This window comes from Deltaproteobacteria bacterium HGW-Deltaproteobacteria-18 (assembly GCA_002841885.1).
GTDB lineage: Bacteria > Desulfobacterota > Desulfovibrionia > Desulfovibrionales > Desulfomicrobiaceae > Desulfomicrobium.
Genome location: PHBE01000002.1, coordinates 1 through 115,343 on the forward strand (window position 1 = coordinate 1; position 115,343 = coordinate 115,343).

The following is a 115,343-nucleotide window of genomic DNA, read 5'->3' on the forward strand; positions in this document are numbered from 1 at the left end:
TGCCGAACAGATGCCCCTGGTAAAAATGGCGATGTAAGAATGGCGGAGATTCCACCTAAAAATCAGGCGAATCTGTTCAAATAAACTGAGCCACTTCTCATCTCCCCAAGCCCAATCCGCGCAAAAAGCATAGATTCTCTGTTCCTATCCAGAAGAATTACATAAAATAGCGTTTGTGAATCCGGGTGTTATGGTATATTTTTTTGATTCAGATATGAGTCCGCTTTTGCAACGCTGCAAAATGGCAGCTAGAGATCCGGCAGGTCGCTCACCCGCCAAGACGAGTCCGAGCTATTCAAATGATTAAAAGGCACGGAACTTTCTCAAGGGGGATGTTTTCTGTATGAAGCAACGTTCTCGTGTTTCCCAAGCCAAATGCTTAAAACGGCGAGGACTGAAGGCGCCTGGAACACCCACAACTCAACCAAACAACCAGTCCGCAAAATAAAATGTACCCCTGCCCACTATCACAAGGAACCATCACTCGCATACGCCTCGCTGTGTTGCTCCTTTGCCTGGTCTTGCAGGCCTGCTCGGACCAGTCGGAAGTGACAGTCGGGTTTCTCGGCCCGTTGGAAGGAAAGTATTCCGACCTGGGCGTTCAGGGGCGCAACGGGGCACAGTTGGCCCTGGAAGAAGCAAACGCCCGGAAGTTGGTCCCGGGAGTGACATTCCGTCTGATGGCCGAGGACGACCTCAATACGCCCGACGGCGCCCGCCAGGCCGTGGGCAGGCTGGCCGCAGTCAACGCCGTGGCGGTCATCGGCCCCATGACCAGCGGCGTGGCCGAAGCCGCCCTTGAACAGGCCTCGGAACACAGCTTGCCGCTTATCTCGCCTACCGTGAGCACGCCCTTGCTGACGGGAAAAAAGGACCTCTTCTTCAGGGTCCTCAGCGAAAACTCCCAATGGGCCAGAGCCCTCGCCCGCTACGGTATGGAGAAAGGCGGTCTGCGCACAGTGGTGATCATCGCCGACATGGACAACGGTGCTTATTCAGGCCCTTACAGGGACGCTTTCCGCTCCGAATTTGTCCGCCTCGGGGGTGTGCTGCTCAAGGATTGGGAGATCCAATCCTTGTCTCTAAAATCCTGGGAACCCATCGCTGCGGAAATCGAGCGACTCGCTCCAGATGCGGTCTTTGTCAGCCTCTCCTCCCGGGACGCTTCCAAATTGGCCAAAACCTTCGTATCTCGCAGCCTGAAGATCCCTGTCTATAGCGCCATGTGGGCGGCCACCCGGGAACTCGTGACGGATTGCGGTCAAGCCTGCGGAGGATGGATTTTCGGCATGGGATACAGTGAAGACAACACGAGGCCCGAGCACCTGTTTTTCCAGCAGCGTTACCGGCAACGCTTCGGTTATGCCCCGAATTTTGCCGCAGCCCTCTCCTACGAGGCGACCCAGGCCTTTTTGCAGGGGATGCTCAAGGCCGCAGGGAATCCGAAAGGGCTTCCGGCCGCCATGGAGAGCCTCCCGGAAATCCCGGGAGTCATCGCGCCGTTCCGCCTGGATGAATTCGGCGACGTCATCCGGGACCACTACATCATCGAATTCACCGGAAGAGACTTCCGAACCCATGAAACGATCCGCTGACGCGCCTTTACCTGCAATTTCTCTGTTGCGCGGAACCTTGGCCGTAAAATTGCTGGTCCCATGCATCATTGTCGTCTTTGTCCTCGGACTCGCCTTGCTCACGGAAGGCGTCAAGAAGACCAGAGATACCGATAAACACATGGCGACTGCGCTCTGCCGCTACCTCGACATCTTCGTTTCGGACGCCCATTCGAACCTCGCCTCACTTGCACGGCTTGAGGAAAGGAGCGAACCCGCCCACATCCTGGCAGCCATCAGGCAGACGCAGGAGTCCCTGACCCGTTTCCAGCGCATCGTCTTGGTCGATGCGGACGGCATCGTGCGGTTCACACACCCGCCTGGGTTCGTGGGGGTGGACTTCCCCGTCCTCTTTCCCCCGGAATTGAACTCGACCATGTCCCGGCCGCTCTATTCTTCCGATACGGGCAGTCTGACTATCCTCATGCGGGCGAAAACCGCTTCGGGGAAAATGATAGTCGGAGAGCTCAATCTTGACGCTCTGCTTGAACATCTGCAAAATTTCTCATTGGACCTTCACGGCACGGTGGTGGCAGTCACCGACGGATTCGGCAACCTCATTGCGCACCCGGACATGGCCCTGGTGCGCCAGCAAACCAACGTTGGGGACTGGCGGATATTCAAGGAAGCGTCCGAAACAGGGGCGTTCAGCGTGCTAACCTTCAGGGACGGCAGCTTAGTGTCCGACACCGTCGCCCAATTGCCCGGACACAAGTGGAAGGTCATCCTGTCCACGAACATATGGCAGGCCATGTCCGACACCCTCAAGATTGTGGCGACCATCGAAGTCCTGCTCGTAGCCTACTTCCTGGTCCTCTTCCTCTCGGTCAGACGGACCCTGAACCTGCGGATCATACGCCCAATCGTGGATTTTTCAAAGTCCATGACCGGCCTGGCGACCTCGCAACAGCCCGACCCGCCAGCGCCGGCTCCCTTCCTGGAACTGGGCCTCATAGAACTGGAATTCCGTCAGGCCATTTCGACTATCCTGGAAAGCCAGGCCCGGCTGCGCACAAGCCAGGCCATCCTGGAGCAGGCTCAAAGCATCGGCCGCATGGGTAGCTGGCAGCTGGACCTGACCAACAACCGCCTGACATGGTCAGACGAAGTCTACCGGATCTTTGGCGCAACGCAGGACGAATTTGAGCCCAGCTACGAGCTGTTTCTGACCATCGTGCACCCCGACGACCGCGCCGCCGTTGGCCACGCTTACGCCTCCTCCATTGAGGAACACAAGGCTCACTACGAGATCGAGCATCGCATTGTACGCAGGGACAACGGAGAAATCCGTTTTGTAATCGAACGCTGCATCCACGAGCGGGATGCCGAAGGCACGGTCATCCGCTCCGTCGGCATGATCCAGGACATCACCGAGCGCAAGCGGGAGGAGAAGGAGTTGCTGCTGGCCAAGGAGCAGGCCGAAGCAGCTAACCGGGCAAAATCCGAATTCCTGGCCAACATGAGTCATGAAATCCGAACTCCCTTGAACGGCATCCTGGGCATGCTTCAGCTTCTCAAAACATCCGTGCAGGACAAGGAAGAATTGCAGTTTTGCGCCTTGGCCATCCAGTCCACCAACCGTCTGACCAGCCTGCTCTCAGACATTCTGGACCTCTCCCGGGTGGAGGCGAACATGATGCCCATCCGTTCCGAACGCTTTAACCTGCGCAGCGTGCTGGCTCAAACCATTGATCTTTTCGCACCTGTCGCAGTCCAGACCGGTGTCACGTTAACACGTCATCTCGACCCTGGCCTCCCGGCTTGGGTTGTCGGAGATTCCATCAGGCTACAGCAGGTGCTCACAAATCTGATCGCCAACTCCTTTAAATTCACCAAGAGCGGGCACGTGAACGTCGAGGCCTATGCGCTTCCTGCACGCAGCAATGATACCTTGAAAGTCCTCTTCTCCATTGAAGATACCGGATGCGGCATTGCGGATGAAGATCTTGAAAATTTGTTCAAACCCTTCACCCAGGTAAGCCAGGGGTATACTCGAAACCACCAGGGTGCCGGATTGGGGCTGATCATAAGCAAGCAACTGGTGGGCCTCATGGGCGGAAACATTGCCGTTGAAAGCGAGGAGGGAATCGGGACTACCGTTGCTTTTTGCGTGACCTTCGGCAAGCAAGCGCAGCTTCATGATGACGATGTTACGGCGGAATGCCGCACCGAGACGCAGATGTCTCGCCGGATTCTTTTGGCCGAAGACGACGAAACAACGGTTTTCAGTATCAGCAGACTGTTGGAAAAGTCCGGGCACAGCGTGACCGTGGCCCACATGGATGGCATCGAAGCCTGCCAGCGTATTCGGGGCTCTGGAAATTCCCGCAAACGGGATATCCCGATCATTGCCATGACGGCTTACGCCATGGACGGAGATCGGGAGAAGTTTCTGGCTGCGGGCATGAGCGGATACGTAGCAAAGCCCGTAAATATGGAGACTCTCATGCAGATGATGTCCGAAATGCTCGCAGAACAGCGGCGCTAGGAAAGCAGACTCGCCCCGTGGTGCAGGACACAATTTGCCTAAGTTTCTAGATTGATTCGGGTGGATCAAAAATCAAAGTCAAAAATACGTAAGTAGGGCACCGTATTGAGCCCCCCTTGAGTGCTTCTATATTCCTGCTCTATCTGAGCGGGCAACGCGCCCTGTACCGCAAACTGGTCAAGAACGCACGCGCCCGTTGCCGTAACACGGAGCACCCGGCAGACCGGCCTTCTGCGGGGAAAGCGCACCAAGGCAAGAGCGCTGCAAAAAAAGTCAGCAATGACAAGGTCCTGATCCACAGGCGCGGCGCACGTCATGGCCATCGATCGAGGGCGACCATTTCGGACTTTTTTAGTCCGAAAAATCTTGACATGCGCACCGCAACACAACTAATGAAAGAGCTTGAAGGGGAGTAGCTCCACGAGGCAAGGTCAACAATACTGGCGCTCACGCGCTTGGCCCTGCCGTCGGATTACACCGATGAGCAAGACCTTCAGCATGTCAAACATGCTGGAGGTCTTTTTTTGGACCTCCAGCCAAACCCCGGAGGTTCCATGAAGAACGTTTCCAGCAGCGCCGCTGCCCTGCCTTTCCCCCTGACCTATCTCTTTTTCCCCATCATCGCCTTGGCCTTCTGCCTTGCCTGGCCCGATATCGCGGACGCCAAACGAATGGGCGGAGGCGGCTCGTTTGGCAGCAAATCCTCGTACAGCAAGAGCTACGCGAAACCAGCGGATAAAAGCCCCGGCATGACGCAGCAGGCCGCGCCCGCTTCCCCTTCCCGTTTTGGTGGCCTGGGCGGCATGTTTGGCGGCCTGTTGATGGGCGGCCTGATCGGCTCCATGCTTTTTGGCGGCGGTATCGGCGGCCCCGGCATGCTCGACCTGCTGCTCCTTGCCGCGGGCGGCTTCCTGCTCTTCAAGTTCATCAGATCAAGACGCGTCGCCACGGCAAATTCCGCTCCATACGCATTCCAGGGGGCCGGTACCGAACACACGGCAACGTCCGGCGGCGGCTGGGGCCAGCGCCTGGAGCCCCAGGTCCAGCGCGCTCCCGTCCTGCCGAAGGATGTCGACGAACAGGAATTCCTGGCAGGAGCCAAGGCCCTCTACGTCCGCCTGCAGGGCTCCTGGGACCGCCGCGATCTCGACGACATCAGCCAGTTCACAAGCCCCGAGGTGCATGCGGAAATCGCCCGCCAGGCCACAGACGACCCCACACCGGGCCGTACGGAGATCCTGATGGTCGACGCACGCGTGCTTGAGTCCCGCACCGAAGGCACGGAAACAGTGATCAGCGTCCTCTTTGACGCCCTGCTCCGCGAAGACGGCCCGGCCGCGCCTTCAGAGCAGATCCGGGAGATCTGGCACATCCGCCGCGACGAAACCGCGACCTCGGCGCAATGGACGCTGGAGGGCATACAGCAGCTGGAAGTTTAAGGTGAAATCGAAGAGCCGGGACGGTCATCCGCCCCGGCTCTTCGATTCTTCACTGCGTGGACCTTTCAGTCGAAATCACGGCTTTCTGCTTTCCCGGTCAATGCGGTGCACCGGAGCGACATGACGCCCATCTTCCGACGCCGGATACGCACATCCCGGCATTCGATGCGCCACTTCTCAGCATGGAAACTCCTGCCGCCTAATCCTTTATGGCAGCATCTCTCAAACCATGCACGGATGCCCCGCCTTGATCGGGGTCCGGATCGAAATCTGCATTCCCGCAAAAACTACGTTTATGTCGCTTGCTGCAAAAATGTAAAAGCCGACACCTCAAACCGTCCGCCACGAGGCGGACATCATCGCAGTTGCTGGTCACGCTTTTCCGCACTACCGTGACCGCCTTGAGACCAACAGGCCGGAAAGCTAAGGGATATTCAGGCTTGGATACGCGGCGTCGGAAACTTCTGCCCCTGCGGCCCGATTGTTGCTCAAGACTCTGTAACCACCCACGGCGGAACACCGCCCAACCCTCGGCAACGGAAGAAATGCGGATGGACATGACCTTTCTTTTCCCGGTGCAGCTCAGCCTGCGCGTGGCCGCCCTGGCCACCCTGACCTCCCTGGTCTTCGGGGTGCTCCTTGGGTGGGTCTTTCACCGCTACCGCTTCCCGGGAAAGGAACTGCTTGATTCCATTCTGAGCCTGCCCATGGTGCTGCCGCCTACGGTGCTCGGCTATTATCTCATCGTGCTGCTCGGCCGGAACGGCTTTGTGGGGCGCTGGCTGGAACAGGCATTCGGCGTGACGCTGATCTTCACCTGGCAGGGCGCGGTGGTCGCCGCCGCAGTGGTGTCCTTCCCGCTCATCTTCAAATCCTCCCGCGCCGCGCTTGGCGGCGTGGAACGCAAGTACGAGGACGCGGCCCGGACCATGGGATACCAGGAATGGCGTGTCTTTCTGCGCGTCTGCCTGCCACTCGCCGCGCGCGGCATTCTGGCCGGAACCATGCTCGCCTTTGCCCGGGCCATGGGCGAGTTCGGAGCCACACTCATGATCGCGGGCAACCTGCCCGGACGAACCCAGACCCTGTCGCTGGCCGTATACAGCGCAACCCAGGCCGGACAGGACGACCTGGCCGCGCAGCTCGTGCTGCTCATCTCCGTGCTGTGCACCCTCATCCTCTGGGTTTCGGGACGGCTCCTGACGCCCAGATGGCAGGCCTGACCATGTTCGTGATCAGCCGCACCGCAAGCTCCCATTCCGAGGCATCCATGCACCCACGGACCGCACCGAAAGCAACGGCCCGAACTATTTCCATAGACATCGACACGCGCGTGACCGCCCCGGGCGCCGAGTTTCGCCTGCAAGCCCGATTCGATGCGCCTGGACGACGCATCGCCCTCTTCGGCCCCTCGGGTTCGGGCAAAAGCCTGACCCTGATGTCCCTGGCCGGACTGCTGAGGCCCCACAGCGGCCGCATCGAGGTTTGCGGCCGCACCTTCCTCGACACCGCCTCCGGCGTGAACGTCCCGGCCCGCAAGCGCAACATCGGCATGCTCTTCCAGGACTACGCCCTCTTCCCGCACCTGACCGTGCGCGACAACGTGTCCTTTGGCCTCAAGCCCATCTTCGGCCCACTGAAGGCGGCGCACCGCGAACGCGTCGACGAACTGCTGGAGCTGTGCGGTCTGACGGCGCTGGCTGGCCAGCGCCCCGCCCAGATCTCCGGTGGGCAGCGCCAGCGCACGGCCCTGGCCAGGGCCCTGGCCCCAAGCCCTGACCTGCTCCTGCTGGACGAACCCTTCACCGCCCTTGACCAGCCCCTGCGGGAACGGATGCGCGCGGAGCTTTTCGACATCCTGGAACGGTTCGATCTGCCCATGGTCATGGTCAGTCACGACCTTGAAGACGTGGACCATTTCGCCCAGACCCTGGTCGCTTTCGGCCACGGCAGGGTGCTTTCCGTCATCGACTACGAGGCCCGGCGCAAATTGGAAAACCCCCGCCAGATCCTCGATCCCCTGTTCCTGGCCGCCCAGACCTGCAAATGAAAAGGGCCTGGCGTAAAAAAAGTCGCACCGGGCCCACACATAAGGGAAACTTGATTATTCGAGCGCCAGGATCACGGAGAACGCCTTGACCATGGCGCAGATGTCGTCACCAACCTTGAGGTCCAGCTTGCTCACGGACTCGTCGGTGATCAGCGACGTGATCTTGGTGCCGTCGGCGAGGTCCACGACCACTTCGGCCGCGATCTGACCGGTGTTGACGGCCGAAATCCTGCCGCAGAACTTGTTGCGGGCGCTGGTCCTCAGCATGGTGTCCTCCTTGACCAGCACGACCCAGGGCGCCTTGACCGTGGCGATGACGGTCATACCCATGGCCAGCCCAAGATTCTCGAAGCTGTCCTTGGTTATCACGGACACGACCTTGAGCCCCGTGGCCGTGGTCACCTCCACCTCGCTCAGGATCATGCCTTCGCGGATGGCGCTTATCTGACCGACGAACATATTTCTTGCTGAAGTCTTCATCTTTTTCTCCTCAAGTATGTAATGATTCATGATCCGACGTGTATCGGCATCGGAAAAACTGACATACTGGGAGGACGGGCTCTGGTGGCCGAGCATGGCGTCCACCACGGCCAGCGGCACTCCGCCGCGCAGCAGTTCCACGGCCCTGGAATGACGGAGTACGCGAGGATTCAGCAGTTCGCGGGGAATGCCTGTGCCCAGGCCGCGCTCGGAGAACTTGCGGCGCACATATCCCTGATCCATGCGGAAAATCTGCCCCCGCAGCTCCATGCTCATGGGATGCTCGAAAAAATGGGCCAGCGCGTCCACGACCTCGGCAGGCAAGGGGATCTCGCGGGGCGCGTCGCCCCGGACCATGGCCACCCCCCGGGCAAGGTCGAAGTCGGTCGCATCGTCAAGATCAAGAACCTCGCCGAGGCGCATGCCGGTAAAGCGCAGAATGAGGAAGAGGAGCCATATGCGGGTGCGCGCCTGACGGGTCCGGGCGTCACGGGCCGCATGCATCCATTCGCGAAATGAGCGCGTCAGGGCTTCGAGCTGGCCGGGATCGAGATGCTTGACCGAATCGGGAACCTGAAAAATCCGGGCCGCCCTTGGGGCGCGCTTTGCCCCGGCAACCGGATCTTCCAGCCCACGGCGCCTTATTTCCTCCTGCGCCATAAAGGCCAGTTGCATCAATGTATTCGGATCAAGCTGGTCCAATTTGTGCATTTCTTCTCCAGGCAACAGATTTACACGATCAAATAATTTCCTGTTAATAGTGATGCACAATATGCAGCACCCCGATCAATGCAGTCACGCTTTATCATGCTTGCGTGACCACATTGCCAAACAGCTGCAATTCCGGCCAGGAAAAAAGCAACAAAAAAAGGAGACTCTCATGAATTTTAAATCATTGCATGCATTTTTGTCGCTTTGCATTGTCCTCTTGTCCACCCCTGCCATGGCAGGGGACCTCCTCGTCTCGGCGGCCGCCAGCCTGACCAACGCCTTCTCGGAGATGAAGGCACCCTTCGAGAAGGCCCATCCCGGGACCACCCTGGTCCTGAATTTCGCTTCTTCCGGGGCACTGCTCAAGCAGATGGAACAGGGCGCTCCCGTTGACGTCTTCGCCTCGGCCGACCAGGTTACAATGGACAAGGCCGAAAAACTCATCGAACCTGGCACCCGTGTCAATTTCGCGGGCAACGCCCTGGTCCTGATCGTGCCTGCCGAAGGAGGCCTGCCCCTGACCGGCGCGGCGGAGCTCAAGGGAGCGCAGGTCAAACTCGTCGCCATCGGCAATCCCGACTCCGTCCCGGCCGGGCGTTACGCCAAGGGCGCTCTGGAACTCGCGGAACTTTACGATGCCCTGACCCCCAAATTCGTCCTTGCGGAGAGCGTGCGCCAGGCTCTGGACTACGTTGCCCGAGGCGAAGTCCAGGCAGGCTTCGTCTACGCCACGGACGCGGCCCTGCGCGCCGACAAGGTCAAGGTCGCGGCCGAGTTGGCCGGGCACAAACCGATCAGCTACCCCGTCGCCTTGCTGGCAGCTTCAAAGGAAAAGGAAATGGGACAGGCTTTCCTGGATTTCGTGACGGGAGAGGAAGGCCAGGCCATCCTGGCGAAGTTCGGGTTCAAAAGACCGTAAATTTAACGGGAAGTATCCGGAAAGAGACCCGTGCCCAAAATTGCCGTCACATTGAAGAAGGGAATCCATTTCTTTCGATTACCTGAAATAATGGATTCCCGCTCTCACGGAAATGACGCAGAGGTTCTCTCCGAATTTATTAAAGTGAAACATGCAATCAGCCCTTGTTACGCGAAATTCCGAATTTCTTGCATTTCTCGTACAATGTGGCCCTGGAGATGTTGAGATATTTGGCCGTCTTGACCATATTTCCACGATTCAGTTCAAGAGCCTTCAGAATAAACTCAGCTTCCATGTTCGCGTTCAAAGCTTGCAGGGATGTCGACGAGGAGAACGTTTCTTCGGGCTCACGCGTACCGGAGGCCTCCGAGTTCTGGAGATGCCGGGCCGAAAATTCGTCGACCGAATCGGCGCGGCTGGCCCTGCTCCCGGCCAACAGCGCTGATGACAAATCTTGAGGCCTTATTGCGTGCCCTTCACCCACGCTTATGGCGTGAACCAAAGTGTTGCGCAATTCGCGGATATTTCCCGGCCAGTCGTAAGCCATGAGCAGGTGCATGGCCTCCTCGGAAATCTTTGCGGCCTCCTTCCCCATACGCGCGAGCAGGGCTGCAGCGATAATCGGAATATCCGATCTGCGCTCCGCCAGTGAAGGGATCTGCAGGGGCAACGCACTGACACGGTAATACAAATCTTCGCGGAAGCTCCCCTCCTCGACAACCTTCAGCAGGTCACGATTTGTTGCCGCTACCAAACGAAAATCCACCGGACGGGCCGTTGACGACCCGACCCTGCAAACCCTCTTCTCCTCCAATACCCGCAGAAGTTTGGCCTGTGCGGCCAAAGGCATATCGCCGATTTCATCCAAAAACAGGGTCCCTTTGTCAGCCAGTTCAATGAGCCCTACCTTGCCGTCCTTGCTGGCCCCGGAGAACGCCCCGGAAACGTAACCGAACAGCTCGGATTCGAAGAGTTCGATGGGCACCGCCGCGCAGTTGATACCCACGAAAGGCCCATCCTTGCGGGGGCTCGATGCGTGCAGAGCGTTGGCGAAGAGTTCCTTGCCCGTGCCCGTGGGGCCCTGGATAAGGACGGCAAAATCCGTCTGGGCGTAGTTGCTCAGCCTGTTCTTGGCAAACAGCAGAGGTTTGCTGTCGCCCAGGATGTTGTCCAGCGTATAGCGGGCCGACAAGGCGCTCTGCATCCGCCGCCTGTAAAAGCTGACCCTGCTGTCCAACTGCTCGACCCTCTCGACCAGCGTCTTGAGTTCATGAGGGTTGCGGAACAGGCACATGGAGACCATACCGACGATCATGCCCTCGTCATCGCGCATGGGCAGACGGTTGACTATGGTGGTCTTCTTTCCTTCCCCCTCGCCGACGACGCACAGGTCGCCGATTTCCTCGTTCCCTGAGCGCATTACGCTGAGCGCCCGCGTCTTGGGCAGGACGTCGACGATGTTTTTATTCGCCAGATTCTCCTTCGAAGTCCCCAGGATATCGGCGTACACGTCGTTGATGTACAGAATTTCTCCTTTTGTATCACATAGATAGATCCCAACTGGAAGCCCGTCGAGAATCTTGCGGAACAGTTTCTCAGGCATATCGCCGCCGATCTTTTCCATATCTTCCCCACTCCTGCGTGCAGTTGTACGAGCGCTCTCGACCCTGATCACGCACATGCCTGCCTTGGCTGGGACTGTCCAGAAAAAGTGTCCAGAAAATCAAACACTACTGTCCAGACACTGTACAAAAATCCGGACACTATACAGACAACCTGTTAAAATCGGTCCGCAACAAACCCCGCCACAGCTTGTGAAAAAAAGAATTTAGCCCCGGCCCTGCCTTGGTTCCGGCTTTTTCGCCCCCTTCGCTCCCCGAACTTGGCTCGCGCATTGCTCATAGGAACTCAATTGTCGTGAACAATAATCAAAATCTACATGCAAAGGAGAATCATCCCATGCCTAAAATGACACCCAGCGAAGCAATGGCGGAAGTGCTGGTCCAGGAAGGCGTCAACCATGTCGGCGGCATCCTCGGTTCGGCCTTCATGGATCTGCTCGACCTGTTTCCCGCAGCCGGAATAGACTTCATATCGGTACGCCATGAACAGACTGCCGGACACATGGAAGACGCCTACTCCCGCCTGACCGGCAAGGCCGGCGTCGTCATCGGCCAGAACGGGCCGGGCGTGACGAACTTCGTCACGGCGGTGGCCACGGCCAACATGGCCCACACGCCCATGATCGTGCTCTCGCCCAGCGCAGGCTCCATCTCCGTGGGTTGGGACGGATTCCAGGAATGCGACACCTGGAACCTCTTCAAGCCCATCACCAAGGCCTCCCTGCGCGTGCCACACCCCAAGCGCGCCGCCGACATCCTGCGCACGGCTTTCCGCATCGCCTACGCCGAGCGTGGACCGGTGCTGGTCGACATCCCGCGCGACTATTTCTACGGCGAGATCGACGAAGATATTCTGCACCCCTCCCAGTACCGGGTAGCCCCGGGCGGAATCGGCAACCCGGAGCATTTCGCCGCTGCGGTTGAAGTGCTGAAGAACGCCAAAAATCCGGTCATTGTTTCCGGGCGCGGCGTGGTGGATGCAGGCTGCATCGACACCATCAAGGCCCTGGCCGAACACCTCGGCGCACCCGTGGCCACGACGTACATGCACAACGACGCGTTCCCCTATGAGCATCCCCTGTGGACCGGCCCCATCGGCTACATGGGTTCCAAGGCGGCCATGCGCATCCTGCAGAACGCCGACGTCATCCTGGCCGTGGGCACCCGCCTGTCCTACTTCGGCACCCTGCCCCAGTACGACATCAACTACTTCCCCAAGACGGCGAAGATCGTGCAGATCGACATCAACCCGCGCCACATCGCCAAGACGCACCCAGTGGCAGTGGGCCTGTGCGCCGACGCCAAGGACGCCTCCGAGGAACTCTTCGCCCGCCTGCGCGCCGCCGTTCCCGCCAAGCAGGACTTGAGCTCGACGTACACCATGGTCAAGGCAGAATTGGCGGACTGGTACGCCGAGATCGCCGCCATCGCCGACGAACCCACGATCGAAGGCCGGATGCACCCGCGCAAGGCCCTGGAAATCGTGGGCAGGTTCATCACTGACACCAACGCCATCGCCACCACGGACATCGGCAACACATCCTCCACGGCCAACAGCTACCTGCGCTTCAACCAGCCCAAGCGCCATGTGGCCACGCTGACCTTCGGCAACACCGGGTTCGCCTATCAGGCCGGCCTGGGCGCGCAGCTGGCCTGTCCCGAGGACACCGTTGTCTCCATCGTCGGCGACGGCGCCTGGGGCATGAGCCTCTTCGAGGTTCCGACCGCCGTTCAGTACAATCTCCCGGTCATCGCCACCGTCTACAACAACGGCGCCTGGTGCGCGGAAAAGAAGAACCAGATCGACTTCTACAACAACCGCTTCGTGGGCGCGGACATCTGGTCCAAGTCCTACGCGCGGATCGCCGAGGCCATGGGTGCCGACGGTTACGTCGTCAACACCCAGAAGGACCTGGCCGAAGCCCTGGACGCTGCAAGGAAGAACCGACGTCCGGCTGTCATCGAGGTCATGACCGACGGCACCCGCCTGGCCCCGCCCTTCCGGCGCGACGCTCTGGCCCTGCCGACCCGCTTCCTGCCCAAGTACGAGCATCTGGACAAGAAGCACTTCCCCGGAGCCTAAAAGTCAGCCACAGGCTTGCCTCCCTCCGGGGCGGGTCCACTGCGGGACCCGCGAGCAGAGTGGACGAACTCATTCAGGCCGGTCGCAGAGCACAGGAACAGGTGGCCGCATATACCCAGGAACAGATAGATGACGTCTGCCTCGCCGCAGGCTGGGCACTGTACAACGACGAGAATGCGCAGGCCATGTCAGCCCTGGCCGTCGAGGAAACGGGCTACGGCAACTACGAGAGCAAGGTCGTCAAACATAAGCGCAAGGTCGGCGGAGCCGTCGAGGGCATCCTCGGCAAGACGTCCGTTGGCCTCATCGAACGCGACGAGGAGACAGGCATCTCCAAATACGCCAAACCTGTCGGCCTGGTCTGCGCCATCCTGCCCGCGACCAACCCCACGGCCACGGCGGGCACCAAGGCCGTGGCCATCCTCAAGGGCCGCAACGCGGTCATCTTCCGGCCCAGCAGCCGGGCCCGCAAGGCCAGCACCCTGGCCGTGGAATTCATGCGCGCGGCCCTGCGCCGGATCGGAGCCCCCGAGGACCTGGTGCAGATCTATGACGACGCGGACATCCCCTCCACGGCCGAACTCATGCAGAAGTGCGACCTGGTCGTGGCCACAGGCGGCGGTCCCATGGTCCGCGCGGCCTACTCCAGCGGCACCCCCTCCTACGGCGTGGGCGTGGGCAACGCGGTCTGCATCATCGCCGAGGATGCCGATGTGGAGGAAGCCGTATCCATGATCACCGCCAGCAAGACTTTCGACTACGCCACGTCGTGCTCTTCGGAGAACTCCATCATCGTGCAGCGCGGCGTCCTCGATGACGTGCTTGCGGAAATCCGGACCAACAAGGGCTACATCTGCTCCCACGAAGAGAAGGCGAAGCTGCGCGAGTGGATGTGGCAGACGAACGACAAAGGCCAACTCAAGATCAACGGCAAAATCGTGGCCCAGTCGGCGACGCGCATCGCGGCCGACGCCGGGATCGAGGTGCCCGCAGACACCTGCATGCTGGTGGTCATGGGCGAGGAACCCGCGGTGAAGGACAAATTCGCCGACGAGAAGATGAGCCCGGTCCTGACGCTCTTCACCTACGAGACCTTCGACGAAGCCCTGGAAAAGATCACGTCCATCACGAACCGTTACGGCCGCGGACACTCCATGGGCATCCACACCTACCGGGCCGACTACATCGAGCGCATGGGGCAGACCATGCTCACCAGCCGCATCACGGTCCGCCAGCCCATGGCTGCGGCCAACGGCGGACACGCAACAAATTACATGCCGCCCACCGCAACCCTGGGATGCGGCACCTGGGGCAAGAACAGCACCACGGAAAACATACATTACAAGCATTTCCTGAACGTGACCTGGGTCAACGAGCCCCGTCCGGCCAGAGTCTTCTCCGAAGAGGCCGTCTGGGGCGAATTTCACGCCAGGCACGCACAGCAGCATGCGAGCAGGAGGTAGCCATGAAACTTTTCGAATACCAGGCCAAGGACGCCTTCCGGCAATGCGGCATCCCCATACCCCAGAGCATGCTTCTCAGCAGCCCCGGAGAAGTGTCCAGCGCCATCGGCGACTTCAACATGCCCTGCGTCATCAAGGCTCAGGTGCTCCAGGGCGGACGCGGCAAGGCCGGGCTCGTGAGGGTCGTCCGCAGCGAGAAGGACGCCCTTGAGTACGCCCGCACCCTCTTCGAGGAACGCGGCGTGCGACAGGTCCTGCTCGAAGACGCCGTCGACTTCTCGGGAGAGATCTATCTGGCCGTCACCGTGGACGCGGCCAGGGCCAAGGCCACCATCCTGGCTTGCGCCGAAGGCGGCGTGGACATCGAGGAGATCGCAGCCACCGCGCCGGAGAAGATCATCACCCAGCACGTGGACCTGGACAGCGGTCTCTCTGGCCACCACATGCGCAACATCGCCTTCGGGCTAGGCCTGAGCGGCGAAAAGGCCAAGGCCTTCAACAAGGTGCTCTCCGCCCTGTATCAGGCTTTCCGCAAATTCGACGCCGAACTGATCGAGATCAACCCCCTCTTCCTGACCGCGGAGGATACGTTCGTGGCCGGCGACGGCAAGCTCGTCATCGACGACAACTCCATGTCCCGCCAACCGGGCTACGAGATCACCCGCGACCATTACGACCACGACGTGGAATATGAAGCCGCCCTGGCCGGCATCCCCTACCTGCAGTTCGATGGCGACATCAGCCTCATGTGCGCGGGCGCGGGTCTGACCACCACGGTCTTCGACCTCATCAACTACGCCGGCGGCTCCGTGGCCAACTACCTGGAGTTCGGCGGCCCCAACTACACCCGGGCAGTGGACGCCATGGAACTGTGCCTCCGAAACGAGAAGGCCAAGGTCATCCTCATCGTGACCTTCGGCACCGTGGCCAGGGCCGACGTCATCGCCAGTGGCCTGGCCGACGCAGTGGCCAGGTTCAAGCCGTCCATCCCCATCGTGACCTGCATCCGCGGGACCAACGAGGAGGAGGCGTTCCAGATCATCCGGGACCTGGGCCTCACGCCCCTGTCCGAGACCGAAGACGCGGTGCAGCGCGCCGTGGCCATCGCCGCAGGGAGGATTTCATGAGCATCTTCATCGATCGTAGCAACAAGGTCCTGGTCCAGGGTGCAACCGGCAAGGAAGGCAGCTACTGGACCAAACACATGCAGGACATGGGCACGAACGTGGTCTTCGGCGTCACCCCCGGCAAAGAGGGACAGCAGGTCGAAGGCATCCCCATCTATCATACAATCCGTCGCGGGATGCAGGATCATGACGCGGACACCGCCATGCTCTTCGTGCCTCCTGCCTTCACCAAGGACGCCATTTTCGAGGCTCTCGACGCCGGCATCCGCAAGATCGTGACCATCGCCGACGGCATCCCGCTGCACGAACTGCTGCAGATTCGCAGCGCGGCCACGTCATGCGGAGCCATGGTCGTCGGCGGCAACACCTCGGGCGTCATCTCCCCCGGCAAGGCCATGATGGGCGTGCTGCCCTACTGGATCGAGCGCGTTTACAGGCCCGGACGCATCGGCGTCATGACGCGAAGCGGCTCCCTGACCAACGAGGTCACGGCCGAGGTGGTCAAGGCCGGATACGGCGTCTCGACCCTCATGGGAGTTGGCGGCGACTCAGTGCCCCTGACCCGCTTCGCCGAGATCCTGCCCCTCTACCAGGCAGACCCCGAAACCGACGCCGTGGTCATCATCGGCGAACTCGGCGGCACCATGGAGGAGGAAGTGGCTCAGGCCATGGAGAGCGGTGAATTCACCAAGCCGCTGGTGGCCTTCATCGGCGGCCGCACGGCCCCCAAGGGAAAGCGCATGGGCCACGCCGGCGCCATCGTCACCGGCAGCAAGGGTACCGTCGAGGCCAAGATCGACGCCCTGACCATGGCCGGCGGCCTGGTCGCCAAGAAGCCGAGTTTGGTCGGCCCCATGCTGCGGGAGCTCATGACCTAGCACCGACAACCGGGCGGGGCCTTGGCCCCGCCCAAACGGATTGCCCGCGAAGGCGATCCGTCTGGAGGCATACATATGGATTTCATCACCTATTTCCTCGCATGTTTCACGCCGCTCAAGATCGCGCTCATGGTCGGCGGCGCCATCGGTGGCATCCTCCTGGGAGCTGCGCCAGGGCTGAGCCCGACCATGGCAGTGGCGCTCCTGGTGCCTTTCACTTTCCACATGGACCCGGCCGAAGGCCTCATCCTCCTCGGCTCCGTATACACGGCCGCCGTGGCTGGCGGTTCCATCACGGCCATTCTCATCAACATCCCCGGTGCGCCGGCCAACATAGCCACCATGTTCGACGGCCACCCCATGGCCAGGAAAGGCAAGGCCGAGAAAGCGCTCTACCTGTCTTTCCTGAGTTCCGGGGTCGGCGGACTGTTCGGGGTCGCCGTGCTGATTTTCTTCACCCCGCCCATAGCCCGCATGGCCATGGAATTCGGACCGGCCGAGCTGTTCTGGCTGGCCATCTTCGGCGTCACGGTCATCGCGGGCCTGTCCTCGGGCACGGTGGTCAAGGGCCTCTATGCCGGCTCCTTTGGCCTGCTCCTGAGCTGCATCGGCGAGAATCCGGTCTACGGGTCGGAACGCTTTGTCTTCTCGGACATGCTGACCGGCGGCATCTCCATCATTCCGGCGCTCATCGGCCTCTTTGCCATACCGCAGATATTCACCCTGGTGGAAACCATCGGACAGGCTCTGGAAAAGCAGTCCTTCAAGGCCCAGAAGGGCGTACTGAGGGAAGCCTTGGCCGACATCATCAAACACCCGAAACAATGGATCATGGGTTCCGTGGTCGGGTCCTTCATCGGTGCCATCCCCGGCGCGGGCGGCCAAGTCGCGGGCCTCATCGCCTACGACCAGTCCAAAAAGATGTCCCGCACTCCGGAACTCTACGGCACGGGCACGCCCGAGGGCATCATCTCGGTGGAATCCTCCAACAACGCCACCGTCGGCCCGGCCCTGATTCCGCTTCTGACCATGGGCATCCCTGGCAGCCCCACCGCCGCCGTGCTGCTGGGCGGCCTGCTCATCCACGGCCTCTTCCCCGGCCCGGAACTGTTCACCAAACACGCCGACGTGGCCTACACCTTCATCGCAAGCATGGTCGTGGCGCAGTTCGCCATGGCAATTTTCGGGATCATGATCTCCCGCTACTCGCATTTCGTCATGAACATCCCCAACATCTTCATGGTCGCAGCGGTGACCATCCTCTGCGTGTACGGGTCCTACAGCGTGCAGAACAGCATGGACGACGTCATCATCATGTTCTGCCTGGGCCTGTGCATGTATCTGAGCAGCCGGAACTCCTTCTCCCCGGCTCCCGTTGTGCTCGGGCTCATTCTGGGCCCCCTGGCCGAGGACAACTTCAGCCGGGGCAAGATCATCGCGCAGACCGGCGACGGTCTGGCGGGCTACTTCCTGACGGGCGGCGTGAACATGGTCGTCATCGCCCTGTGCGTCATCTCCATCGGATGGAGCGTCTACAGCGAATGGAAGATGTCCCGGAATAATGCGGCCAGAGACGCCCTGGCGTCGCCAGACACTGCAGCCTCGCCGTCCCGGGCATAAGGAGAAACCCCATGATAAATGCACGCAAGCGCCTTCTCGAAACCACCGTCATGTTCGCGATCCCGGTCGTGGCCCTCTGGATGCTGAACGACATCTCCGTGGACGACGCGAAGTTATTCCCCAAGTACATCTGCTACGGAATGCTCATCCTGGCCTCCATCAACGCCCTGCAGCTCTGGCTCTATCTGAACAGGATCAGGCCCATCTCCTGGCCCACCTTCCTGCGCTGGTCCCTGCCCTTCAAGGGCGGGCCGATACCTTTCCCAATGCGGCGGGTGGGCATGGCTCTCGGACTCATGACCATCTACGTCTTCACCATGGAGGCTGTGGGGTTCTATCTGTCCGGGTTCCTGTTCTTCCTTCTGACCCTGCTCGTCCTCGACCCCGCAAAGCCGACCACGGCCGGGGTCCGGCGCAAGGCCTTCAACGCCCTGATCTTCATGGCCGTGGTCTACGTTCTCTTCAGCGTCATGCTCGGAGTGATCATTCCGAGTGGCATAGCACTGTAAGCAACCTGTTATCCGGAGGAATTATGAAAAAGCTGCTGATCCCCTTCTGCCTTCTCGCCCTGCTGCTCTGCGGCATGTCCGGCGCCGCCTTGGCCGCCTACCCCGACAAGCCCATGTCCATGGTCGTGACCTATCCCCCAGGAGGCGCCACCGACTTCCAGGCCCGCATCGTGACGACACTGTCCTCCGATGAAAAATTCTTCGGGCAGCCCATAGTGGTCATCAACAAGCCCGGCGCCGGCGGCAGGGTCGGTTGGAACTGGTTCGCCGAGAAGGCAGCCAACGACGGATACTGGCTGAGCACTTACAACGCCCCGCATTTCATCGCCCAGAGCCTGGTGTACAAGGATTCCAAGTTCAGCGTTGACAGTTTCGAGCCCATCGCAACCTGGGGCGCCGATCCGGCCGTGCTCATCGTGCCCAAGGACAGCCCCTTCAAGACCGTGAAGGATCTGGTCGACTTCGCCAAAGCCAACCCCGGCAAGGTCACGGTCAACGGCGCCGGCCTCTATGTCGGGCACCACATCGCCATGCTGCAGCTGGCCAAGGCCGCCGACATCAAGTTGACCTACGTCCCCGAACAGGGCGGCACCCCGGCCATGCAGAGCGTCATGGGCGCCAAGGTCATGGCCGGCTTCAACAATCTGGCTGACGCCTACCGTAACCGCGAATCCGTGAACATTCTGGCCATCGCCGACCTGCAGCGGCACCCCTTCATCGAAGACGTGCCCACCTTCATGGAGCAGGGCGTTGAAGTGGATAATTCGAGCGTGAACTACCGCGGCATCTTCCTGCCCAAGGGCGCCGACCCGGCTGTCATCGCCAGGTGCGAAAAGGCGTTCCTGGACATGTTCAACGACAAGAAAGTCAAGGAACTGATGGGTCAGAGCGGCAGCCCCATGTTTGTCCTCGACCGTAATCAGACAGCGGAGCTGTTCGCCAAGGTCAAGAAGAACCTCGAAACTCTGCTCAAGGACATCAAGGAATAGAAACCTCCTCCCCGAAATCGCGCCGGCGGGCGCATCTCTGCCACTGCCCGCCGGCGCGCTGCTCGGGTTCGCACATGAACCGCAACCTTCAGCATTCGGGAGGAAAGGCATGAATCTGCACCGCATTGAGCATTTCTCCGGCACCCTCAAGGCGGTGGTGCTGGATTGGGCCGGGACAGCCATGGACTATGGCTGTTTCGGGCCTGTCGCGGCGTTTCGGGAAGTGTTCCGCACACGTTTCATCGAACCCACCGAGGAGGAGGTCCGCGCTCACATGGGCATGGACAAGATGGAGCATCTCAAGGCCATCAGCGCTATGCCACGCATCCGACAACTTTGGACGGCAATCTACGGCAAGGAAATCGGCGAGGCGGATTTCCTCGAGATGCATCAGCATTTCGAAGAAATAAGGATGAAGGGCCTGCACAGATACTCGGCACTGGTCCCCGGACTGCTGACAACCGTGTCCACCCTGAGGGGCATGGGCATGCGCATCGGATCGACCACCGGCTACGACAGCCTCGGGGCCAAACTCATGTGCGAAGAGGCCGCCAGACAAGGATTCTGGCCGGACAGCGTGGTCTGCGCTTCGGACGTGCCTGCCGGGCGTCCGCACCCCTGGATGTGCTTTCGCATCGCCATGGAACTCGGAACCTACCCCATGTCGGCGATGGTCAAAGTCGGGGACACTCCCCTTGATGTGCTGGAAGGTCTCAACGCGGGAATGTGGACCGTGGCCGTGACGACCTCAGGGAACGAGATGGGGCTGACGCACGAGGAAGTACAGGCCCTGGACGCAACAGAGCTTGCCAACCGCGTGCGCTACATACGCAAGCGCATGGAGTCTGTCGGCGCCCACTTCGTCATCGACGACATCAGCGGGCTGGTATCGGTGGTCGAGGAAATCAATCAGCTCATGGCCGAGGGGCTCCGTCCGGATGACTATCTTGCTTCGTCCAAGGCCCTGTGAATCCATGCGCAATCCACGGATCATGAAAAGCTCAGTCATCATCAGCGCAAATGCGGAAAAGAACTCTACTGGATGAGGGCACGAATCGGAAGAAACGTCGGGCCATGCCCGAACAAGATCCTCACTCCCTGACCAAAATTGTGAACTGGGACGTGAGGGGCTTCACGCAATCGCGGAACGCGCAACGCAGAAACAAGGCTTCATCCGGACGTCGGGGCGGTTGCCCCGGCGTCACTTCTTCTGAACCTTCCTGAAAATCGTGCTGCGGTCGACCTGGAAGAGATCGGCGACTTTTTGCACCGAACCGTGCACTTCCAGGGCCTGCTGCAGAAAATCCCGCTCGATGTCGGCCATGATGCTCTTCAGGGAGCGGCCTCCGGTAAGGATATCGTCGGTGTAGCACCGCTCCCGGGCCTGATCTTCGAGGACGTGGGGCGGGAGGTCGCGCGGAGAGATGAGGCTGCCCTTGTGGGTGATGACCAGGCCGTGGACCATGTTCTGCAGTTCACGGACATTGCCCGGCCACTGGTAGCGCGACAGGATGTTCATGGCCACTTCCATCACGGCCATGTTCTTGCCGTACTTGCTGCAATAGTAGCGTAAAAAATGCTCCACCAAGGGGCGAACGTCATCGGAGCGTTCGCGCAATGCGGGGATGGTCACCGTGGCCACGTTCAGCCTGTAGTAGAGGTCCCGGCGAAAGGTTCCCGATTCCACGCATTCGGCCAGGTTCTTGTTGGTGGCCGCGATGATCCGGACATCGACCTTGGTCGTCCTGCTCCCGCCCACGCGCATGATCTCGCCGTCCTGCAGCACGCGCAGCAGGCGGGTCTGCATGGACAGGGGCAACTCCCCTATCTCGTCCAGAAATACCGTGCCGCCGTCGGCCAGCTCGAAATATCCGGCCTTGCCCTTGCTCGACGCGCCGGTGAAGGCTCCGGGCATGTAGCCGAACATCTCGGACTCGGTCAGGGTTTCGGAGATGCCGCCGCAGTCCACCTTGAGAATTATCTTGTCCTTGCGGGCGCTGTGCCCGTGGGTCAGGCGAGCGAAAACGTCCTTGCCCACGCCAGTCTCCCCGAGCAGCAATACGGATGCGTCGGTGGGGGCGAAGGTCCTCAGCATGTTCATGACGCCGTGCATCTCCTCGCTTTCATAGACCGGAGTCAGCGTCTTGCTGCGCTCCTGGGCGATATAGGCCATCTGCTCATGGAACTGCTCGATCAGTTGGCGCTGCTCCTCCATTTGATCGTTGAGACGCGTGATCATGGTGATGTCGCGCACGAAGGTGACCACCAGGCGCAGGGCCCCGGAATCATCGAATACGGGGAATCCGGACAGGACCAGCTTCTTCCCGTTCTGCAACTGCTGCACATGGGTTGCGGGTTTTCCGGTACGGACTATTTCTGGATTCAGGACCTTGTCGAAGACACCGTTTTCGACAAGAGCCCGAACCTGTTTGCCCTGCACCTGATCCTGTTTGAGCCCGGTGAGCTGCTCATACATACGATTGACACGCAGGGTAACGCCGGAAACATCCGAGATGAACACTCCGTCGGGAAGAGCATCCAGTATGTATTCAAAGTGCTTTGAAAGAAAATCCATGGAGCGGTTTGACATGCAAAAAAATCTCTCACGGCTTAAAAAAAAAGGCAACCCTGACGAGCTGCCTTTTTATATAAAGCAATGCAATAAGATTATAACTAATCATTATTCAGCCAGAATAACCAATATAATAAAAAAATATGCGCATATTAATTTTATTTTTTAAATAGTGCATCAATGCTATTTTACAACCTCGACCCTGTCTCCAAGAACGCTTCTGGCGGCATCAATCAATTTTGCCATGACAGATTTATCCAGTGTGACTTCGTCCATAGGCGGAACGCGGTCGAGAAAATGGTATTTCTGTGTCCCAAGACGATGGTATGGAAGCATTTCGTAACGCACATTCTGGAATGGCTCCAAAAATTTCGCAATGGCGATAATTGCATCCTCCGAGTCATTGAACCCGGGAATGACCGGCGTACGGGCCAAAATCCCCTTGTTCGGATCCAGCATGGCGAGCTTTCTGAAGTTATCGAGAATCCGCTCATTGGTGCATCCAGTCTGAGCTTCGTGAATCTCACTGTCCATATGCTTGATGTCGTACAACACGTAGTTCAAATACCCGGAGGCAGCTTCCAGAGTCTTCCAAGGTACCATGCCGCACGTCTCCACCGCCGTCTTGATCCTGCGGCGTCGGGCGTCGCGGAGCAAAGCCAAGGCGAATTCGCCCTGCATGAGCGGTTCCCCGCCGGACAGGGTCAAGCCACCGCTGGACCTGGTGTAAAAGGCAGCGTCCTGTTCCACCACCTTGAGAACATCGTCCACTGTGCGCTCCTGTCCATAGACTATCAGTCCCTGGGACGGACACGCTTCGGCGCAATTTTTCGGACATCCGTCACAGAGCGCGCGGTCTATGCGGAGCGTGTCGTCCGCCTCCCGCAGGATCGCGCCGCGCAGACAGGCCTGCAGACATCGGGTGCATTTGGAAAAGGTGAGGCACCGGCCGGGATTGAACGCCAGCTCCGGTTCACTGTGTTGAGATTCGGGATTGCTGCACCACTTGCAGGACAAGGGGCATCCCTTCAAAAAAACGATGGTTCGAATCCCGGGGCCGTCGTGCACGGAATATTTCTGGATGTTGAACACCAGACCTTTCTTCTTCTTGTCTTCTAACGCGCTCATGAAACTCCTCGATGGTTTACTCGGTGCGGGAGGACCGGCCAACGGTCCAGGCGCGAATTCCCGGATGGAAAAAAACAGGGGGCCGAAGCCCCCCTGTTTTTTAGATATCTCCATGCTCCGTACGGGCGATGAGGTCGTTCTGGAGGTCCGGTGACAGGTCCACGAAGTAGGCGCTGTACCCTGCGATGCGCACGATGAGGTTGCGGTATTTCTGCGGGTCCTTCTTGGCCGCGATGAGGGTGTCGCGGTTGATTACGTTGAACTGCACATGCCAGATCTTCAGGTCGCAGAAGGTGCGGATGAAGGACACCAACTTTTCCGTGCCCTGCTCGCCTTCGATGCACTTGGGCGTGAACTTGATGTTGAGCATGCGGGCTGCGCGGTCGCGCATGCCGTAGTTCTTGGTGTTGTAGTTGGACAGCAGGATGGCCGTGGGCCCGTTGACGTCCGCGCCGTGAGAGGCCGAGGAGCCGTCGGACAGCGGTGTGAACTGCTTGCGTCCGTTGGGGGTCGCGCTGACGACCTTGCCGAAGGGCACGTGCGAGGTGAAAGGCACGTAACGGACATCGTTGTGCATGCCCAGTTCCTTGCTGTACTTGCCGCCGTACTCAACGGATATCCTGTCGATTTCACGACCGATGCTGTCGGCATAGGGATCGTTGTTCCCGTAGCAGGGAGCGCTGTGCAGCAGGGCCTCGACATCCTCATGACCCTCGAAGTTGGCGTCGATGGCGTCGATGATCTGCTGCATGGTCAGCTTCTTGTCTTCGAAAACCAGCTTCTTTATGGCCGCCAGGGAGTCCACGACAGTGCCAAGTCCCATGTATTCAAAATACCCGAGATTGATACCCTCCGGGATCTGTTCCTGATGCAGGTCGATGCAATGCTTCATGCACAGGTCGTGCATGGCTGAACCCATGGGCTGAGCGAAGCAGGTCGCGCGGATCTTGTTGATCTTGTACTGCTGTACGAAGGCGGTGCGCAGGAAAAGCAGGTGCTGCTGCACGTATGCTTCCCATAATTCTTCCCAGGTAGTGAACTTGGTCGGATCACCGGTCTTCAGACCGAGTTCGACGTCGCCGTATTTCTTCATGCGGCCATTGCGCAGCACCAACTCCACGGCGGCCGCGAAGTTGATGTACGCTCCGCCGGAGGTGTAGGTGTCTCGATTGGGCATGCGCGCCTCGGTACAGCCGGAAACGGCGTAATCATAGGCTTCGGCAAAGGTCGCACCCTTGGAGACATACAACGGAACGATCTCCTCGTCGTTGATGAGCTTGGGGAAACCCGAGCCGTCCTTGATGGTCTCGGCCACATCCCACAGATAGCTCTCCGGAGAGCGGCTGTGAATGCGGGCCGCAAGGTCCGGGTAATGCAGAGGAAATTCACGCTTGGACTTCAGGATCAGATGCGTCAGATCGTTGGTGGCGTCGCGTCCATCCGGAGTCTGTCCGCCCACGGTCACAGCTTCCCAGTGCGCGTAGCCTTCGTTGAAAGCGCCGCCCGTGGGAGAGATGTACATGTCGATGAACTCGGCCATGCCGACCCACATACACTCCAGGAGTTCCATGGCCTGTTCTTCGGTCAGTTTGCCTGCCTCGACATCCTGATCGTAATAAGGATAAAAATACTGGTCCATGCGACCGTTGGAGATGGTCGTGCCGGTCTTCTGCTCGATGCGGGAGAACATCTGCGTAAACCACTGGCTCTGGCAGGCTTCCCAAAAATCGCGGGCCGGCTCGCCAGGCACGCGTTCGGCGTTTTCGGCCATGCGGATAAGCTCAGCCTTGCGCACGGGGTTGGTCTCTTTTTCCGCCACTTCACGAGCCAGCACGGCGTGACGCTTGGCCCAGAGCACGATGGCATCACAGACGATGACCACGGCTTCGAGAAAAGGTCTCTTCTCGCAATTGTCCTTGGGGCTCAAAGGATCAAGAAGTGCCAGCTTCTCCTCGGCTTCGCGCTTGATGCCGTTGAAACCACGCTTCAGGATCTTCTCGAAATCATGCACCCACTGGATGGAGGAACGGAAGGAAGCCGTCTCGTTGACGATGAAACGTGACATGAGGCCTTCGGGATCGTCATAGGTCAGCTTGTGGACTTCCTCAGGCAGGGCGGCGTTGAGTTTCTCATGAAAGGTCTTGCCCTTCCAGAAGGGAGCGATCTGCTCGACCACGATCTTCGCGTCTTCGGGGGTGATGGTCGCCGGAGAGGTGGGACGGTTGGGGAGTTCCTTGACCGCGATGTCGAGGAAGTCACCGTCGAGTTCGGGATAGAGTATGCCGTAACGGCCGTCGCAGCCAGCTCTGCCGAGCAGAAGCTGATCTTCCTGAACATAAACTGTCATGTTCTCAGCGATATGCTTCAAGGCTTTTGCCCAGCGCAGAACAAGAGGCTGTCCTTCAGTCTCTTGCATTGACTGAGTGAAATACAAGGCACGCTCGATATCAATACGAGGTTTTTGCCCATCAAACTTTTCCAGGAGCTTAAAGACACGACTATGAGTCTTTCTGAATTTATCTTCCTTTCCTTCAATCTGATTATAAAGGCGTTCTTCCTGAGGGGACATGCATTCACAAGTAAAGCGAGTCATGTTTTTACTCCTGGTCTAAGTTTATTGATTAAATCTTATGAGAACTAAAATCTGTGAAATTTGCCACCAGACTGTTGAAGCATCATGTTCAATTCTTTTTCACAGATATGCTTTGGATTTATTAAACTGTTTCCCTCTGAGCATTCTTTGTGCCAATTCTCATAACCAGCTAGAAAAACGAGATTTCCAAGGATAGAGCGCCTTAACGCCCTTTTGAGAAAAAAATAACGATACAAAGCCGTCGCAAATTTGCAACCAGGCTCAAAAAATCATCCTTTTGTGAAAAAAATGTGTTGCAAAAATGCGACGAGTTACTCAGAATTTCCTACCAGAGCAGTCGCAAAAAAAGACAAGCCCACTTCGAGCGCTTACGTATGACACGATTTTGTGATTAAATTCTCAAACACAGCAAGTCTGACAAGAACACTTATTGATAGTTGCAAATTTGCAACGAACCCTTCCCCAACCTGCCGCATTTATGCACATCCAAAACTCAAATGATTGAATTTTATATACTTTATCATGTCTCATATTTCGTTAACGGCTTTTTTTCTTGGCATGCATCCTGCTCAATGGAGACCAATACCCGTGACCAGAGGGCGACAACCGGAAACATTGCCCGGCAACGCTGGTCGAAACTCAACATTTTGGAGGAATACATGAAGAAGCTTGTTTTAGTCGCATTGAGCCTCATGGCCGCAGTAGGGTTGGCAGGATCCGTAGACCTAGCACACGCCGGCAAACCCCTGACCCTGCGCATTGGCCACCCCATGGCCCCCGGAAACAATGTCACTTTGGGCATCGAGAAGTTCAAGGAGCTGGTGGAGGCCAAGAGCGACAAAACGATAAAGATCCAGATCTTCGGCAGCGCTCAGCTCGGCAGCGACCGCGTGACCACGGAAGCGGCCCAGGCCGGCACCCTGGACATGTCGTCCTGCTCCTCCCCGAACATGGCCAGCTTCAGCAAGGCCTACATGGCCCTCGACCTGCCATACATCACCTCCCCCAAGTATCAGCAGAACCTGTACAAGGCCCTTGATGAAGGCGAACTCGGCCAGGAACTGGAAAAGATTTCCAACGAGATCGGCCTGACCACCGTAATGTACAGCCAGTACGGCTACCGCAACTTTGTCAGCACGAAAAAGCCCCTGAAAACCGTGGCCGACCTTGCCGGCCTCAAGGTCCGCACCACCGACTCCCCGGTCGAGGTTGAAGTGGCCAAGGCGCTGGGCATGAACCCCGCTCCCGTTGCCTGGGGCGAAGTGTACACCGCCCTGCAGCAGGGCACCGTCGATGCCGAAGGCAACACCTTCTCCCTGCTCAACGACGCCAAGCACACAGAAGTGCTGAAGTACGCCATGGACTCCAACCACAACTACAGCATGCACATCCTGCTCATGAACAAGAAGAAGTTCGACAGCATGACTCCCGAACAGCAGAATATCATCCGCGAAGCCGCCCACGAAGCCCTCGTATGGCAGCGCGGCATCACCGATGAGCTTGAAAAGAAAGCCTGGGACGCCTTCAAGGAAAAGGGCATCGAAGTGACCGTCCTCAGCGACGAGGAACGCACCAAGCTGAAGGAACTGACCGCCCCCGTGCGTGATGAATTCGCCAAGCAGTTGCCCGCAAACCTGCTGAAGCTGATCATGGACACACAGAAATAGTTGAACCGTCCGCCTGCCGCCGGGCTGCTCTCAGCCCCGGCGGCAGGCAATTCTCAAATTATTCGAACGGAAAGAAGCATGCCTGTTCACCGCCTCGCCCAAGACTGGCCGTTCGGTGCAGCCCACTGCGGCAAGGCATAGGGAGATGACATGGAACAGAATATCAACTGCGGTACACTCCCACTGAGTGAAGTGAACTCCGCCCCCGCAACCAGAAACATCTGGAACTGGATCGACGAAAATTTTGAAAAAGTCTTTCTCGTAGCCGGCCTGCTTGCGATCATATTTTTCATCACGTTTCAGACGACATACAGGTACATCATCGTCCACTTCGCCAGCTCTGCGGGCGCTGCGGTATGGACTGAGGAGCTGGCCCGTTTTGTTTTCATCTGGATCACCTACCTCGCCCTGTCCGTTGCCATCAGGAAGCGCAGTTCCATCCGCATCGACATCATCTACGACCGGCTCCCGGTGCGACTGCAGAACGCGAGCTGGATCGTCGTCGAGGTCTTTTTCCTGATCCTCACCCTGACCATCTGCTGGTACGGCTGGACCCAGATTGAACGACTGAGGGAATTCCCCCAGCTCACGACGGCTCTGAGAATTCCGTACATCATCCCCTACATGATCCTGCCTCTGGGCTTCGGACTCATGGCTCTCCGTCTGCTGCAGAACCTGACCGCCCAAGCCAGAATTTGCGGCCTCCTGGACACCGGTCTCGCCCTCGTCGCCACCGCTGCCGTCATCGCCCCCGCAGTGCTGGCCGAGTACATCGAGCCGTTACCGGCCCTGTTCGGCTATTTCGCCGTCCTGTGCTGCCTAGGTGTTCCCATCGCCATTTCCCTGGGTCTGTCCACCCTGGCTACGGTCATTTGCTCCGAGACCCTGCCCATCGAATACCTGGCCCAGACCGCCTTCACGTCCATCGACTCCTTCCCCATCATGGCCATCCCGTTTTTCATCGCGGCCGGGGTGTTCATGGGCGCGGGCGGCCTGTCGCAACGACTGCTTGCCCTGGCAGATGAAATGCTCGGAGGACTCTATGGCGGCATGGCCCTGGTCACCGTCGCCACCTGCATGTTCTTCGGCGCAATCAGCGGCTCCGGACCGGCTACCGTGGCCGCCATCGGTGCGCTGACCATCCCTGCCATGATCGAACGCGGTTACGACAAGTTCTTTGCCGGCGCCATCGTCGCGGCGGCGGGAGCCATCGGAGTGCTCATCCCACCGAGCAACCCCTTTGTCGTCTACGGCATCTCCGCCCAGGTCTCCATCGGCGACCTGTTCATAGGCGGCATCGTGCCAGGCGTTCTGACGGGCCTGGTACTCATGGGCTATTCGTACTTCTACGCCAAATCCCGCAACTGGCGCGGCGAAGCGCGCAAAAGGACGCTGGCATCCCTCACGGCCGCAATCTGGGACGCCAAGTGGGCGCTCATGGTTCCGGTCATCGTCCTGGGCGGCATCTACGGCGGCGTCATGACTCCCACGGAAGCCGCCGCCGTAGCCGCCTTCTACGGACTCATCGTCGGCGTGTTCGTTTACCGGGAAATCGACGCCCGCAAGTTCGTGAACTGCTGCATCGAAGCCTGCGAGACATCGGCGACCATCATCGTGCTCATGGCCATGGCCACGCTCTTCGGCAACATCATGACCCTGGAGGACGTGCCCGGCACCATCGCCCGCGCCATCCTCGGCTTCACCGAGAGCAAGATCGTCGTACTGCTGCTCATCAACGTGCTGCTGCTCATCGTCGGCACCTTCATGGAAGCCCTGGCCGCCATCGTCATCCTCACGCCGATCCTGCTGCCCGTGGTCACGGGAGTGGGCGTCTCGCCTCTGCATTTCGGTATCATCATGGTCGTCAACCTGGCCATCGGCTTCATCACCCCGCCTGTGGGCGTAAACCTCTTCGTCGCCAGCGGCATTTCCAAGGCCAAGCTGGAATACCTGTCGCGAGCCGTCTTGCCCATGCTGCTGCTCATGATCCTTGTACTCCTCGTGGTGACCTACATTCCTGAAGTTCCGCTCTTCTTCATCTCGAAATAACATGACCTCAACACGTGCCGCCGGTCTCTCCGGCGGCACATTTCAAAACCGGCTGACGTGTTCGTCAGTGCCGGACAAGGAGACTTTGTCCATGAAAATCATCGATTTCCGTTTCCGTCCCAACACTCCCGAGATAATTAACGGCATCAAGACCAGCGCCATGTTCAAGGCTGCCTGCAAGGCCATCGGGTTTGACGCCCGCCAGCCCCAGCCCCTACCCGAAATCGTGGCCGATCTGGACAGCCGGGGTGTCGAACGCGCGGTCATTACCGGGCGGGACTGCGAAACCACCTACGGCTCTCCCGCCAATAACGGAAGCGTGCTGGAGTTCTGCAAGGCCTATCCGGAAAAGTTCATCGGCTTCTGGGGCATCGACCCGCACAAGAAAATGGCCGCCGTTTATGAAATCGTCAGGGCCGTCGAAGAACACGGCATGAAGGGCATCGCCATCGACCCCTACCTGGCTCACATCCCGGCCTGCGAAGCCCGCTACTACCCGCTCTACACCAAATGCGCCGAACTGAACCTGCCGGTTTTCGTGACCATGGCCCCTCCGCCGCAGGTCCCCGGCGCGATCATGGACTACGCCGATCCCCGCCACATCGACCAGGTCGCCCGTGATTTTCCCGAACTGACCATCATCATGAGCCATGGCGGTTATCCCTACGTCAACGAGAGCGTCTACGCCTGTCTGCGCAACGCCAATGTGTACATGGATTTCTCCGAATACGAGCGTGCGCCCATGGCCGATGTCTTCGTGCAGGCCATGAGCACCATCATCCAGGACAAGGTCGTCTTCGCCAGCGCCCACCCCTTCATCGAACTGGCCGACGCCCTTGACGCCTACGCCTCCTTCCCCCTAACGGACGAGGTCCGGCGCAAGGTCATGTACGACAACGCTCGCCGCATCCTGGGCCTCTAGTCGACCTGAACACGCCGCGTCGCGCAGAGCGATCAGTTCTCCGCGACGCGGCAATGACGGAATCCACCGCCTTCACCCACAACCACCTGTAATAAAAGATGGACTCTACCCTCTATCTCATAACCATGTGCGGTTGGCTCCTGGGCGGATTCGTCAATGGCATCGTCGGCTTCGGCGCGGCCCTGGTGGCCATGCCCATCGTGGCATCGGGGCTGGACATGCCGCTGGCCGTCTCCACCTGCGGTCTGGTGGTCCTTTCGCTGAACCTGCAGATGGCCTGGAATTATCGCAGCGAGCTTGACTCCAGCGGCATCAAGGCCGTGATTCTGGGCGGGATTCCCGGTGCGTTCTGCGGCCTGCTGATCCTGAAAAATATCCCCGAGTCCGGGCTGAAGATTGGGCTTGGAGCCCTGCTCGTCGTCTATTCCCTCTGGGGCCTGAGCGGCACACAGGTGAACAAGCGGAAGCTGGCCACCTCCTGGGGCATGCTGGCCGGATTCCTGTCCACGGGTCTGGGCACGGCCTTCGGATTCAATGGCCCGCCCCTGGCCGTGTACCTGTCCCTGCGCGGCGGCACCCAGCAGCAGATCAAGGCGGCCCTGGGCGCATTCTTCATCGTCAGCGGACTCTTCATCGTCGCGGCCCACGCCCTGAGCGGACTGTACAGCGCGCAAACATTCTGGCTCGTCGCCGCAGCCCTGCCTGCGGTCTGGCTTGGTGCGTGGGGCGGAATACGGGTGTCCGGAAGGCTGAAAGATCTGTCCTTTCAACGAGTGCTCTTCATCATGATTCTGATCATGGGTCTCAACATGGCCTGGAAAGCGCTGCCAATCGCATGACCGGAGCCTTGCGCTCCCCAGACCATGCTGGCCAGCCGAATCGAACTTGGGTAAGAACCTTACATGAGCGACGCCCCCCCTTGCCCCGCCCGCACCGAGGCCGACCTGCCCATCGATGCTGACGGGCGCATCTACCACCTCCAGATCACCCCTGACCAACTCGCGCCGGACATCCTGCTGGTCGGCGACCCGGGCCGGGCCGAATTCATCGCCCGGACCTTTCTGCATGACCTGGAGGTCGAGCGGGAACACCGGGGGCTGGTCACGGCCACGGGCACGTCCTGCGCGACCGGGGGCCGGGCCACGATCATCTCGCCCGTACGGACCACCGTGGCGACTTCGGGCATGGGCACCCCTTCCCTTGAAATCGTGCTCAACGAGCTGGTGGCGCTCTGCGAGATCGACTTTTCCACGCGCGCGGCCAAACCACTTTTTCCCAGGCTGAACGTCATCCGGGTCGGAACTTCCGGAGGCCTGCAGGCATCGACCCGGCTCGGCACTTCCATCATCACCACCTACGCGTTAGGCATGGACAACACCGGCCTGTTCTACGAAACGCCCTGCCCGGACCAGACCTGTGCGCGCCTGGAACAGGAACTCGCGCAAGTGATGGAAAAGGCGGCCAGGCCGAACTCGCGGTTCCGGGGAAAAATCCAGCCCTATGTTTCCCGCGCCCAGCCAGCTGTGGTCCGGGCGCTGACGCAGGCCGCACAGGAGCTTGGAGTTGCCGCCAGAACCGGCCTCACGGTCTCCAGCAGCGGTTTTTTCGCGCCCCAGGGCCGCGACATCTCCAGGCTGCGGCCAAGCACGCCGGATCTGGACAGAATTTTCAGCGAATTCGACCCCGGCCTGGACGGATTGCGGGTCGAGAACATGGAGATGGAAGCGAGCTTTCTGCTGCACTTTCTCGGCGGACTGGGACACTGGGGAGGGGTAATCTGCCCGGTCATCGCCAACAGGCGCGACAACACCTTCGATCACGACTATCTGGCCGCCATCGAAGGTGCGACAAAAACGGCGCTATTGGCCCTGACCGTACTTTCAACGCTCCGGGATTCAGCATTGCGGAATGAATAATGATGGAGTGGATTCCCGCCTACGCGGGGATGACGTCTTTTTGCAATGACATGGACTACGGCAGGGGCGAACAGGCCGTGACTGACCTCACACCCGCGTCGACGCAGATTCTGAGGATGTCCTGCAAGGCGGCATCCTCTCTTTTGGGGGAGGGAAAAAGGGCCAGGATGTCCTGCTCCTGCAGAGCCTGAGCTTCCTCCACGGTTTTTTGCAACACCGCGTCGCAATAGGCCGAGGCGCAGACAAGGCCGTCGCCGGGGATGTTGGTCAGAAACCCCACATCAATGATCCTGCCATCGCGCACGGCCACGAAAATCTCCACGAACCGGCCACACTCCTCCCAGCGGCCCGCCTGACAGGGCCAGCCGGGCATGCCGAGATGCGGTGGATCAAAGGCGCGCATCTCCAGATCTTCTAGGCTCAAACTCATCGTCGGTGCTCGGAATGTTTGCGATTCACGAAATCAAAATTGTCCGGCAGCGATCTGCCCGGACTGCGTTTACGCCTGCCCAGCAGGAAGAGCGACAACACCAGGCCCAGAAGGCCTGCCAGCAAAAACAATGAACCTATCTCTTCCATGATTATCCTTGGTTTGTAACCTTTCTGACGGGCCATGCGCAACCTTGTCGGATTTCTCCGACATGGTCACATCCCCGCCAGGCCATGTTCGAGCATGAAGCGAATGAGGCCGGAGGTGGTATCGATGCCCAGCTTGCGCATGGCCCGGGTGCGATAGGTGCTGGCGGTCTTGACGCTGACACCCATGGCCTGGGCGATGGCGGTCATGGTTTCCCCCTGCGTCAGCCTGCGCGCCACGTCCCGTTCCTGACGGGACAGGGCGTCCATGGCCGAGGAGGGCCTGCGCGAGTCCAGCAGCGACGGGTTGACGTAAATTCCGCCGTCCAGAATGGAGATCATGGCCTCTTCAAGCTCTTCGGGAGCCGAATTCTTGCTCAGGTAGCCGCGTGCACCCATGCTAAGGCAGCGCTGGGCGTATTCGATCTCGTGGTGCATGCTGAGCACGATAATGGGCAGGCCCGGAGAGTGTTCCTGCGCGTACTGCAGAAAATCAATCCCGCTTCCGTCGGGCAGGGAAATGTCCAGGATGACCAGATCGAACCGTGCATCCTCCAGCACCAGCCGCGCCTCGTGCAAGGTTCCCGACTCGGAGAATTCGCACTCCGGGAAACGGTCGATGATGATGTTCATGGTGCCTCGCCGCACCACCGCGTGATCGTCCACAATCAAGATGCGCATGAGCCACTCTCCCCGGTCAGGGGCACCCTGACCACCACTTCGGTTCCGCCCCTGGACAGGCGGGCCACTTTGAGCGTTCCACCTGCCAGGCGGACCCGTTCGCGCATTCCAAGGAGTCCCAGCGAACCGGATGCGTCGGCCTGGCTTGGCGTAATGCCCCGGCCATTGTCGGCCACACGCATGAGAAGCTCCCCTTCCGCGACCTGCACGGACACATGCAGGCGGTTGCCCCCCGAATGGCGGGCCGCATTGGTCAGACATTCCTGCAGCACCCGGTACATGGACGTGGCCAGGGCGGCGGGCAGGTCCGGGATGCATTCGATGCGCTGATCCACGCGCAGCCCCGAGGCCTGTGCAAAAGTCCGGACCTGCCAGGCCACGGCCTCGGCAAAGCCCAGTTCGTCGAGCATGGGCGGACGCAGCTCCCGCGAAATGCGACGCACTGTTTCCAGGGTGCCTGCGACCAGGGCGCGCAGCTCCGCCACCTGCGCCAGCCGCCCGTCGCCGTTTTCCTGAAACGACCGTTCCAGGCGGTGCAGGCCCATGTTCATGGCGGTCATGTCCTGACCCAGTACGTCATGGATCTCACGTGAAATATGAGCCCGTTCCTTCTCGATGCGGTCCTGCAGGTATCCGGACAGGGCCCGGTAACGCTCGCGGGACAGCTCCAGCTCCGCCGTGCGCTCCCGCACCCGCTCTTCAAGGTTCTGCCGGGCCTGATCCAGAGACATGCGGGCCTGCACCCGCTCCGTCACGTCGCGCAGGGACAGGCGCCAGCCCTGAAACCTGCCGCGCGGATCAAAAACACGGGTGGTCTCCTGGGACAGCCAGATCCGCGAGCCGTCCAGACGGCGAATGCGAAAATCCATGGCGGCGATGTCCCCCTGGTGTCCGCAGTCCATGGTCCGCCGCCATTGCGGCAAATCCTCGGGGACGATGATCCGCGCAAAGAAATCCCTGTCGCGCCGTGCATCCTCCGCCGCATACCCAGTCATGCGCAGGCAGGAGGGGGAAACGTAGCGCAGCGAACCGCTGCCCTCCATCCAGATTTCCAGATCGTAGGTAAAGTCGGCCACCGTGCGGTACATGCGGAGCAAGGCCCGCTGCCGGAAGCGCAGACGAGGTATGGCGAAACGCGGCTTCATGCCCACCGTATGAAACAGACGCGGCCCCGAGGCAACCCTGTCCGCCCCTGCCTGATAACGGGCCGGATGCGTACAGGCGGAACCACTGCTGCGGAAAATCACAGCTCGTACTCTCCAGCGCGTTCGGGCTGATAGACTATCTCCTCGATGCGCACCTGCAGCATTCCGCCGCCGGGTCTGGGCCACTGGATTTCATCGCCGATGGAAAGCCCGAGCAGGGCGCTGCCCACCGGGGCCAGAATCGAAATCGTGGATCCCTTGTCGTCGACCCTGCCCGGATAGACCAGGGTGAGACAAAACTCCTCACCTGCGGGCATGAGCTTGAATTTGACCGTGGAATTCATGGTCACCACGGTGGCCGGAACGTTCTTGGGCTCCACAATGGTGGCGCGGTCCAGCTCGTCCTCCAGTTCTGCTTTGCCCGGAAAGGCGCCCTTGGGCAGGGAATCGAGAAGTATCTCAAGACGCTCGGCGTCAAGAAAGGTTATGGTGATATTTGGCTTTTTGTTCATGCTTGTCCTCGTACACCTTGATTTTCCCACCTGCCGCCGCATCGGGAATCAAAACATTTCCATGCGGCGGCAGGAAGGCGAAAGCAGTCAATCTCCCGGAAAGATAAAAATCGTCAAGCATGACAGAAAATTCTTACAAAATATTTCTTTTTTACGGGCAACATGAAGTTGAAATAAAACGCACATCGCTCTTCATGCTGGAATTGCTTTTTGCGATAACTCTTTGATCTTGAAATTTCTGCTATGCACTGAAAAGCGGATTTAATACGGCAAAAGACCTGAAAAATTGTCCAGCCATATTAATTTCTCACAGCAGGATCGCAGGGCTTGGATGAATAGAAACATGCGTATAGCAGCTTGGCCTCTTTTTGAGTCCAAAGTTGTCCGGAGGGAGGCTTTCGCGAGGAAGCCTCCCCTTGCTTGTTCACAGCGGCACGCCCCGCTGCCGGGGAGGATAAATCAAATCCGTCAGGCTGCGGTCTGGGCACGGATCGTCATCCCTGCCGTGATGAAGCGGAGTTCCGTTTTTTTTGGGGGGCAGCCTGTCAGGCTTTCTGCTGCGTCGTGAGTTGCTGCAGTTGCTGCTGCAATTCCTGGATCTGCTGCAGATAGGGCGCAGCCGCGCTTTGCTTCTGTTCGGGGGGCAGGTCGCTGTCCATGATATGCTTGACCTTGTCCATCAGGGCCTTGATGCGCTTTTCAATATCCGCGACCTGGCTGCCAGCCCCGGACGCGGCCGCTGCTCCGGTGCTTTCATCGGCTGAGACGCCTTTGACCCCGGTGCCGGACATCCCTTCCGTGTCTTTTTCCATGGAGGCCGCGGCGGCGGCCGTCTCGGACAACCCGTCCCGATCCATGGCGCTGACCTGCTTGCTTCGGAAATACTCGAGCAGGCGCTTGGCCTCCGATGACAGGCTGACCGTGTCCCCCTGGCCTGCAGAGGTGCTTCTGACTGCGCGCTCCCGAGCCTGATAGCCTGAGCGCATGACCATGATCGATTCCGTCCCGCCAATCTCCATGTCCCCTCCTTGTCGGTAGGAAGATGCTGCCGCATTGCGGACCAAATTGTCATATCGAGCAAGAATCGTGCATGCGGCAAATCTCCTGCATCAGCAGGGCGCGACAATTCCCGGGCAACCGTCCAAAATCCCAGGTTGCGTTAAATTTGCAACCGGATATGGATTTTTTCAGGCTCATGTGTTTTAAATGCTTGTTGTCGAGCGATCCCGTCGGCATTCCGCGCATCCTCATGGCCGATTTCAGCACGACAAAAAAACTTCCGCTCGTGAGAGCTCAATTATCATCTTGCTGCATCAAGGAGAACCGCATGTTGGATCGCTTCAAACTGCGCTACAAAATTCTTATTCCCGTGGGTTTGGTCTCCGTCATTATTTTTGGTCTGATCATGTTTCTTGTGCAAATCCAGATCAAGGAAAAGGCCGTCCAGGACATCAGCAATCTTTCCCTGGAGATCAGCCAGCGCTATGCGAACATGGTCAAGGGCGAACTGGATGCCGCCATCGGCGCCGCCAAGGCCATGGCAGCGGCGGTTGCCAACGAGCGCAGCCAATACACACCCGAGCGGTCCGTGGTGACGGGACTGCTGCGCAAAACCCTGGAAGCCTTTCCCGGGATTTTCGGGGCCTGGACAGCCTGGGACCCGAACGCATTTGACGGCCGTGATCATGCACACGTGAGCGCCGACGCCCTCCATGAAGAATCGGGGCGATTTCTCCCTTATTACATTCGCGGCCAGAAAGGGATCGAAGAGACCCACACCACAGCGTCGGCATCCTCAAGCCGCGACGATGCCGACAAATGGTACTGGTATCCCTTGCAGACCAAAAAAATGCTGGTGACCGAACCTACGGAATATGAAGTCGCGGGCATGAACCGCATGATGATAAGCGTGTGCGTGCCCTTGACCGAAGAGGGATCGGGCGTGGTGGGCCTGGATCTCAGCCTGGAAAACCTGCAGGACGTCGCCTCCCGCATCAAGGTGTTCGATAACGGATACGGACTTCTGCTGTCTGATTCGGGAATGATCGTGGCCCATCCCGACAAGGCGAGGATCGGCCAAAATTTCTCCGAATTCCTGGCCGATACCAACAAGGAAACCGTCGCCAAGGCACTCAAGGAAGGCTCCCAGGCCTTTTTTTCCCAGAAGTCCGAATCCTCCGGTCTGGACATGCTCTACTGCATGACACCGGTGGCCCTGGAAGGTGCGGAGGGAGCCTGGAGTTTCGTGATCGGCATCCCTGAAGACAAGATGTTCGAAAACGCCCGCAACGTACAGCTTCTGCTCTTGGGCCTGAGCCTGGGCGGCCTGACCCTGCTGATTGGCGCTGTTTTCGTCATCACCCGCCAGATAGTCCAGCCGATTCGCCGCATGGTGAACATGCTCAAGGATATTTCGGAAGGCGAAGGTGATCTGACCAAACGCCTGGAAGCCGGCAGCAAGGATGAAATCGGCGAAATGGCCCGATATTTCAACGCATTCGTCAGCAAGCTTCAAGGCATTATCGGTTCAATCAGCGAAAATGCCGGAACCCTGACCGCATCCGCTGCAGGATTGTCGAACATAAGCGAAAAATCCTCCCGGGGCGTTCAGGACCTGGCTTCCCGCACCACCACCGTGGCCGCTGCTGCCGAGGAATTGAGCGCAAACACCATCTCCGTGTCATCCAACATGGAAGAGACATCGACAAACCTGAGTTCCGTGGCATCGGCTACCGAAGAGATGAGCACGACCATCAACGAAATAGCCAGCAACACGGAACGCGCCCGATCGACGACGGACACGGCATCAAAGAAGATCGATACCTTCTCCGGAATACTCCAGGATCTGGGCTTCTCCGCCAACGAAATCGGCAAGGTCACAGAAGCGATCAACGACATCTCGGCCCAAACCAACCTTCTGGCCCTGAACGCCACCATAGAGGCGGCCAGAGCCGGTGAGGCGGGCCGGGGTTTTGCCGTAGTCGCCAACGAAATCAAGGAGCTGGCGCAGAAAACTGCCGCCGCTACCGACGACATCAGATCCAAGATCAGCGGCATCCAGGCAGCAACGGGGACCGCTGTCAACGATATCCAAAGCATCGTGCAGGTCATTCAGGAAGTGAACGATATCGTGACCACCATCGCCGCCGCCATCGAAGAGCAGGCCATGGCCACCAGGGACGTGGCCACCAACATCGCCCAGGCCACGACAGGCGTGCAGGACGCCAATTCACTCATCGCCCAGATGTCCACCGCTTCGTCAGACATTGCGCAGGACATCACCAATGTGGACAATGTCACCAGCGAACTTCGCCAGGGCGGAGAGCTCGTCCAGGAAAGGGCCCTGGAGCTGGCCCAGCTGTCGGAGCAGCTCAAGATGCTGGTGGGGCAATTCAAGGTGCGTTGAACCGCTGATCAAGGCGGGGTCTGAATTCGCCGGCCCCGCCCTTGTGGGACGCGGACCAAGAGCCCGCTCCAGGACCAGGCCAATGTCAGAGGCCTTGCGACGACCATTGCTGGTTCATCGCAAGGCCTTTTTTCATGACCGGCAAAAGCCGTCCCAACGCTTACGCGCGTCCAAATTCCCGGCCCGCAAATCTGGCCGGCAAAGGAACTAGGACTTTCCGCCGAACAGGGTCTTCAAGGTGTCGATGGGTACCGGGAAGACGATGGTCGAATTCTTCTCTCCGGCTATTTCCCCAAGAGTCTGCAGGTAACGCAGCTGGATTGCGTTGGCGCTCTCGGAGAGCTTTTCCGCCGCCTCCACCAGCTTCTGCGCGGCCTGCTGCTCGCCTTCGGCGTGGATGACCTTGGCGCGCCGCTGCCGCTCCGCCTCGGCCTGCTTGGCGATGGCCCGGATCATGGATTCGTCGAGATCGACATGCTTGATCTCTACAGTGGAAACCTTGATGCCCCAGCCGTCGGTCTGGCGATCGAGAATCTTCTGGATGTCCTCGTTGAGCTTGTCGCGTTCGGCCAGAATCTCGTCGAGTTCATGCTTGCCGAGCACCGAGCGCAGGGTGGTCTGGGCCAGCTGACTGGTGGCGTCCATGAAGTGCTCCACGGCGATGATGGCCTTTTCCGGATCGATGACCCGGTAATAGACCACGGCATTGACCCGCACGGAGACGTTGTCGTGGGAGATGACGTCCTGGGTCGGGACGTCCATGACCACGGTGCGCAGATCCACCCTGACCATCTGCTGCACGAAGGGGATGAGGATGATCATGCCCGGCCCCTTGACCTTGTCGAACCGGCCCAGGGTGAAGACGACCCCGCGTTCGTATTCGCGCAGGATCTTGATGGTATAGTAGAGCAGGACAATCAGCAGGATGACACTGAAGGTCACGAATTGCAGGAAATAGGGATTCATGAGGTTCTCCTTTTCATTGGTTGCCGTTGCCGCTCGACGCCGGGATGACGGAAAGGACGAGGCCCTCGTCCTCCATGCCCGTGATGCGGACCCTGTCGCCCAGGCGGATCGGATGGCTTGAACGGGCCGACCAGTTCTCGCCCCGCAGATGCACCCGTCCGGATCCGTCGATGAAATCCTGAATGGCTTCGGCGTCGAGGCCCACCATGGCCTCGCGGCTGCTGAGGCGCGGCTTGCGCAAGGTGCGCGCGGCCACCCAGACGATGCCGCCGAAAACCAGGGCCGAACCGGCACCCATGCCGGCGATTACAGACGTGTTGATGCGAAACTCGGGCATGTCGCCCTCGAAGAGAATGACCGACCCGAACACCACGGCGACAATGCCGCCAATGCCCAGAATCCCGAAGGCCGGGATGAAAAGCTCCACCCCGATCAGCGCGAGCCCCAGTAGAATAAGGGCCAGCCCGGCATAGTTCACGGGCAGGATCTGGAATGCGTACAGGGCCAGCAGCAGGCAGATGCCGCCGATGACTCCCGGCACCATGGCGCCGGGATTGTAGCCCTCGAGGATCAGCCCGTAGATGCCCACCATCAGCAGCATGTAGGCCAGGGTCGGGTTGGTGATGATGGCCAGCAGCTCGGTGCGCCAGTCGGTTTCGATCTCGACCACGTCCAGGCCGGCCGTGCTCAGGGTACGCGTGCCGTTTTCCATGCGCACTTCACGCCCGTCCATGGCTTCAAGGAGTCCGGGCAGATCCGCAGCGATGAAATCGATGACATTCTGTTCCAGCGCCTCGGACGAGGTCAGGCTGACGGCCTCCCGCACCGCGCGCTCGGCCCACAAGGCATTGCGTCCATGCCGCTCGGCCAGGCCCTTGATGTAAGCCACGGCGTCGTTGACGACCTTGCGGCCCATGGCGTCATCGGGCAGGTTTTCGGGTTCCCCCGTCGCGTTGGCACCCTCCTCGTCACCCTTGCCAGCGCTTTTACTCAGAGCATCCCGGGCACGCTCCCACGCCGATGGCGACTTGTCAGGGTCACTGCCGCCTATCTGCACCGGCGTGGCCGAACCGAGGTTGGTTGCCGGGGCCATGGCCGCGATGTGGCTGGCGTACATGATGTACGTTCCGGCACTGGCCGCACGGGATCCTGAAGGAGCTACCCAGGTCGCCACCGGCACCTCGGCGGCCAGAATCTTGCAAATTATGTCGCGCATGGATGCGTCGAGTCCACCGGGTGTATTGAGACGCAGCACGATCACCTCCGCGCCGTCCCGCTCCGCGCGAGCTATGTTGCGCACGATGTGATCGCGGGTGGCGGGTCCGATGGCGTCGTCGATGGTCAGGACATAGGCTTTCTTCTGCCCTGTATCCGCCCCTGGAGTCAGCACGGACAACACCAGCACAGAAAGAAGAAGAGCCGCCAGAAAAGCGCCTGCTCGCAGATAATTGGCATGTCGATAATTGCGCATGGTTTACCAATAAGGCCATTTAGACTTGGGTTCAAGGCTGAACACAATATTTGTGAACACATGCAAGATTTCAAGCTGGCAGTCGGAACGATTTTTTCCAGGAGGGGTGACGAGGTATGTTCTTGGGCCTCGAGTCGGGTCCAGGACGAATGACAGTTCGTAGCCGCCGCATTCCCGGAGATCACAGGGCGCTTTGAGATTGAGGACGAATATAATAATGGATGCAAAACACGCGACAAAGTAGAGGAGCATCATGAACGACCCGAAAACCGCAACAATCCTCCTGGCTCAGACCTACGCCGCCAAAGGCGACCCCGATGGCTGGTTCGAAGAGTTCTACGACCGGGCCGGCGGCGACATCCGCAGTGTGTACTGGGCCGATCTGGAGCCCAATCCCCTGCTCCTCGACTGGCTCGACGCGCATCCCGCTCCGGCCGGCAAACGGGCCATTGTGGTCGGGTGCGGACTGGGTGACGATGCGGAAGCACTGCGGGAGCGCGGCTACCATGTCGTGGGCTTCGACATCTCCCCTTCCGCAGTGGAAATGTGCCGCAGGCGCTACCCAGGCAGTCCCGTTGAATACGTCGTGGCCGACCTGTTCGACCTTCCAGCTCCGTGGCTGCGCGGCTTTGATCTTGTCTACGAGTGCAACACCATCCAGATCCTCACGGGGACCAACCGGGTCAGGGCGCTGAACGCCATCGCCGAACTGGCTGCACCCGGCGGCGAGGTCATCGTCTCATGCCGCAGCCGAGCCAGCGACGACCACTCGCAAACCTTCCCCATCGCCCTGGACCGCCACGAAATCGACGGCTTCGTGCGCGCGGGCCTGACCGAGACGCATTTTCTGGCCTACGACGACCACCAGGACCCGCCCGTCCCGCATTTCTTCGCGGTTTACAGGCGTTTGGGCTGAGCATCGTTTCAAGGACGACGGGGCAACACGATGAAAGGCCGCTGCCCGGACCAAGGCATCTGGATACGACCCCAAATCCATTTCACGCGGAAGAGGTGACAGGGAATCGAGCGCAAAAAAAAGGGTCCGCGATCTGGATAATCGCGAACCCTTTATTTCTTATGGTACCGGAGGCGAGACTCGAACTCGCAAGGGGTTGTCCTCGGTGGATTCTGATACCAGAACAGGGGCTCTCACCAGTCGCATGCTGCCGAAAATGCTGGATTTTCTGTCATGCAAGAATTTGAGATTGGCGCTGTTGCAAGATAAAAGGTGACATGAAAGGTGACACTGGACGCTCCAATTCCGCCAGCTTTTTCCCAATAATTCTGTCCAGACGAAGCCCCCTATACATTTAGGATCCCGCAGAACCTGATTAGAGATAATTTCCTATTGATCTTTCCCTAATATTATGTTTTTTTTGCACAAAACATGGTCGATTCAAGATAACGAATTAATCATTTAGAGAAAACATGCCGACTTTTAGCCATTATGACTTACGCGTTCTCAATCCGGCGTTTGACTCGCCGTTGGTAGACGTATTGACCGAGCTGGAATACCTCCGCCGACTTCAACTTCAAGGCACAACTCCAACGCCGGTTTTCTTTCAGCTCAAGCGCATTTTCCACATGCTGGAAAGTCTTGGCTCGGCACGCATCGAGGGCAACCATACCACCTTGGCCGATTATGTAGAGAGCAAATTTGAGGACTCTCGCCACCTCCCGTCCGATCAGTTGCGGGAAATGGAAAATATCGAAGCGGCCATGGCCTATATCGAGGAAAGCGTACAGCATGGTGAACGCCTGACAGAACATTTTATTCGAGAATTGCATGCGATCACGGTCAATAGCCTAGAGCGTGAAGGTGATACCACTCCTGGAGCATACAGGCGACAACAGGTTAGGATTGCACAGTCGACGCACCTTCCACCAGAGTTCATTCAAGTTCCTCAGTACATGCAGGAGTTGGTTGACTTCATCAATTCCAATCATCCCCCAAAATATGATCTCATAAAGATTGCACTGGCGCATCATCGATTTGGATGGATACACCCATTTTGCAACGGAAATGGAAGGGTCGTGCGTCTGTTGACATACGCAATGCTGATTAAATACGGATTCAATGTCAATGTTGGGGGGCGTGTACTTAACCCTACCGCAGTTTTTTGCAATGATCGTGATCGTTATTACACTATGCTGGCCAGAGCCGATGCCGGTACCCACTCTAGTCTGGAGGCATGGTGTATCTATGTCTTGGAAGGCATTCTGGTCGAGCTACGCAAGGTGGATCGCCTGACTGATTTGAACTACCTGAGTGAAAGAGTGCTCGCACCAGCCATCACCTATGCGCGGGAACGTGAACTGGTCACGGCTATCGAAGCGCGCGTGCTGCACATCGGGGCTCAAAAAGGTATCGCCAAGGCTGCCGATCTGGCAACCGCCATGCCGAGCATGACCGCAGCCCAGCGAACCTACCAGATCCGGAAACTCGTCGACAGAAAGATGTTGCTCCCGATCAAGGAAGGGGCGAGACAATACACCCTGGGATTCAGCAACAGCTATCTGATGCGCGGGATCGTGCGCGCATTATCTGATGAAGGATTCATTTCACCAGTGTTGAACCGATCTTCATAACTGGAATTTCCGCCAATATCTGCCCTTTTCCTGACTATTTTTGCCGATTTTCTCCTCTTTTTGCCTCAATTCTGCACTCTTCCTACTCTACTCGTGTCATCTTTTGTCCCAAAATCGCCATGTGAGGACAATATACGTCATATTATGCAATGGAGAAAGAACGCAGTACAGACCTTGTCACATATCTGAAGAAACTGAAGCTCCGAAGCGAATTCTCCGAACCTTCTGACCGCGTATCCTGCGACCAGCTGGATGGTGGTCCGATCAAGGATTATGACCACTGGATGAAACGGAATTGTGCAACTGCGGGAGTCCCCTACTTCGGCTTCAAGGGGATCCGCCACTTGGTCGCGGTGGAACTGTACCGGGCAGGCCATCCAGTGACAGAGATCCAGCGCGGGTTGCGCCATGAATCGCCCATGACCACGAAACGCTATCTGCGGTCGCTGGGCCTGGATGTGGGATCTGCGGAAGTGATTGAGACTTTGGGAATATTGGAAAAAGGTGAACTGAAAGGTGAACTAAAAAAGGGCTAGCTGGCGTTCACCCAAGCTAACCCTTTGAAATCTAATGGTACCGGAGGCGAGACTCGAACTCGCAAGGGGTTGCCCCCGGTGGATTTTGAGTCCACTGCGTCTACCATTCCACCACTCCGGCGTGAGGAGTCGTTCTTATTGAAGCCGATGCTCAAAGTCAACCGGATTCTTGATAAAAATCCCCGGCCGCAAACTTTGACCATGATGAGCTCTTGTGGCAGATAAAGTCGGTTGAACCTCGCAAGCCCAAGGATGATCAATGCTAAGTGACAAATTCCTGAACGAATTCGAAGAATACCTGACCTCCGGCCAACTGGAGGAGGATTACGGCTATTCCGCCGAAGACCGCAAGATCGAAATTCTTGAATATCTCGAGCGTTTCATGGATCTGGCCGAGGAGGTCGACAAGGTTGCAACGCGCCTGCTCATGCCCCATCTCTCAGAAGTCATGCCCGCCAAGGGCGAATAGCCGGAAATAACGTTTCTTCCCGGCCACCGGATATTCCTGAACCAGCTCCAGGCTGTAGCCGTCCACCGTTTCGGTGGACGACTCGTTGCTCATCACCAGCACCCGCCCCTGCGGAGCGAGGCAGCTTTTGACCTCGGCGAGGAGTTTCTGCCATGGCATGAAGGCGCGGCTGACAATGAGATCCGCCTCACGCCGCGCCGGGGGCAGGGCCTCCATGCGGGCGCAGATGACCTTGGTCAGCGGCAGCTTCATATGCGCCACGGCCTGCTCCATGAAGATGGCGCGTTTTTGCCTTGGTTCCACCAGATAATATTCGCCCGACTGCCAGAAGACGCGCAGCGGGATGCCCGGAAGGCCGGCTCCCGCGCCCAGATCCAGCGTCTGCGCGGGCTGGGCCTGCAAGGTGTGCAGCAAGTCGGCCAGATGCCAGGAGTCCTGGATTAAGGTATCGAGGATTTCGGTCCAGGTCGCGGGCCCGACCAGATTCATGCGGGCGTTCCATTTGACGAGCAGGCCAAGATAGACGCTTAAAAGACGCGCCTGGTCATCGGTCAGGATTCGCCCCAGGCCTTTGGCCCTGACCGCGACTTCACGGGCTTCAGGATAAGAATTCATATGCATTCCTTGTTAACGGCAGGAAGAGCTTCTGCAAGGCGTTGTCACTCCGTGCGGCCTGCCTTGAGGGACACTGCCCGGAAGGCGCAGCCCCGGGGGATTTTCCCTTTACCTGCGTGGGGGCTGCGGATACAAGCAGCTCAGTTTTTTGATTGGAGGAACAATGAGTACACAAAGCATCATTTTTCCCGGCCAGGGGTCGCAAGAGCCCGGAATGGGCCGGGATCTGGCGGAGCACTGGTCCGAAGCCATGGACTTGTGGAAAAAAGCCGAACGCCTGAGCGGCCTGCCGCTGCGCGAAATATATTGGGACGGCGACGAAAACGCCATGGCGGTGACGCGGAATCTGCAACCGGCCCTGACTGTTGTCAACATGAACCTGTGGTGTTTTCTGGCCGAAAAGCTGAGCCCCGCCGGAGTTGCCGGACACAGCCTGGGCGAGTTCGCGGCCATCTTCGCGGCCCGGGTCCTGTCCATAGACAGCATTCTGGAGCTGGTCTGCCTGCGCGGCAAGCTCATGGAAGAGGCCACGAACCAGGACGGCCGCATGGCCGCCATCCTGAAGCTTGATCAGACCAAGGTCGAAGAGCTGGTCGCGGCCGCAGCCGGCCTTACCGGGCAGGAGATCCGCATCGCCAACTACAACACTCCCGGCCAGTTCGTGATCAGCGGACATGCCCAGGCCGTGGACCATGTCTGCGCGAACGCCAAACCTCACAAAGGCCGGGCCCTGGTGCTTCCGGTCAGCAACGCCTTCCATTCCCCGTACATGGGCGAAGCCGGAGACGAACTGGCCAAATTCATGGACAGGCTGGATTGGCACGACCCGAAAATCCCGGTCTATCTGAATGTCACGGCCAAGCCCGAACCGGACGCAAACGCCCTGAAAGAGACCGTGAAGCGCCAGATGACCTCGTCCGTGTACTGGACCCAGATCATCGAGAACCAGTATGCCGACGGCATGCGCTCCTTTGTGGAACTGGGCCCCAAGGGCGCCCTGTCGCGCATGGTCTCCCAGATATTGAAAGACCGGGACGGGGTTAAAACCCTGTCCGTCAGCACTCTTGAACAAGCCGCTAGCCTTTGAGGAGATTCTGGCATGAAAGCCAAAAACTATATTCTTGAAAAATTGACCGCACTCATGGCCGCCAAAGGCGTCGCCCTGCCTGCCAAGACCACCATCGAGGCCCCAAAAAGCGAACAGCACGGCGACATGGCCACCAACATCGCCATGGTCATGCCCCGGGAGAAAGGCCAAAATCCCCGCGCCGTGGCCGAAGAGCTCAAGACCGAACTGCTGGCCATGTGTCCCGAAATCGCGGACATCGAAATCGCCGGGCCTGGCTTCATCAATTTCACCTTCAAGCCCGTCTTCTGGCAGGAAGTGGCGCTGACAGCCCTGGAAAATGCCGCCGACTTCGGCCGCATCAATGTCGGTCAGGGACGAAAGGTGCAGGTCGAATACGTGTCCGCCAACCCCACCGGCCCGCTGCATATCGGGCATGGACGCGGCGCGGCCGTGGGCGACAGCCTGACCCGCATCCTGCGCTTCACCGGACACGAAGTCGAAACCGAGTACTATCTCAATGATGCCGGCCGCCAGATGCGCCTCCTGGGCTTGGCCGTGTGGGTACGCTACCAGCAGGCCTGCGGCATCGAGATCCCCTTCCCCGAAGATTGCTACCGTGGCGATTACATTAAGGATATCTCAAACGCGCTGCTGGCCGAACGCGGCAAGGCCATCCTGGACCTGCCCGAGGAAGAGGCTTTGGACCTGTGCTACGAGCGCGGCATGACGGACATTTTAAACGGCATCAAGCAGGACCTCATCGATTTTCGCGTCGAGCACCAGCACTGGTTCTCGGAAAAAAGCCTGGTCGACGGCGGACAGGTCGAGGAATCCCTGAACCGTCTCTTGGCCGAAGGCCGGGCCTATGAAAAGGACGGAGCGCTGTGGTTCCGGTCCACCGACCACGGTGACGACAAGGACCGCGTCCTGCGCAAGTCCGATGGCCTCTTGACCTATTTCGCTTCCGACATCGCCTACCACGACAACAAGATCGCCCGCGGATTCGACATGATGGTCGATATCTGGGGCGCGGACCATCACGGCTACGTGCCGCGCATGAAGGCGGCCATCGAGGCCCTCGGCAAGGACCGCGAATCCCTGCAGGTCATTCTGGTGCAGCTTGTGAACCTGATCCAGGGCGGCGAGCAGATCGCCATGTCCACCCGCGCCGGCAAGTTCGAGACCCTGGCCGATGTCTGCGCCGAGGTCGGGGTGGACGCGGCGCGCTTCATCTTCCTGTCGCGCAAGAGCGACTCGCACCTGGACTTCGATCTTGATGTGGTCAAGCAGCAGTCCATGGACAACCCGGTCTACTACGTCCAGTACGCCCACGCCCGCATCAGCTCGCTCATGCGCAAGGCCGAGGAACAGGGCGTGGCCCTGCCCGAACCCTCCGGCGCGCTCATGGCCCTCCTCACCACGCCCGAGGACAAGGCCCTTTTCAAGGCCCTCGACGCCTTCGAGGACACCCTCGAACTTGCGGCCCGGACCCTCTCGCCGCATCATGTCAGCTACTACCTGATGGAACTTGCGGGACTGCTGCACCGCTATTATACTGTGCACCACATTCTGTCCGGAGATGACCAGGCTCTGCTGCAGGCCCGCATCCTTCTCTTCCAGGCCGTGGCCGGAGTGCTCAAGGCCGGTCTTGATCTGCTGGGAGTCAACGCGCCCGAGCGCATGTAGCCGACCGGATTCACGGAAACATGATTACACGCAAATCAAGCACCACCAAAAAGAAGGACAAGAACAAGCTCAGCTTCCAGCTCGGCCTGTCGGGTTTTTTGTCTCTGGCCGTGCTTGTGGTTATAGGCATGGCCTGGTCCTTCATTCTCGGCGTCATCGTGGGGCGTGGCTACCAGCCCGAAAAGATGGCCATGGAGATGGCCCAGAAGGTGCTCCCCGAAGACTTTCCCCTGCTGACTGAAAAGAATGAGGAAGTCCTGAAGGGAGAAGAACTCGAATTCTTCGACAAGCTGAAGCAGGGGCCCACATCCGTGGCCCCGGCCCCAGCCCCGCAGGCCAAGGCGCCGACGCCACCCCAGCCCAAGCCGCAACCCACCGCCGCGCCAAAGCCGGAGCAGTCCCCCATCGAGGCGGCCCTGCAGTCCGCGGCCACAGCGGCCGGCCAGAGTCCCGCTACGGCAGCCAAGAACGCCAAGGAAGAGGTCTTTGTCTTCAACTATCAGGTCGCGGCACTGGCTTCCATGGAACAGGCCCAGACCTTCCTGAAAAAACTCGACCCGGCCAAATTCAAGACATCCGTGGTCACGGCCACCCACGAGGGCAAAACCTGGTACCGGATCTACGTGCACCATCAGGGCACCGTTGATTCGGCTCTGGCCCTGAAGGAACAGCTCAAGGGCAGCGGCATCGGCGGCGTTCTGCTGCGCTCCCGCACCCCGCTCTGATCCCGCATTCTTCACGGGCAGCAGGCGCACCATCCTTTTGACGGAGACATCATCCATGCATCACGAATTTTTTGACCTCGGCCCCCGGCAGGGACGAAACATCCATGTGCTGCCCGTCCCTTACGAAGGCACGGTCAGCTACGGCACGGGCACGCGCCTGGGTCCGGAAGCCCTGTTCCGGGCCAGCGTACAGATAGAATCCTATGACGCGGAACTGGATCTCGACCTGACCGACCTGGCACACTTCACCCCGTTGCCGGCGATCCACCCTCCGGCCAGCGGCCCCGAAGGACTGCATCAGGCCATGCGCGAACAGCTCGAAACACTCGATGCGACCAAGGATTTCATCCTGACGCTGGGCGGTGAGCACTCGGTGCCCCTGCCCCTTTTCGAATTCTACCACGCGGCACATCCAGGCCTGGTCCTGCTGCACATCGACGCCCATGCCGACCTGCGCGCAAGCTACGGGGACAGCCCGTACTCCCACGCCTGCATCATGGCCAGGGCCCGGCAACTGGGCATCCCTCTGGCCCAGATCGGCATCCGCTCCCTGTGCCGGGAACAGCGGGACTACATGCGCGCGCAAAAACCGTCCGAGCTCATGACGCTCTTTGCCTGGGACCTGCCCACGCCCGGCGAGGCGGCGGAACGCATCCGGACCTTTGTCGGAGACAGGCCCATGTACATCTCCTTCGACGTGGACGGCATGGATCCAAGCGTCATCCCCGGCACCGGCACGCCCGAACCCGGCGGCATCCCCTACGCCTGGATGAACCGCTTCTGGAAGGAACTGTGGCTCGACGGCCTGGGGCCGAAACTGGTCGGCATGGACATGTGTGAACTCGCGCCCATCCACGGCTCACAGGCTTCGGAAACGGCCGCCGTCAAGATCATCCAGCGCATCCTGACCGCCTGGCTCGGACTCGCTTAAAAATGAACGGCGTAGGCGATATCCTGACCCTCACGGTCGAAAAGCTTCTCTGGCGCGGACGCGGTCTGGCCCGCCTGGAATCCGGACAGGTGGTCATGATCGAACCCGGCGTGCTGCCGGAAGAGGTCGTGAGCGTACGCGTGACCAAAGCAGCCAAGGATTTCCTGCAGGCCGAGGCCGTGCAGATCCTGACTCCCTCGCCGCTGCGCGGCGTTCATCCCTGTCCTCACGCAACGGACTGCGGGGGGTCGCGCTTCGGCATGGTCGCCCCGGAAACGGGCACGAAGCTCAAGGCGGACATCCTGCGCGACGCCCTGTCCCGCGCACTTGGCCGGGATCATGGCCTGCGGATTCCCGAGCTTCGCGTCGTGCCCAGCCCCGAGGGCTGGCGCTACCGCCTGCGCGGCCAGATCCATGTCCGCTCGGGCCGCCCTCATGCCATGAGCCACGCCAGCAACGACCTCGTGCCCCTGACCGACTGCCATCTTTTGAGCACGCCTCTGGCCAGCGCCATGCCTGCCTTGGCGAAAAGCCTGCCCGACGGCCGCTTCACCATAGCGGCCAGCCCGGACTCGGGCCAGGCCGCCACGGAGCGGGACAACGTTCTGCTGCCCTTCTCCTTTCCCGAATTCGGCCTGACCCTGCAACTGCCCCCAAACACGTTCTTCCAGGCCAACTGGGCGCTGAACCAGCAGCTGGTGCGCAGCACCGTGGCCACCCTGGATGGCTTCGAGCGCATCGCCGACCTCTTCTCGGGGGCAGGAAATTTCGCTCTGCCTCTGGCCAGCCGTGGCAAGACCGTGCTGGCCGTGGAAGGCTCGGCCCAGGCCGTAGCTACCGGCACTCGCAACGCCCAGCGCCTGAACCTCGACCAGGTCAACTTCCGCGACGCGAACCTGGCGCGTCCCGCAGCCTGGAAAATGGTCGGCGAGTTTGCCCCTCGCGCCGCCATCCTGGACCCGCCCCGCACCGGAGCCAAAGGCATCGGCAGCACCCTGTTGGGCATGCCGAACCTTGAGCGGCTGGCCTGGGTTTCCTGCGACGTGGTCAACACCATCCGCGACGCAAAGCCGCTCCTCGCAGCGGGCTGGCGCATCTCTTCCTTGACCCTTTTCGACATGTTTCCCGGCACATGGCACATGGAAGTGCTCATGATCCTGGACCGCCCCTGAAATCCTCGCCATGGCTCCGCCCCATGAGGCTTGCGCCATAACGCGGAGAACTGTAGGACATCCCTCACACTTCACAGCTGACGGGGGGCACATGATTGAAGAGGGGATAAACAGAGTCTGGCTCAAGCACTATGATCAGGAAGTCAGTCCGACCCTGGACTACGAAACCGTTCCGCTCTTTGAAATCCTGGAGCGTGCGGCCGTCAGCTATCCTGACCGCCCGGCCATTGTCTTCAACAACTGGACCGTGAGCTACAGAAAGCTCAAGCGTCTCGTCGATCTTGCCGCCGCCAACCTGAAGAAGGCCGGAGTCAAGCCCGGTGAACGGGTTGCCATCATGCTGCCCAACTGCCCGCAGACGGTCATCAGCTACTGGGCCTGCCTCAAGCTCGGCGCCGTGGTGGTCATGACCAACCCGCTGTACATGGAAAAGGAGCTGCTTCATCATTTCAACGATTCCGAGGCCAAAACCCTCATCACGCTGAACCTGCTCTGGAAACGCGTGGACGCCCTGCGCTCGAGGCTGCACCTGCGGCGCATCTTCGTGACCTCCATCGCCGACTGCCTGAATTTTCCGCTGAACACGCTCTACACGTTCAAATCAAGACGCGAATACAAGCTCGAAGCCATCCCGTACGACAATTCGCACGTGCTGCCCTGGAAAGACCTCCTGAAGCGGACGACCATCGAAGCGCCGCATCCCGTCGATCCCGTGAAGGATCTGGCCGCACTACAATACACCGGCGGCACCACGGGCGTATCCAAGGGCGTGATGCTGACCCACGCGAACCTTGGCTACAACGCCCAGCAGGCCAGGGCCATCCTGCACACCATCAAGGACTCCGGCGAGGTCATGCTCGGGCTTCTGCCCTTTTTCCATATTTACGGAATGACTGTCTGCGTCAATTTCGGCACCCTCATCGGCGCGACGCTGGTGCCCATGGCCAAGTTCGTGCCTCTGGACGTGCTCAAAACCATCCACAAAAAAAGGCCGACCATCTTCCCCTGCGCGCCTTCGATCTTCATTGCCCTGCTGCAGCAGAAGAACCTGCACAAATACGATCTTTCCTCCGTGCGCTACTGCATCTCCGGCTCCGCGCCCATGCCCGTGCCGGTCATGGAAAAATTCAACAGCCTGAGCAACGGAGCCAACATAATCGAGGGCTTCGGCCTGACCGAAGCCTCGCCCATCACGCATCTGAACCCCCTGCGCGGCAACAGCAAGAACGGCTCCATCGGCCTGCCCTTTCCCGACACCGACGCGGCCATCGTGGACATGGAGGTGGGCTCCCTGCCCCTGCCCGTGGGCAAGATCGGCGAGCTTGTGATACGCGGCCCGCAGGTCATGCAGGGCTACTGGAAGCGTCCCGACGAAACGGCCAGCGTGCTGCGCAACGGATGGCTCTACACCGGCGACATCGCCTACATGGACGAGGACGGCTATTTCTTCATCGTCGACCGCAAGAAGGATCTGATCATCACCGGCGGCTACAACGTCTACCCGCGCGAGATCGACGAGGTCCTGCACGAGCACCCGGCCATCAAGGAGGCGGTCAGCGTAGGCATCACGCACAAGACCCGCGGCGAGATCATCAAGGCCTACATCGTGCTGCACGAGGGAGAGAGCCTGACCAAAGCCGATGTCATCGCCTTCTGCAAAGAGAAGCTGGCCAACTTCAAGGTGCCAAAACAGGTCGAATTCCGGGAAGATCTGCCCAAGAGCATTGTCGGCAAGGTTCTGCGCCGGGTCATCCGCGAAGAGGAGGACCGCAAGGCCCACGACCAGTGCGACTGCAACGGAAACAGCGACGACGTAGAGGCAAACGGGGACGACAAGGATCAGTGACCGTCCGGAGCGCATTTCACATGCTCTGCCTGCGGCCTGCGCAACACCCGCCCGGCCGCTCTTGACACCCGCCGACCCGATACTTAGGTTACGCACTTCAAAGGGGAGTAGCTAGCGGTTCCCGGACCATCCCGGCAACCGACCCGTGGTTCGTCAATACGGCATCAAAAGCCCGGACCCGGGAATCCGACACCGGTCGAGATCAGCCAGACCTTTATCCACGTGAACACGGGTAAAGGTCTTTTTCTTTACCCCGGACAAAACGGAGAAAAATACAATGAACTTTTTCAAGACCACGTTTCTCTTGACCCTGCTGACGTTGCTGCTTGTCGCCATGGGTGGTGCCATCGGCGGCAAGTCCGGGATGATCATCGCCTTTCTCATAGCCGGAGGCATGAACTTCTTTGCCTACTGGAACTCGGACAAGATCGTCCTCAAGATGTACAAGGCCCGCGAAGTGACCCGCGCCGACAGTCCGGATTTCTATGGCATCGTGGAAAATCTGGCGCGCAAGGCGGGCATGCCCATGCCCAAGGTCTACGTCATCCCTTCGGACAGCCCCAACGCCTTCGCCACCGGGCGCAACCCGGAAAATGCCGCCGTGGCCGCCACCACCGGCATCATGCGCATCCTCTCCCGCGAGGAGCTTGAAGGGGTCATGGCCCACGAACTGACTCACGTCATGAACCGCGACACTCTCATCTCGACCATCGCCGCGACCATCGCCGGAGCCATCTCCATGCTCGGCAGCATGCTCCAGTGGGCGGCCATCTTCGGCATGGGACGCAGCGACGACGAGGAAGGCGGTGGCAGCGTGCTCGGCAGTCTGGCCATGGCCATCATCGCCCCCATCGCGGCCATGCTCATCCAGATGGCCGTGTCCCGCTCGCGCGAATTCATGGCCGATGAGGGCGGCGCGAAAATGTGCGGCAAGCCCAAGGCCCTGGCCAGTGCGCTCATGAAGCTGCAGCAGGCCGCAACGAGGGCGCCCATGCAGGAAGCCACCCAGGCCACCTCGCACATGTTCATCGTCAATCCGCTCACATCGTCCAAGATGGCCAGCCTCTTTTCCACCCACCCCTCCACCGAGGACAGGGTGAACCGCCTCATGGCCATGTAAGCTGCCTGTTGGTTGCCCCAAACAGAAGAGCCCTCTCCACGACACATGGAGAGGGCTCTTCTGTTTTATGCGCGAGCTCGACTATCGGGCCGAGAACCATGGCTGACCGTACCAGGCCCGGGCCCACTGCCCGGAATTGTCCGTATCGGTCATGATGGCCACGGCATCGATTTTTTCGATGTCTTCGCCGAAAGCCAGCATCCAGTCCTCACGGATGTTGCGCTTCTCCACCTTCATCCCGCCCACCTCGCCTGCGCCGCTACGCACCGCGATCATGTGCGCGTTGGAAGTGAAGGCGTTGGACCACATGCTGCCCCTGGGCTCGGTGCTGGCCCAGACATAGGTCAGCGCCCTGGTATTCCAGAAGGCCAGCCCGCCCTTGGCCACCACGTAAATTCTGGCCGGATAGTCATCCCCGCCTTTCTCGCGCTCATTGATGCCCTGGAGCACATTCTCGACCTTCCAGGACCAGTTGAGCCAGGGCGTTTCACGAAGATCGATGGACTGCTCGAAAAAAAGCCCAGAGGCCGTGCCGTTGCTTTCGGCCAGCAACAGTTTCTCCTGCTGCTGCGGTGTGTAGACGGTGCGCCCTGCAAACTCCTTTTCCTTCCAGCCCGGATGCCCCGGGGCATAGATCTCGGGCAGAACGCCCGCCAAGGCCACGCAGGCCCAGGCCAAGGACACTGCGGCGAGCAGCAGCCACGCCCGTGGACCCATTCCTGCATTTTGCAGGGCAGGCAGGAAAATTCTGCCGGATCGTTCACGCATTTTTTCAGTCCCGGAGGCATTCATGGGTATCTCCTCTTCCTTTTATATCGGCACCACGGGGCTCATGGCCCAACAGGAAAACATGTCGGTCATTTCCGACAACATAGCCAACGTGAGCACCGTTGGCTTCAAATCCTCGCGCATGATATTCAGCACCCTGATGAGCCAGCAGATGGGCTCCCAGAGCGTCAGCAACCAGGTCGGACAAGGCGTCGGCGTCAGCTCCATCCAGTACGACATGTCGCTGGGAGCGCTCGAACCGACCAATACGGCCACGGACATCTCCATCAGCGGCAGAGGATTTTTCTTAGTCTCGGCTGATGGAAGCGACGAACAACGGTACACCAGAGCAGGCAATTTCCGCTTCGATTCGGAAGGCTACCTGCGCGACCCGCAGGGGAACATCCTGCAGGGCTACCGGATGCCGGCAGAATCGATCCTGGACACCGCCCCCGTCATCCCGCCCGCCGCAGGCGCCGCCATCACGGACATCCGCCTCGACATGCAGGAAGGCGGATCTCCCGTCTCGGAACCCGAGGCGACCACGGAAATGCGCATGATGATCAACCTGGACTCCAGCTCGCAGGAGCGGAGCGCCAGCGCCACCAGCCCCTTCACGGCTCTTTTCGACAGCTGGGACGCCACGCAGCTCGAGCCTCTGGACGCGGGGGCATATTCGTATGAATCATCCATGAAGGTCTTCGATTCCGACGGCAAGGCGCATGTGGTCAGAGCCTTCTTCGATCCTGTCGAGGAAGGCACGAGCGTCTCCAGCGGCAACCGCATGTGGGAATTTCTGGTCACCGTCCCGCCTGCGGAAGACGCTTCCGGCCTGGCCACCAAGAAAGGCGTGCTCATGACAGGAACCCTGACCTTCACGGCGTCGGGCGAACTGCTGAACATGAGCGCCTTTGAAGGTTCCTCCGACGACAAGAGCAGCTGGGTCCCGGTCGGCGTGTCCGAAGATGGCTACCCTGTTCTGAACGCCAGCCTGATCGGAGCGGAGCCCATATCGAGCGCGTTCGACCTGGGGCTGCGCTCGGATTCCGGCTGGAATCTGCCGGCAGGGGTGGCTACCCTGGCCGATCTGGGCACGAATGCCTCGGACCTGCCGTCCCTGCTGAACGCGGACAGGCAAATTCTCTCCATCACCAATTTCAACTCCGGCTCAAGCACCCTCTATCAATCCCAGAACGGATACGAGCGGGGATTTCTGCAATCGGTCAGCGTGGATACCGAAGGGGTGCTTGTCGGATATTTTTCCAATGGCCAGAACCAGTCGCTCTACAAGATCCCCATGGCCGATTTCATCAATCCGCAGGGGCTCTTTCGCGAAGGCGGCAACCTGTTTTCCGCCACCAAGGATTCCGGAGCCGTCTCTCTTGGCTGGGCCGGGGAAGGCAGGCTCGGGAGTGTCATCACCAGCAGCCTGGAAAATTCCAACGTCGATCTGGCCACCGAATTCGTGAACATGATCGTCACCCAGAGAGGCTTCGACGCCAACAGCAAGGTCATCAGCACGGGTGACCAGGTCGTGCAGACGGCCATCCAGATGAAGAGATAGCTAGAGGAAGGCCTCGCCCCTGGCGACCAGGGTCACGGGACCGAAAATCCAGGCGCCAGGGCCGTCGACGCCGATGCGCACGCCTATCTCGCTGCCGCTTGGCTGCCTGACACGCAGCTCCGTGGGCAAATTTTGCCCACGCCCCAACCACAGTGCCAGGGCCAGGCTGCCGGAACCGCAGCCGGTCTCGTAATGCGTGGACGAGGTGGAGCGCACCCAGACCACGGGCTTGATGGCGCACACGGGACAGGTCCGGTACCAGATGCACCCCACGGCTTCCGCATCCAGGCCAAACCGCGCCCGCAGGGCCGCGGATGCTTGCTCGAAATTTTCGGCAAACGGATGAAGCTCTTCGTCAAGACACAGATGCATGATGCCCGGCAGACGCACCAGCCCGATGCCCGGTTCCAGCTCCAAAATCCCGCCCTTCCCGTCATCGGCAAAAGTTTCCGGCAGCGGCATCTCGACCCAGCATTCGTTCCCGGTCGGATCGACCCGCAGCGCCACCGGGCGCTCAACGCCCGACACCATCAGTTCGCCGCACAATTCATCACCGACCCGGTCCAGCCCCACCCCTTCCCGGGCCATGACCGCCGCGGCCGCCCGGCAGGCGTTGCCGCAAAACTCGCCGCCCATCATGTCGAGACGCACGGGATAAGCCGCAAGATCCAGAAAGCCGACCTGTTCGGCCTGCAAATGACCGGCATCCATGAGAACCCTGGACACAGAGGCCCGCTCCCCGGGCTCTACTGGGTCGAGAATCAGGATGGTCGGGTTGCCGCCCGGGACGGCCTTGTAGAATCGCAGTACGCGCACGTATCTCTCCATGGGTTTCGAAAAAATTTGACTGGGCGGGCAAGGCCACGGTCCCAACTGAAAATAATAGCCGATGCGATCCCGCCGGGCAAGGCGGTATTGACCCCTCTGTCGCCCGTGAGTAGGACGGCCTTTTCACTTTCATCCCCGAAATCACATGACATCATACCTGAACGCAATCATCCTGGGCATCGTCGAAGGCCTGACCGAATTTCTGCCCGTCTCCTCCACCGGCCATCTGATCATCGCAGGCCACCTGCTCGATTTCACCGGAGCCAAGGCCGAGACCTTCAGCATCGTCATCCAGCTTGGCGCGATACTGGCGGTAGTCGCCCTTTACTGGCCTACCTTCTGGGGCCTTGTGAGGCCCACCGAGCGTCCTTTCAGCGGCATACGCGGCCTTATCCTGCTTTTTCTGACCTCGCTGCCGGCGGCCCTGCTCGGGCTTTTTGCCCATTCGGCCATCAAGGAGCATCTTTTTTCCCCCATCACCGTGGCCTTTGCCCTGGCTTTCGGTGCCCTGGCCATTCTCGTGGTCGAAAGAATGCCCGCCAAGAACCGGATCAAAGGACTCGACGAGATCACGCCGGCCCTGGCCCTGGGCATCGGCTGCTTTCAGTGCCTGTCCCTGTGGCCCGGTTTTTCGCGCTCGGCCGCGACGATCATGGGCGGCATGATCCTGGGCACCGAACGCCGCACCGCCGCCGAGTACTCCTTTGTCGCCGCCGTGCCCATCATGTTCGCGGCCACGGGGTACGACATGCTCAAAAGCTGGCGTCTCTTCAGCCCCGATGACTTCCTGATTCTTGGCGTCGGTTTTGCGGTGTCCTTCGTTTCGGCCTGGCTTGCGGTCAAGGGCTTCATCGCCCTGCTTGGCCGCCTGACCCTGCGCCCCTTCGCGTGGTATCGGCTGGCCCTGGCCCCCATCGTGCTCTGGGTCTTCTGGTGAATGGCGTGAGCATCGAGCACGAGGCTAAATTCAGGCTCCATGACTGCCTGAGCATGGAACCCCGCCTGCGCGAACTCGGCCGCCTGCGAACGCCCTGGCATTTCGAGTCCAACACGGTCTACGACCGCGCCGGCGAACTGGCCGCCTCCGGGCGCCTGCTGCGCTTGCGCCGCGCCCTGACCTCGACCCTGACCTTCAAGGAACCTGCGCCCGGCCCCAAAACCGGCGGAGTCAAAAGCCGCATCGAGCGGGAGAGCGACGTCGCCGACCCGCGCGCCATGGACTCTATCCTGCGCGGACTTGGCTATGCGCCACGCCTGCGCTACGAAAAATTCCGCTCCGTGTGGGAATTGCCTGAGGGCCATGTATTTCTGGACATCCTGCCCTTCGGCCATTTTCTTGAAATCGAGGCCCGCCCCGAATCCATCGGGATCATTGCGCAGCAAATCGGCCTTGAACCCGGACGCGCCATGGACAAGAGCTATCACAGCCTGCACCAGTCCTGGCGCAGGCTGCAAGGGCTCCCTCCCATGCAGGATTTCGTCTTCGACGAAGCCGAACACCAACGACTGACCACTTGCCTGGGCTGCATCGCCTGGCCTCAAGGAGAACACAATGCTGACTGATATCCAGCTCGAAAAATACGCCAAAGTCCTGTTCTGGGGCATGCAGAAGGCCCGCGTCACCCCCTTTGCCCCGGGAGACATTGTCCTTGTGCGCACGGACCTTGCGGCCCTGCCGCTGGCCGAAAAGATGCAGTCCCTGATCCTCTCGCAAGGGCTCAACCCCGTTCTGCGCATCAATCATCCGAGCACTCTCGAGAAGAATTATTTCGGCCTCGCCGAACAGGACCAGCTCTCCTTTGTCATCCCCGGGGACCGCGAACTCTACGAACACCTGGCCGGACTTGTCTCCCTGCTGGCCCCGGACTCCATCACGCACCTTAAAGACATCCCGCCGACCAAGATCGCCACCTTCTCCCTGGCCCGCAAATATCTGCGCGACATCCTGGACAAGCGCGAGGCCAACCGCATGTTCGGCTGGACGCTCTGTCTCATGCCGACCCTGGCCCTGGCCGAAAACGCCGGACTCAGCCCGGAAGATTACGCCGCCCAGATCATCCGCGCCTCCTACCTGGACGAGGCCGATCCCGTGTCCACCTGGGAGGATATTTTCCGCCAGGCCCACGGCGTCAAGGCCTGGCTCAACGGCATGGACGTGGAGTATTACCATGTGCAGTCAGCCTCCACGGACCTCAAGGTTTCTCCCGGCGAGTCGCGGTGCTGGATTGGCATCTCCGGGCACAACATCCCCAGCTTCGAGCTGTTCATCTCTCCGGATTGCCGCCTGACCAAAGGCACCTACCATGCCGACCAGCCCTCCTACCGCAGCGGCAACCTGGTCAGCGGCGTGACCCTGGAATTTTCCGAGGGCATGGCCCGGGTGATCAGGGCTGACCAGGGCGAAGATTTCGTCCGCTCACAGCTGGACATGGATCCGGGCGCATGCCGGCTTGGGGAATTTTCACTGACCGACAAGCGCTTTTCACCCATCAACGCCTTCATGGCGCACACGCTGTTTGACGAGAATTTTGGCGGAGAGCACGGCAATTGCCATGTCGCGGTGGGTGCATCCTATGCCGACACCTACGCAGGCGACCCGGCGGAGCTGACGGATGAGCTCAAGAAAGACCTGGGCTTCAACGATTCGGCGTTGCACTGGGACCTGGTCAATACCGAACCAAAAAAAGTGACCGCTTTCCTGCAAGACGGCACGAAAACGGTCATTTACGAGGATGGCATGTTCACCATGCCCGACCTGGCCTGAGGCCAGGCGAAAAAACCCGGATCAGGATCCGGCGCAGAACTCGCGCATGGATTCAAGGGTCTGATCGCAGGTCAGACCCAGTTCCGAACGCAAAAGTGCCATCTGTTCCTGCGATCCTGCCTTGGCGGCCTTCTCGAGTTCGGCTGCGAGTTGGCAGAGCCGGGTCGCCCCCACCGTGGCCGAAGCGCCTTTCAGGGAATGGGCGATACGCTCGATCTGGTAGAAGTCGCCCTGATCTGCGTACTCGTCCAGATTGCGGAGTTTTTTGGGAGCGTCGTCCATGTAGAGCTGAAAAAGACTGGACAGAAGGTCCCGGTCTCCGGACATGCGCTCCAGCGTCTCTTCAACGGAAAGCAGCGGTGTATCTGACAAATTTCGCTCCTCGATGTTCGTGCCGTACCTATTTTCAAACTCTACTTTTTTTTTGATTGTCTGAAAAGAGCTTGAGCCCACGTCTTTTTCCGGCCCATCTTCCCCTTGCCTCTTGCGCTTGAAATTTGTAGACTTATCTAACTTTTTTCGCAACCGCAAAAGGACAATACCATGGATCACATGTCCTCCAATCTGGAAGACTATCTCGAAGTCATATTCTCCCTTGAATCGCTCAATTCCGAGGCCAGGGCCAAGGATATCGCTGATGCCATGGGCGTGCAGAGAGCCTCGGTCACCAATGCACTGCAGAAACTCTCACAGAGAGGGCTGATCAATTACCAGCCCTACAGTTCGGTTACGCTTACTCCCGAAGGCTTCCGCACGGCCACCCGCATCGTGCATCGCCACAAAGTGCTCTACGATTTTCTGCACACGTTCCTGCAGATCCGGCCGGAAGTGGCCGAGGACACCGCTTGCAAGCTCGAACACCACATCGACGACGAGAGCCTTGAGACCCTGACCAAATTCGCACGCTTCATCATGACCTGCCCCCGCACGGGCAAGGACTGGCTAGAGGCGTTCACCCGTTCCTGCAATGAGCGAGGAACGTGCACCAATTGCCCGGAATGCATCAAATCCTGTCTTGAACGACTGGATGACAAATGCCCCGGCAGTTCCGAGACTCGCTCAAAATCATCCTGAACTCTTCATGACTGCGCTGTGAAAAACGAAGAAAAAGCCTGCAGGGGCCGGTAAAATCCCCCGCTATTTCCGTCTGTTGAACTCAATTCTGGGCTGCGCAGCATCCCTAACTGCTTGACAAATTAGACGTACTAAATATTGTCTCTCGGTCTTAAACGAAAGCCGAAAGACCGCATCAAGGAGAGCCTGTGCCTACCATTGTCAATTTGCGTGAAATGCGAGTGGATCAACACGGCATCATAAGAACCATCGGCGCGCAGGGAGAACTCGGCCGCCGCATCCGCGACATGGGCCTGGTCCCCGGCACGGAGATTACCGTAATCGGCCGCGCTCCCCTGAAAGACCCAGTGGCGCTGCGGCTCAAGGGCTTCACCCTGACCCTGCGCAACAGCGAAGCCGATTTCATCACCGTCGAACTCCCGGATGCCGAACTTGTCTGAAACCGTCATTGCAACCATAGCCCTGGCCGGCAACCCCAACGCCGGCAAGACCACCCTGTTCAATGCCATGACAGGCTCACGGCAGCATGTCGGCAATTATCCGGGCATCACCGTGGAGAAGAAGGAAGGATATGTCGAAACCCCGCAAGGCCTGACCCGCGTGGTGGACCTGCCCGGCACCTATTCCCTGACCGCCTATTCCCAGGAAGAACTTGTGGCCCGCGACTTCCTGATCCACGAACGCCCCCAGGGCGTCATCAACGTCCTCGACGCCACCAGCCTGGAACGCAACCTGTACCTGACGGTGCAGTTCCTTGAGATCGGCATTCCCGTGACCGTGGCCCTGAACATGGTCGACGCCCTGGAAGCCAAGGGCATGCGCATCGATTCGCAGCGTCTGGCCAGCCTCATGAACGTTCCTGTCGTGCGCACCGTGGCGCGCTCGGGCAAAGGCGTGCGCGAAGCCCTGGACGCGGCCATGAATCACCCGCAAAAATCCTGGCAGCCGCTGCACATCTCCTACGGGCCGGACCTCGATCCCGTCCTTACAGAAATGACGGATCTGATAATCGCCCGGGATTTCATGACCCAGATCTACCCTCCGCGCTGGCTGGCCCTCAAGTTTCTGGAAAACGACCTGGTCGTGCGGCAGCTTTTCGAGGCCGACTTCGAACTGCATCGCAGCATGCGCGACATGGCCGACGATGTCGCCAGACACTGCGAAAAGACGCTCAAGACCCAGCCAGAATTCATAGTCGCCGACTACCGCTACGGCTACATCTCCTCCATCCTGCGCCAGGGCGTGCTGACCATCCAGCCCGACCTGCAGGGCCGCGCCGACCTGTCTGACAAGATCGACAGCGTCCTGACCCACCAGCTGGCTGGGCCGATCATCATGCTCGGCATCCTCTACGGCCTCTTCAGCGTGACTTTCGCCATCGGCCAGATCCCCATGGGCTGGGTCGAATCCTTTTTCGAATGGCTCTCTTCCCTGGTCATGCACATGCCCCCCGGGCTTGCCAGATCGCTTGTCGTGGACGGAATCATCGCCGGGGTTGGCGGAGTGCTGGGTTTTGTCCCGCTCATCCTGATCATGTTTCTCGGCATCACCTTTCTCGAGGATTCCGGATACATGGCCCGCATGGCCTACATGCTGGACCGGGTCTTTCGCATCTTCGGGCTGCACGGCAGTTCGGTGGTGCCCTTCATCATCTCCGGAGGCATCCCCGGTGGCTGCGCCGTGCCCGGCGTCATGGCCGCGCGTACCCTCAGGAGTCCCAAGGAGAAGCTGGCCACGCTCCTGACCGCCCCCTTCATGGTCTGCGGCGCCAAAGTGCCCGTCTTCATACTGCTCGCAGCGGCCTTCTTTCCGGAGCACGGGGCCAGGGTAATGTTCCTGATCACGCTGGTCGGATGGGGCGCGGCCCTCGTGGTGGCCAAGTTGCTGCGCTCATCCGTCATTCGCGGACCATCCACCCCCTTCGTCATGGAGCTTCCGCCCTACCGCATGCCCACGGCCATGGGCATGGTGCTGCACACCTGGGAGCGCGGCTGGCAGTACATCAAGAAGGCCGGCACGGTGATCCTGGCCATCTCGGTCCTGATCTGGGCGCTGATGACCTTCCCCGCCCTTTCCCCGGAATCGGCCGCTCCCATCGAATCCGGCATTCAGACTCTGGAACGGCGTCTGGCCACGGAGCCGGTGGAAGAAATCCGGCTGGCACTGCAAAACGACATTTCGGAGATGAACCTTAAGCTCAAGGAAGAGACCCTGGCCAATTCCCTGGCTGGTCGCCTGGGACGCGCCATCGAACCTGTCACGACCCTGGCCGGATTCGACTGGCGAACCAATATCGCCCTTCTGGGAGGAATCGCGGCCAAGGAGGTCATCGTCTCCACCCTGGCCACGGCCCATGCCTTGAGCGCCGACGAGGTGCAGGCCTTCTCCGAACGCATTGCCAACGCTCCCGGATGGAACACCAGCGTGGCGGTGAGCCTCATGATCTTTGTGCTGCTTTATTCCCCATGCTTCGTGACTGTGGTCGCCATCGCCCGCGAAGCGTCGTGGGGATGGGCCGCTTTCAGCGTCTTCTTCAACACGGGCTTTGCATTTACCCTTGCTGTGGCCACGTATCAGCTCGGCATGAGGATGGGTTGGTAATGTTTTTCTGCAAACTCAAAGATACGGCAAACGGGGTCCGCACCCTGTGCGACCTCAAGGACGGCGAAAAGGCGGTGGTTCGCTGCCTGGCCAAATCCCAGGGCTGCCACCTCAGCAAGCTCGCAGCCATGGGCATCACTCCGGGCACGCAGGTCGAGATGATCTCCAACTCCAGCGGCCCCCTGATGGTGCTGGTCCGTTCGTCGCGCCTGTGTCTGTGCCGAAGTCTGGGCAAGTCCGTCGTGGTGGAATGAAGATCTCCGTCGTCATCCCGGTCTACCGTGAAAAAGGCATTTCGGCCTTGCTTGACGACCTCCTGCGACGGATTGAAAGTGACCGGACTAGCGGCGAATGCGAAATCGCGGTCGTCGACGGAGCGCCCGAAGCCGACACCCTGACCCGCATAGGCGAAAAGCCCGTGTCGCGCCTGTCTTCTCCGCCCGGCCGAGGGGTGCAGCTCAACTGCGGTGCCCAGGCCACAGGAGGCGATGTCCTGCTTTTTCTGCATGCCGACACCATCCTGCCCGAAAATGCCTTCAGACTCATCCGCTCGGCCCTGCACGACACGAATATCGCAGGCGGAGCCTTCAGCCTGAGCTACGAACCCCGCACTCCGGGACTGTCCTTCATCACCGCTCTGGCCAACCTGCGCTCAAGGCGCACCCGCGTGCCCTACGGAGACCAGGCCATCTTTGTGCGCCGCCAGGTTTTCGAGGAATTGAACGGATTCTTGCCCATCCCCATCATGGAGGACCTCGAATTCATGACCCGCCTGCGCAAAGAAGGTCACAGAATCCGCATCCTGGTCATGCCCGTGCGCACCTCTGCCCGACGCCAGCTGCATGAGGGCATTTTACGCTGCACCCTGCGCAATCTCTGCCTGCGTCTGCTCTACCACTGCGGAATACCGCCAAGAATCCTGGCCGGTCTGTATCGCAGGCACGGGAGCTGAGCCATGCGCGTGCTCGTCTTCACCAAATACCCGCAGCCCGGCATGGTCAAAACCAGACTGGGACAGACAGTGGGCCCAATGCTCGCGGCGAGCCTGCAAGAGGCCTTCCTCCACGATGAACTGCACATGCTGGCCAACCTTGGGGCCGAAGTAACCCTGTGCTGCGATCCCTTTCGTCCCCTGACCGACTATGAGCGGCTCTTTGGCCCAAATTTCAGGTACATGGTGCAAGAAGGCGCGGATCTTGGAGAGCGCATGCTCAACGCCCTGCACGCGGCACTGCCGGAGAGCCACGGCACGGTGCTCATCGGCAGCGACCTGCCCGACCTGCCCGAGGCGCACCTGAAGGAGGCCTTTGCGGCCCTGAATGCCGCCCAGATCTGCCTTGGGCCCGCCACTGACGGCGGGTTCTACCTCCTGGGCCTGAGCGAACCGCTGCCTCCGGACATTTTCAAGGGAGTCGTCTGGGGAGGCCCGCAGGTCTTGAAAACGACCCTGGCCAACTGCGCCTCCAAAGGCCTGACCCATCGCCTCCTGCCGCCCTGGCCGGATGTGGACACCGCCGAAGACCTGGCCGCCTATGCCGTCCGCAACCAGGACAAAAATACCCGCTCCATGGACCTCATCCGCGGTCTTGGGCTGATGGAGGAAGCATGGAAGCCCTGATCCGCTCCTTTCTGGTCGAACACGAATGGGTGTGGGACACGCCCAAAGTCAGCTTTCTGGCTGCCGGTGAATACAATCAGAATTTTCTGGTGCACTGCGGGGACACACGCCTCGTCTTTCGCATCAACCATGGCAGTCAGCTCGGCCTGGATGATCAGATAGGATATGAATTCAGTGTATTGCGATGCGTCGAACCATCCGGAGTGACTCCGCGCCCCCTGCGAGTCCACCCGGACCACCAGCCCTTCGGTGGCGGGGTGATGCTCATGCAGTATTTGCCGGGCGAAGCGCTGGTCTACGAACGCGATCTGGAACGCGCGGCAGGCATCTTCGCCCGTATTCACGCCCTGCCGCCCTGCCCGGAACTGCTGCTCCAGGATGATCCCATCGCGGCCATCGCCTCGGAGAGCCTTGCGCTCATAAACCGCTATCCCGATCACGCCCTGAGGCGGCAGCGCGCCAGCCTGCTCGACTATCACCGGCACATCGTGCGCCTGGGCGAGGACAGCCGCGCTCTCTTCGCGGCCGATCGGCTCTGCGTGGTCAACACGGAAGTCAACTCGGGAAATTTCCTGATCTCCCCGGAAAGCGCATTTCTGGTGGACTGGGAAAAGGCCGTGGTCTCCAGCCGGCATCAGGATCTCGGTCATTTCCTGGCACCCACGACCACCCTGTGGAAAACCGAGACGCTCTTCAGCCAGGAACAAAAGAACGATTTCCTGAAGGCCTATCACCGCCTCCTGCCTGATCCTCCCGCACTGGAAGAGATCGTGCACCTGAGCCGGATCATGGAGCAGGTCATCGTACTGCGCGGCCTGTCCTGGTGCTTCATGGCGCACCACGAGTACACTCACGCCGCCAAGCCCCTGACCGATGCCCGAACCCGGAAAAAGATCGAACTCTACATGCGCGACCTCGATCGAATCATCGTCTCCGCTCCCTGAACCGATCCAGATAGCCGGACCCCTGTGTGACGAACAACTTGTCATCAGGCCGACTTTGACGCATTGTCCTACGACGGCTTCAAAGCCGACTCGATTACTCTTCATGAACATGCAAAGGATGCCTTCATGTCCCGTGATTCCTTCAAAACAGTCTATTCCACGGAAAAACCGGCCTGCCGCAAATGCGGACGGGTGGAATGCAGCTGCGGCCAAACCCGGCCCATGGCCCAGGGGCCGATACGGGTCGGCAGGGAAACAAAAGGACGCAAGGGCGCAGGAGTCACGGTCGTGACGGGGCTTGCCCTGCCCGAAGCAGAGCTTAAGGCGCTACTTTCCGACTGCAAAAAACGTCTGGGATGCGGCGGCACGCTGCGGGACAACACCCTGGAATTCCAGGGAGAACACCGCGACACCCTGCTGACCTTTTTGAAAGACCGCGGCATCACCGCCAAAAAGTCGGGGAGCTGATGACAGCGAGCATCTCCCTGCAGCGTCAGCTCGACCATTTGAACCGCGCACAGCGGCACGCGGGCATTGGCTCCTTCGAACACGATCTGGACACCGGCGCGACCTTCTGGTCCGATGAACAGTACTGTCTGCTCGGGTTCAAACCGGGCACGGTCACTCCATCCCTGGACATGTTCCTGAACCTCCTTGAATCCGGCAGCCGGGCCCGCTTCCTGCGCAAGGTCAGCGTCTGTTTCGCCAAAAGAATCGAACTGCGTACCGAACTGCGCTACACTCCAAACAACGGCTCGCCGCGCATAGCCCAGATCCGCGCCGAATTCGAACCCGACGGGAACGGTCAGCTGCGCACCATCCGGGGCACCTTTCAGGACGTGACCGCCCGCAAGGCCGTGCAGTCCGCGCTGCGCCAGAGCGAATCGCGCTACCGCTCAATTTTTGAAAACGCCCTGGAAGGAATCTACCAGACCACACCTGGAGGCATCTTTCTGAGCGTGAACGCCTCCATGGCCAAAATCCTGCGCTACGACGACCCCGCCGACCTGATGGCATGCATCAAAGACATCGGCCGCGATCTCTACGCCGATCCCGCCGACCGCAAGCGCTACATGGAACTTCTGGAAGAGCATATCCGGGTCATGGGCTTCGAGACCCAGGTGCGGCGCAAGGACGGCAGCCTGATCTGGGTGACCCTCAACTCCACCCTGATCCGGGATGCCAGCACCGGCCGCACCTGCCTGATCGGCACCATGGAAGACATCAACACGCGCAAGCGTTACGAACTGTCGCTGATCGAATCGGACCAGCGCTTTCGGAACCTGTTGCAACAGATTAGCTGCATCGCGGTCTCGCTCGACAATCAAGGCCGGATCATCTTCTCCAATCCCTTTCTGCAGCAACTGACGGGATGGAGCGAAGCGGAACTGGAGGGCCGGAACTGGTTCGAGGTCTTCATCCCCGCCGACCAGCACGAGGCCATGGCCGGCATCCTCAAGGACATGCACGGGCCTGAAGGAACGGACTCGGAAATCCTGACCCGCCTGGGTGCGCGCCGCCTCATCCGCTGGAACACTGTGCCCGACATCAACGTCCAGGGCGAGATCACGGGCGTGACCTGCATGGGCGTGGACATCACCGCGATCAAAATGGCCCGGGACACCCTGAGCAAAAGCGCGCTGCTGCACTCCATGCGGCTGCGCATTGACGACGCGGCCCATTCAACCTCGGATTTTGCAAGCCTGATGCGCACTGTGCATGAAATCCTGGGCGAAACCATCGACGTCAAAAATCTGATCACGGCCATCATCAACAGGGACAAGAACTCCCTGGAATTTCCCTATTGGGTAGATGAAATGACAGATGTCAGCGAGGCGGCACCGCGCATCGACAATCTGAACGACCCTGAGAACCGTCGCCTGACCCTGGAACTGCTGCGCGGCAACATCCCCAACATCCTGAGCGCCACCGACATGACCGCCCTGGCCAGGACCGGAAAAATCCGGCTGGTGGGCGTTATTCCCCAAAGCTGGATGGGCGTGCCGTTGAAAGTGCGCGGCACGGTCATCGGCGCCCTAATCGTACAGAACTACACGACCCCAAATCAGTACACCAGAGATGACCTGGACATCCTGCTCGAAGTCTCCGAACAGATCGCCCTGGCCATCGAACGCCAGCGCCACGACGAACTCTCCCAGACCGCCGAGGAGATTTTTCACGACATCCCGTCCGGCCTTTTCATCTACAAATATCTCGAGCCCGACCAACTGGTCCTGGAAACCGCCAATCCGGCCGCCCTGCGCCTCATCCACATGCGTCTCGAAGAGGCCCGGGGCATGCTCTTCACGGACCTCTGGCCGCGCGGCACCCTGCTTGAGAGCTATTTGCGCTGTCTGCGCACAAAAATGCATTTCGACAAGGAAGCGCATCTTTACGAAGACGACCGCACCCGGGGCTATTTCCGCATCCACGCCTTTGCCCTGCCTGGAGAAAAACTGGCCGTGGCCTTCGAGGATGTCACCGAACGCGAACTCGTCCAGCAGGCCCTCATCCGTGCCAAGGAGACCGCCGAATCAGCCAACAGGGCCAAAAGCGAATTCCTGGCCAACATAAGCCATGAGGTGCGCACGCCCCTGAACGGAATCATGGGCATGCTGCAACTGGCCATGAAGACCGAGGCGTCGCCTGAGCTTGCGGAATACATGCGCACGGCCCTGGCATCATCTCGCAACCTTTTACGGGTTCTGAACGACGTACTCGACTTCACCAAAGTCGATGCAGGAAAAATGGAACTTCTGGAACGGGAATTCGATCTGGATGAACTGCTGAGCCAGGCCGTGAACTTTTTCAAGGCCCTGGCCATGGACAAGAAAATCAGCCTCAGGCTTTCTGCACCGCCCAATCTGGGAAGATTTGTCGGTGATGAAGGACGTCTGCGCCAGATTCTCTTCAACCTGATGGGCAACGCCCTCAAGTTCACCGACGCGGGCAGCGTGACCCTTGAAGCCTGGCCCGTGGGAGAGCAGGGCGGAAAAACACGCATCCTGTTCACAGTGCAGGACATGGGGATAGGCATCCCGACGGACAAGCTGGATTATGTCTTCGAATCCTTCACCCAGGTCGATGGAACCTATTCGCGGCGCTATCAGGGGACCGGCCTTGGCCTGCCCATAGTCAAGCGGCTGGCGACCCTCATGGGTGGCAACATCTCGGTGGAGAGCATGGAAGGCAAGGGCACGACCATCTTTTTCGTCATCCCCCTGCGCGCAGCCCCGGCGCTCAGAAAGCCCGCCCCGGCGCAGCCAGAGCCTCTCGTCACCGACGTCGGGCCGCTTCGCATCCTGCTGGTGGAGGACGACATGGTGAACATGACCATGGCCAAGCGCATGCTCGAAAAACTGGGTCACAGCGTCATCTGCGCCCACAACGGCCTTGAAGCCCTGGAATGCCTTCATGCTCCGGGCATTGATCTGGTGCTCATGGACATCCAGATGCCGGAAATGGACGGGATCGAGGCCACGCAAATCATCCGAAGCGACCCCCATTTCACCCACTACGCCCGGATTCCCATCATCGCCCTGACCGCCCACGCCATGGCCAGTGACGAGGAAAGATTCCTGTCATGCGGCATGGACGCCTATCTCTCCAAGCCCTTCGACCACGTCCGCCTGCAGGAGCAGATGTACCGCTTTTTCGGCTGACCGCTCTTGCCGACGGGAAAGAAGGGAGGCGAGGACACAGGTCCTTGCCGTTAACGGTCGCGGGTTTGGCTATGACGAACTAAAAGCGCTCCGCTCGAAACGACACACAGGGCTCAACGTCATTGCGAGGAGTCTTGGACGCGGCAAGCCATTTCTGTAACACGCACATGACCGGCCACAAAAAAAGCCTCCGCAGGATATCCCGCGGAGGCCAATCATTTCGGTATCCTTGCGGCTATCTCAGTCCGGCCGTGCCGTTGAAGCTGACGGAGATGACTTCATAGTCCACGCGTCCTTTCGGGACCTGCACGGAAATTTCATCGCCTTCCTGCTTGCCGAGCAATGCGCGTCCCACCGGAGACTCGATGGAGATGGTGCCCTTGGTGTGATCGGCCTCGTCGGGGCCGAGCAGGGTGTAGGTCTTGCGCTCTTCGGTCTCCAGATCCTCGACGGTCACCGTGGCTCCGAAAACCGCACGGTCGCTCTGCAGCGTATTGATGTCGATGACTTCAAAACGTATCATGCGCGATTCGATGTGGCTGATCCTGGCTTCCAGCATGCCCTGGCGTTCACGGGCAGCGTCGTAACCCGCGTTCTCGCGCAGGTCGCCCTCTTCCCGGGCTTCCTTGATGGCCTGGATAATGGCCGGGCGCTCTTTCTTGAGGTCTTCCAGTTCCTTTTCCAAACGCTTGAAGCCTTCGACTGAAATGGGAATCCTGTTCATCATCATCCTTTGTGTGCAAAAATAGCATTGAGCCAATAAAAAAAAAGATGCTTTGCCCACCAATTGGCTTGTGGCAGGCAAAGCGAAAGCAACATTTTCAAAAGCAAACCAGAATCCTGACTAGTTCATCCACGGGTGCGGGTCAAGGGGCTTGGCAAACCATTCCGGCATCGCGGCGCGGCATGGGGCCGCGAGGCCGGACTTTTCATTCGCTCATGACCTGGCCAAGCTGGGCGAAAGTCTCTTCCGCTGCGGGCCGCAGCCGCACATCGTGCACGTCCTGCAACTTGCGCATCTGGCGGATCATCTGCTCCAGCCGGTCATCCTCGTTGACCAGGAGCCAGATGCGGCTCTCCCCGCCGCCGTTCGTGGGCAGGCAAAGGATGGCCTCGACGTTGAATGCGCGGCGGGAAAAAAGACCACAAACATGGGACATGACCCCCGGATGGTTCTTGACCAACACATCGAGGACGGTGCGTGAGGTTTTGCTATGCATGACATTCACCTCCAAGCATGGTTCTGTTGGCGGCCCCGGGAGGGACCATGGGCCAGACTTTCTCGTCCCGGTCCACCGGGACATGGATCAGGGTCGGTCCTCTGTGGGCCAGAGCCTCGTTCAGCACGGCGTCCGGATCGGCGGCCCCGGCCAGATCCCAGGTTTTCCACCTGAAGCCGGCGGCGATGAGCGGAAAGTCAACGCTCACATCGTAAATGGATGAAAAATAGTTGGCCTTGAAAAAAAGTTCCTGCTGCTGGTGCACCAGCCCCAGACAGGTGTTGTTCATCAGGATGACGGTCACATCCACGCCCTGTTCGGCGGCGGTGGCCATCTCCTGGATATTCATGAGCAGGCTGCCGTCGCCGCTGAAGCAGACGACCTTGCGTTCCGGAGCGGCCAGTGCCGCACCGATGGCCGTGGGCAGGCCAAAACCCATGGTGCCGAGCCCGCCCGAGGTCAGCCAGCCGATCCCCGGGCTGAAAGGGTAGCTCTGGGCCGTCCACATCTGATGCTTGCCCACGTCCGTGACCACGATGGCCGAATCTCCGGCCAATTCGCCCACCCGCCGGATCAGTTCCTGCGGGGTGCCGTGCCCGCCCTGCTCCGGAACCTGGGAGGGAAAGGCCAGCTTCAGGGCCTCGATGTATCCGATCCATTCCTGACGCTCGGCCGTTGCGACCTTGGGCAAAAGAGCGCGCACCACTTCACGCACATCGCCCAGAATGGGCAGGGAAGTGGCCCGGAGCTTGTCCAGTTCGCTGTGGTCGATGTCGATGTGGATGACCCTGGCCTGGGGGCAGAACTCCTGCACCTTGCCCGTGGCGCGGTCGTCGAAACGCACTCCGGCGGCCAGGATCAGGTCGCAGGCCTCGAGCGCCATGTTGGTGTGACGCTGGGCATGCATGCCGAGCATGCCCATGTTCAGCGGGTGGTCGTGGTGCACTGCTGTCAGCCCCATCAGCGTCGAAGTCACGGGCATGGAAGCACGCTCGGCCAGCGTCAGCATCTCCGGGCCCGCGCCAGCGGCTACCACTCCGCCACCGATCCACAAAATTGGCCTTCGGGCGGAATTGATCATCTCCACGGCCGCATCGAGATCCCCGTCGAAAAAGGCCGGAACGGGTTCGCGTTCGCCGATGTCGGGCCACTGCTCGAAAGCGGCCATCTCCAGCTGGACGTCGCGGGGGATGTCGATCAGCACCGGACCGGGGCGGCCGCTGGTGGCGATGGAGAAGGCCTCGGGGATGATGTGCAGCAGGTCGCGCGCTTCACGCACGAGAAAATTGTGCTTGGTGATGGGAATGCTCATCCCATAGGTGTCCACCTCCTGAAAGGCGTCGGTGCCGATCATGGCCCGGGGGACCTGGCCGGTGATGCAGATGACGGGGATCGAGTCGAGCTTGGCGTCGGCGATGGCGGTCAGGATGTTGGTCGCGCCAGGTCCGGAGGTGGCGAAGCAGACTGCGGGCAGGCCGGTGACCCGGGCCATGCCCTGGGCCAGAAAGCCCGCGCCCTGCTCATGCCGGGTCAGGACGTGACGGATGCGTGTGCTGCGGGAAAGTGCGTCGTAGAGGGGAAGATTTGCACCGCCGGGGATGCCCGCGATGGTGCGGATGCCCTGGCGTTCCAGAAGGCTGATGGTCAGCTGCGCGCCGGTCATGGAAAACATCGTGCACTCCTTTTGTCAGCTCGTCTGTAGACCGGCGGAGGGTGAGCTGAAAAAGGAAAACCCCCGCCGGCGCCTGCGCTGGCGGGGGAAGAATTCGTCCGTATCCCGTTACAGCGTCAGGGCGTCCATAACGACGCATACTACTACGACTACGACTAGGCTTGCGGAGACGTTGGCAGTAATGCGGTTCATGGGGCTCTTCCTTGGGATTTGGATAATCGGGTATCGAAGATTTTTCGTTAGGTTGTTCGAAAAAAACTGTCAAGCAAGCGCTTGACCTTGAGGACTCCGTCAGGACAGAAAAAGCTTGCCCGGCCGCGTCGACCCGTGACTCTTGAAAACAACGCCGGACCTTGATTCAGAAATGGTTTGAGGGCATGGTGCTCTTGCGGCTGACAGACTCATCGTATTGAACTTCAACCACTCACAGGAGGGCTCATGCCCACATCGGAATACACGCTTTTCAGCGGCGGCGCCCAGGGTACGGAAACGGAATTTGGCCGTCTGGCCGAACAATACGGCATTCAGGAAGTGACCTACACCTTTGAAGGCCACAAGATTGATCGGACCAGAGGGCTGCGCGTGCTGACCCCCGAAGAGTTGATGCGCAAGGATGTAAGCCTGAGCTATGTCTCCAAGCTCCTGAACCGGACCTTCACCAACGCCCCCATGATGCGCAGCATCCTGCAGACCGTCATGTACCAGATCGAGTCCGGCTACGAGATCTTCGTTGTCGGAAGCATCATGGAAGACGGCACGGTCAAGGGTGGAACGGGCTGGGGAACGGAATTCGCCAAGATCTGCAACAAGCCCCTGTACTGCTTCGGCCAGGTCCGCAACTCCTGGCACAAGTGGACCGGCGAAATCTGGGAACGCTGCGAAACCCCAACCATCACCACCCACCATTTCTGCGGTACGGGCACCCGCTTCCTGGAAGACAACGGCCGTCAGGCCATCGCCGACCTCTTCGCAAAATCTTTCGCGAAATAGCTTCGGCGCAGCCTGCCTGCAACCTGCCTTTTTCGTAGGTCCCATAGGTCCCATACGACCCATGGGACCTATTTTTTCAGCTGCTCAACCACAGCCTTCGCCACCGCCACCCCATCCATGGCCGCCGACACGATCCCGCCCGCATAGCCGGCCCCCTCGCCGCAAGGGAAAAGACCGCGCACCTGCGGATGCATGAGGGTCTCGCGATCGCGCGGGATGCGCACCGGCGAGCTGGTTCGTGACTCCACGGCCAGAAGCGTCGCCTCGGCGCTGTCGAAGCCCTTGTGCTTGCCGCCCAGGATGGTCAGCCCCTCCTGCAGGGCGCGGGTCACGAAACCGGGCAGCAGTTCGTGCAGCGGTGCGCCGTAGACGCCGGGAACGTACGAGGTCGCGCCCAGATTCTCCGACACCCTGCCCTGCAGAAAATCATCAGCCCGCTGGGCCGGAGCGCGCTGGGTCTTCCCGTCTCCGGCGCGAAACATGGTCTGCTCGACCTCGGCCTGAAAGCGCAGCAGCGCCAGCGGATCTTCACCCGGAACGTCGGAGGGGCGGATTTCGGCCACCAGCCCCGCGTTGGCGAAGGGAGCCTTGCGGCTGGCCAAGCTCATGCCGTTCAGGACCAGCTCGCCCGGAGCCGTGGATGCCGGGACCACGAACCCGCCGGGACACATGCAGAACGAAAAGACGCCCCGCTCGGCCGTCTGGCAGGCCAGGCGATAGCTGGCCGCGGGCAAGGCCGCATGACGCGGACTGTGATGGTAGAACATCCGGTCGACCAGCGCCTGCGGATGCTCTATGCGCACGCCCAGAGCGAAGGATTTGGCCTCCAGGAGCACGCCGCGTCGGAGCAGAAGGTCATAGATGTCGCGGGCCGAATGCCCGGTGGCCAGAATCACGGCGTCGCCATCCACCGTCTCTCCCCCGGCCAGACGCACGCCGCGAACCTCCCCGGAGTCAAGGACCAGGTCGGACACATGCGCCTCGAAATGGATCTCTCCGCCAGCGGCGATGATGGCGTCGCGCATGTTCCTTACCAGCTTCGGCAGCACGTTGGATCCCAGATGCGGGTGCGCGTCCACGCCGATGTCGGGGGACGCGCCATGGGCCACGAATAGATCGAGAATGCGATCCACATCGCCACGCTTCCTGGATCGGGTGTAAAGCTTGCCGTCGGAATAGGTGCCCGCCCCGCCCTCGCCGAAGCAGTAGTTGGAGTGAGGGTTGACCAGGCCTTCGGAGTAGATCTTCTTCACGTCCTTGAGCCTGGCGCGAACGTCGCGGCCGCGCTCCAGCAGCACAGGTTTGATCCCGGCCTCGAGCAGGGTCAGGGCTGCAAAATAACCGCCCGGCCCGGCTCCGACCACGATCACCCGCTCCCCGCCCAAGGGCCTGGGCGCGAATACCGACGGATCCGTATCGGTTCCGCCAATGGCGATACGCAAAAGAAACCGAGGCATCTTGGCCCGCGCATCCACCGATCGGCGCACCACGCGCACCCTGACGCCGCCGTCGTCGTCCAGGCCGGCCTTGGCCAGAGCCTGGGCTCTGATGTGCGCCGCGTCATTTATATTGTCCGGCTCCACCAGCAGCTCGACGTGAGTTAATTCCATGGGTGTCTCCGTGTTGAAATATTCAGAACCAGTCTTCTCGGCAGGCCAGGGCCTGCGTCAGCGAAGTGTAAATCCGGGCCGCGCCCTCCCGCACGTCAGACTCCGGCGTGACCAGATCGGGAATCATCATGGCGCGCGCCCCGGAGGCGATGGCCGCGCGCATGCCGGGGTTTGAGTCCTCGAAAATGATGCAGTCCCCGGCCTGGACCTTGAGAGCAGCGCAGGTCCGCAGATAGATGTCCGGGTCCGGCTTGGGGCGGGCGACCTGCTCGATGGTCATGATGGACGCGAACCTGAAGAGTTCAGGACAGTTTGCGCGATGGCGCTCCACAGCCTCCCGCGAAGAGGACGTGGCCAGAGCCATGGGCACTCCCTGCCCTTCAAGCCAGTCCACAAGCGCAAGGGCTCCGTCCTTTGGCGGGATGCCTCCGTTCATGTGCTGCGATGCCCGCGTCGCTTTCCAGCTGTGACGAAACTCGTCGATAGGAAAATTCTTAAACCAGCACACGAGCTTTTCCTCGCACAGGACGTTGGGAACCCCGACCAGATGCGCATAAAGGCTGTCATTCAAATCAAAACCCAGCCTTGCGGCCTCGTCCTGCCAGATCCGCTTCAGCGTGACTTCGGAATCGATAAGCAGCCCGTCCATGTCGAACAGGACGGCTGCGGGTCGTTGCGCTTTCTTCATGGAGTTGGAGCTAAGCGTGAACCGTGGAAGTGGCAAGAGGAATTCCGCCGACAGGCCCGGATCGCCTTTACAGGCGGATACACCGGGGATACTCGCTTCGAATGTTTGAATTCGAAAGCGTTTAGCCTGCAAGGGCGACAAAAAAAGCTGCGAACATTTCGAAAGGCATGACCTGGTCACCTACAGGGAACTCACCGAAGCAAAGGCTGTGCTGGAATTGCCCGAACGCGTATCATTGCGGGAAATCAGGGCCTCCTGCATAAATCTCCTCAAGCACTGGCATCCGGACACATGTGTCGAAAGCAGGCAAAACTGCAGTCAAATGACGCAAAGGATCGTATCCTCCTGCGGAACGGTCTACGCCTGTTGCGACAACTACGAATACTCCTTCGAAGAAGAGGAGCCAAGGCGCCATCTCTCCAAGGAGGAATGGTGGCTGGAAAAGTTCGGCGAAGCCCCCTGTGGACTTGAACCGCTAATGGAACGACACCACATCCCGGCGGAGCTTGAAGACGCCTTGATCCCCCATGCCTCTTTGAGCTAGGGTCTTAAAATTCCACCGAAAAACATGTGAGCGCAGCAATGAAATTTCTCGTCTCTCAAATGACCGCACTGGTCAAAAGCGGTCAACAGAAAGCCAATACGCGGCTCATGGTCCGTTTTCTGTTCATCCTGCTCAGCTTCTTTGCCGCCTTTACCGTCCTGTTTCATTTCCTGATGGCTTACGAAGGACAGAAGCATTCCTGGATCACGGGCCTCTACTGGACCCTGACGGTCATGAGCACCCTTGGCTTCGGGGACATCACCTTCACATCCGACCTGGGACGGTTCTTTTCCATCTGCGTAATGCTGAGCGGCGTCGTGTTCATGCTCATCGTCCTGCCCTTCACCTTCATCCAGTTTTTCTACGCGCCCTGGCTTGAAGAACAGAACAAGGCCAGGGCCCCGCGCAGAGTTCCCGAAACCATGTCGAACCATGTCATCCTGACCTTTTATGACGCGGTGACACTCAATCTGGTGGAAAAATTGAGCCAGTACGACATCAAGTACGTCATTCTTGTCTCAGACCTGCAACAAGCCTTGAATCTGTACGAAACGGGTCTCAATGTCGTCCTCGGCGAGCTTGATGATCCGGAAACGTATCTGCGGCTGCGGGTGCGTGAAGCGGCCATGGTCGTGGTCATGAACGAGGATGTGGCCAGTACCAACATCATCTTCACCATCCGCGAAGTTGCGGACAAGACCCCTGTCATCACCAACGCCGACCAGGAGGACTCCGTCGACATCCTCGACCTGGCGGGCAGCACGCACACCTACCAATTCACCAAAATGCTGGGTCAGGTCCTGGCGCGGCGGGTCATGGGGGTCAGCATGAAGGCCAATGTCATCGGCAACTTCGATGAACTGCTCATCGCCGAGGCGCCCGCCATGCATTCCCCTCTCCAGGGACGTACTCTGGCCGAGAGCAGGCTGCGCGAACTGACAGGCGTGAACGTTGTCGGCGTCTGGGAGCAGGGACGCTTTCAGCTGCCCGATCCGATGACCAAAATTGGCGCGTCCACGGTGCTGGTCCTGGCGGGCTCCGAAGCACAGCTCGAAATCTACGACTCGCTCATGGGGGCAAGTGGATTGAGCAGGGAACACAGCGGACCGGTTGTGGTTCTGGGCGGAGGCAGGGTTGGCATGTCTGTGGCCGAAACCTTGGGCGCAAGGGGAGTCGACTATCGCGTGGTGGAGAAAAAGACGCTCAGAAACAAAGATGACTCGCGGATAATACAGGGCAGCGCGGCCGACCTGGACGTCCTCATCCTGGCCGGAATCAAAGAGACCCCGTCCATCATCATCACCACCCACGACGATGACCTGAACATCTTCCTGACCATCTACTGCCGTCGTCTTCGGCCCGACGTCCAGATCATCAGCCGGGCCAGCCTGGACCGCAACATCAACACCCTGCACCGCGCCGGGGCCAATCTGGTCATTTCCTTTTCTTCCCTCTTCACGACCACGATTTTAAACCTGCTCAACCCCGAAAAACTGCTCATGCTCTCCGAAGGGCTGAACATCTTCCGCGCCAATCCGAGTCAGGCCATTGTGGGCAAAGCCCTGCGCGAACAGAAAATACGCCAGTCCACCGGATGCAGCATCATCGCCATCAAGCGGGGTGAAGAAATGCTTTTGAATCCCGATCCCGGCACCAGCGTCTCTAAAGATGACGAACTCATCCTGATCGGAACGGCGCAGGCGGAGAAAAATTTCATGGAGCAGTACCCGGCCGCCTGACTAGGCGACCCTTCGGAGCGCATGAATCGCCCCGGGCAACCCGACAACCCAGAGGCCCCCTTCTTTCCTTGACTACAAGGAGAAGCCGCCCATGGCCCGACGCAGTATGCCAAGCAGTTCGTCCCGGTCCAGCACGATCGGGTTACCGTGCATGCTCGACGCCCGGGAAGCCTTTTCGACCATGTCCTCCATGACGCCCCCGGTCAGTCCCAACTCCCCCAGCCCACGAATGCCGAGGTCTTGGCAAAGCGACCATGCGAATTCAAGTCCGTCTTCGGACCGGGCGTCCTCCCTGCCGGTCAACAGGCGGCCGACCTCGTCGTATCTGGCAAGCGCCGGATGTTCCGGCGCCACGTGGCGCAACGTGCGGATGTTGGCCTCCATGACATGAGGCAGCAGGGCCGCACAGATCTCGCCATGCGCCGCGCCGAGCATCCCGCCCAGAGGAGCGGCGAAACCGTGCACGGCCCCGAGTTTGGCGTTGGCCAGGGCCATGCCCGAAAACAGGCTGGCCAGGGCCATGTCCGAACGCGCCTGCAGGCTGGCCCCGTCCTGTACCGCGATACGCAGCGAACGTGCCGCGCGCGTCAGTCCGTCGCGACAGAGCGGGTCGGTCAGCGGGCTGGCCGCATGGGACACGAAGCACTCCATGAGCTGGGTCAGGGCGTCCATGCCGGAGGCCGCAGTCTGCGCAGGGGGCAGGGAAACGGCCAGTTCGGGATCGACGATCGCCAGCTTCGGGATCAGACTCGGCGCGCGCAGGCTGGCCTTGACCCCGTGCGCAGGCGAGAGCAGCACGGAATTGGCCGTGACCTCGGCTCCGGTTCCAGCCGTGGTCGGCACAGCGATCATGGGCAGGGGGGCCTGCTCAAGGGTCGCGCCGCGCCCGACCACTTCCAGATAATCGAACAGGTCGCCACTATTGGCGACCAAGGCGGCCAAGGCCTTGCCCGCGTCGATGACGCTCCCGCCGCCGATGGCCACAACCACATCGCAACCTGCCTCTCTGGCGGCGTCAGCCTGCAAGGAGATGAATCCGGTTTCGGGCTCGCCGCCAACGGCCACGCCGAGCACGACATCCATCACCTCCTTCAATTCCTCGAACAGCCAGTCGCAGCGCTCGGCGCGGCTTCCGGTCACAAACAGGCAGCGTTTGCCCATGTGTGAGGCATGTGTGGCCACGCCTGCCCTTGCACCAATGCCGAAAACCACACGCGCGGTGGAAAAAGAATATATCATGTCGCCTCCAAGACTTCCCTTTTATGCCCTCGCGCACCTGTCCACAAGCGGGAGCGTTCCGGGCCGGGCATAAAAAAAACCGCACTCCATGGCGAATGCGGTTTCAGGACAAAAAAACAGAGCCGGGTCTAGAGGTTGCGATAAACCTTGCTACCGGGTGCCACGTCGTCCACGACCCAGACATTGCCGCCAATGACCGCGCCTTCTCCGATGGTGATGCGCCCGAGGATGGTCGCGCCGGAGTAGATGGTCGCGTTGTCCTCGACGATGGGGTGACGGGCGATGCCCTTGACCAGATGTCCGTTCTCGCCCTTGGGAAAGCTCTTGGCGCCAAGGGTCACACCCTGGTACAGACGCACGTTCCTGCCGATGATGCAGGTCTCGCCGATGACCGTGCCCGTGCCGTGATCGATGAAGAAGGACTCGCCGATGGTGGCGCCGGGATGGATGTCGATGCCGGTGGCGGAATGCGCCATCTCGCTGATGATGCGCGGGATGAGCGGGACGCCCAGGAGGTAGAGTTCATGCGCGATGCGGTGGTTGGTCACGGCCCGGATGGACGGATAGCAGAAGATGGTCTCTCCGGGATTCTTGGCCGCCGGGTCACCGGCAAAGGCGGCCTGCACGTCCGTTGCCAACATGTGGCGGATGCGCGGCAGGGTCTGCAGGAATTCGTTACAGAGATTTTCGGCCCTGACCTCGCACTCCACTGAACAGGAATGCTCGTCTTTCTCGCAGGCAAAGCAGAAGCCCCGCTCCACCTGCTGGATCAACTCGCGGCGCACCTTTTCCAGCTTGGAGCCCACAAAGTAGGCCATGTTCTGGGGCGTGATGAAGGATTCCTTGAAAAAACCCGGAAAAAGCACGGACCGCAGCCGCTCCACGATCTCCGAGAGAAGCTCCACCGAGGGCATGGGCGAGCCGAACGAAGGCTGGTGATAGACGCCGCTGTAGGATTCGGGAGCGCAGAGGCTTTCCACCACCCCGCTCAGGACATTGTCGATTTTCAGATACTTGGCCATGCTCAGCTCTTGGATGCAAAAAGTTCAGTGGACAGATACCGCTCGCCCGTGTCGCAGATGATGGCGACGATGAGCTTGCCTTCCATTTCCGGTTCCCGGGCCAGTTCCAGGGCCGCCCAGACATTGGCCCCCGAAGAGATCCCGCACAGAATCCCCTCTTCGCGGGCAAGGCGACGGGCCATGATCATGGCGTCCTCGTTGGAAACGCCGATTATGCGGTCCATGGCGCTGCGGTCGAGCACTTCGGGGATGAAATTGGCGCCGATGCCCTGGATTTTGTGTGGTCCGGCCTTGCCGCCGCTGAGGAGCGGAGAGGCTGAAGGCTCCACGGCCACCGCCATGAAGCCCTGCTTGCGGCGCCTCAGGGTGCGGCCCACGCCGGTGATGGTCCCGCCAGTGCCCACACCGGCCACCAATACGTCGATGCGGCCGTCGGTGTCGTGCCAGAGCTCTTCCGCCGTGGTCCGCTCGTGCATGGCCGGATTGGCCGGATTGACGAACTGCCCGGGCATGAAGCCGTCCTCAAGAGAAGCCAGGATCTTTTCCGCTTCGGCCACGGCCCCGGCCATGCCCGCCGACGCAGGGGTGAGAACCAGTTCGGCGCCCATGGCCGAAAGGAGCATGCGACGCTCAAGGCTCATGGACTCGGGCATGGTCAGGATGAGATGATAGCCGCGCACGGCGCAGACAAAAGCCAAACCCACGCCGGTGTTGCCGCTGGTGGGCTCGACAATGACCGATCCGGGCCGAAGCCTGCCGCTGCGTTCAGCCTCGTCGATCATGTTCAGCGCTATGCGGTCCTTGATGGAGGACAGGGGGTTGAAAAATTCGAGCTTGACCACGACATCGGCCACGCAGCCTTTGGTCAGACGGTTCAGACGAACCAGGGGGGTATTGCCGACCAGGTCGGTCATGGAATTTGCGATCTTCATGGAGCCTCCTGAAAAGGAATGGTCGCGCGAAAATGAACCAGGATGGAGGGTAAGTCCAGGCAAAAAAAATCCGGCCTTGAGGCCGGACGAAATGAAGAAAAAATATATTTTATTCCAAACCCTTGGTTATGAAATCAAGAGATGTGAGGGCATCTTTGAGGCGCTTGCCGGGCGAAAATTTTATGTCACGTCCGGGACGCGGGTCCTCGCCCTTGCGTGGAGCGCGCTCAACCACGGCCATGGTCCCGATGCCCGGCAGGTTGATCTTGTCACCCTTGCTCAAGGACTCGGTGATGCTCTCCATCATGGCATCCACGACTCGCTCGGCCTCCTCCTCGGAGTAGCCCATTTCAGCCTTGAGACGCTCGATGAGGTCGGCTTTCTCCACATGAATTTCAGTGTTGTCCTCTACCATAAACGTCACCTCGTATTGGTATGTGTCATTAGATAGACAAAACCGGCCGCGCGGTAAAGAGCTTCACAAAGCTTTGTGAAATATTTATTGAAATGGCCCCCAGCACTATTTTCAGGCTATGGGGATTTATCCTTGCCTTGTCAATCCCGGGAGATCCGTAATGAATAGACCACATCTGCTGGTGGAAGAACGAGACGCCTGCGCCATCATCGCCTTCGTGGACAAGCGCGGCCGCGCCACCCACGCCAACATCGTCAAGACCATCGACGCCCTGAAAAAAATGGCCCACCGCTCCGGCGACATAAACAGCGAAGGCGATGGCTGCGGCATCCTGACCGACATCCCGCGCACCATCTGGGGACAACGCCTCGAAGCGGCGGGCCTGAGCCGCCACCTGAGCGAGAGCCGCGGATTTTTTGTCGGCCATTTTTTTCTGCCCACGGACGCACCGGAGCAAACCGGGGAATTCAGGGAGCGGCTGCGAACCATCCTGACCGCAGCCGGCGCGGAAACACTTCTTGAAGTGGACGACCAGATGCACGCCGCCGAGCTTGGGCCCATGGCCCGGACCGAAGCGCCCTTTTTTCTGCAGATCTGCGGCCTGGTCCGCGACGACAACCGGCAGGAAGGCGGCAAGCGCCTTTTCAACATCCAGATGGAACTGGAGCGCGCCATGCCCGAAGTGCATGCCTGCTCGCTCAGCCTCGACAGCGTCATATACAAGCTGCGCGGCACCCCCGACCTTCTGATCCGGGTCTATCCGGACCTGCAGAACCCGGACAGCAAATCAATGATCACGCTCGGCCACAGCCGCTACTCCACCAACACCCTGCCCACGGCCGAACGCGCCCAGCCCTTCTCGCTGCTGGGACACAACGGTGAGATCAACACCATCGAGAAGCTGCGCAGCTCGGCCCGGGCGCTCGGCATCATGCCCACTCCCGGAGGCAGCGACTCCCAGGACCTGAACCGCATCCTCGAAGGCCTCATCCATCTGCATGGCTTTGAATTCATGGAAGCGCTGGAGATGGTCTTCCCGGCCATTCATACCGAAGTTGAGAGAATGCCCGCCGGTCTTCGTCGCATGTACGGCTTCTACCGCTGGTTTTTCGCACCGTCCGCCCAGGGCCCGGCAGCCGTGGTTTCGCGGTTCGGCGACATGTGCATGGGCAGTGTCGATGCCCTGGGCCTTCGCCCGCTGTGGTTCGGGGAAAGCGACTACGACTATTTCCTGTCCTCGGAAAAGGGCGTGGTCGATCTGCAAAACACCATCCACGACCCGCGCCCCCTGGCCCCGGGTGAAAAAATCGCCATCATTTCCGGTGCGGGCAAGCGCGGCGAGGTGCTTGATTATTGCGCGCTGCAGGAACGTCTCCTGCGCCTCTTCGAGCAGGGACGACTGACACCGCTGGCCGACAACCTTCACCTCAGAATTCCCGAATCCATCCTGAACTGCCCCGAAGGGGCCTGTCACGAGTTGCGCCGCTTCTTCCAGGACCGGCCCGTGTTCGACGACGGTGAATGCCCGGCCACCTCCGCCCAGCTGGCGGCTTTCGGCTGGCACAAGTACGACCAGAACATGCGCAAGCACGTCGCTGCCACGGGCAAGGGGCCCATCGGCTCCATGGGTCATCAGGGTCCGCTGGCCTGCATGGACGGCGAGAGCCTGGCCAACGTGAGCGATTTTTTCAAGGAGAACGTGGCCGTGGTCACCAACCCGGCCATCGACCGCGAGCGCGAGGCCGAGCATTTCTCCACCGCCGTCATCCTCGGCGACCGACCGGACACCCCGGACCATCCACCCGTGGGCCTGCGCCTCAAGACCCCCATCCTGCTTGGCGGCGAGTTCAGCCCGGCCCTGTCCTCCCTGGACATCCTGTCCGTTTGCCGGGAGCACGGCACGCACACCCTGGAACAGGTCCTTGACTTCTTCACCGCCCAGCAGCGCGACCCCTCGCGCATGGCCATCCTCGACGCAACCTATGTGCCGGACCAGGGGCTGGCAAAACGGCTTGACGAACTCGAGGACGAGGCCGTGCAGGCCATCGGACGCGGAGCGGCCATCCTGGTTCTCGACGACAGCGCCAGTTTCGTGAACGGACGGGTCTACATCGACCCGGGCCTGGCCACGGCCTGGCTGCACCGCGCCGCCGAAACGGGCCGCATCCCCCGCCTGCCTTCGCTCATCGTGCGTAGCGGAGCCATCCGCAACCTGCACGACATCATGTTCATGCTCGGCCTCGGCGCCGCCGCCGTGAATCCCTACATGCTCTGGAAACAGGCCTACGCCCAGGCCGAGAGCGCCGAAGGGCTCCAGCGCACCCTCTCCAACACCCTGACCGCGTTGCAGACGGGCGTGGAAAAAATCATGTCCACCATGGGCATCCACGAGCTGTGCGGATATGGCCGCATCTTCTCGTCCATCGGCCTCAAAAGGGAGCTCGAGGACGTTTTCGGCTGCGCCAATTTCTGCTCTTCCGCATCCGCGGGGCTTGGCTACCCGGAGCTCGAAGCCCAGGGTCGCAAGCGCGCGGAACTGGTCCGCCAGGGCATCGATCGCAAGCTCGCAAGCGACCCCAAGCGCAACGCCATGACCGGAAAAATCCTGCGTTCCGTGGCCGTGGGCAAGACAGGCTACCTGCAGATGGGCGAAGCCCTGGAAGAAGTGGACCAAAACAACCCTGTCGGCCTGCGGCATCTGCTGGACATCACCACCCGCGACACCGCCCCCCTGCCGCTGGAGAACGTGGACATCTCCATCGGCCGGCACTCCATGCCGCTCCTGATCTGCGCCATGTCTTTCGGCTCCCAGGGAGAAAGCTCCTTTCGGGCCTATGCCGAAGCTGCGCGCAAGACGAACATCGTATGCATGAACGGCGAGGGCGGCGAAATTCCGGACATGCTCGGCAAATACAGGGAAAATCGCGGCCAGCAAGTCGCATCGGGACGCTTCGGCGTGTCCATGGAGCTTTTGAACTCGGCCCGCTACCTTGAAATCAAGGTCGGACAGGGCGCCAAGCCCGGTGAAGGCGGTCACCTGCCCGGCTCCAAGGTCACCGAGATGGTGGCCCAGGCCCGGCACTGCAAGCCCGGCATCGCGCTCATTTCACCGTCCAACCATCATGACATCTATTCCATCGAAGACCTCTGCCAGATCATAACCGAGCTCAAGACCGCAAACCCCGAAGCGCGCATATCCGTCAAGATCCCGGTCACCAGTGGCGTAGCCACCATCGCCGTGGGCGTGGCCAAGGCCGGGGCGCACATCGTCAACATCAGCGGCTTCGAGGGCGGAACGGGCGCGGCCCGCGAGCACGCCAAGAAGTACGTAGGCCTGCCCGTGGAGATCGGCGTGACCCAGGCCCACCGGGGGCTGGTCGAGGCGGGCCTGCGGCATCAGGTCGAACTCTGGTGCGACGGCGGCGTGCGTTCCGGAGCGGACGTGGTCAAGCTCATCTGCCTCGGTGCAGACCGGGTCGGGGTCGGCACGGTGGCACTCATGGGGGTGGGCTGCATCAGCTGCGAGCAGTGTCATCTGGACGTCTGCCCGCGCGGAATCTCCACCCAGATCCGCACCGTGGAAGAGGCCAAGGCCCGCGGCGTCAAGCTCTTCAAGCCGCTGCAAAGCGAGGTCGAGGCCGAGAACCTGGCCCGCCTGCTGCGTGCGTTCGGCGACCAGATCCGCCACATTCTGGCCGGACTCGGCGAGCGGAAGCTGGCCGACCTGGTCGGCCGCACGGACCTTCTGGTGCAGGCCAGGGGCCACGATCAGGTCGACCTGACCGACTTGCTCGTGCCCGCGCCCATGGACAGCGTGAAAGCCTACTGCCCGGTGCCGCGCATCGTGCGCAGACCGCTGGACAACCTGACCCGGGTCATCTCCGACATGGCCATTTCCACCCTCGGCGAAGAATGCGGGTTCGTGCAGTACAAGGAAGAGAACGTGCGCTCCGTGGACCGGGCCGTGGGAACGTATCTGGCGGGAGCCATGGTGCGGGAGCGCTCGGCTGACGAGCGGGGCAAGGTGGAGCTGCTCCTGACCTCCTCGGTCCCGGGCAACGGCCTGTGCGCCTTCAATATCGACGGCATAGGCACCGTGGTCGAGGGCGGCGGCCAGGACGGCATAGCCAAGGGGGCGCGCGGCGGCGAGGTCTGCATCCTGAAAGGCGCGAACATCCTCGGTCAGCGCGTGGACGGGTCCGTGGGCAAATCCCTGGCTTACGGGGCTCTTTCCGGCACGATCATGGTCCAGAACCAGGCCGACTCGAGGGCCTGCGTACGCATGTCCGGAGCCGACGCCATCTTCGGAGGGCGCATCACCGCACCAGTGCGCGACGAACTCGGAAACATCGCCTCGCGGGCGCACCTCAAGGGCTTCGCCTTCGAATACATGACCGGCGGCCGTGCCGTGGTCCTGGGCGACCCTGGCCCCTGGATGTGCGCGGGCATGACCGGCGGCGTCATCTACCAGTGCCTCTACCCGGAATGGAACTTCGGCCGCGAGAATCTGCAGCGCCGCTTTTCAAGCGGTGCGCATGTGGTCGTAAGGAATCTGGATGAAGACGACGAGGCGCAAGTGCGGGATTTGCTGGGCAAGTATGTCCACACCCTGGAGCAAAGCTTCCAGAACGAGGAAGCACTGATCGTGCAGGGGCTGGCAAACGAAGCCAAAAAACGTTTCGTCAAGATCGTGCCGGGATCCGGCACCGGCATCAAGCCGGAATGAAAACACACATGGCGCCGGGACAGACTTCCGGCGCCATGCCGCTTTTCATTGACGGACGGCTCAAGGGGGACTTCCGGCACGTCAACTCACGCATTCCAGGGTATTTCAAAGATGCCACTCCACCGATTGATTATCCCCTTGGATTTTCGGGCAGCGGGAATGAACCCAGTGCGCATGCGCCCGCCGAACCGTGCAGCAAACAAGGCTGTCCGCTCAAGACGACCAAAGGCCCATGCCCCTGATTACAAAGGCAGACCCATGGCGATCACGGCAACGGCAACACAAACCGGAGTTATGAGAAAAGTGGCCACAAAACGCCGCAGACGTCTCTCCCTGATGCAGACGGCACATATTCCCTTGCGGTCATCCGCAAAATGCAACCCGCATTTCGGGCAAGCATAGATAGTCATGAGAAAACCCTCCCTTTGTTTCCCGGTTGACTATCATTTTTGCTTAGGTTTATCAGCAACTGTAAGAGTTTATATCAATAAATACAGAGAGATACTAATTAAAAAAGACATTCAAATACTCATTAACAATTAGCAGCAGCACGCATTCAGTACTCAATTGTCAAGGACACAGCAGTCATCGCCACGAAGCCTCCCTACGGCTCCCCCCTCTGCCTGAAATGATCTCGAGTGCTCGGAAGTGTGACGTTTTTTTCAGCATTTGCCATTTTCTACCCGAATGCCTGATCCTGAACAAAAAAACGCCACCGATGATGCTTGGGCGCAGCCTGCGGATTCTAAAAAACTTCCATCCCAACAAACGTTGTCCGGGCCGACGCACGCAGAACAGGCCCCACCCCCTGCCGGCGGATATTTGACGAAACAGCGTCCCATCAGCTTGACGTTTTCCGTTTCACGCGACTAAACTGCCGTTCCGAAAACGATTATCGGTAACGCGCCATTACAGTGGCGCCGCATGTTCTCCCTGTGCCAGGTGGCACTGTGCGCGCTTTCCTACAGGACGGCCGGCGTAGAACGGAGCCGCAAGGCCGCTGACTTCACAAGAGTTTGCAGTCTGGCGAAAAACCATGTCATCCTCCAACCAACTACCGTTTTCAACAGGGGTATTGAGCATGAAGAAGTGCGTTTTCCTGATCGTGTTGTGTCTGATCCTGCCCTCGCTCACGGTTTGCGCGGCAGAGTATAAATCGGAATATCGTCTGTCCACGGTACTTGGACCCGCCTTTCCCTGGGGCCGTGCTGCCGAACGCTGGGCCAACCTGGTCCGCGAAAAGACCGAAGGCCGCATCAATATCAAGGTCTACCCCGGCACCAGCCTCGTCGGCGGCGACCAGACCAAGGAATTCACGGCCATCCGCCAGGGCGTCATCGATCTGGCCGTCGGCTCGTCCATCAACTGGTCCCCGCAGATCAAGCAGCTCAACCTGTTTTCCCTGCCCTTCCTGATGCCCGACGCCAAGGCCTTCGACGCCCTGATCACTGGGCCCGTGGCCGAAGACCTCTTCGCCATCCTTGAAAAACAGGGCGTCGTGCCGCTGGCCATCGGCGAGAACGGCTGGCGCGAGCTGTCTAACTCCAAGGTGAACATCACCTCCCCGGCCGACCTGAAGGGCCTCAAGATCCGCGTGGTCGGCTCGCCCATCTTCATCGACGGCTTCACGGCCCTGGGTGCCAACCCGACCCAGATGAGCTGGGCCGACGCGCAGCCCGCCCTGGCCACCAAGGCCGTGGACGGCCAGGAGAACCCCCTGTCCGTGTTCAACGCCGCCAAGCTGCACACCGTCGAGCAGAAGTACCTGACCCTGTGGGGCTACATGGCCGACCCGCTGTTCTACGTGGTCAGCAAGAGCGTCTGGAGCGAATGGACCGAGGCCGACCGCGCCATCGTGGCCGAAGCCGCCAAACAGGCCGCCGCCGAAAACCTGATCGACGCACGCACGGGCATCACTCCCGAGGACGACTCCCTGCTGAAAGAGATCGAGAAAAACGGCGTGACCATCACCCGTTTGACCGAGGAACAGCGCAAGCCCTTCCAGGAGGCCACCCGCCCCGTATTCGAGAAGTGGGCGGAAGTTGTAGGCAAGGATCTGGTCAAGAAGGCCGAGGACGCCATCGCCGCATCCCGCTAGATTGGACGGCCCGCCCCCAAGGCGGGCCTTTTCCGCGATGCCGGGGCCTCCCCCACTTTGCTCCACCAACGCCAAGGATTGTCCATGGAACCCGCCAAGAAACAGCCGGCCCGCATCGAACGGGCCCTGGCCGCAATGGTCATGGCTGCGCTGACCATCATCACCGGAGCCAACGTGCTCATGCGCTACCTGACCAACATCTCATTCGCCATGACCGAGGAGGTCTCTGTCTTCCTGCTCATGGTCCTGACCCTGGTTGGGGCCGTGTCGGCCTTTGCCGAAGGCCGGCACGTGAGCATCACCCTCTTCGTCAACGCCCTGCCATCCGGAGGCCGAAGGATCTGCGGCGCCCTGGCCTGGGCCTGCAATGTGGCCATGTTCGCCCTTTTGGCATGGCTTGGCGCCATGACCGCCTGGGACGACTATGCCTACGAGGTGACCTCGCCCGCCCTGGGTGTGCCGCAGTGGTGGTACAGCGGCTGGCTGCCGTTCTTCTCGGCCGTAATCGTGCTGCGCCTGGTCCTGTTTCTTTTCACTCGCAGGGGGCAGGCATGACTCTCCTTCTTTTCGGACTCTTCGCGGTCATGATGCTCATCGGCGTACCGTTGGCCACGGCCATGGGCCTGTCCGGCGCCATGGCCATCGCCGCCGCAAAGCTGGGCCTCCTGTCCGTGCCCATCAGCGTCTACACCGGCGTGGCCAAGTACCCGCTGCTGGCGATCCCAATGTTCGTCTTCGCGGGCATGGTCTTCGAGCGCTCGGGCGTGGCCCTGCGGCTGGTCAACTTCACCGTGGCCCTGGTCGGCCCCCTGCGCGGCGGCCTGGCCATCGCGGCCATCATGGTCTGCATGGTCCTGGGCGGCATCTCCGGATCCGGTCCGGCCGACGCCGCGGCCGTGGCCATGGTCATGATCCCCGGCATGGCCGCCGCCGGCTATCCCAAGGCCTTCTCGTCGAGCCTCATTGCCGCCGCCGGCTCCACGGCCATCCTCATCCCGCCGTCCATCGCCTTCATTCTCTACAGCGTGCTCGTGCCCCAGGCCTCGGTGCCGGCCCTGTTCGCCGCCGGCCTCATCCCCGGCTTTCTGGCCGGCCTGGCCCTGGTCATCCCGGCCTGGGCCCTGTCCGTACGCCACGGCTTCGGCCTTGTGGACGAGGGCGCGTCCTGCGGCAGCATCCTCATCGCCTTCAAGGAGGCCATCTGGGGCCTGCTCGCGCCGGCCATCATCCTGGGCGGCATCCGCTCGGGCTATTTCACGCCCACCGAGGCCGCCGTGGCAGCGGTCTTCTACGGTCTGTTCGTCGGCTTCTTCATCTACCGCACCCTGACCCTGCGCAGCATGTACGATTTGCTGGTGGAGTCGGCCGAAGTGTCGGCCGTGGTCATGCTCATCATCGCCCTGTCCTCGGTCTTCGCCTGGGCCGGAAGCACGCTGGGGGCCTTCGAGGCCATGGGCAACGCCCTCATCGGCTTCTCCTCCAACGAAAACGTCACCCTGCTGGCCGTGACGCTGGTGCTGGTCATCGCCGGCATGTTCCTGGACGGCGTGTCCATCCTGTTCATTTTCATCCCCATCCTGCTGCCCGTCATGAGCCATTTCGGCTGGAACGCCGTGTGGTTCGGCGTGATCATGACCATGAGCCTGGCCATCGGGCAGTTCACGCCGCCCCTGGCCCTGAACCTCATGGTCACAACGCGCATCGCGGACATCAGCATCGAGGAGACCGTGCCCTGGGTGATGTGGTTCGTGCTGGCCATGACCATCGCCATGCTGCTGGTGCTCTTCGTGCCGCAACTGGCGCTGATGGTGCCGGGATATCTGGGGTATCTGTAACGGGGAATGCCGGAGTAATGACGCCGCCCTGCGCGGGGAGAGGTCTGCAGAGAACCCCATGAACCGGCTCCAGCGAGGACGCTGAGCGAGCTCACGCCCTCCGGTCCGTAAATGTTGTGCATGACTGACGTTTAGAACATGTGCTAGCGTCCAAATCGAATTGCCGAGATTCGCGCAAGCGCCACGCTGAAGGACACAGCTCCCTTGTGAAACGGCGGGCATCGGGAATCTGCACCTCAACCGCAACGCTCCAACGGACACATGAACGAAACCGCCCAGTCAAACGCACTGTCAAAGAAATTCGGCACCTTCGGCGGCGTCTTCACGCCAAGCCTGCTGACCATCCTCGGCGTGATCATGTTCCTGCGCTTCGCCACCGTGGTGGGTTACGCGGGACTCTGGAACACGCTGGCCATCCTGGCCGGAGCCAAGGCCATCTCCGTCATCACGGGCATGTCCATCAGTTCCGTGGCGACCAACATGCGCGTCCGTGGCGGCGGGGCCTACTTCCTCATCAGCCGCAGCCTCGGCGTCGAGTTTGGCGGCGTCATCGCTGTCTTCTTCTACGTGGCCCAAGCCGTGGCCGTGACCCTGTATGTCGTGGGCTTCACTGAAGCGCTCTTCTCGGCCTTCCCGGACCTGCCCCTGACCTTCAGCGCCGTGGCGACCATCACCAACTGCCTGGTCTTTGCCAGCGTCTACATCGGGGCGGGCTGGACCATCCGCCTGCAGTACGCGATCCTGGCCGTGCTTCTGGTTTCCGTAGCCTCCTTTCTGGCGGGCGCGCTGGACGCCGGGTCGCTGCAGACGCTGCAAGGCAACCTGAGCCCGAATTGGCAGCCCGGGTACACCTTCTTTCCCGTCTTCGCCCTCTTCTTCCCTGCCGTCACGGGCATCATGGCCGGCGTGAACATGTCCGGGGATCTGCAGAACCCCAGCGCATCCATCCCACGCGGCACCTTCCTGAGCATCTTCGTCTCGGCCGCCATCTACCTCGGCATCGCCGTGGCTCTGGCAGCCAGCACGCCGCGCCATGAACTGCTCGGTGACGGATTCGTCATGCAGGAGCGTGCCATCTGGCCCGCCCTGGTTTACGCCGGGGTCATCTGCGCCACCCTGTCCTCGGCCCTGGGCAGCATGATGGGCGCACCACGCATCCTGCAGGCCTTCGCCCGCGACAACGTCTTCCGCAGGCTGCGCTGGTTCGGCCAAGGCAGCGGATCAGCGGGCGAGCCGCGCCGCGCCATCGTGCTGACCTTCCTGATCTCACAGGCCGGGGTCCTGGCCGGGGACCTGGATACGATCGCACCCGTCATCACCATGTTCTTCCTGCTGACCTACGGCACCATGAATCTGGCCTGCTTCTACGAAGGCTTCATCAGGAACCCGAGCTTCCGGCCCACATTCCGTTTCAACCACTGGTCCGTATCGCTGCTGGGAGCGGTCGGCTGCCTGGGGGTGATGGTGCTCATCGCTCCCGCATGGGCAGTGGTGTCCATGGCGCTGGCCGGAATCCTCTACTACGTCATCGCCCGGGCCGAAATCCAGGTCAGGTGGGGCGACGTGGACAGCGGCCTGGCCTACCATCAGGCCCGCAAGGCCCTGCTCAAGCTGGAAAGGGAACGCTACCACCCCAAGAACTGGAGGCCGTCCATCCTTGTTCTGGCCGGTGCCGGGAAAAGCCGGCTACACCTGTGCGAGTACGCCTGCTGGCTGACGGCCGGACGCGGCGTGGTCTCCGTGGGACAGGTCATCCACGGGGAGCTTGAGGAATTCCTCGAACGCAGGAACGATGCGGAGGCCATCATGCGCGCCTTTCTGCAAAAGGAGGAGTTCCCGGCCTTCCCCGTGGTCGTAGTCGAGGAAACGGTCCACGGAGCCGTCAAGGCCCTGCTGCAATGCCACGGGCTGGGCGGTATGCGGCCCAACACCGTCATGCTTGGCTGGAGTTCGGACCCCGAGAACGCCGGCGTCTTCGCGGCGACCCTGGACATCGCCAGGCGCATGAAGCGCAGCCTGCTCATCGTGGCCAGCGGTCAGGAGGAACGGACCGAGGCCATCGAAGGAAACGTGAACATCTGGTGGAGCGACAAGAAGAGCGGCGCCCTCATGCTTCTGCTGGCCTACCTGCTGAAAACCAACGGCCTGTGGAAAGACCAGCCCCTGCGCGTCATCCGCCCGGTGCCGCGCAAGGCCGACGCGGAGAACATCGAAACCGAGATGCGGGAGCTGCTCGCCAATGCCCGCATCGCCGCCGAAATCATCGTTGTCCCAACGGACACGCCCCTCGAAGCCGTGCGCGAGGCCATGGAACCCTCGGCCGTCCTTTTTGCCGGCTTCGAACCGCCCGAGGAAAACATGGTCAGGGAGATCAACGCTCGGCTCCAGCCCGTCTCGGACCTGCCTGGGGATATCATCCTGGTCTACAACGCGGGGGATGTGTCTCTCAGCGCGTAAGCCTCGACCGCTCAAGAGACCCGGCTTTTGTCGTCCGGCAGAAGCATCCGCTACCCGGCCGCCGTGTTTCGCCTTTCCGCCCCGTCACGGTCCCGCAAGATTTCACTGTCGGCGTGGACTTGTGGCGGCCGACGATCCGCACCCATGTCAGCTCCTTCCATTGGTCCAACCCATCTTGTCCACTCCCGAATCAAGCTATAACATAGCATTCTTTTTCCGAATCTTATTTAAATCGTGCATACCATCGCATGTCTGAATTTGTGTTGAAAAAATGAATATAATGATTTATAAATTCATAATATATCGAATAATCATCACCTTATTTTGCACAAGTTGAATGGGAAAACGGCACATGAAACAGTCAGTGAAATACAAATATTTCATACTGCTTGGGCTATTTTGTCTTATGACAGCCCTGCCGTTACCTGCACCGGCGACAGAGATGGCCGAGGTGATCGATGAACTGATTTCTGAAGCGGAAAGAAACCCCACCGATGCCAAGGCCCGCAAACAGGCGGGCATGGCCTATCTCTTCCTCGCCAGACAAATGGAAGACAATCCCGCCCGCATCGTCTTCGGCACCATGGCCGACTTCCACCTCGACGTGGCGGCGCATCTCAACCCGTACGACGACGCGACCCTGGAGAGTCTGGCCGAGACCTCCATACTCCTGATGGCGCCGCACAAGGCGGCCACCGTCTATGAAACACTCGTTGCCCGGCAGACCGATCCTGCCGAAGGCAGATACCTCGTGCCGCTGCACACCTGCTACCAGTGGCTCAGGGACCCGTGGCGCGGGATCGACTTCTACCAGGAACAGCTCGAAAGAATGCCGGAGTGGCCCCAGATGAGGTTCCTGCTGGCCATGCTGCTACTCGAACTGGACAGGTCCGAAGCCCTGGACATCATCGCAGACCTGTACGAATCCCCTTCCACCCCCCAGGCTCTCAAGGCCACCATTCGGGCCGCCGTGAAGGGTGGCCTGTGAAGCGGCTCCTGATCTTCCTGATGGCCGCCCTGCTGTTCGTCGGCGCGGCACAGGCCGCACCCGTCGACTATTTCGCGGAGAAAGAAGCCCTCTGGGAACGCTGGTCAAAGGTCATGCACCGCTACCCTGAGGGGCCGAAACGCACGGCTGCGTTTCATCGCTATATCACCGAACCCCTGGAAAGACTGGACCCGGGACGCATTCAGGACGTCAAAACGCTCTGCCAGGATGCCGGCGTGCCCTACAACGACAATTTCTTTTCGGCCGGTTCACCTCCCGGCAGCAAAGATTTCAAGCCAGGCGGCGACGTGGACGCGCAGGCGCCGACGATACGCCAATTTTACCGGATGCGGGATGCGGCGACCAAGCGTGGCCTGAAAACGGTCGACAATGGCAACTCCTTCACCGTCCCCAGCCACGAGTTGACGGTCCACATGAAGCCCTCGGACTTCGAAAACCCCACCGGCAGGGGTGGATACGAAGCTGCGATCATGAACGACCCCGAAAACGCAGAGCGCGTGGCCCAGACCGGATCGACCTCCATCCCCCTTCCCGGCGGGGCGGTGCGACTGCAGCGCAACCTCATGAGCACGCCCGTGACTGCGGCCAGCGACTACTTCAAAAAGGCCCACGAAGCCAGGGAGTTCCTCGAGGGCGCACACGTATCACGCCAGCGGGTCATCGAATCCCTGAATTTCAGCAACAAGGCGGCCTACAAGATGGCTGGCGAAATGCGCATGGGCGGCCTGAACCCGGGCATGGCCATCCACCGCAAGACCCTGGCCGAACTTGATGCGGAACTGGGCAACCGCGTCGGCAAGGAGGCAGTGGATTACGCTCGCAAGGTCAACGACCGCGCCTTCCAGCGCCTGAACAAAATGACGGATATTGCCGCACGGCAGAGCGCCAGGGATTTCGCTGCGCTCAAAAACCAAATCGTCACGGCCGAAAAAAGCGGCGACATCCGCAAAGCCATAGCCCTGCGCCAGCAGCTCAACAACACGCGGCAACAGGTGCAGCGAGTGGCCGAAATGTCGAACAAGCGCGGCCTTGTCAGTCGTGTCGTCGACGGCGTGGACGACGCTGCGGACGCGGGGGGCAGAGGGTCGAGGTTCCTGAAGGGCGCGTCCGAAAGGCTGGGGAAGGTTACGCCCGCCTTGAAAAGGCTGGGCGGAAAGCTGCTCAAGGGACTTGGCTACGCGGCCAGGCTGGCGCAGCTCTATGCCTTCAAAAAGGAATACGATGCGGCTGTCGCGCGGGAAGAGGAGTGGGCCGCACGGATCGGGCGTGATCCGTCCACGGGCGGCATCGCCAAGGAATTTCTGTTCGGCGCCCTGGGCTTCAACCAGGCCAAGGAGCGCACCGACGCGGCCATGGAGCAGATGGGCAAGGACAAGGACATGCTCAGTTGGGAGTACCTCAAAATTTTCTTGGCTGTTGAGGCGTATCAGGTCCTGGATGCGATCAAGCCTTCCGGAGGCAGCGATCCCGGCACACGCATGGTGGTCTATCTGCAACAGAATCCGGAATTCGCCAGAAAACTGCTGGGCAGAGAAATACACACCGTACCCGGCACGCCCCTGATCATCCCGGTGCCGCCAGAGGACGGACCTAAAGCCGTCGCAAAGGGCAAGGACAAAACCCCTGAATCCCCGCCCACCAACCTTCCTCCCGCTTTCGGCTCCACAGCCAACGGTACTGATGATTCCGGAAAAGAAGGAAACATGGCAGACGCCAAGGCCCCCGAACCAGTTCCCGAACCGGCTCCCGAACCGAAGGCTGAACCCGCTCCCCTGCCGGAGCCCAAGCCAACCCCCCACCGGGAAACGGCGACGGACGCGGACGAAGCCACTTTCAATCCGGCCCGGGATTACACCATCGTGGCCATCGCCCTGGAGACCGAACTGAGGGTCTGCAAAACCGGGGGCAACACTTCCGAGACTTTAGAAGGGGTCAAACTCGGCTCCCTGTCGGTCATCGTGCGCCAGGACGGCCGCGACATGATCATCGCAGATCACCGAGCCAGGGACATCTTGGTCAAGGAAGGCCTCGTTCGCATCGTGCCCCTGTGCGGCTACGTGACCACGGCCAAATACCGCGACTTCGGCCCCGGCATCACCCAGGGCGGCGAGCCCGACCAGACCATGAGCCACGACGAGTGCATGGAAAAGTACTGTCCAGGCTGCGCGCAATTCTCCATCCTGGGGACCGGCTTCGGATACTCCCATTCGGCAGAAGCCGTTGGCGACACGCCTGACACCTACTGCGCCGACTGCCTGGAGGAAAACAGGGCGCGCATCAACGCCTGCGCAGGATTTTAGGCACTTCCCAATGACACTCAGCTTCTTCCACGGCTTTTTGCAGGAGTGTCAGGCATACCAAAAACACGATCGCAATACTCTTCACGACACCTGCAAAACCTCATCGGACTTCGCTGGCACATCATGAATATCCATGATGCCCGACACTCTCCGGTTTGCCGGAGGATTCCGCGGTCCTAGCGCGACACAAACGAAAACTATTTTTTTTAGAGCGTTTAAGGTATGGCCCTGTGGAAACTAAAGGGCTTGGGAGAGGCAAACTATGTCGACTTTGCATACGTTGAGAAGGGCTGCGGCGGTGTTGATTGGCGCCGTTTTCTTCCTGGTGTGCCCGCTGACGGATTCGGCCCGGTGCGCGCCGGATTCCGCCGGGCAGGAAATTCGTGCACTGGAGCAGGAGGGCAAGCTCACCGTCCGGGCCCTGCGCGGCTGGAGCATGCTGCCTGCCCCGTTCATGCAGCTCGCCCTGTCGCTTCATGGCAGCGGAATCGACATTCTCGGGGCGGACCTCCAGGAAATCGAGGCCCTGGCGCACAAGGCCAAGAGCGCAGACGCCGGAGCCCTGGCCGGGCATGCAGACACCCTGGGGAAGCTGGCCGAATACATGAAGGAATTCGCGGCCCGGCAGGCAGACGCCCGCGCCGCGGCCAGCCCCGGCAAGGCGGATCACGGCGGCGGGCCGCAGGAGGCCCGGAAGGTCTCGTTGCCTCTTGCGACGCCTGTGCAGGACTCCGACCTGCTCGGCACGGACGAGTACGACTGGCGCAGCACCCCGGACCTGCAGGCCGAGAAGCAGGCCATCGGACAGCGGCAGAATGATTTCCGGCAGGCCATGGACCGCAAGGACATACCGGGGGCGACAGCCCTCATCGCCGAGGACCGACGCGACGTGTACGCGGCGCTTTTCACCTCGAACCCCGACGCCATGCCTTCCTTCGGCGCCCTGTTCGAATCGGCCGAAATCACCTTCCTGAGCCCTCCCGCCGAGCCCGAGCAGGACGTGACGCTCAGGACCGCCGAGTATGCATTGGATCTGGACGGGTTCACCTTCTATGTACGGTGGATGAAAGATGGCGACACCTGGTTTTTGGCCGACTTCTAAAAAGGGGCTTGATCATGAGGACGAAAATTTTCTGCGCTGCGCTTCTTCTTTTTCTTGCTTCCGCTCATGACGGCTTCGCATGGAACCAGGGAACACATCGGCAGATCAACTACGAAGCGGTCAATGTTTTCTACAGGCAGATGGAAGGCAAGAAGAAGTATCTTCTCGGGCCGTTGCCGGACGAATTCCGCAAGGAGCCGTACCGCGGCATCGCCGTGACCAGCTCCGGCCTGGATGTCGGGCATTACGGCATCGCCGAAGGTTCCTTCACCATGCCGCAGTGGATCACCGTGGGCGGCGACTGGGCCGACGAACCGCATCTGTATGCCTCGGTGCGGCACTTCTACGACCCCCTCGGACTGGTGAAGCCCTACCTGACGGACCAGTTCTGGGCCCACGGCGTCCTGTACGAAGCCCCCGGGATCGACGCGAAGACCTGGGGCCTGGAGCATCCCGACAACCCGTTCAGCTTCAGGCAGGGGCTCACCTATTACAAGCTAGCCATGGAGGTTGATGAAACCGTCCCCCTGCCTCCCATGCTCGCACCGGATCATTTCAAGCTCAACCTGAACCTCGCTCCGGCCGACCATGCCGAACAGCGCCGCGTCTATCTCGCCATGGCGTACCGGGCCCTGGGCGAAGCCATGCACATGATGGGCGACATGACGCAGCCCGCGCACGTCCGCAACGACTCCCACCCCCTCGACGAGCCTATCGAGACGCGCATCTTCAGCGAACATGTCCGTGCCGCCGCCGCGGACCCCTTCCTCGATCCGCGACTGCAGCCCATCCTGGCCAGCGCCGGCGGAACCCTCCAGGATCCCGAGGGTCTGGTCCGCGAAGTGGCGAGCTTCACCAACAGGCATTTCTATTCCGAGGACACGATCCACGACAAGGCGTCAAAAATCATTCCCAACAATTACGACGCGCTCCTGGCGCACGCCTATCCGTCCCCGCAGTTTTCCGACCTGCACGAGAGCGCGACCCTCGTCCAGGGCTATCTGATCAAGCGCAGGGTCAAGCGCTACGAAGGGCAAGGTGGAGCCTTCGACTGGACGCGGGTCCCCATGGCGCAGGAACGGCTCAGCTTCCACTGGTTCGACCCGGACCAGTCCATCTGGAACGACCCGCTGGAATCCGCTGCCTCCTTCGCGGGCGCCACGGGGCGCTATCACATCCCCAACGCCTACGCGCCCAATCAGGCCAAGGTGCTGCTGCCCATCGCGATCCATGCCAATGCGGATCTGATGGACATGTTTTTTCCGACCATGGAGCTCACCTCGGCCTTTGCCGAAAAAGGCGTCGAGAAAGGTGAGGCTCCCGGCGGAGGCGAGTATTCCCGGTACGTGGTCGAGGTCGAGACGGACATGACGCACCACCAGGGGCAGGACGTGGCCTGGAAAGCGTATAATCTTGCAATCGAATACACTGGCCCGGCCACGCTGGTCATCGCCCGTGACGGGAAGCCGGTCAAAGAGCGCGCGCTGCACTTTCGCAAGGGCAGGCTTGAGGCCATCGAGAAGCCGGACGGCACCTTTGAGAAGAAAAAATTGCGGCTGTACGCCCCCTTGGGTGAACATGCCCTGATCGAGGAAGAGGAATTCTACCGCATCGAGGACGGCCAGACGGCCCACGTGGAGATCGAGGCGGGGGTCACCATCCAGCCGCCGCGCATCGTGACATACGAAATGGCCGAGGGTGCAAGCCAGGTCACCCACGAGTTCGAGGCGGCCGCCCGCCCCGATGACGCCTATCGCTTCGTGTGGGATTTCGACGACGGGGCGTCCTTCTCCGAGGACGTGCCGCCGGGGGGCTCGTCAAAGACGAGCCACACCTACACGAACCTGAAGGCCGGTGACAACTTCCGTCCCAAAGTCCGGCTGGAGAGCGCGAGCGGGGCGTTACTGGCGAAGGACTCCATATCGATCGACATTACGGAAAAAGAGGATGCCGCCCCCCCGGCTCCCGCAGTGGACGAGGGCGGCGGCCGCTGGATGCTGACCAGAACATGGCAGGACATCCTCGAGGGAACGCGTTTTCAAACCGTCAAGGTTCAGGGCGGGGAGACTTCCGCCACGATCCACATCTCCGTGAAGGACCGGACCGCGACCTGGGTCTTCGACTATGCGGGAAGCTGGTCGCCGCTGCCGGTCTCGGCAGCGCCGGGTGAAGAGGTGGAAATTCGGCTGAAGGTCGACCGGGCGGAAGGCTCGACTGGGCCGGTCTGGTCATGCGGCCTCGAAATCTACGACGGCCGCCACAAGGACCACAACTACCCGCCCCCCAAGGCGATCTTTTTCTCCTCCGGGTTCCAGTGGCAATCTATCTGGGTCGACAAAAAGGCCAAGGTCAGGGAGACGACCTACAACCTGTCGTTCGGGAAAAATCCCAAAAAGGGAGAAAAGCAGGTGGTGACCGTCCGTTTCGTGGGCCACGGTTGCGGAATGGGCATCGCCCACGGTGCGGTTCACCAGTATTTCGAGTACACGTATCAGCCCTGATTACGTCCAGGAACGTTCATGCATCGGGCGCGATGACAACACCAAAGCCAGGAACGCTCGGAAGGAATGTGTTCTGAGCGCAAAATTCAAGAATCGAGAGAAGGCCCTTCTCTCATGATGATTTACGGGAAACTTCAACATGTACTTCACCGCCGCCACGTTCAACTTCCTCGAACACCTCGCCGACAACAACGACAGGGGCTGGTTCGAGACGCACAAGGCTGAATACGAGGAACACGTCCGCACTCCCGCCTTGGAGTATATCCGCGCCATGGGGCCCATGCTGGAGGATTTCGCGCCGCAGTTCCGCGCCGATGCACGCAAGACCGGCGGCTCCCTGATGCGCGTGTACCGCGACAGCCGCTTTTCGCCCGACAAGACGCCCTACAAGACCAACGTGGGCATCCAGTTCCGCCACGCCCTCGGTCGGGACGTGCATGCGCCGGGATTCTATCTGCACGTGGCGCCGGAGGAATGCTTCCTCGGCGTCGGGAGCTGGCACCCGGACCCAGGCCTGCTCGCCCGCATCCGCAACCTGATCGCCGAACAGCCCGAACGCTGGCGCGCCGCATGCGATGAGCGCGCATTCGTCGAGTACTGGCAGCTGACCGGCGACACGCTCAAACGCCCTCCGCGCGGCTTTTCCGCCGACCACCCGGAAATCGCGGACATCAAGCGCAAGGACTTCATCTGCCTGTGCGCCCTGACGCGCGACCAGGTCACCGGTGCGGCACTGGTCGGGCTCTCGGCCGAGCGCTTCGCCGTTGCGGCGCCTTTCATGCGGTTCTTGTGCGAGGCGGCCGATGTAGCATATTGACAGCGCCGGTGACAGCAAGTGCCTCCCGCTTCTGCGTTCTCATTTGCCCAAACTCCCGGACCACCCCGTTTTACCCCGCCCTTCATGGACAATACCCCTCATCTGTGGGAGATTTACGAACAGGTTTCCTTGTAATTCGACGTGTGGTCAGCGTATGCAAAATTTGAGGAAGGAAATGACGGATTCGCATTTCGCCACGCGCCGCGAAGTGGTCGATCTGGACGCCTGCGTGGCCCAGTTGAACCGTTTCTCTAAGGCGGAGCACATCGCCCCCTACCTGTGCGGAGTCTGCGTGTCCGTCTGCCCTTGGGGAAGACGGAAAACGAAACGCCGGGCCGCAGCGCAGCCTGTTTAGGAGCCGACCATGAATTTTTTTTCCAGACTCAAAAACGGCCCAGAGGACCCGGTCGTCGAAGGTCTCGTCAAACACATCGCGGACGATAACGGCATCGACGTCCGGCACGACTCCCGCTGCGCAGACATGCTGACCGATGCTGTCCGGACTGCCTGCAGCCATGCCCGCGCCATGATCGACGAACTGGGCGAGCCTTATGTCCTGGATCGCAAAAATGCCATGGGGATAGCCCTGGGGCCGATCCTCTTCGACTCCCGCAAGGAGGGCCTGGACGCCCTGCGCAATTCGTCCAGGCTCAAGGCCGTCTTCGCGGACCCGAATGTGCGGGAATGCGACTTCCTTTTGACCATGCATCGTCACGAATACGTTGTCTTTGGAATCGAGATGGCCGGGGATATGATCAGGCGCGACGTGATGCAGAACGCCGTCGAGTTCTCGGACCACAACTTTGCCGCCGCGGCCCCGTCACTGGGCGAATTGCGGGACATCCTGACCCGCAACGTGGTCCTCTTCCTGGCCGATCTGGCACCGGAGCGCCGACGACGGGACGAGGCAGTCCGCAAGGAGCTTCACGAGTCCGAGGTTCTGCTCAAGGCGCAGCTGGAGACCCTGGATGCCGCCCTCAAACAGAACCGGCCCTTTTCCGCACCGACCTCGTTGCGGGACAAGATCGCGCAGGGTTCCAGGGAGATGGCCGACCTCACGCACAGGCTCGAATCGCTCCCGCAGAAATTGGACCCCGGGCAATGCCTGGCGGAGATCCGCGCCATTCTTCTGGCGCCCCAGGATCATGTCCGGATTGAACAGGTCGAGATGCGGGTCGGGGATTTCGGGGTAAAATCCGATACGGGAACGTTCATCCGCTTCCACGAATGCGTCCTCGCAGACAAGGAACACCTTGCCGTCTTCCTGGCCTCCCTGGACCGCGACAACGCCGCCTACGTCTGGCCGGAACTGGCCGACGCCGGTAAAAAGGACTGAGCCAGCCCACGCAACAAACGTATCCTGCGGGCATGCGGACAGGGGTGAAGGATTTGATCCGCTCCCGGCCTCGGAGTTTCAGCCGGATTCGCGCATGGGGCAATGCACAGGCCCCGAAATTCCCTCCTTCTCCTTCAGGCCGACAGGATCCGAAAGCCTGAGCTTGATGGCTTCCAGCTCATCAAGATTCTCGAAAAACAGGTCCACGAGCCCGGGGTCGAACATTCCGCCCCGCTCTTCGCGTATGAACCGAAGCACCTTTTCCTTGGGCCAGGCCGCCTTGTAGACCCGCCCCAGCGACAACGCGTCATAGACGTCCGCCAGCGCGCAGATCCTTGCCAGCAGGTTGATCTCCTCCCCCTTCAGGCCGCAAGGGTAGCCGGTCCCGTCCCAACGCTCATGGTGCTGCAGGGCGATGGCGCGAGCGCTGGACATGAGTTTCCTGTCGGAGGTGTGCAGGATGCGCTGCCCGATGACCGTGTGGTGCTTGATCATCTCGTATTCCGCGGCGGAGAGCTTGCCGGGTTTGTTCAGGATCGCGTCCGGGATACCGATCTTGCCGATGTCGTGCATCGGGGCGGCAGTCTGCAGGAGCGCGATGTCCTCCGAGGACAGTCCGTATTTTTCTCCGAGCAGGGCCGAATAGGCGGCCACTCTGCGCACGTGGTTCGCCGTATCCTGGGAGCGCGTCTCGATGACATCTCCCAGGGTGGACAAAATTTCTGTCTGCGTCTCGATGACCTCCCGGTTCAAGTCCATTATTTCGGCATTGCCAAGGTTGATCTTGCGTTGTTTGAGCACGTTCTGGATCAGGAGCGCAATGACCACCCCGAGAATGCCGATGACCACCAAGGCGCTCAAAATGGCGGAACGATGGACCTCGAAATAGGACAGCGGACGGTTCAGGATGAGCGAATTTTCAGGCAGGCTGGACATGGGAATGGCGAAACGCTGCAGCGCCCTGTAATCGTAGGTGTGCCGGTTCACGCCCTGCAGCTTGCTGTACGTCGCTGGCGGATTCTTTCCGGCAAGACGATCCAGCAGGGTCTGCGCGGCCTTCTGCCCATGCCCGAAGGCGCTGGTCACGCATCCTCCGACCACGCCCGAATCAAGCTGAAAATCCCAGGCAACGTAGACCGGCACGGGAGAGCTGGCGGCGATGAGCCGGGGAATCTCTTCCGCCGTGAACACCTGCCCCGCAGCGTCCTCAAAGTAGACCAGCAGATAGATGAGCTCGCCGGGAACGCGCTGCCGGGCAAATTCGACCAGCTGCGCTCGGGTCATGACAGGAACGACCTCCACCGGGGCGGCGAGGGCCCCGGTCTGCTTCAGCAGATCCCGCAGGATGGTCTGGCCGGTCAGCGTGCCGTCGATCATGACGAAAATTTTTTGCGTGCCCGGATTCTGCTTCAGTGCCGCGCCCAGCGTCTCCAGATGCGCCAGGCTCTCGATGATGACATTCATGTCTTTGGCGCTGGCCGGGATGGAATTGATGTCGCCGATGCCGCAGGCCACGACAGGCGTCTGCGGGAACAGCTCGTCCCGGTATCTGGTCATCAGTTCGAAGGCGTGGTCGTCGGTGATGATGATCCCGTCGAAGCGGGAACCGGTGTACTTCTCGCGGTAAAGGCTCAGCAGCAGCCTGGTATAGGCGGGGGATGAATGGTGCTTGGCGTCCATGTATTCCACGCGGTAGCGCCCACGAACCCCGGGGGCCTGAAGCACCGACACGATCCCCTCATGCAGATCCCGCGTCCAGGAATAATCCGGCGCATAGGAGTGCAGCACCAGCACACTTGGTCCACGCGCTTCCTCGGCGGACAAATCAGTCTTCCAGACGACACAAAGCGCCACAAAGATGAGAACAGGCAACAATAGGCGTAGGAGCCTGAAGGGTTTCATGCCGGTTTTCTATCACACCACTTCCACAAGCGGCAAGGCGCAAGGCGTCCGGCGAGGCCCATGGCCAAAAAAAGCGCCCCCGGCGCATCACCAGCCACGCACGTCGATCCCGAACGCTTCCACTCAGCCTGATCCGGTGTTACCGGAAAACCTGAAACAACCTGCCGATAACTCGGCCGACAGGTTTCGAAACCTAAAATGCAGGTCGTTCAATGATCTCTTTTCCAGGCAGGCAACCGTGAGCAAACGACCCGCCCTTCTTCACTTCCACGGCACGCTGGCCGATCTGCTGAGCCGGGACAGTTCCGCTGCGGACGCAAGAGGCAGGGTGATCTACCCGGTCACACGCCGCGCCTCCATCAAGGATGTCATCGAGGCAATGGGCCCGCCCCACACCGAGGTCGGAAGCATCGAGACAGGCGGACGCGAGGTGGGCTTTGACCACCTGCTCGAAGCAGGAGAGCAGGTGGATATCCGGCCCATCGTGCCGCCCTTCGAGGTCTTGCGGCCCTCGCTTCTTCGCCCCGAACCGTTGGCGCGCATCGCCTTTGCGGTCGATGCCAACGCGGGCCGGCTGGCGACCCTGCTGCGGATGCTCGGTTTCGACACGGCCTACGACAAGACGCTGGACGACGCGCCGCTGGCCGAACTGGCCGTGCAGGAAGGACGCATTGTTCTCAGCAAGGATCGCAATCTCCTAAAACGCACCGTTATTGAATTCGGCTCCCTGATCCGCACAGACGACCCGAACAAACAGCTATGCGAGGTCCTGCGCCTCTTCGACCTGCGCCCGCCCTACCACCCCTTCAGCCGCTGCCTGCTCTGCAACGCCGTGCTCGAACCAGTGCCCAAGGCCGAAATCATGCACCGCCTGCTCCCCCTGACCAAACGCCACTACCTCGATTTCCACCGCTGCCCACACTGCGACAAAATCTACTGGCCGGGCTCCCACCACGACCATATGCAGGAGCGCATTGAAAACCTGTGTCGTGACCTCTTTGTGGACAGCGCAGGATAAAAGCTTGCTATTTCAGCCCCGCTGGTTGTTGGACTTGACCAAGTCAAAAAAAATGCTGTGGCGACCGGTGTCGGCCATGAAGAAAATCCACAGCGTGAAGAGGAAGAATACTGCGCCCAGAATCCTACGGTACGCAAGGCCGGCCCTGGAACTACGCACCGCGCCTGAATTCCAGGATGAATGTTGCCCCCTGATCGCTTTCGCCAAGGGCAATGCTTGCCCCGTGGGCCTTGAGCACGGAACGGCAGATTTCAAGGCCGAGGCCAGTGCCGCCTGAAGCACGGCGGGTGGTAAAAAACGGTGTGAAGACCTTGTCGCGATTGGCCTTGGAAATGCCTTGCCCGTTGTCGGCAACAGCAAGACGGATCAAATCCGGCGTCAGCGATACGGACAGCCGGAGTCTATCCGCTCCGTGCAGGAGGCTGTTCTCGGCCAGATTGCCGAGGACCATCTCCAGTGCGTCCGGGGCGATGGGTAGCTCGGGATCGCACTCTCCTTCGTGCCCCACGGTCAGACCCCGGTCCCGAAAGGCGCTGCGCACGGAATCCGCCACGGTGTCCAGTCTGCAATGGCTTCGGCTCGGAGGCATGGCGTCGGCACGGGCCAGCTCAAGCAGGCGGCTGACCAGCAGTTTCATGCGCTGGGTGTCTGTCTGCAGATTGTTCAGAAACAGCCTGCTCTGCTCCGGATCCATGGTGTCCAGATGCTCGATGAGCAGTTCCAGGGCCCCTTGCATGGATGACAGCGGCGTCTTGAACTCATGCGAGACATGCCCGGCGAACCGTCTGATGTAGTCGGCGCGATCGGCCAGGGTTTCAGACATGGTCGCGAAACTTTCGGACAGGCGCGCCATCTCCTGAGTGACGGGCTTGGCGATGGGCTTTACGGTGCGTATTTCCCCGGTGCGCAGAAGATCGATCTGCCGCAACAGTTCGCGAATGGGCCGGGCGATGCCCGATGAGACGAAGAGGCCGAGCATAACGGTCAGCAGGCTCATGCCCATCATGACCAGCGCGACCTCGTAGCGCACATCGAACAGACTCTTGAGAATGCTCACGGGCGTGCGCGAAAGGTACACCACGCCGAGCACGGTCTCGCCGTCCAGGACCGGCATGGCCACGAAGACCCGCACATCCGTGCCCCGACTGACGGAGTAAATGGAAGGCCGGGGTTCGTCGGAGATGCGCCTGCGGATGACGCTGGCGTATTCGCCGGCCAGGGCCTGCCGCACTTCAGGCACATGGGCCAGGGACAGTCCGGTCTCGGAGCGCCCTGCCAGGACCGTTCCGTGCTCATCCAGCAGGCGCATGCCGGCCAAGGTGATCTGCTGGGTTTCACGCATGATGCGGCTGAACAATGGCGCAGCACGCAGCAGATTGGGTGCGGGCTGCGTCTCGGCGGGTTCGGCGTTAGGGCGCGGCGGAGCGACGGGATCGTTCAGGCTCAGGAGCGGAGCAATGGGCGTCAGGGGCAGGTCTTCCGCCAGCGCCACTGCCTGCTCCGAAACGAGATTGCGCCATGTGGCGGCCAGGACCGCCGCCTGACTGATGAGTTCCTGTTCCGTCTCGCGGACCAGCACGTTTTCGAAGGTTCGAAACACGTAGACAGCTCCGATCGGCAGGGCCAGCACCGAGAGCATGACGACAAGAAGAATGGTGCGCAGGCGATACAGGCGTTTCATGGCGCTCAGACCCGGACCAGGGCGTACCCGACGCCGTGCATGGTCTCGATCAGGGCCGGGCAGCCCGCATCGGCGAATTTCTGGCGGATGTGCCGGATATGGCTGTCGATGGTGCGGTCGCTGACTACGGCGTCATGCCCGTAGGCTGCGTCCATGATCGTGTCGCGGCTGAAGACGCGACCGGGCTGGCGGATCAGCATTTCGAGAATGGCGAATTCCGTAGCCGTCAGCCTGACCGGCCGCGTATCCCAAGTGACCGCGTGGCGTGCGGGGCAGACTTCAAGCGGCCCGTGCCGCAGCACGGCCGGCTCGGGCGCGGCCCTCACCCCGGCCCTTTTCAGGATGACGCCGACCCGGGCGACGAGTTCGCGCGGGCTGAAGGGTTTGGTTACGTAGTCGTCACCGCCGATCTCGAGGCCCAGCACGCGGTCGATCTCGTCGTCGCGGGAGGAAAGGAAGAGAATGGGCACATCGGAAGTCCTGCGGATGACGCGGCAGACCTCAAGTCCGTCCATTTCCGGCATGTTGATGTCCAGCACCATCAAGTCCGGCATCTGGGAGGTGAAGGCTTCCAGAGCCTGGCGCCCATCCCGGGCCAGTGTGACCCGCATGCCGGCCTTGCCCAGGGCAAAGCTGATGATTTCGAGAATGTGCTGATCGTCGTCGGCAACGAGAATGTGTTTTGTCATGCGCTCCTCGGTCATGCGGGGTATCCTGTCGCTAGCCTGTTTCGGGCCGGAAGGGAATCGGTGCCGGTGAAGGGCCCGGCACCGTCCGTATCACTCCTTCGCATCGTCGAAGCTGAAGTTTTTCGGCGCTTCGGCCTTGGCCGTGAGGATGTACCAGTCGAAACGGCGGGTTCCGAGCATGATCGCACTCAGCACCACGAAGAGCAGGAGACTCCCCATGACGAGGGCGTGATCTTCGGCCTGGAGAATGATGTAAAGCAGTGCGTAAAGGACACTCAGCCCCGAACCCAGCACCAGCCCGTGCCGTCTGCTGCGCAGGATGGCTCCGAAGTAGACAGTCAGCAGGCCGGTGCAGGCCAGGGCCGCACACACGTAAGCCCACAGGAAGCTGATGTGTTCGGACAGGGCGATGAGCAGCAGATAGAAGATGAGCAGAGCCACGCCGACAAAGGTGTACTGCACCGGATGCAACGGCAGTTTCTTCAGAAGTTCGAAGAGTGTCATGCAACTGAAGGTCAACAGCAGAAAAAGCAGGGCATATTTGATGCTGCGCTCGGACTGCTGATACACATCCACGGGCTGCACGAAATTAACGCCCACCGTACGCTGCATGAGGTTTCTGCCGTCGCCGTTGTGCAGGCCGGCAAGCGCTTCTGCCGTGTTTCCGGAAAAAGCCGAAGACCGCCAACGCGACGAAAAGCCCGTGTCCCCTATGTCGCGGGTCTCGGGAAGCATGTCCCCGAAAAATCCCGGATGAGCCCAGTCGGCGGACAGGCGGATGTCCATGTTTTCGGCCAGCAGCGCGAACTGCATGGATTTCATGCCGCTCAGATCCATGTCAAAGGCAAAGGGGATGGTCTCGCCGCGCTGAGTATCGAGCACGGGAACCTTGACGTGCATCCCGTTGGGGAAGTTGGGCGTGTCGCTCCCGGGCTTGAATTCAAGTTCCTGGCCCAGCCACTGCAGCGGCCCGCTCCGGACAATGCCGCGCTGATCCGAAACGAGCACACTGACCTGCGGAGTTCCCCATTCAATGCGCTTTTCAGGATTCTCGGAGACGATTTCGAGCAGAGGTTGCGTGTCGAATTCTCCCTTGAACCGCGCTGCGCCCGAATAGACCGGCACCTCGTAAATACCTCTGTAACGCACGGCCGTCTCCAGTTCTGAAGCCGCCTCCAGGGTCTTGGGCAACAGATAGGCCGTGCTGTGGCTGCTCTGCTGGCGGGTGACCACGCGCTTGCTTCCATCACTTATGACTTCACTGACCATCCAGCTCATCTGATACGGCACGGCCAGGATCGGCCCACCCAGAGTTTGCGCCCCCGGCCAACTGCGTTCGATGCTGGAGTAAGCCGCCCTTCTCCAGACATTCCGCTCGGATATGAGCGATTCAAGCATCGTCTGAGGGATCATGAGCAGGATGATGAGCAGGACAATAAATCCGATTTTGTACAAAAAATGATTCTGCATGGAGTTCTCCTTCCGTTGTGGTTCTGGTTTCAAGGAAGGACTACGCGCCCCACGTGCAGATGGCAGCAGCGGCTTGTGGAATGTCCGTGCAAAATTGTGCAGATTCTGTGCAGGCCAGACGCATAAAGAAGAGGAATGACTGGAAGGGTTTTTAAGCTGGCGAATGGCTTTGGACTGATTTGCGTCCTGAGTTTCAAAAAGCGGAGGGAATAGATCGGTCATCAGGCAATAGGCATGGCAACTCAGGTTGAAACGATGCAACGTCATGCCGAGAACGGGGAGAAAGGGTTTCCTGTCGATGTCGTCCAGGAAAGTTCAAGATTCAAGATCTGAACCGTAATTCCCTTGAGCCGCTTGGCCGGGGCCTCTCATTCCGGTTCATCCCACGAGTATGGGGATGCGCCGCCCGTGTCGCTAATCATATCACCTCTAATTCATCACCAGCCATGCTACCTGCCGCTCCAAACCTCCCCTTCCAGCAAAAAAAATCCTCAAAGTGTGTCGTTATGACAAGGCCATGACTCAAATGAAGACTTTTTTTTCAGAAGTTGCTAATAGGAACCCGAACTCTTGATTTTCCGGTGGTTACGCATTTCCACGCGTGACGACCGTTTCGAATATTTATTATCGATGAAACTGATCAAAGCATAAACCCGAACCCCCTAGAGGAGTACGACAATGAGTGATGGCAGCAAGTGCCCCGTGACTGGGAGAACCAATCCCGCTGCGAGCGGAGGCGGCAGGACGAATCGTGACTGGTGGCCGAACCAGTTGAATCTCAATATCCTGCACCAGCAATCAAGCCTTTCAAACCCCATGGGCGAAGAGTTCAATTACGCCGAAGAGTTCAAGACCCTTGACCTCGCCGCCGTAAAAAAGGACCTCATTGCCCTGATGACCGATTCAAAGGACTGGTGGCCGGCCGATTACGGTCACTACGGCCCGTTTTTCATCCGCATGGCCTGGCACAGCGCCGGCACCTACCGCACCGGCGACGGCCGCGGCGGAGCCGGGTCCGGTTCGCAGCGTCTGGCGCCGCTGAACAGCTGGCCGGACAACGTCAACCTCGACAAGGCCCGACGCCTCCTGTGGCCCATCAAACAAAAGTACGGCAAAAAAATCTCCTGGGCCGACCTCATAATCCTGGCCGGTACCTGCGCCATCGAATCCATGGGACTCAAGCCCTTCGGCTTCGGCGGCGGCCGCGTGGACGTCTGGGAGCCGGAACAGGACATCTACTGGGGCGCGGAGCAGGAATGGCTGGCAACGAGCGACAAGCCCGACAGCCGCTACTCCGGCGAGCGGGACCTGGAAAATCCGCTGGCTGCCGTGCAGATGGGCCTCATCTACGTCAACCCCGAAGGCCCGGACGGCAACCCCGACCCGGTCGCTTCCGGCCGTGACGTTCGGGAGACCTTCGCGCGCATGGCCATGAACGACGAAGAGACCGTGGCCCTCGTGGCCGGCGGTCACACCTTCGGCAAATGCCACGGCGCGGGCCCGGCCACGCATGTCGGCCCCGAACCCGAGGCTGCCCCCATCGAGGAGCAGGGCCTGGGCTGGAAGAGCAGCTTTGGCAACGGCAAGGGCGGCGACACCATCAGCAGCGGCATCGAGGGCGCATGGAAGCCCAACCCGACCAAATGGGACATGGGCTACCTGAAGGTGCTCTTCAAATACGAGTGGGAGCTGGTCAAAAGCCCGGCCGGAGCCAACCAGTGGCTGGCCAAGGACGTGGAACCGGAAGATATGGTCGTCGATGCCCACGATCCGTCCAAAAAGGTCAGGCCGATGATGACCACCGCAGACCTGTCCCTGCGCTTCGACTCCATCTACGAGCCCATATCGAGACGTTTCCTCGCCAACCCCGAGGAATTCGAGGATGCCTTTGCCCGGGCCTGGTTCAAGCTGACGCACAGGGACATGGGCCCGCGCTCGCGCTATCTCGGCCCGGATGTCCCGGCCGAGGAGCTGATCTGGCAGGATCCGTTGCCGGCAGTCGATCACGAACTGATCAATGAAAAGGACGCAGCCGACCTCAAGGCCAGGATTCTGGCTTCGGGGCTGACCGTTCCCCAGCTGGTCACCACGGCCTGGGCATCCGCGTCCACCTTCCGCGGCTCCGACATGCGCGGCGGAGCCAACGGCGCGCGCATCCGCCTCGCGCCGCAGAAGGATTGGGCCGTCAACCAGCCGGAACAGCTCAAGGCCGTCCTGCAGGCACTGGAAAAGATCCAGCAGGATTTCAACAAGACTCATGCCGGCGGCAAGAAGGTCTCCCTGGCCGACCTCATCGTACTGGGCGGCTGCGCAGGCATAGAGCAGGCCGCCAAAAACGCCGGGCATACTCTGACCGTGCCCTTCAGCCCAGGCCGGACGGACTCCTCCCAGGAGCAGACGGACGTGGAATCCTTCGCGGTTCTGGAACCGGCTGCGGACGGCTTCCGCAACTTCCAGCGGGCCAGATTCTCCGTTTCGACGGAGGAACTACTGCTCGACCGGGCGCAACTGCTGACCCTGACCGCGCCGGAGATGACGGTGCTCATCGGCGGCATGCGCGCCCTGAACGCCAACGTCGGCCAGTCCGCGCTCGGCGTCTTCACCAAGCGTCCGGAAGCGCTGACCAACGACTTCTTCGTGAACCTGCTCGACATGGGCACGGAATGGAAACCCGCCCCGGGCGCTGAAGGAGTGTTCGAGGGACGTGACCGCGCGACGGGCGAACTGAAGTGGACCGGCACCCGCGTCGATCTCGTCTTCGGCTCAAACTCCCAGCTCCGGGCCATCGCCGAAGTCTACGCCTGCAACGACTCCCAGGATAAATTCCTGCAGGATTTCGTCGCGGCCTGGACCAAGGTCATGAACCTCGACCGGTTCGACCTCGCCTGATTCTAGACGGCGCGGCCCGGAATCCCTCCGGAAACCTGAAAAAACAAACAAAGGCCCGGTTCAGCGGAAGGCATCACGCCTTCCCCTGAACCGGGCCTTTTAATCGCCACACGTAGAGGCCGCGGTCCCAAAAAATCAGAAAAATGATTCAGGAAGCCGGTGCAGACTCCGGACTCATTCCCGGCGCACGTCCCCGACGTGGGCATAATCGGCCGGATCGAGCGGGGAATGGCGGGCGATGTATTCGCGCAGCACGTCCGCGTCCACGAATCCCGTATCCACAAAGCCCTGCCACCCTTTTACCACCGGATACCCGTCACCGCCCCCGGCCAGATAGCTCTCCATGGCCACGGTGTACACCCGCCCGGCATCCAGGGGCTCGCCGGCCACGAACACGTCTTTGGCGGACCCAGCCCGCAGCACGAACCGAACTCCGCCGAACTGCGCAAAGGCGCCGGATCCCGGAGCGAAGGCCGCCACCTGCCCGAGGTACCCGGCCAGTTCCTCACCGGTCATGTCCACGGTACAGATGGTGTTGCCGAAGGGCTTCACGGTCAGCACGTCCCTGTAGGTGATGGGCCCGGACGGCAGCCCGGCGCGGATGCCGCCCGAATTCATGACCGCCGCATCCGCCCCGGTCTTCTCCATGAGCGCAAGACAGGCCAGGCTGCCAAGCTCGGTCTGGGAGGAGCGAGTCACGGCGCGGTCGGCAGTGAAATTTCCGTTGGCCTGACCGATCACGGTCTGCAAGGCCTTGCCCCCCTGCTCCTGAAACGGCGCGAGCGGGTCCAGCATGGCGGGATCCTCGACCACGGGCGTTGCAGGCGGCACGATCTCCCCGTTGACTTTTGAGACCAGATTCACGGGCAACAGGGCCCCGCCGGTCAGATACACCTGATCCATGGTCCAGTTCAGGTCGACCCGGCCCAGATATTTGCCGTATTCCCCGGCCTGGACAATGACGGTCCCGCCCTCCAGCACCGGGGCGTCCAACTGCGTATGCGAGTGTCCGTCCACGATGAGATCGATGCCGGGCACGGCCCGGGCCAGGGCCCTGGAACCGGTAAGCGGATCGCCGGGCAGCCCGGTCCGGGTAAAGCCGAGATGGGACAGGGCGATGACCACGTCGGCCTGCCTGCGCAGCCGTGGCACCAGTTCGCGCGCCTCGTCCACGGCCGAACGGAAAACGATCCCCCTGACATGCTCCGGATTGCCGACAATGGCCGTGCTCTCGGTGGTCAGTCCAAACACGGCCACGGTCAGTCCGCGCAGCCGGAACAGGTGCCAGGGCGCAAAAAGGCGCTGTCCCGAGGAATCGTAGATGTTGGCCGCGAGCAGCGGGAACTCCATCCACCTTTCCTGCTTGCGCAGCACGGTCAGGGGATTATCGAACTCGTGATTGCCCACCGCCATGGCGTCGTAGCCCATGGCGTTCATGCCCCGGATGTCCGGTTCGGCATCCAGCATGTCGGATTCGGGCACGCCGGTGTTGATGTCCCCGGCATCGAGCAGGAGCACGTGCCCGCCCCTGGCCTGCACCTCGGCCCGCACGGCATCGGCCAGGGTCTTGCGGGCGGCCAGTCCGTACTCGCCCTTGCCGTTTTTCCAGAAGCGCCCGTGATGATCGTTGGTGTGCAGGATGGTCAGGGACTGGGGGCCTGTGTGCCCGACAGGGTGCAAGGTGGCGCATCCGCATGCCAGCAGGATGACCAGGACCAGGACAAGCCGCAACAGCTTTTGTAATCGCATTTTATTCCTCCTTTTCAGTCCAGCACGCCGACCATGGCGCCGGTCATCATCGTGGCCAGGACTCCGGCCATGACGGACCGGGGGCCAAGTTCGACGATCTCGGCGGCGCGCTCCGGGGCCACGCGGCTCAGTCCGCCGATGAGAATTCCCAGGCTGCCGACATTGGCGAACCCGCACATGGAATAGGTCATGATCAGGATGCTGCGCTCGGACAGGGTTCCGGCCGGGAGCGCCGCCAGATCAAGATAGGCCAGAAGCTCGTTGAGCACGATCTTGGTCCCCATGAGCCTCCCGGCCGCGTGCGCTTCGCCCCAGGGAATTCCGGTCAGCCAGACCAGCGGACTCATGAGATGGCCGAGGATGCGCTGCAGGGTAAGGGCCTCGCCTCCGACCGTGGGCAGGAGCCCGAGAATCTGGTTGAACATGCTGACCAGGGCCAGCAGCACCACCAGAAGCGCCGCCACGCTGATGAAGACTTTCACGCCAAGTGTCGTTCCCTGCACCACCGCGTCCATGGAACCGCGACTCTCCGAGGGCGGTGAAACCGTTCCCAGGGTGGGCTGGCCGGACTCGGGAATCATGACGCCCGCGATGAGGATGGACGCGGGCACGCTGATCAGGGATGCGGTCAGGATGTGCCCCAGGGCGCCCGGCAGGACCGGGCCGATGATCCCGGCATAAAGGACGAGCACGGTCCCGGCGATGGTCGCCATTCCGCAGGTCATCAGGGTGAAGAGTTCGCTGCGGGTCATGGAGGCGACATAGGGCCGCACGAACAGCGGGGACTCGACCATGCCCGCAAAAATATTGGCCGCGCACCCGATGCCCAGCGCCCCGCCGATGCCCATGCTCCGCTGCAGGACAAAGGACACGCCCCGGACCAGCACGGGGATGATCTTCCAGTGATAGAGCAGCGCCGACAGCGCCGCCGTGACCACAATGACGGGCAGTCCGCGAAAGGCGAAGACATAGGCCGCACCGGGATACGGCTCCTCGAAAGGCAGCGCCCCGCCCCCGAGATAACCGAACACGAAGCCCGTCCCGGCCCGGGTCCCCTCTTCCAGAGCCTGCGCGGCCCGATTCAGGGCCAGAAAAACATCCTGAAACATGGGCAGTTTCAGCAGCACCACCGCCAGCGCAAACTGCAGTGCAAGGCCGATGACGACAAGCCGCAAGCGCACGCCCCGGCGGTTCTCCGACAAAAGCCAGGCGATGAGCACAAAGGCCATCAGCCCAAACGCGCTCTGCAAGACGGGAAAAGACATGAGCGTCACTCCTTTGAAAGATGAAAACCCCGGCAAATTCACATTGCCAACCCCTCGTTTTCCTTACACGCGCAAAGGCCGGACTGGAAGCGTTTTGGATGTCGTCACTTTCGAAAGGCGCAAACCGAAAGCTTGATTCCCTTCTTTTGGACCATTGCACCATGACTTGAGGTGACTTTTACCGCCGACAACGCTAGAAGGGCTCATGCACCCGGAACACTGGACAATTTCATCCCGCGACCCGCACCTTGG

Annotated in this window: 95 protein-coding genes and 1 tRNA gene; 62 read left to right on the forward strand and 34 right to left on the reverse strand. The window is 60.5% G+C overall.

Annotated elements, in window-relative coordinates; genetic code table 11:
- Positions 1-449: 449 nt before the first annotated feature.
- Both CVU60_01500 and CVU60_01505 read left to right on the forward strand, forming a co-directional pair.
- Entirely contained in the window at positions 450-1,595 is a 1,146-nt protein-coding gene (locus CVU60_01500; GenBank protein PKN43061.1) for an ABC transporter substrate-binding protein, read from the forward strand.
- Positions 1,513-4,101, forward strand: a complete 2,589-nt coding sequence (locus tag CVU60_01505; protein ID PKN43062.1) for a hypothetical protein — start codon at positions 1,513-1,515, stop codon at positions 4,099-4,101. Before CVU60_01500 ends, CVU60_01505 begins: the two co-directional genes overlap by 83 nt.
- A 65-nt stretch (positions 4,102-4,166) precedes the next feature.
- Here the strand turns inward: CVU60_01505 and CVU60_01510 are convergent, their stop codons facing one another.
- Positions 4,167-4,424, reverse strand: coding sequence for a hypothetical protein (locus CVU60_01510; protein ID PKN43063.1), 258 nt, complete (start codon positions 4,422-4,424; stop codon positions 4,167-4,169).
- Positions 4,425-4,655: 231 nt separating this feature from the next.
- Here CVU60_01510 and CVU60_01515 point away from each other — a divergent pair, with 231 nt between their 5' ends.
- The 3 genes from CVU60_01515 (at position 4,656) to CVU60_01525 (ending at position 7,590) form a co-directional block, all read left to right on the forward strand.
- On the forward strand, positions 4,656-5,540 hold the full coding sequence (locus CVU60_01515; GenBank protein ID PKN43064.1) for a Tim44 domain-containing protein: 885 nt from the start codon (positions 4,656-4,658) through the stop codon (positions 5,538-5,540).
- 545 nt (positions 5,541-6,085) lie between these two features.
- Positions 6,086-6,763: a molybdate ABC transporter permease subunit gene (gene modB / locus CVU60_01520; GenBank protein ID PKN43065.1), complete on the forward strand. Its 678-nt coding sequence runs from the start codon at positions 6,086-6,088 to the stop codon at positions 6,761-6,763.
- A 47-nt stretch (positions 6,764-6,810) separates the two neighbouring features.
- On the forward strand, positions 6,811-7,590 hold the full coding sequence (locus CVU60_01525; protein PKN43408.1) for an ABC transporter ATP-binding protein: 780 nt from the start codon (positions 6,811-6,813) through the stop codon (positions 7,588-7,590).
- Positions 7,591-7,644: 54 nt separating this feature from the next.
- Here CVU60_01525 and CVU60_01530 read toward each other — a convergent pair whose 3' ends face one another.
- On the reverse strand, positions 7,645-8,781 hold the full coding sequence (locus tag CVU60_01530; GenBank protein ID PKN43066.1) for an integrase: 1,137 nt from the start codon (positions 8,779-8,781) through the stop codon (positions 7,645-7,647).
- 169 nt (positions 8,782-8,950) lie between these two features.
- Here CVU60_01530 and modA point away from each other — a divergent pair, with 169 nt between their 5' ends.
- On the forward strand, positions 8,951-9,700 hold the full coding sequence (gene modA, locus CVU60_01535; protein ID PKN43067.1) for a molybdate ABC transporter substrate-binding protein: 750 nt from the start codon (positions 8,951-8,953) through the stop codon (positions 9,698-9,700).
- 157 nt (positions 9,701-9,857) lie between these two features.
- Here modA and CVU60_01540 read toward each other — a convergent pair whose 3' ends face one another.
- Positions 9,858-11,303, reverse strand: a complete 1,446-nt coding sequence (locus CVU60_01540; GenBank protein ID PKN43409.1) for a sigma-54-dependent Fis family transcriptional regulator — start codon at positions 11,301-11,303, stop codon at positions 9,858-9,860.
- Positions 11,304-11,659: 356 nt separating this feature from the next.
- Between CVU60_01540 and xsc the strand changes: the two genes are divergently transcribed.
- The 8 genes from xsc (at position 11,660) to CVU60_01580 (ending at position 20,961) form a co-directional block, all read left to right on the forward strand.
- Positions 11,660-13,405 carry a sulfoacetaldehyde acetyltransferase gene (gene xsc / locus CVU60_01545; GenBank protein ID PKN43068.1) on the forward strand — a complete coding sequence of 582 codons (1,746 nt, stop codon included), beginning with the start codon at positions 11,660-11,662 and terminating at the stop codon, positions 13,403-13,405.
- 59 nt (positions 13,406-13,464) lie between these two features.
- The gene (locus CVU60_01550; GenBank protein PKN43069.1) at positions 13,465-14,868 is read left to right on the forward strand and encodes an aldehyde dehydrogenase; all 1,404 of its coding nucleotides are present in this window, start codon (positions 13,465-13,467) and stop codon (positions 14,866-14,868) included.
- Between the two features lie 2 nt (positions 14,869-14,870).
- A complete protein-coding gene (locus CVU60_01555; protein PKN43070.1) occupies positions 14,871-15,995 on the forward strand; it encodes a succinate--CoA ligase in 1,125 nt (374 codons plus the stop codon).
- Entirely contained in the window at positions 15,992-16,873 is an 882-nt protein-coding gene (locus CVU60_01560; protein PKN43071.1) for a succinate--CoA ligase subunit alpha, read from the forward strand. Before CVU60_01555 ends, CVU60_01560 begins: the two co-directional genes overlap by 4 nt.
- Positions 16,874-16,948: 75 nt before the next feature.
- Positions 16,949-18,493, forward strand: coding sequence for a C4-dicarboxylate ABC transporter permease (locus CVU60_01565; protein PKN43072.1), 1,545 nt, complete (start codon positions 16,949-16,951; stop codon positions 18,491-18,493).
- 11 nt (positions 18,494-18,504) lie between these two features.
- Entirely contained in the window at positions 18,505-19,002 is a 498-nt protein-coding gene (locus CVU60_01570) for a hypothetical protein (GenBank protein PKN43073.1), read from the forward strand.
- A 23-nt stretch (positions 19,003-19,025) separates the two neighbouring features.
- Positions 19,026-19,991 carry a C4-dicarboxylate ABC transporter substrate-binding protein gene (locus CVU60_01575; GenBank protein PKN43074.1) on the forward strand — a complete coding sequence of 322 codons (966 nt, stop codon included), beginning with the start codon at positions 19,026-19,028 and terminating at the stop codon, positions 19,989-19,991.
- A 109-nt stretch (positions 19,992-20,100) separates the two neighbouring features.
- Positions 20,101-20,961 carry a phosphonoacetaldehyde hydrolase gene (locus CVU60_01580; protein ID PKN43075.1) on the forward strand — a complete coding sequence of 287 codons (861 nt, stop codon included), beginning with the start codon at positions 20,101-20,103 and terminating at the stop codon, positions 20,959-20,961.
- Between the two features lie 231 nt (positions 20,962-21,192).
- Here CVU60_01580 and CVU60_01585 read toward each other — a convergent pair whose 3' ends face one another.
- From CVU60_01585 to CVU60_01595, 3 genes are all read right to left on the reverse strand, one after another.
- Positions 21,193-22,581: a hypothetical protein gene (locus CVU60_01585; protein ID PKN43076.1), complete on the reverse strand. Its 1,389-nt coding sequence runs from the start codon at positions 22,579-22,581 to the stop codon at positions 21,193-21,195.
- A gap of 165 nt (positions 22,582-22,746) precedes the next feature.
- Positions 22,747-23,691: a glycyl-radical enzyme activating protein gene (locus tag CVU60_01590; GenBank protein PKN43077.1), complete on the reverse strand. Its 945-nt coding sequence runs from the start codon at positions 23,689-23,691 to the stop codon at positions 22,747-22,749.
- A gap of 100 nt (positions 23,692-23,791) precedes the next feature.
- Positions 23,792-26,284, reverse strand: coding sequence for a glycyl radical enzyme (locus CVU60_01595; protein PKN43078.1), 2,493 nt, complete (start codon positions 26,282-26,284; stop codon positions 23,792-23,794).
- Positions 26,285-26,943: 659 nt separating this feature from the next.
- Between CVU60_01595 and CVU60_01600 the strand changes: the two genes are divergently transcribed.
- The 5 genes from CVU60_01600 to CVU60_01620 all read left to right on the forward strand — a co-directional run bounded on the left by CVU60_01600 (position 26,944) and on the right by CVU60_01620 (position 32,838).
- Positions 26,944-27,951 carry a C4-dicarboxylate ABC transporter gene (locus CVU60_01600; protein ID PKN43410.1) on the forward strand — a complete coding sequence of 336 codons (1,008 nt, stop codon included), beginning with the start codon at positions 26,944-26,946 and terminating at the stop codon, positions 27,949-27,951.
- 150 nt (positions 27,952-28,101) lie between these two features.
- The gene (locus CVU60_01605) at positions 28,102-30,000 is read left to right on the forward strand and encodes a C4-dicarboxylate ABC transporter substrate-binding protein (protein ID PKN43079.1); all 1,899 of its coding nucleotides are present in this window, start codon (positions 28,102-28,104) and stop codon (positions 29,998-30,000) included.
- 91 nt (positions 30,001-30,091) lie between these two features.
- A complete protein-coding gene (locus CVU60_01610; protein PKN43080.1) occupies positions 30,092-30,922 on the forward strand; it encodes an amidohydrolase in 831 nt (276 codons plus the stop codon).
- Between the two features lie 98 nt (positions 30,923-31,020).
- Positions 31,021-31,761 carry a sulfite exporter TauE/SafE family protein gene (locus CVU60_01615; protein PKN43081.1) on the forward strand — a complete coding sequence of 247 codons (741 nt, stop codon included), beginning with the start codon at positions 31,021-31,023 and terminating at the stop codon, positions 31,759-31,761.
- 63 nt (positions 31,762-31,824) lie between these two features.
- Positions 31,825-32,838: a uridine phosphorylase gene (locus CVU60_01620; GenBank protein PKN43082.1), complete on the forward strand. Its 1,014-nt coding sequence runs from the start codon at positions 31,825-31,827 to the stop codon at positions 32,836-32,838.
- Between the two features lie 55 nt (positions 32,839-32,893).
- Here CVU60_01620 and CVU60_01625 read toward each other — a convergent pair whose 3' ends face one another.
- The 5 genes from CVU60_01625 to CVU60_01645 all read right to left on the reverse strand — a co-directional run bounded on the left by CVU60_01625 (position 32,894) and on the right by CVU60_01645 (position 36,771).
- Positions 32,894-33,241 carry a hypothetical protein gene (locus CVU60_01625; GenBank protein ID PKN43083.1) on the reverse strand — a complete coding sequence of 116 codons (348 nt, stop codon included), beginning with the start codon at positions 33,239-33,241 and terminating at the stop codon, positions 32,894-32,896.
- A gap of 242 nt (positions 33,242-33,483) precedes the next feature.
- Positions 33,484-34,095 carry a DNA-binding response regulator gene (locus CVU60_01630; GenBank protein ID PKN43084.1) on the reverse strand — a complete coding sequence of 204 codons (612 nt, stop codon included), beginning with the start codon at positions 34,093-34,095 and terminating at the stop codon, positions 33,484-33,486.
- Positions 34,083-35,342 carry a hypothetical protein gene (locus CVU60_01635; protein PKN43085.1) on the reverse strand — a complete coding sequence of 420 codons (1,260 nt, stop codon included), beginning with the start codon at positions 35,340-35,342 and terminating at the stop codon, positions 34,083-34,085. The genes CVU60_01630 and CVU60_01635 overlap by 13 nt, the downstream gene beginning before the upstream one ends.
- Positions 35,339-35,752, reverse strand: a complete 414-nt coding sequence (locus tag CVU60_01640) for a nucleoside diphosphate kinase regulator (GenBank protein ID PKN43086.1) — start codon at positions 35,750-35,752, stop codon at positions 35,339-35,341. Before CVU60_01640 ends, CVU60_01635 begins: the two co-directional genes overlap by 4 nt.
- Before the next feature lie 545 nt (positions 35,753-36,297).
- A complete protein-coding gene (locus CVU60_01645) occupies positions 36,298-36,771 on the reverse strand; it encodes a hypothetical protein (GenBank protein ID PKN43087.1) in 474 nt (157 codons plus the stop codon).
- A gap of 23 nt (positions 36,772-36,794) precedes the next feature.
- On the opposite strand from CVU60_01645, the gene CVU60_01650 reads away from it, so the two are divergent.
- Positions 36,795-39,158 carry a methyl-accepting chemotaxis protein gene (locus CVU60_01650; protein PKN43088.1) on the forward strand — a complete coding sequence of 788 codons (2,364 nt, stop codon included), beginning with the start codon at positions 36,795-36,797 and terminating at the stop codon, positions 39,156-39,158.
- Positions 39,159-39,365: 207 nt separating this feature from the next.
- Here CVU60_01650 and CVU60_01655 read toward each other — a convergent pair whose 3' ends face one another.
- The 3 genes from CVU60_01655 to CVU60_01665 are packed head-to-tail and all read right to left on the reverse strand — an operon-like array spanning position 39,366 to position 41,850.
- Entirely contained in the window at positions 39,366-40,124 is a 759-nt protein-coding gene (locus tag CVU60_01655) for a hypothetical protein (protein PKN43089.1), read from the reverse strand.
- A gap of 13 nt (positions 40,125-40,137) precedes the next feature.
- Positions 40,138-41,595 carry a serine protease gene (locus CVU60_01660; GenBank protein ID PKN43090.1) on the reverse strand — a complete coding sequence of 486 codons (1,458 nt, stop codon included), beginning with the start codon at positions 41,593-41,595 and terminating at the stop codon, positions 40,138-40,140.
- Between the two features lie 3 nt (positions 41,596-41,598).
- Positions 41,599-41,850 carry a hypothetical protein gene (locus tag CVU60_01665; protein ID PKN43091.1) on the reverse strand — a complete coding sequence of 84 codons (252 nt, stop codon included), beginning with the start codon at positions 41,848-41,850 and terminating at the stop codon, positions 41,599-41,601.
- On the opposite strand from CVU60_01665, the gene CVU60_01670 reads away from it, so the two are divergent.
- The 3 genes from CVU60_01670 (at position 41,849) to CVU60_01680 (ending at position 44,720) form a co-directional block, all read left to right on the forward strand.
- A complete protein-coding gene (locus tag CVU60_01670) occupies positions 41,849-42,511 on the forward strand; it encodes a class I SAM-dependent methyltransferase (GenBank protein PKN43092.1) in 663 nt (220 codons plus the stop codon). The genes CVU60_01665 and CVU60_01670 overlap by 2 nt on opposite strands.
- A 512-nt stretch (positions 42,512-43,023) precedes the next feature.
- Complete coding sequence (locus CVU60_01675) at positions 43,024-44,184, forward strand: cell filamentation protein Fic (GenBank protein PKN43093.1); 1,161 nt, start codon at positions 43,024-43,026, stop codon at positions 44,182-44,184.
- 149 nt (positions 44,185-44,333) lie between these two features.
- A complete protein-coding gene (locus CVU60_01680; protein PKN43094.1) occupies positions 44,334-44,720 on the forward strand; it encodes a hypothetical protein in 387 nt (128 codons plus the stop codon).
- A 35-nt stretch (positions 44,721-44,755) separates the two neighbouring features.
- On the opposite strand, the gene CVU60_01685 is transcribed toward CVU60_01680, so the two are convergent.
- Positions 44,756-44,841 (reverse strand) — tRNA-Leu (locus tag CVU60_01685).
- Positions 44,842-44,979: 138 nt separating this feature from the next.
- On the opposite strand from CVU60_01685, the gene CVU60_01690 reads away from it, so the two are divergent.
- Entirely contained in the window at positions 44,980-45,189 is a 210-nt protein-coding gene (locus CVU60_01690; GenBank protein PKN43095.1) for a hypothetical protein, read from the forward strand.
- Here CVU60_01690 and rsmG read toward each other — a convergent pair.
- Positions 45,160-45,804 (reverse strand): 16S rRNA (guanine(527)-N(7))-methyltransferase RsmG, encoded by a 645-nt coding sequence (gene rsmG / locus CVU60_01695; protein ID PKN43096.1) that lies wholly within the window; start codon positions 45,802-45,804, stop codon positions 45,160-45,162. The genes CVU60_01690 and rsmG overlap by 30 nt on opposite strands.
- A 163-nt stretch (positions 45,805-45,967) precedes the next feature.
- Here rsmG and CVU60_01700 point away from each other — a divergent pair, with 163 nt between their 5' ends.
- The 7 genes from CVU60_01700 (at position 45,968) to CVU60_01730 (ending at position 54,353) form a co-directional block, all read left to right on the forward strand.
- A complete protein-coding gene (locus CVU60_01700) occupies positions 45,968-46,891 on the forward strand; it encodes a malonyl CoA-ACP transacylase (GenBank protein ID PKN43097.1) in 924 nt (307 codons plus the stop codon).
- A 12-nt stretch (positions 46,892-46,903) separates the two neighbouring features.
- Positions 46,904-48,559 (forward strand): arginine--tRNA ligase, encoded by a 1,656-nt coding sequence (locus CVU60_01705; protein ID PKN43098.1) that lies wholly within the window; start codon positions 46,904-46,906, stop codon positions 48,557-48,559.
- 20 nt (positions 48,560-48,579) lie between these two features.
- Positions 48,580-49,284, forward strand: coding sequence for a hypothetical protein (locus CVU60_01710; GenBank protein PKN43099.1), 705 nt, complete (start codon positions 48,580-48,582; stop codon positions 49,282-49,284).
- A 55-nt stretch (positions 49,285-49,339) separates the two neighbouring features.
- A complete protein-coding gene (speB, locus tag CVU60_01715; GenBank protein ID PKN43100.1) occupies positions 49,340-50,215 on the forward strand; it encodes an agmatinase in 876 nt (291 codons plus the stop codon).
- A gap of 2 nt (positions 50,216-50,217) precedes the next feature.
- Positions 50,218-51,387: a hypothetical protein gene (locus tag CVU60_01720; GenBank protein ID PKN43101.1), complete on the forward strand. Its 1,170-nt coding sequence runs from the start codon at positions 50,218-50,220 to the stop codon at positions 51,385-51,387.
- 91 nt (positions 51,388-51,478) lie between these two features.
- Positions 51,479-53,233 carry a long-chain fatty acid--CoA ligase gene (locus tag CVU60_01725; protein PKN43102.1) on the forward strand — a complete coding sequence of 585 codons (1,755 nt, stop codon included), beginning with the start codon at positions 51,479-51,481 and terminating at the stop codon, positions 53,231-53,233.
- 277 nt (positions 53,234-53,510) lie between these two features.
- On the forward strand, positions 53,511-54,353 hold the full coding sequence (locus tag CVU60_01730; protein ID PKN43103.1) for a protease HtpX: 843 nt from the start codon (positions 53,511-53,513) through the stop codon (positions 54,351-54,353).
- A gap of 81 nt (positions 54,354-54,434) precedes the next feature.
- Here the strand turns inward: CVU60_01730 and CVU60_01735 are convergent, their stop codons facing one another.
- Entirely contained in the window at positions 54,435-55,121 is a 687-nt protein-coding gene (locus CVU60_01735; protein PKN43411.1) for a hypothetical protein, read from the reverse strand.
- A gap of 22 nt (positions 55,122-55,143) precedes the next feature.
- On the opposite strand from CVU60_01735, the gene CVU60_01740 reads away from it, so the two are divergent.
- Positions 55,144-56,685 carry a flagellar biosynthesis protein FlgE gene (locus CVU60_01740; protein PKN43104.1) on the forward strand — a complete coding sequence of 514 codons (1,542 nt, stop codon included), beginning with the start codon at positions 55,144-55,146 and terminating at the stop codon, positions 56,683-56,685.
- Here the strand turns inward: CVU60_01740 and CVU60_01745 are convergent, their stop codons facing one another.
- Positions 56,686-57,501 carry a diaminopimelate epimerase gene (locus CVU60_01745; GenBank protein PKN43105.1) on the reverse strand — a complete coding sequence of 272 codons (816 nt, stop codon included), beginning with the start codon at positions 57,499-57,501 and terminating at the stop codon, positions 56,686-56,688. It lies immediately after the preceding gene.
- Positions 57,502-57,658: 157 nt separating this feature from the next.
- Here CVU60_01745 and CVU60_01750 point away from each other — a divergent pair, with 157 nt between their 5' ends.
- Genes CVU60_01750 through CVU60_01760 form a run of 3 tightly spaced genes read left to right on the forward strand, consistent with a single transcriptional unit; the run spans position 57,659 to position 60,277 of the window.
- Complete coding sequence (locus CVU60_01750) at positions 57,659-58,450, forward strand: undecaprenyl-diphosphatase (protein ID PKN43106.1); 792 nt, start codon at positions 57,659-57,661, stop codon at positions 58,448-58,450.
- Positions 58,447-59,076, forward strand: a complete 630-nt coding sequence (locus CVU60_01755) for an adenylate cyclase (GenBank protein PKN43107.1) — start codon at positions 58,447-58,449, stop codon at positions 59,074-59,076. Before CVU60_01750 ends, CVU60_01755 begins: the two co-directional genes overlap by 4 nt.
- Positions 59,066-60,277 (forward strand): aminopeptidase, encoded by a 1,212-nt coding sequence (locus CVU60_01760; GenBank protein ID PKN43108.1) that lies wholly within the window; start codon positions 59,066-59,068, stop codon positions 60,275-60,277. Before CVU60_01755 ends, CVU60_01760 begins: the two co-directional genes overlap by 11 nt.
- Positions 60,278-60,298: 21 nt before the next feature.
- On the opposite strand, the gene CVU60_01765 is transcribed toward CVU60_01760, so the two are convergent.
- Positions 60,299-60,649 (reverse strand): hypothetical protein, encoded by a 351-nt coding sequence (locus tag CVU60_01765; protein PKN43109.1) that lies wholly within the window; start codon positions 60,647-60,649, stop codon positions 60,299-60,301.
- 171 nt (positions 60,650-60,820) lie between these two features.
- On the opposite strand from CVU60_01765, the gene CVU60_01770 reads away from it, so the two are divergent.
- The 9 genes from CVU60_01770 (at position 60,821) to CVU60_01810 (ending at position 70,176) form a co-directional block, all read left to right on the forward strand.
- Positions 60,821-61,351: a metal-dependent transcriptional regulator gene (locus CVU60_01770; protein PKN43110.1), complete on the forward strand. Its 531-nt coding sequence runs from the start codon at positions 60,821-60,823 to the stop codon at positions 61,349-61,351.
- 188 nt (positions 61,352-61,539) lie between these two features.
- Positions 61,540-61,791 (forward strand): ferrous iron transport protein A, encoded by a 252-nt coding sequence (locus CVU60_01775; GenBank protein ID PKN43111.1) that lies wholly within the window; start codon positions 61,540-61,542, stop codon positions 61,789-61,791.
- On the forward strand, positions 61,784-63,952 hold the full coding sequence (gene feoB / locus CVU60_01780) for a ferrous iron transport protein B (protein ID PKN43112.1): 2,169 nt from the start codon (positions 61,784-61,786) through the stop codon (positions 63,950-63,952). Before CVU60_01775 ends, feoB begins: the two co-directional genes overlap by 8 nt.
- Positions 63,862-64,206: a hypothetical protein gene (locus CVU60_01785; protein PKN43113.1), complete on the forward strand. Its 345-nt coding sequence runs from the start codon at positions 63,862-63,864 to the stop codon at positions 64,204-64,206. Before feoB ends, CVU60_01785 begins: the two co-directional genes overlap by 91 nt.
- Positions 64,203-64,904: a family 2 glycosyl transferase gene (locus tag CVU60_01790; protein PKN43114.1), complete on the forward strand. Its 702-nt coding sequence runs from the start codon at positions 64,203-64,205 to the stop codon at positions 64,902-64,904. The genes CVU60_01785 and CVU60_01790 overlap by 4 nt, the downstream gene beginning before the upstream one ends.
- 3 nt (positions 64,905-64,907) lie before the next feature.
- Complete coding sequence (locus CVU60_01795) at positions 64,908-65,570, forward strand: hypothetical protein (GenBank protein ID PKN43115.1); 663 nt, start codon at positions 64,908-64,910, stop codon at positions 65,568-65,570.
- Positions 65,558-66,514 (forward strand): aminoglycoside phosphotransferase, encoded by a 957-nt coding sequence (locus tag CVU60_01800; protein ID PKN43116.1) that lies wholly within the window; start codon positions 65,558-65,560, stop codon positions 66,512-66,514. Before CVU60_01795 ends, CVU60_01800 begins: the two co-directional genes overlap by 13 nt.
- A 126-nt stretch (positions 66,515-66,640) precedes the next feature.
- Complete coding sequence (locus CVU60_01805) at positions 66,641-66,982, forward strand: stress response translation initiation inhibitor YciH (protein PKN43412.1); 342 nt, start codon at positions 66,641-66,643, stop codon at positions 66,980-66,982.
- Positions 66,871-70,176, forward strand: coding sequence for a hypothetical protein (locus CVU60_01810; GenBank protein PKN43117.1), 3,306 nt, complete (start codon positions 66,871-66,873; stop codon positions 70,174-70,176). Before CVU60_01805 ends, CVU60_01810 begins: the two co-directional genes overlap by 112 nt.
- A 235-nt stretch (positions 70,177-70,411) precedes the next feature.
- Here CVU60_01810 and CVU60_01815 read toward each other — a convergent pair whose 3' ends face one another.
- The 3 genes from CVU60_01815 to ilvB all read right to left on the reverse strand — a co-directional run bounded on the left by CVU60_01815 (position 70,412) and on the right by ilvB (position 73,068).
- Positions 70,412-70,900, reverse strand: coding sequence for a transcription elongation factor GreA (locus tag CVU60_01815; GenBank protein PKN43118.1), 489 nt, complete (start codon positions 70,898-70,900; stop codon positions 70,412-70,414).
- Between the two features lie 205 nt (positions 70,901-71,105).
- Entirely contained in the window at positions 71,106-71,396 is a 291-nt protein-coding gene (gene ilvN / locus CVU60_01820) for an acetolactate synthase small subunit (protein ID PKN43119.1), read from the reverse strand.
- The gene (gene ilvB / locus CVU60_01825; protein PKN43120.1) at positions 71,389-73,068 is read right to left on the reverse strand and encodes an acetolactate synthase, large subunit, biosynthetic type; all 1,680 of its coding nucleotides are present in this window, start codon (positions 73,066-73,068) and stop codon (positions 71,389-71,391) included. The genes ilvN and ilvB overlap by 8 nt, the downstream gene beginning before the upstream one ends.
- Before the next feature lie 438 nt (positions 73,069-73,506).
- Here ilvB and CVU60_01830 point away from each other — a divergent pair, with 438 nt between their 5' ends.
- A complete protein-coding gene (locus tag CVU60_01830) occupies positions 73,507-74,058 on the forward strand; it encodes a hypothetical protein (protein ID PKN43121.1) in 552 nt (183 codons plus the stop codon).
- Positions 74,059-74,126: 68 nt separating this feature from the next.
- Here CVU60_01830 and CVU60_01835 read toward each other — a convergent pair whose 3' ends face one another.
- Positions 74,127-75,668 carry an FAD-binding protein gene (locus CVU60_01835; GenBank protein ID PKN43122.1) on the reverse strand — a complete coding sequence of 514 codons (1,542 nt, stop codon included), beginning with the start codon at positions 75,666-75,668 and terminating at the stop codon, positions 74,127-74,129.
- 22 nt (positions 75,669-75,690) lie between these two features.
- Complete coding sequence (locus tag CVU60_01840; protein PKN43123.1) at positions 75,691-76,356, reverse strand: hypothetical protein; 666 nt, start codon at positions 76,354-76,356, stop codon at positions 75,691-75,693.
- Between the two features lie 322 nt (positions 76,357-76,678).
- Here CVU60_01840 and CVU60_01845 point away from each other — a divergent pair, with 322 nt between their 5' ends.
- Both CVU60_01845 and CVU60_01850 read left to right on the forward strand, forming a co-directional pair.
- Complete coding sequence (locus CVU60_01845; GenBank protein PKN43124.1) at positions 76,679-76,900, forward strand: hypothetical protein; 222 nt, start codon at positions 76,679-76,681, stop codon at positions 76,898-76,900.
- 38 nt (positions 76,901-76,938) lie between these two features.
- Positions 76,939-78,639: a potassium transporter TrkA gene (locus tag CVU60_01850; protein PKN43125.1), complete on the forward strand. Its 1,701-nt coding sequence runs from the start codon at positions 76,939-76,941 to the stop codon at positions 78,637-78,639.
- Positions 78,640-78,711: 72 nt separating this feature from the next.
- Here CVU60_01850 and CVU60_01855 read toward each other — a convergent pair whose 3' ends face one another.
- The 4 genes from CVU60_01855 to CVU60_01870 all read right to left on the reverse strand — a co-directional run bounded on the left by CVU60_01855 (position 78,712) and on the right by CVU60_01870 (position 82,247).
- A complete protein-coding gene (locus CVU60_01855; GenBank protein ID PKN43126.1) occupies positions 78,712-79,878 on the reverse strand; it encodes an alcohol dehydrogenase in 1,167 nt (388 codons plus the stop codon).
- A gap of 128 nt (positions 79,879-80,006) precedes the next feature.
- A complete protein-coding gene (locus CVU60_01860; protein ID PKN43127.1) occupies positions 80,007-80,900 on the reverse strand; it encodes a serine acetyltransferase in 894 nt (297 codons plus the stop codon).
- A gap of 2 nt (positions 80,901-80,902) precedes the next feature.
- Positions 80,903-81,832 carry a cysteine synthase A gene (cysK, locus tag CVU60_01865; GenBank protein PKN43128.1) on the reverse strand — a complete coding sequence of 310 codons (930 nt, stop codon included), beginning with the start codon at positions 81,830-81,832 and terminating at the stop codon, positions 80,903-80,905.
- 109 nt (positions 81,833-81,941) lie between these two features.
- On the reverse strand, positions 81,942-82,247 hold the full coding sequence (locus CVU60_01870) for a DNA-binding protein HU (protein ID PKN43129.1): 306 nt from the start codon (positions 82,245-82,247) through the stop codon (positions 81,942-81,944).
- Between the two features lie 160 nt (positions 82,248-82,407).
- Here CVU60_01870 and CVU60_01875 point away from each other — a divergent pair, with 160 nt between their 5' ends.
- From CVU60_01875 to CVU60_01935, 13 genes are all read left to right on the forward strand, one after another.
- Complete coding sequence (locus CVU60_01875) at positions 82,408-86,973, forward strand: glutamate synthase (protein ID PKN43130.1); 4,566 nt, start codon at positions 82,408-82,410, stop codon at positions 86,971-86,973.
- 8 nt (positions 86,974-86,981) lie between these two features.
- A complete protein-coding gene (locus CVU60_01880; protein ID PKN43131.1) occupies positions 86,982-87,215 on the forward strand; it encodes a hypothetical protein in 234 nt (77 codons plus the stop codon).
- An 839-nt stretch (positions 87,216-88,054) separates the two neighbouring features.
- Positions 88,055-89,071 carry a C4-dicarboxylate ABC transporter gene (locus CVU60_01885; GenBank protein ID PKN43132.1) on the forward strand — a complete coding sequence of 339 codons (1,017 nt, stop codon included), beginning with the start codon at positions 88,055-88,057 and terminating at the stop codon, positions 89,069-89,071.
- Between the two features lie 84 nt (positions 89,072-89,155).
- Complete coding sequence (locus CVU60_01890) at positions 89,156-89,626, forward strand: C4-dicarboxylate ABC transporter permease (GenBank protein PKN43133.1); 471 nt, start codon at positions 89,156-89,158, stop codon at positions 89,624-89,626.
- Positions 89,623-90,906 carry a C4-dicarboxylate ABC transporter gene (locus tag CVU60_01895; protein PKN43134.1) on the forward strand — a complete coding sequence of 428 codons (1,284 nt, stop codon included), beginning with the start codon at positions 89,623-89,625 and terminating at the stop codon, positions 90,904-90,906. The genes CVU60_01890 and CVU60_01895 overlap by 4 nt, the downstream gene beginning before the upstream one ends.
- A gap of 261 nt (positions 90,907-91,167) precedes the next feature.
- The gene (locus CVU60_01900; GenBank protein ID PKN43135.1) at positions 91,168-93,363 is read left to right on the forward strand and encodes an amino acid permease; all 2,196 of its coding nucleotides are present in this window, start codon (positions 91,168-91,170) and stop codon (positions 93,361-93,363) included.
- A gap of 442 nt (positions 93,364-93,805) precedes the next feature.
- A complete protein-coding gene (locus CVU60_01905; protein ID PKN43136.1) occupies positions 93,806-94,351 on the forward strand; it encodes a hypothetical protein in 546 nt (181 codons plus the stop codon).
- Positions 94,348-96,672: a hypothetical protein gene (locus tag CVU60_01910; GenBank protein ID PKN43137.1), complete on the forward strand. Its 2,325-nt coding sequence runs from the start codon at positions 94,348-94,350 to the stop codon at positions 96,670-96,672. The genes CVU60_01905 and CVU60_01910 overlap by 4 nt, the downstream gene beginning before the upstream one ends.
- 298 nt (positions 96,673-96,970) lie before the next feature.
- Complete coding sequence (locus CVU60_01915) at positions 96,971-97,774, forward strand: hypothetical protein (protein PKN43138.1); 804 nt, start codon at positions 96,971-96,973, stop codon at positions 97,772-97,774.
- 14 nt (positions 97,775-97,788) lie between these two features.
- A complete protein-coding gene (locus tag CVU60_01920) occupies positions 97,789-100,275 on the forward strand; it encodes a hypothetical protein (GenBank protein PKN43139.1) in 2,487 nt (828 codons plus the stop codon).
- A 139-nt stretch (positions 100,276-100,414) separates the two neighbouring features.
- Positions 100,415-101,092 (forward strand): TIGR02453 family protein, encoded by a 678-nt coding sequence (locus tag CVU60_01925; protein PKN43140.1) that lies wholly within the window; start codon positions 100,415-100,417, stop codon positions 101,090-101,092.
- A 175-nt stretch (positions 101,093-101,267) separates the two neighbouring features.
- A complete protein-coding gene (locus tag CVU60_01930) occupies positions 101,268-101,447 on the forward strand; it encodes a hypothetical protein (protein PKN43141.1) in 180 nt (59 codons plus the stop codon).
- A gap of 9 nt (positions 101,448-101,456) precedes the next feature.
- Positions 101,457-102,428 (forward strand): hypothetical protein, encoded by a 972-nt coding sequence (locus tag CVU60_01935; protein ID PKN43142.1) that lies wholly within the window; start codon positions 101,457-101,459, stop codon positions 102,426-102,428.
- A 78-nt stretch (positions 102,429-102,506) separates the two neighbouring features.
- On the opposite strand, the gene CVU60_01940 is transcribed toward CVU60_01935, so the two are convergent.
- Positions 102,507-104,330, reverse strand: a complete 1,824-nt coding sequence (locus CVU60_01940) for a phosphohydrolase (GenBank protein ID PKN43143.1) — start codon at positions 104,328-104,330, stop codon at positions 102,507-102,509.
- Here CVU60_01940 and CVU60_01945 point away from each other — a divergent pair.
- Positions 104,329-105,348 (forward strand): hypothetical protein, encoded by a 1,020-nt coding sequence (locus tag CVU60_01945; protein ID PKN43144.1) that lies wholly within the window; start codon positions 104,329-104,331, stop codon positions 105,346-105,348. The two genes, CVU60_01940 and CVU60_01945, sit on opposite strands and share 2 nt — an antisense overlap.
- A 151-nt stretch (positions 105,349-105,499) precedes the next feature.
- Here CVU60_01945 and CVU60_01950 read toward each other — a convergent pair whose 3' ends face one another.
- The 3 genes from CVU60_01950 to CVU60_01960 form a co-directional block, all read right to left on the reverse strand.
- Complete coding sequence (locus CVU60_01950; GenBank protein ID PKN43145.1) at positions 105,500-107,029, reverse strand: sensor histidine kinase; 1,530 nt, start codon at positions 107,027-107,029, stop codon at positions 105,500-105,502.
- Positions 107,030-107,034: 5 nt separating this feature from the next.
- The gene (locus tag CVU60_01955) at positions 107,035-107,718 is read right to left on the reverse strand and encodes a two-component system response regulator CreB (GenBank protein ID PKN43413.1); all 684 of its coding nucleotides are present in this window, start codon (positions 107,716-107,718) and stop codon (positions 107,035-107,037) included.
- Between the two features lie 90 nt (positions 107,719-107,808).
- Positions 107,809-109,410: a cell envelope integrity protein CreD gene (locus tag CVU60_01960; protein PKN43414.1), complete on the reverse strand. Its 1,602-nt coding sequence runs from the start codon at positions 109,408-109,410 to the stop codon at positions 107,809-107,811.
- A gap of 456 nt (positions 109,411-109,866) precedes the next feature.
- Between CVU60_01960 and katG the strand changes: the two genes are divergently transcribed.
- Positions 109,867-112,077, forward strand: a complete 2,211-nt coding sequence (katG, locus tag CVU60_01965) for a catalase/peroxidase HPI (GenBank protein PKN43146.1) — start codon at positions 109,867-109,869, stop codon at positions 112,075-112,077.
- A gap of 174 nt (positions 112,078-112,251) precedes the next feature.
- Here the strand turns inward: katG and ushA are convergent, their stop codons facing one another.
- Both ushA and CVU60_01975 read right to left on the reverse strand, forming a co-directional pair.
- Positions 112,252-113,826 carry a bifunctional UDP-sugar hydrolase/5'-nucleotidase gene (ushA, locus tag CVU60_01970; protein PKN43147.1) on the reverse strand — a complete coding sequence of 525 codons (1,575 nt, stop codon included), beginning with the start codon at positions 113,824-113,826 and terminating at the stop codon, positions 112,252-112,254.
- 14 nt (positions 113,827-113,840) lie between these two features.
- Positions 113,841-115,055 carry a nucleoside:proton symporter gene (locus CVU60_01975; GenBank protein ID PKN43415.1) on the reverse strand — a complete coding sequence of 405 codons (1,215 nt, stop codon included), beginning with the start codon at positions 115,053-115,055 and terminating at the stop codon, positions 113,841-113,843.
- Positions 115,056-115,343: the final 288 nt, after the last annotated feature.

Coding starts and splice junctions, on each gene's coding strand:
- CVU60_01610 (PKN43080.1), top strand. CDS start 30,092: ATGAAAATCATCGATTTCCGTTTCCGTCCCAACACTCCCGAGATAATT.
- CVU60_01670 (PKN43092.1), top strand. CDS start 41,849: ATGAACGACCCGAAAACCGCAACAATCCTCCTGGCTCAGACCTACGCC.
- CVU60_01815 (PKN43118.1), bottom strand. CDS start 70,900: ATGAACAGGATTCCCATTTCAGTCGAAGGCTTCAAGCGTTTGGAAAAG.
- cysK (PKN43128.1), bottom strand. CDS start 81,832: ATGAAGATCGCAAATTCCATGACCGACCTGGTCGGCAATACCCCCCTG.
- CVU60_01975 (PKN43415.1), bottom strand. CDS start 115,055: ATGGCCTTTGTGCTCATCGCCTGGCTTTTGTCGGAGAACCGCCGGGGC.
- CVU60_01790 (PKN43114.1), top strand. CDS start 64,203: ATGAAGATCTCCGTCGTCATCCCGGTCTACCGTGAAAAAGGCATTTCG.
- CVU60_01750 (PKN43106.1), top strand. CDS start 57,659: ATGACATCATACCTGAACGCAATCATCCTGGGCATCGTCGAAGGCCTG.
- CVU60_01930 (PKN43141.1), top strand. CDS start 101,268: ATGACGGATTCGCATTTCGCCACGCGCCGCGAAGTGGTCGATCTGGAC.
- CVU60_01835 (PKN43122.1), bottom strand. CDS start 75,668: ATGGAATTAACTCACGTCGAGCTGCTGGTGGAGCCGGACAATATAAAT.
- CVU60_01855 (PKN43126.1), bottom strand. CDS start 79,878: ATGATATATTCTTTTTCCACCGCGCGTGTGGTTTTCGGCATTGGTGCA.
- CVU60_01565 (PKN43072.1), top strand. CDS start 16,949: ATGGATTTCATCACCTATTTCCTCGCATGTTTCACGCCGCTCAAGATC.
- CVU60_01510 (PKN43063.1), bottom strand. CDS start 4,424: ATGGCCATGACGTGCGCCGCGCCTGTGGATCAGGACCTTGTCATTGCT.
- CVU60_01890 (PKN43133.1), top strand. CDS start 89,156: ATGGAACCCGCCAAGAAACAGCCGGCCCGCATCGAACGGGCCCTGGCC.
- CVU60_01605 (PKN43079.1), top strand. CDS start 28,102: ATGGAACAGAATATCAACTGCGGTACACTCCCACTGAGTGAAGTGAAC.
- CVU60_01870 (PKN43129.1), bottom strand. CDS start 82,247: ATGGTAGAGGACAACACTGAAATTCATGTGGAGAAAGCCGACCTCATC.
- CVU60_01740 (PKN43104.1), top strand. CDS start 55,144: ATGGGTATCTCCTCTTCCTTTTATATCGGCACCACGGGGCTCATGGCC.
- CVU60_01645 (PKN43087.1), bottom strand. CDS start 36,771: ATGGAGATTGGCGGGACGGAATCGATCATGGTCATGCGCTCAGGCTAT.
- CVU60_01600 (PKN43410.1), top strand. CDS start 26,944: ATGAAGAAGCTTGTTTTAGTCGCATTGAGCCTCATGGCCGCAGTAGGG.
- CVU60_01705 (PKN43098.1), top strand. CDS start 46,904: ATGAAAGCCAAAAACTATATTCTTGAAAAATTGACCGCACTCATGGCC.
- CVU60_01650 (PKN43088.1), top strand. CDS start 36,795: ATGCTGCCGCATTGCGGACCAAATTGTCATATCGAGCAAGAATCGTGC.
- CVU60_01920 (PKN43139.1), top strand. CDS start 97,789: ATGAGGACGAAAATTTTCTGCGCTGCGCTTCTTCTTTTTCTTGCTTCC.
- CVU60_01760 (PKN43108.1), top strand. CDS start 59,066: ATGCTGACTGATATCCAGCTCGAAAAATACGCCAAAGTCCTGTTCTGG.
- CVU60_01675 (PKN43093.1), top strand. CDS start 43,024: ATGCCGACTTTTAGCCATTATGACTTACGCGTTCTCAATCCGGCGTTT.
- CVU60_01515 (PKN43064.1), top strand. CDS start 4,656: ATGAAGAACGTTTCCAGCAGCGCCGCTGCCCTGCCTTTCCCCCTGACC.
- modB (PKN43065.1), top strand. CDS start 6,086: ATGCGGATGGACATGACCTTTCTTTTCCCGGTGCAGCTCAGCCTGCGC.
- CVU60_01555 (PKN43070.1), top strand. CDS start 14,871: ATGAAACTTTTCGAATACCAGGCCAAGGACGCCTTCCGGCAATGCGGC.
- CVU60_01925 (PKN43140.1), top strand. CDS start 100,415: ATGTACTTCACCGCCGCCACGTTCAACTTCCTCGAACACCTCGCCGAC.
- CVU60_01800 (PKN43116.1), top strand. CDS start 65,558: ATGGAAGCCCTGATCCGCTCCTTTCTGGTCGAACACGAATGGGTGTGG.
- CVU60_01595 (PKN43078.1), bottom strand. CDS start 26,284: ATGACTCGCTTTACTTGTGAATGCATGTCCCCTCAGGAAGAACGCCTT.
- ilvB (PKN43120.1), bottom strand. CDS start 73,068: ATGTTTTCCATGACCGGCGCGCAGCTGACCATCAGCCTTCTGGAACGC.
- CVU60_01830 (PKN43121.1), top strand. CDS start 73,507: ATGCCCACATCGGAATACACGCTTTTCAGCGGCGGCGCCCAGGGTACG.
- ushA (PKN43147.1), bottom strand. CDS start 113,826: ATGCGATTACAAAAGCTGTTGCGGCTTGTCCTGGTCCTGGTCATCCTG.
- ilvN (PKN43119.1), bottom strand. CDS start 71,396: ATGCATAGCAAAACCTCACGCACCGTCCTCGATGTGTTGGTCAAGAAC.
- CVU60_01885 (PKN43132.1), top strand. CDS start 88,055: ATGAAGAAGTGCGTTTTCCTGATCGTGTTGTGTCTGATCCTGCCCTCG.
- CVU60_01850 (PKN43125.1), top strand. CDS start 76,939: ATGAAATTTCTCGTCTCTCAAATGACCGCACTGGTCAAAAGCGGTCAA.
- CVU60_01585 (PKN43076.1), bottom strand. CDS start 22,581: ATGTCAAACCGCTCCATGGATTTTCTTTCAAAGCACTTTGAATACATA.
- CVU60_01660 (PKN43090.1), bottom strand. CDS start 41,595: ATGCGCAATTATCGACATGCCAATTATCTGCGAGCAGGCGCTTTTCTG.
- CVU60_01505 (PKN43062.1), top strand. CDS start 1,513: ATGAATTCGGCGACGTCATCCGGGACCACTACATCATCGAATTCACCG.
- CVU60_01955 (PKN43413.1), bottom strand. CDS start 107,718: ATGACAAAACACATTCTCGTTGCCGACGACGATCAGCACATTCTCGAA.
- CVU60_01860 (PKN43127.1), bottom strand. CDS start 80,900: ATGGCCAAGTATCTGAAAATCGACAATGTCCTGAGCGGGGTGGTGGAA.
- speB (PKN43100.1), top strand. CDS start 49,340: ATGCATCACGAATTTTTTGACCTCGGCCCCCGGCAGGGACGAAACATC.
- CVU60_01935 (PKN43142.1), top strand. CDS start 101,457: ATGAATTTTTTTTCCAGACTCAAAAACGGCCCAGAGGACCCGGTCGTC.
- CVU60_01690 (PKN43095.1), top strand. CDS start 44,980: ATGCTAAGTGACAAATTCCTGAACGAATTCGAAGAATACCTGACCTCC.
- CVU60_01680 (PKN43094.1), top strand. CDS start 44,334: ATGGAGAAAGAACGCAGTACAGACCTTGTCACATATCTGAAGAAACTG.
- CVU60_01615 (PKN43081.1), top strand. CDS start 31,021: ATGGACTCTACCCTCTATCTCATAACCATGTGCGGTTGGCTCCTGGGC.
- CVU60_01770 (PKN43110.1), top strand. CDS start 60,821: ATGGATCACATGTCCTCCAATCTGGAAGACTATCTCGAAGTCATATTC.
- CVU60_01960 (PKN43414.1), bottom strand. CDS start 109,410: ATGACCGATCTATTCCCTCCGCTTTTTGAAACTCAGGACGCAAATCAG.
- rsmG (PKN43096.1), bottom strand. CDS start 45,804: ATGAATTCTTATCCTGAAGCCCGTGAAGTCGCGGTCAGGGCCAAAGGC.
- CVU60_01875 (PKN43130.1), top strand. CDS start 82,408: ATGAATAGACCACATCTGCTGGTGGAAGAACGAGACGCCTGCGCCATC.
- CVU60_01895 (PKN43134.1), top strand. CDS start 89,623: ATGACTCTCCTTCTTTTCGGACTCTTCGCGGTCATGATGCTCATCGGC.
- CVU60_01805 (PKN43412.1), top strand. CDS start 66,641: ATGTCCCGTGATTCCTTCAAAACAGTCTATTCCACGGAAAAACCGGCC.
- CVU60_01785 (PKN43113.1), top strand. CDS start 63,862: ATGGGCCGCTTTCAGCGTCTTCTTCAACACGGGCTTTGCATTTACCCT.
- CVU60_01950 (PKN43145.1), bottom strand. CDS start 107,029: ATGAAACGCCTGTATCGCCTGCGCACCATTCTTCTTGTCGTCATGCTC.
- xsc (PKN43068.1), top strand. CDS start 11,660: ATGCCTAAAATGACACCCAGCGAAGCAATGGCGGAAGTGCTGGTCCAG.
- CVU60_01810 (PKN43117.1), top strand. CDS start 66,871: ATGCGGCGGCACGCTGCGGGACAACACCCTGGAATTCCAGGGAGAACA.
- CVU60_01500 (PKN43061.1), top strand. CDS start 450: ATGTACCCCTGCCCACTATCACAAGGAACCATCACTCGCATACGCCTC.
- CVU60_01580 (PKN43075.1), top strand. CDS start 20,101: ATGAATCTGCACCGCATTGAGCATTTCTCCGGCACCCTCAAGGCGGTG.
- modA (PKN43067.1), top strand. CDS start 8,951: ATGAATTTTAAATCATTGCATGCATTTTTGTCGCTTTGCATTGTCCTC.
- CVU60_01940 (PKN43143.1), bottom strand. CDS start 104,330: ATGAAACCCTTCAGGCTCCTACGCCTATTGTTGCCTGTTCTCATCTTT.
- CVU60_01700 (PKN43097.1), top strand. CDS start 45,968: ATGAGTACACAAAGCATCATTTTTCCCGGCCAGGGGTCGCAAGAGCCC.
- CVU60_01720 (PKN43101.1), top strand. CDS start 50,218: ATGAACGGCGTAGGCGATATCCTGACCCTCACGGTCGAAAAGCTTCTC.
- CVU60_01665 (PKN43091.1), bottom strand. CDS start 41,850: ATGATGCTCCTCTACTTTGTCGCGTGTTTTGCATCCATTATTATATTC.
- CVU60_01725 (PKN43102.1), top strand. CDS start 51,479: ATGATTGAAGAGGGGATAAACAGAGTCTGGCTCAAGCACTATGATCAG.
- CVU60_01905 (PKN43136.1), top strand. CDS start 93,806: ATGGCCGAGGTGATCGATGAACTGATTTCTGAAGCGGAAAGAAACCCC.
- CVU60_01525 (PKN43408.1), top strand. CDS start 6,811: ATGCACCCACGGACCGCACCGAAAGCAACGGCCCGAACTATTTCCATA.
- CVU60_01795 (PKN43115.1), top strand. CDS start 64,908: ATGCGCGTGCTCGTCTTCACCAAATACCCGCAGCCCGGCATGGTCAAA.
- CVU60_01900 (PKN43135.1), top strand. CDS start 91,168: ATGAACGAAACCGCCCAGTCAAACGCACTGTCAAAGAAATTCGGCACC.
- CVU60_01540 (PKN43409.1), bottom strand. CDS start 11,303: ATGCCTGAGAAACTGTTCCGCAAGATTCTCGACGGGCTTCCAGTTGGG.
- CVU60_01630 (PKN43084.1), bottom strand. CDS start 34,095: ATGCGCATCTTGATTGTGGACGATCACGCGGTGGTGCGGCGAGGCACC.
- CVU60_01640 (PKN43086.1), bottom strand. CDS start 35,752: ATGAACAAAAAGCCAAATATCACCATAACCTTTCTTGACGCCGAGCGT.
- CVU60_01845 (PKN43124.1), top strand. CDS start 76,679: ATGACGCAAAGGATCGTATCCTCCTGCGGAACGGTCTACGCCTGTTGC.
- katG (PKN43146.1), top strand. CDS start 109,867: ATGAGTGATGGCAGCAAGTGCCCCGTGACTGGGAGAACCAATCCCGCT.
- CVU60_01625 (PKN43083.1), bottom strand. CDS start 33,241: ATGCGCGCCTTTGATCCACCGCATCTCGGCATGCCCGGCTGGCCCTGT.
- CVU60_01840 (PKN43123.1), bottom strand. CDS start 76,356: ATGAAGAAAGCGCAACGACCCGCAGCCGTCCTGTTCGACATGGACGGG.
- CVU60_01880 (PKN43131.1), top strand. CDS start 86,982: ATGGCGCCGGGACAGACTTCCGGCGCCATGCCGCTTTTCATTGACGGA.
- CVU60_01620 (PKN43082.1), top strand. CDS start 31,825: ATGAGCGACGCCCCCCCTTGCCCCGCCCGCACCGAGGCCGACCTGCCC.
- CVU60_01590 (PKN43077.1), bottom strand. CDS start 23,691: ATGAGCGCGTTAGAAGACAAGAAGAAGAAAGGTCTGGTGTTCAACATC.
- CVU60_01570 (PKN43073.1), top strand. CDS start 18,505: ATGATAAATGCACGCAAGCGCCTTCTCGAAACCACCGTCATGTTCGCG.
- CVU60_01530 (PKN43066.1), bottom strand. CDS start 8,781: ATGCACAAATTGGACCAGCTTGATCCGAATACATTGATGCAACTGGCC.
- CVU60_01655 (PKN43089.1), bottom strand. CDS start 40,124: ATGAATCCCTATTTCCTGCAATTCGTGACCTTCAGTGTCATCCTGCTG.
- CVU60_01575 (PKN43074.1), top strand. CDS start 19,026: ATGAAAAAGCTGCTGATCCCCTTCTGCCTTCTCGCCCTGCTGCTCTGC.
- CVU60_01945 (PKN43144.1), top strand. CDS start 104,329: ATGCCGGTTTTCTATCACACCACTTCCACAAGCGGCAAGGCGCAAGGC.
- CVU60_01735 (PKN43411.1), bottom strand. CDS start 55,121: ATGCGTGAACGATCCGGCAGAATTTTCCTGCCTGCCCTGCAAAATGCA.
- CVU60_01560 (PKN43071.1), top strand. CDS start 15,992: ATGAGCATCTTCATCGATCGTAGCAACAAGGTCCTGGTCCAGGGTGCA.
- CVU60_01730 (PKN43103.1), top strand. CDS start 53,511: ATGAACTTTTTCAAGACCACGTTTCTCTTGACCCTGCTGACGTTGCTG.
- CVU60_01710 (PKN43099.1), top strand. CDS start 48,580: ATGATTACACGCAAATCAAGCACCACCAAAAAGAAGGACAAGAACAAG.